The organism is Nonomuraea sp. NPDC049607, from assembly GCF_040675375.1.
GTDB lineage: Bacteria > Actinomycetota > Actinomycetes > Streptosporangiales > Streptosporangiaceae > Nonomuraea.
In genome coordinates this window covers 1-110,467 of record NZ_JBFAOV010000007.1, presented here as the reverse complement: position 1 = coordinate 110,467, position 110,467 = coordinate 1, and the positions used below count along the sequence as shown (strand labels likewise).

The window sequence follows — 110,467 nt, the reverse complement described above, 5'->3', positions numbered from 1 at the left end:
CCAGGACTAGGATGCACGCCGTGGGAAGACGCTTTGACTGCTCCGACCTCGACCAGCGCGCCGAGGGCCTGATCGAGGCCGCCACCGCCGTGCGCCGCGGCGAGCTGGTCGTGCTGCCGACCGACACCGTCTACGGCATCGGCGCCGACGCGTTCATGCCGCCGGCCGTCACCGCGCTGCTCGACGCCAAGGGGCGCGGCCGCGACATGCCTCCGCCCGTCCTCGTGGGCACCGTCAGAGCCGCCACAGCGCTCGTGGACGACCTCGGGCCCTATGGGCAGGATCTCATCGACGCCTTCTGGCCCGGGCCGCTCACGCTGGTCTGCAGGGCCAACAGGGCCCTTTCCTGGGACCTGGGGGACACCAAGGGCACGGTCGCGGTCCGCATGCCGCTCCACCCGGTCGCGCTCGACCTGCTCAAGGAGACCGGCCCGATGGCCGTCTCCAGCGCCAACCGCTCCGGCGCCCCCGCGGCGACGACGGCGGAGGAGGCCCAGGAGCAGCTCGGCGACTCGGTCGCGGTCTACCTCGACGGCGGCAAGACCACCGACAACACGCCCTCCACCATCCTCGACCTCACCACGGCGGTGCCCCGCCTGCTGCGCCGCGGCGCGATCCCGGTGGAGAAGCTGCGCGGCATCATCGGTTACGTCGCCACCGACGACTGACGTATACCGTCTTTTTATCCCGGCTGCGGCGGTGCCTCGGACACGATTACGGTGAGTCCCGGAACGGCGACACGTCCGGGAGTGGCCCATGGGCAAGTTCGACGGCATGGATCCGCAGCTGGTCCGTGACCTGCTGACCGAGGTCAAGCACGCGTCCTCGGTGCTGCGTACGGCCGAGGACCAGGTCAGAGCGGTGATGAGCCGTGCCGGGCTGTCCACGCGGAGCACCCATCGTCCGGTCCAGGTGGCCGACTCCGCCGATCACATGGTCAAGGACGTCAACGCGCGGCTGGCCGTCCTGGAGAAGCGCGCCGACGGGAAGCCGGGCGACACGTCGAAGACGGGCGGCGGCAAGGACGACGAGCCCAAGGAACTGCCGGGCACCCGCAACGACAAGTACGACAACCCCCGCGCCGACGACCCGACCCCTGCCACCCCCAAACACCCCGACGCCTCGAAGGACCACGACCCGAAACCCACCGAGCCACCTTCGAAAGCCCCCGACACCAAGCCCGCCGACCCACCCGCCCCGAAGGACCACGACCCGAAGCCCACGGAACCACCCACGCCGAAGGACCACGACACCAAGACGGGCGACGGGCACAAAGCGGGCGACAGCCCGAAGACCGGCGATGGCACCAAGACCGGCGACGACGCCAAGGCCGACGGTGACGGCAAGTCGTGCGACGACACCGACAAGGACACCGGGACCCGCACGAACGACCCTCGCGGAACCGACACCCGGCCCGGCGACACCTCGTCCGTCGACGATCCGAAGGCCGCCGACCAGGACAGCAGGCGCGACCGGGGAGCGGAAGCCGACACCGGCACGACCGACGTCCCCGCCGGCGACCGACCGGCCGACGCGCACAAGCCCCAGGTCGTGGTGGTCGACGGCGTGAAGGTTCTCCAGGTCCCCATCGACCCGCCCACGGCCGAACAACTGGAGTCCCTGCTCAAGAACGTCGACAACGTGCAGCCCGCCGACATGCCGACGGTGCACGCCGATGGCGCCGGGGCGACGGCGGGCGGGGGCGAAGGGCTGTCGGTGCCGGCAGGAGAGGGCGGCACCGACCCCTCGACCACCACCCCCGGCACCACCGGCCGCCACCCCTACGACACACCAGGACTCCCGGACACCCACGTCGGCACATCAGAGGCCGCGGGCTCCCACGTCGGCACCGCAGGGGACACGGGCTCGCACGCCGGCACCGCGGCAGGCGAGAGCGGTCACTACGGCACTCCCGGAGGCGCGGGCAACGCCCACGGCACCTACCCCGACGGCGCTTCCTCCACCCAAACCCGCCCCGACGCCACCACCGGCACCGGCACCCAGCCCATCGGCGACACCGGTCAAGCCGACGGCACAAATGGCCACACGGACCACGGCACGGGCCGAACCGACGGATCCACCGGCGTCGCGAACAGCGACACCGGCCGCTCCGACGGCGGCACCGCGGACACCGGCCGCTCGGACGGCGGTACTACCGACACCGGTCGCTCCCATGGCGGCACAACGGACACCGGTCGCTCCCATGGCGGCACAACGGACACTGGTCGCTCCGAGGGGGGCGCCGCGGGTACCGTCCGCGCTGACGGCGGCGCCTGCGCGGACGGCAAGGACGCGAACGGCAGCCGTGACGCCGGTGGCGGCAACGCTGATGGTGCGCGTTCCGACGGGGTTCGGGCTGATGGGGGCGCCACGAATGGCGGTCGTGACGTCGGCGGCACTGATGGCGGCGGCTATGGCCGCGGTGGGGAAGCTGACGGGGCTCGGGCTGATGGCGGTGCTACGAACGTTGGTCGTGACGTCGGTGGGGGCTCCGGTGGCGCGGATGGCGGACGCGCCGATGGCGGGACCGGCGGTGGGGCAACCGATGCCGGTCGCTCTGATGGTGGCGCAGCGGATGCGGGCCGTTCTGATGGTGGCGGCGTCGAGGCTGGTCGGGGCGGTGGTGGTACTGCCGATGGAGGTGGGGATGGGCGTGGTGATGCTTCCGCCGGGGTGCGGATTCCGCCTACGGCGCCGGGGGGAGGGGCGGCCGTACCTCCTGGAGGCGACGTACCGGCTGGGGGAGCAGGGGGCGCGAGCGCAGGTGGTGCGACGGCTACGGCGGCGGACGGTGGTGCAGGTGCTTACGGCGTGAATGCTCATCACGGTGCCAGCGGTCACGGGGCGGGTGGTCACGGGGCGGGTGGTCACGGTGCAACCGGTCATGGCGTCGGCGGTGGGGTGCAGGGGTTGGATGTCGGCGGCGGCGGCCATGGCGGGAAGTGGGTGAGTGTGGGTGACGGGGTTGTGGCGGTGGAGTTGCCCGACGCCGGGGAGGACGTGCTCAGGACGCTGATCCAGGACGCCCGCGACATTCAGCCGCTCGACATGCCGTCCGTGGAGGTTCCGCCCGGCGAGTACGGCAAGGGCGAATGGATGCCCGAGGACATCAGACCGGACGGTCCGGCAGGTGAGATCGACTCCGGGACGCCGGGAAGGAGTGCGTGATGTACGTCGACCCGCCCGCCCCCAGGCCCAGGAGCAGGGACGAGATGCCCCCCGTCACCGCGGCGGGCCCGCTGGACAACCAGCCGCTGGCCTACGAGTTCAACCCGGACTACGAACGTCTCATCACCGCCTGGAACACCGTCATGCCCGTGTTGGAGAAGCTCAGCACGGCCCTGGACAAGGCGTACACACTGGCCAAGAGCCCGCAGACCTGGGACGCCCCGGTCGGCGAGCGCTATGTGCAGGACATCCGGGAATGGCGGTCCAAGCTGGCCATCTACCGCCACTCCGTGCTCACCGCGATCAGCGATGAGGCCGACGACACCCCGAGATGGATCCCCAGCCAGACCGGCGCACCGCACGCCTTCCCCTGACCCGCAGGCGCCCCCCGCAGGCGCCCGTCTCCGCGAACGACGGCCCTCCCAGATGACGGCTCCCATGGGCAACGGCCCTCACGGGTGAGGGTCCTCAAAGCCAAGGGTCCTCACGGGGAGCGGCCCGGCGAACGACCACCGCCACGCGCAACCGCCCCTGGCGGACAACGACCGCCACGCGCAACCACCCCGGACGAGACAACGACCGCCACGGGCCTTCTACCTGGGCAAATCGGGCATGCGGTCGTACAGTGGAGGGATGGGTGGTGAGCCCTACTACGGTCCCGACTTCGGGCAGTTGCGACGGCAGGATCCCGAGCTGGCGCAGGTGCTGCTCGACGAGCTCGAACGGGTCCGCGCCGGCATCCAGCTGATCGCCGGCGAGAACTTCACCTCCCCGGCCGTCATGGCCGCCCTGGGTTCCACCCTCACCAACAAGTACGCCGAGGGCTACCCCGGCAGGCGCTACTACGGCGGCTGCGAGGTGGTCGACCGGGCCGAACGCCTGGCCGTCGAGCGGGCGCGCAGGCTGTTCGGGGCCGAGCACGCCAACGTCCAGCCGCATTCCGGGGCCACCGCCAACCTGGCCGCCTACGCCGCGCTGCTCCAGCCGGGCGACACCATGCTCGCCATGGCGCTCCCGCACGGCGGCCACCTCACGCACGGCTCGAAGGTGAACTTCTCGGGGAGGTGGTTCGACGTCGCCTCCTACGGCGTGCGGCGCGACACCGAGCTCATCGACTACGACGAGGTGCGGGACCTGGCGCTGCGGCGGCGGCCCAAGGTGATCGTGTGCGGCGCGACCGCGTACCCGAGGCTGATCGACTTCTCGATCTTCCGCGGCATCGCAGACGAGGTGGGCGCGTGGCTGCTCGCCGACGTGGCGCACCCGATCGGGCTGATGGCGGGTGGGGTGATCCCGTCGGCGGTGCCGTACGCGGACGTCGTGACGCTGACCACCCACAAGGTGCTGCGCGGGCCGCGCGGCGGCGCGATCCTGTGCACGGAGGAACTGGCCGCGAAGATCGACCGGGCGGTGTTCCCGTTCGTGCAGGGAGGGCCGCTGATGCACGCCGTGGCGGCCAAGGCGGTGGCGTTCGGGGAGGCGCTGCGGCCGGAGTTCGCCGAGTACGCGGGCCGCGTCGTCGCCAACGCCCGTACGCTCGCCGACGCGCTGGCCGTGGAGGGCATGCGTCCGGTCACGGGCGGCACGGACACCCATCTGGCGCTGATCGACCTGCGCGAGCTGGGCGTGTCCGGGGCCGAGGCCGAACGGCGCTGCGCGGCCGCCGGGATCACGCTCAACCGCAACGTCATCCCGTACGATCCGGAGCCTGCGGCGGTCACCTCGGGGATCCGGGTGGGCACGCCGTGCGTGACCACGCAGGGCATGGGCCCGAGGGAGATGAAAGAGGTGGGAAGTCTGATCTCGCGCGCTGTGCGCGATCCGTCCGTCGCGCCCGAGGTCAGGGAAAGAGTGTCGGCGCTTCTCGCCATCCATCAGCCATATCTCAGCGAATATTAAGCTGGTCTGTGTCGGTTTCCGGTCACAGCTGGCCGGAGCATCCGGGAAACTAGGTCCGTGCGCGAATACCTGTTCATGGCGCTCATCTCGGCAGCGGTGACGTATCTGCTGGTCCCGCTGGTGCGCCGCTTCGCCATCCGCATCGGCGCCATGCCCGAGGTTCGCGAGCGCGACGTGCACACCACGCCGACGCCGAGGCTCGGCGGCCTGGCCATGTACGGCGGCCTGGTGGTCGGCCTGCTGGTCGCCACCCAGCTGAAACACACCGGCGAGGCGCTGTCGGAGTACAACGGCAAGGCGGTCACCGCGCTGATCGTCGCGGGCGGCCTGATCACGCTCACCGGCTTCCTCGACGACTGGTGGGGCATGGACGCCTTCATCAAGCTCGGCGGGCAGATCGCGGCGGCGGGCGTGCTGGTCTACTTCGACCTGCGGCTGCTCTACATCCCGCTGCCCAAGGACTGGGGCGGCTCCACCAGCCTCGACTACACGCTGAGCACGATCATCACCATCATGATCGTGGTGGTCACCATCAACGCCGTGAACTTCGTCGACGGTCTCGACGGGCTCGCGGCCGGCATCGTGTGCATCGCCGCCATGGCCACGTGGGCGTACTCGATCCTGCTGGCCCAGAGCATGAGCGTGGGGAACATCACCACGACGGCGGCCATCGCGGCCGTCCTCATCGGCACGTGCCTGGGTTTCCTGCCGCACAACTTCCATCCCGCGAAGATCTTCATGGGCGACACCGGGGCGATGCTGATCGGGCTGGTGCTCGCCTCGTCGATCGTCACGGTCACGCCGCTCGACCCGGCCGCCATCGAGGACATGAACAAGGTCCCGGTGCTGCTGCCGCTGATGCTGCCGGCGGCGGTGCTGGTCCTGCCGCTGATCGACCTGATCACCGCCGTGGTCCGGCGCACGTCCCACGGCATGTCGCCGTTCGCCCCCGACCGGGGTCACCTGCACCACCGGCTGCTGGACATCGGCCACTCGCACCGCCGGTCGGTGCTGATCATGTACGCGTGGGCGTTCCTGTTCGCCTTCGGCATGGTGGCGATGTCGCGCGAGGGCGTGCCGGTGCTGCTGTTCGTCGTGGTGATCGTGCTGGCGCTGGCGGTGCTCGTCCTGATGGCGGCGCCGCGCTGGCGGGGCAGGGGCGGTGCGCACTCGGCCGCGCGCAACAAGCAGCCCGACGACGACGGCCCGCCCACCGGCCCGATGCCGCCGATCCCGCCGGACACCGAGGTCAGGCGGCAGATGCCGCCGCAGAGCGGCCCGTCCTCGCAGGAACGCGCGAGCGCCGAGGGCAAACCGGTCATTCCTGCATTTCCGAGTCGTCCTTGATCGGGAACTAGAAACGGCAGGTAAAAGCGGTCTTCCGTGAGCTTGTGATATCTTTCACGAGCAGGGACCTCCAGACGCACATGTTCTGGAGGTAGCAAACGCTCGCTTGACAACATGCTGATGGAGCACCGATGCAGGCCAACGACGTGCGCGTACTCAAGAGCGCCGCTGTTCCGACCTTCGCGGTCGGGGTGGTCGCGGTCATCGTCGCTTTCCTCGTGGCGGGCGGCAAGGGAGCGCTCGGCGCGGCCCTCGGCACCTTGCTCGTCGGGGTTTTCTTCAGCGTCAGCGTGGTAGCGGTCTCCTATGCCGCCCGCATCTCCCCGCAGATGATGGCGATCGCGGCCATGGTCAGCTACCTCGTCAAGGTCATCGCCATCATGGCGGTGCTCACCGCCTTCCGTGAGACCACCGCCTGGAACACCCAGGCCTTCGCGTGGTCCGTGGTCGGCTGCACGCTCGTCTGGACCGGGTTCGAGGTCCGCGCGTTCATGAAGACCAAGATGCTCTACGTCGACCCCGAAGCCTCGGTCCCCGGAAAGGGCGACTCATGAGGCAGGTAAAGGGATGGGGTCCGATATGACTAGTCCTCCACTCGCCTGCTATCGTCGGGGCCGCGATGAGCGCACAGGAACGCCGACCGGAACACGACGGTCGCGACTTCTCCGATGCCATGTGGTCAGTCCCCAGCTATCTGCTCGCCGGGATGGCGATCTATGGCGGTCTCGGGTGGTTGCTGGACCGGTGGCTCGACATGTCCGCGTTCTTCCCCATAGGCGTGGTCCTTGGGGTCGTGCTCGGCGGCTACGCGGTCTACCGGAAGTTCGGTCGCTAACCCGACGCAGCGATCGCCTCGCTGAGGAAACCCTTGTGATCCACTACGACGTTGAAGGGAACGCCGCGTGATTGCGCTGACGGTCCTCGCCCCCGAAGACAACTTCCGGGCGCCATCGCCCGATGAGCTGTTCAATTCGTTCACGCCGATCATCCCTGGGGTGACCTGGTTCACCAAGCCGGTCCTGCTGGCGATCCTGAGCGCGCTCGTGGTGATCGCCGTCTGCTGGGTCGCCTTCGCCAAGCCGAAGCTCGTGCCGCGGGGCACCCAGAACGTCGTCGAGTACGGCTACATGTTCGTCCGCGACCAGATCGCCCGGCCGTTCCTCGGCAAGGACGCCGATCGGTGGATGGGCCTGCTGATCACGCTCTTCTTCCTGGTCCTGTTCTGGAACGTCCTGGGTGTGATCCCGCTCGCGCAGTTCCCGGTCGCCTCGCACATCGCGTTCCCGGCCGTGCTCGCGATCTCGATCTACGTGATCAAGGTCTACCTGGGCGTCAAGCACCAGGGCGGCATCGGTTACTTCAAGAACATGATGTTCCCGCCCGGTCTGCCCAAGCCGATCTACTTCCTCCTGGCGCCGATCGAGTTCCTCTCGAACATGATCATCGCACCGTTCACGCACGCGGTCCGACTGTTCGCGAACATGTTCGCCGGTCACATGCTGCTCGCGTTCTTCAGCATGGTCGGCTTCTGGTTCCTGTTCGAGAAGTTGACCCCCTTGGGTGCTCCCGTCGGCGTGGTGGGTGTGATCATGACGATCATCCTGACCGGGTTCGAGCTGTTCATCCAGTTCCTGCAGGCTTTCCTGTTCGCGATGCTGGCGTCGATGTACATCGGCGGCGCGCTGCACCCAGATCACTGAGAACCACATACCGGAATATCCATGACCGGTGGGACTCCCTTCACCGGCCGTCCAGTAAAGGAAATAGCAATGAGCGTTCTCGCTGAGGTCTCCGGCAACGTCACCGCCATCGGTTACGGTCTCGCCGCCATCGGCCCCGGCATCGGCGTCGGCATCATCTTCGGTCAGGGCGTGCAGGCCATCGCGCGTCAGCCCGAGGCTTACGGCCTGATCCGCCAGAACATGCTCCTCGGCTTCGTCCTCACCGAGGCCCTCGCCCTGATCGGTCTGGTCGCGCCCTTCATCTTCCAGGGCATCTAGGACCAGAAGAATTCTGACGAAAGGCTGCACCCATGATTAAGGCAGCTACGCTCCTCGCGCAGGAAGAAGGGGCGAACCCGCTCCTTCCGCACACGTTCGAGCTCGTCGTCGGTATCTTCTCGTTCCTCGTCGTCCTCCTCGTCGTCGGCAAGATTCTCGTTCCGCGCATCCAGAAGACTCTGGCCGAGCGGACCGACGCGATCGAGGGTGGCATCAAGAGGGCTGAGGAGGCCCAGGCCGAGGCGCAGAACCTCCAGCGGCAGTACGCGCAGCAGCTTGAGGAGGCCCGCCGCGAAGCCGGCAGGCTCCGTGAAGAGGCTCGCGAGCAGGCCGCGCAGATCAAGGCGGAGCTCCGCGAGGAGGCGCAGGCCGAGGCCCGTCGTCTCGTCGAGGCCGCGCACGCCCAGATCGAGGCCGACCGTGCCGCCGCGTTCGCGCAGCTCCGCACGGAGATCGGCCGTCTGTCCACGGACCTCGCGGGCCGCATCGTCGGCGAGTCCCTCGAGGACGAGGCCCGCCAGAGCCGCATCGTGGACAGGTTCCTCGACGAGCTCGAGAGCAGCAACGCGCAGGCGGTGCGCTAATGCGAGGTCTGAGCAGGACCTCGCTGGCAGAGGTCGAGGAGCGCTTCAACGCGGTCGCGGGCAGCGCCGACCTCGGCGCGCTCTCCGACGAGTTGTTCGCCGTCGCGGATCTGCTCGACCGCGAGCACGGCCTGCGCCGCGCGCTGTCCGACCCGGCCAGGCCCGGCGAGCAGAAGGCGGGCACCATCCGCGCCCTGCTCGGCGGCAAGGTCTCCGAGGCGGCCATCGCCACGACCGAGGCCGCGGTCTCGGCCCGGTGGTCGCGCGCCGGAGACCTGGCCGACTCGCTCGAACGGCTCGGCGTCGTCGCCGCTGCCGCTGAGGCGGAGAGCCAGTCCCGGCTCGACGACGTCGAGGACGAGCTCTTCCGCTTCGGCCGCATCGTCGCCGCCAACCCCGACCTCCGCCGCGCGCTCGCGGACGCGGCCGCGCCCGGCGAGGGCAAGCGGCAGTTGCTGAGCGACCTGCTCGGCGGCAAGGTCGCCCCCACCAGCCTGCGCCTGATCACGCAGCTGGCGGTGCACCCGCGAGGGCGTAGCCTGGAAATGGGCTTGGAGGAGTTCGGCCAGCTCGTGGCCCAGCAGCGCCAGCGCCTGGTGGCGGTCGTGCGCAGCGCGGTCGAGCTGTCCGACGCGCAGAAGCAGCGACTGGCCGGCTGGCTGCGCACCTCCTACGGTCGTGACGTGCACCTGAACGTCGAGGTGGACAAGCGAGTGCTCGGTGGGTTCTCGGTTCGCATCGGCGACGAGATGATCGACACCACGATCGTGGGACGAATTGAAGAAGTCCGCCGCCGGTTGGCCGGCTGAGGCGCAGTGAGCGCCGAATGAATAGGGAGACAGAGTAGAGATGGCGGAGCTTACGATCCGGCCGGACGAGATCCGGGACGCGCTTGAGCGCTTCGTCCAGGCGTACGAACCGGAAGGCGCCGCGCGCGAGGAGATCGGGACCGTCGTCGACGCCGGCGACGGCATTGCCCATGTCTCCGGCCTTCCCTCGGCGATGGCGAACGAGCTGCTCGAGTTCGAGGACGGCACGCGCGGCCTGGCCCTGAACCTCGACCCCCGAGAGATCGGCGTCGTGGTCCTGGGCGACTTCAGCAACATCGAGGAGGGCCAGACGGTCCGCCGGACGGGCGAGGTCCTGTCCGTGCCCGTCGGCGACAACTTCCTCGGCCGTGTGGTCGACCCGCTCGGCAACCCCCTCGACGGCAAGGGCGCGATCGAGTCCGAGGGCCTGCGCGCCCTCGAACTGCAGGCCCCTTCGGTCGTTCAGCGGCAGCCGGTGAAGCAGCCGCTGCAGACCGGCATCAAGGCGATCGACGCCATGACGCCGATCGGCCGCGGCCAGCGCCAGCTGATCATCGGTGACCGTGGCACGGGCAAGACGGCCGTCGCCGTGGACACCATCATCAACCAGCGCGACAACTGGCTCTCGGGCGACCCCGAGAAGCAGGTGCGCTGCGTCTACGTCGCGGTCGGCCAGAAGGGCTCGACGATCGCCCAGGTGCGTTCCCGTCTCGAAGAGGCCGGCGCCCTGGAGTACACCACGATCGTCGCCGCCCCGGCCTCCGACCCGGCCGGTTACAAGTACATCTCCCCTTACACCGGTTCGGCCATCGGCCAGCACTGGATGTACCAGGGCAAGCACGTCCTCATCATCTTCGACGACCTCACCAAGCAGGCCGACGCCTACCGCGCCGTCTCGCTGCTGCTTCGCCGCCCGCCGGGCCGCGAGGCGTTCCCCGGTGACGTCTTCTACCTCCACTCCCGTCTGCTGGAGCGCTGCGCCAAGCTCTCCGCCGACATGGGCGGCGGCTCGATGACCGGTCTTCCGATCATCGAGACCAAGGGCAACGACGTGTCGGCGTTCATCCCGACCAACGTCATCTCCATCACCGACGGCCAGTGCTTCCTGGAGACCGACTACTTCAACGCCGGTATCCGTCCCGCCATCAACGTCGGTATCTCGGTCTCCCGAGTCGGTGGCTCGGCGCAGATCAAGGCGATGCGCAAGGTGGCCGGCACGCTGCGTCTGTCGCTGTCGCAGTACCGCGACCTGGAGGCCTTCGCGGCCTTCGCCTCCGACCTGGACGCGGCCTCCCGCGCCCAGCTGGAGCGCGGTCAGCGCCTGACCGAGCTGCTCATTCAGCCGCAGTACTCGCCGTTCCCCGTGGAGCGGCAGGTCGTGTCGGTGTGGGCGGGCACGACGGGTGAGCTCGACGAGGTTCCGGTCGAGGACATCCGCCGCTTCGAGCAGGAGTTCCTCGACTACCTGCAGAGCAGCCACAAGGGCATCTTCGACAGCATCCGCGAGACCAACGAGCTGTCGGACGACGCGGTGACCAGCCTCAAGGACGCCGTCACGGAGTTCAAGAAGGGCTTCACCACCTCCTCGGGCGAGCTCCTGGTCAAGGACGAGCCGGTGGCGCCGCTCGAAGCCGGCGAGGTCGGCCAGGAGAAGATCAAGAAGGTCGTCCGTCCGGCGACGGAGAAGTAGCTCATGGGTGCCCAGCTAAGGCTGCTGCGGCGGCGGATCAAGTCGGTCAAGTCGACCGCCAAGATCACGCGTGCCCAGGAGCTCATCGCCTCCTCGCGGATCGTGAAGGCGCAGATGCGGATGCAGGCGGCGCTGCCGTACGAGCGTGAGATCACTCGCGCCGTCACCGGCGTCGTCAGCAACGCGGCCAGCGTCGACCATCCGTTGACCGTGGCGAAGGAGAACCCCGCCAAGGCGGGCGTCCTCATCGTCACCAGCGACAGCGGGTTCTGTGGCGGCTTCAACGCCAACGTCCTGCGCGAGGCCGAGGCCCTGCGCGGGCTGCTGGAGAGCCGCGGCCTGACGGTGGTGCCGTTCGTCACCGGCCGGAAGGGTGTCACCTGGCACACCTTCCGCAACCGTACGATGGGCGGCCAGTGGGTGGGCTTCTCCAGGAAGCCGGCCTACGCCGACGCCAAGGAGATCGCGCAGATCCTGATCGACTCCTTCAAGGAAGAGGCGGGGATCGACGAGATCCACATCGTCTCGACCGAGTTCGTCTCGATGCTGACCCAGAACGTCGTGGTCAAGCGCGTGCTGCCGCTGGAGGTCGAGGAGACCGAGGCGACGGCGAGCGAGACGATCCCGCCGTACTTCGAGTTCGAGCCCACCGCGGGCGACGTCCTCGAAACGCTGCTGCCGCGCTATGTGGAGTCCCGCATCTTCACGGCGCTGCTGCAGTCGGCTGCTTCGGAGGAGGCTGCGCGCCGCCGCGCCATGAAGTCCGCCACGGACAACGCCAACGAGCTGATCCGCGTGTTCACCATGCAGATGAACCAGGCTCGCCAGGCCGAGATCACCCAGGAAATCAGCGAGATCGTCGGTGGCGCCAACGCGCTGGCTGACGCCGCAGCGGGGAAAGAGTGAAATGACTGCAGAGGCTGTTGAGACTGTTGAGCCCACGTCGGCCGGTGCCGGTCGTGTGGCCAGCGTCAAGGGGCCCGTCGTCGACGTGGAGTTCCCCGTCGAGGCGATGCCCGACATCTACAACGCGCTCAACGTCGAGGTGACCCTCGGCGGCGAGACCAAGACCCTGACCATGGAGGTCGCCCAGCACCTGGGTGACAACGTGGTCCGCGCCATCTCCATGCAGCCCACCGACGGCCTGGTCCGCGGTACGGCCGTCACCGACTCCGGCCACCCGATCTCGGTGCCCGTCGGCGACGTCGTCAAGGGTCACGTGTGGAACACGCTCGGCGAGTCGCTCGACGTGCCGACCGCTTCGCTCCAGATCACCGAGAAGTGGGGCATCCACCGGCCGTCGCCGCCCTTCGACCAGCTCGAGTCCCGTACCGAGATGCTGGTCACGGGTATCAAGGTCATCGACCTGCTCACCCCGTACGTGCAGGGTGGCAAGATCGGCCTGTTCGGTGGCGCCGGTGTGGGCAAGACGGTTCTCATCCAGGAGATGATCCGCCGTGTCGCCCGCAACTTCGGTGGCACCTCGGTGTTCGCCGGCGTCGGCGAGCGCACCCGTGAGGGCAACGACCTCTGGCTGGAGATGGAGGAGGCGGACGTCCTCAAGGACACCGCGCTCGTCTTCGGCCAGATGGACGAGCCGCCGGGCACCCGTCTGCGGGTGGCCCTGTCCGCGCTGACGATGGCGGAGTACTTCCGCGACGTGCAGAAGCAGGACGTGCTGCTGTTCATCGACAACATCTTCCGCTTCACGCAGGCGGGCTCGGAGGTCTCCACCCTCCTCGGCCGCATGCCGTCCGCGGTGGGTTACCAGCCGACGCTGGCCGACGAGATGGGTGTGCTCCAGGAGCGCATCACCTCGACGCGCGGTCACTCGATCACCTCGATGCAGGCGATCTACGTGCCCGCCGACGACATCACCGACCCGGCCCCGCACAACGCGTTCGCGCACCTCGACGCGCAGACCGTTCTGTCCCGGCCGATCTCGGAGAAGGGCATCTACCCCGCGGTGGACCCGCTCGACTCCACCTCCCGGATCCTCGACCCGCAGGTCGTGGGCGAGGAGCACTACCGGGTGGCCCAGGAGACCAAGCGGATCCTGCAGAAGTACCGCGAGCTCCAGGACATCATCGCGATCCTCGGTATCGACGAGCTGTCCGAAGAGGACAAGGTCACCGTGCAGCGGGCCCGTCGTATCGAGCGGTTCCTGTCGCACCCGATGTACGCCGCCGAGGCGTTCACCGGCCAGCCGGGCGAGAACGTCCCGCTGGACGAGACGATCGCCTCCTTCAAGGGCCTGTGCGCCGGCGAGTACGACCACCTGCCCGAGCAGGCGTTCTTCATGGTCGGCGGCATCGACCAGGCCGTGGCCAAGGCCAAGGAACTCGAGCGTCGCTGATCGCCCTACGGTAGTGGCACGGGCGTGAGAACCCGTGCCACTACCTGATCGGAAAGGAACCTACAGAAGTGGCGAAGCTACGCGTAGGGGTTGTCTCACCCGAGCGTGAGATCTGGTCGGGCGAGGCCGACATGGTGATTGCCAAGACCGTGGACGGCGAGATCGGTATTATGCCGCAACACGCACCTGTGCTCGGCGTTCTCGTCGAGGGCGGCGTGCTGCGCGTCAAGCGGGAAGGCGAGCCCGAGCTCGTCGCGGCCGTTCACGGGGGGTTCATCTCCGTGGCCGACGATGAGGTGTCGGTGCTCGCCGAGGTCGCCGAGCTCGGTTCCGAGGTCGACGTCGCGGCCGCCCGAGACGCTCTCGACCGGGCTCAGGCTTCGATCGAGGCCAACCAGGAGGACGCCGACGCGGCGATCGAGGCGAAGCGGGCCAGGGCCCGGCTGCGCGCGGCGGGCGAAGAGGTTTAATACATACAACGGGATTCAGGGGGGCGGCCATGGTGGCGACGGTTTCGGTTTTGTTGTTGCTGCTGGTCGCCCTCGTGGTCCTGCGAGGGATGACGCTCGCCCGCTCGCGCGGCAGCGTCCCCTGTCGGCTGAAAGTAGAGAGCCGGGGCTGGCAGAGCGGGGTAGCCCGCTACGCCGACGGTGAGCTCCACTGGATTCCGCTCATGAGCGTCCGTCTGAGGCCGCGCCACGCGATCGCGAGGCGCGGCCTCGTCGTTTCCGCCCGGCGTGAGATCGACGGCGGCCTCTACGCCGTCGACTGCGGCGGCACCACGCGCGGCCTGTCGCTGGCGATGAGCGCCGACGCGCTCACCGGGTTCCTGGCCTGGCTGGAGTCGGCGCCGCCCAGCGCGTACCTCGACGTCGCCTAGCGGGTGCCGCCGGGCTTCCAGAGGATCTCGTTGCCGCCGTGGGCGACCCGGCAGGCGATGAAGAGCAGGTCGGACAGCCTGTTGAGGTATTTGGCGGTCAGCGGGTTGACGTCGTCGTGGGCCTGGAGCGCCGCCCACGTGGTGCGCTCGGCCCTGCGTACGGTCACCCGGGCCAGGTGCAGCGCGGCCGTGGCCGGGTCGCCGCCGGGCAGGATGAAGCTGCGCAGCGGCTTGAGCTCGGCGTTGAGCCGGTCGCACTGCTCCTCCAGCCGGTCGATGTAGGACTGCTCCACCCGCAGCGGCGGGAACTCCGGATCGTCCACCACGGGCGTGGCCAGGTCGGCCCCCACGTCGAACAGCTCGTTCTGGATGCGCACGAGGACCGCCACGAGGTCGGCGGACAGGGTGCCATGGGACAGGGCCAGGCCCAGGCAGGCGTTGGCCTCCTCGACGTCGGCGTACGCGGCCAGCCGGGTGTCGGTCTTGGCGGCGCGGCTCATGTCGCTCAGGTTGGTGGTGCCGTCGTCGCCCGTACGGGTGTAGATGCGGGAGAGGACGACGGGCTTGTCCTTGTCGGCACGCGTCATGGACCCAGCGTAATGACAAATGTCATCCGAGCGGGACGCGCTTTCCATGTCACCTCCATGATTTCCACGACTACCAGGACGAACGCCATCAAAGCCACTATTTACCCATGACGAGAGAGAGGGCCTGATGCTCGAGATCAGCGAGCTGCGCAAGCGCTTCGCCGGCGGTCCCGACAGCCCCGGTGGCAAGGTCGCGCTGGACGGGATCAGCTTCACGGTACGTCCGGGCGAGATGTACGGCTTCGTGGGCGCGAACGGCGCGGGCAAGACGACGACGATGCGCATCGTCATGGGCGTGCTCCAGGCCGATTCCGGATCGGTGCGCTGGCGGGACCGGCAGCTGGGCCACGACGACCGGACGCGCTTCGGCTACATGCCCGAGGAACGCGGGCTGTACCAGAAGATGCGGGTCGCCGAGCAGATCGAGTACTTCGGCCGGCTGCACGGGCTCGCCCCGGCAGCGGCGAAGAAGGCCGCCGACGACCTCATCGAGCGGCTGGGGCTGACCGAGCGCAGGGGCGACGCGGTGCAGGCGCTGTCGCTGGGCAACCAGCAGCGCGTGCAGCTCGCCGTGGCGCTGGTGCACGACCCCGAGGCGCTGATCCTGGACGAGCCGTTCTCCGGGCTCGACCCTCTCGCCGTGGACGCCCTGGCCGGAGCCCTCCAGGAGCGGTGCAGGAGCGGCGTGCCGGTGATCTTCTCCAGCCACCAGCTCGACCTGGTGGAGCGGCTGTGCGACTCGGTGGGCATCGTCTCCGGCGGCCGGATGGTCGCCACGGGCACGGTGGCCGAGCTGCGCGCCGCCGAGGGCGAGACGTTGCGCGTGGACGTCCGCGACCCCGCCCCGGGCTGGGCCGACGGCCTGCCGGGCACGGTGGCCGTCCACGGCGACCTGCACACCTTGCGGACGACCGAAGGTGACGACCAGGAGATCCTGCGCCGCGCCATGAAGGCGGGCCGCGTCGAGCACTTCGGCGTCGAGCAGCCGACCCTCACCGAGATCTTCAAGGAGGCCGTGGCATGAACGGACTGATGCTGATCGCCCGCCGCGAGATCGTGACGCAGGTGCGCACGAAGACGTTCCTCGTCGGCCTGCTGGTGACCGTCATCCTGGTGGCGGCGGTGTCGTTCGCTCCCAAGATCATGGGCGGGAACGACTCGTACACGCTGGGCACGGTCAACTCCCAGCAGCTCCCGCTGAAGGCCGCCGCGCCGGAGGCCGAGTTCGAGTGGCGCACCTTCCCGGACGAGGCCGCGGCCAAGAAGGCCGTGCTGGCCGGCGACGTGGACGCGGTGCTGGTCAACGGCGACAAGGTGCTCACCGACGGCGAGGTCGACTCCAAGCTCGGCGTGCTCATGCAGAGCACCAACCGGGAGATGCGCCTCGGCGCGGCCGGGGTGACGATCCCGCCGCTACAGATGGTCTCCGTGGGCGTGGACACCCGCTACCAAGCCGCCAAGACCGGGATCGCCGTGGTGCTGGTGCTCGTCCTGTTCATGCTGCTCATGGGCCAGGTCATGATGGTGGCCATGGGCGTGGTGGAGGAGAAGGGCAGCAGGATCGTGGAGATCCTGCTGGCGGCGGTGCGCCCGTGGCAGCTGCTCGCCGGGAAGATCGTCGGGCTGGGCGTGCTCGGGTTGATCAACCTGCTCACGATCCTCGCCGTCGGCCTGATCGCCACCTCGGCGTCGGGCTTCGCCGCCGACTTCCCGCCGGGCATCCCGGGGCTGGTGGCCGCCGTGCTGGTCTGGTTCGTGCTCGGGTACGCGTTCTTCGCCACGCTCGCGGCGGCGTTCGCCTCGCTGGTCTCCCGCCAGGAGGAGGTGAGCAGCGTGATGTCGCCGCTGACGATGCTCATCATGGTCACGTACTTCGTGGCCTTCTACGCCACCAACGATCCCACGGGCACGCTGGCCACGGTCATGTCCTACATCCCGCCGTTCTCGTCGATGATCATGCCGGTCCGCATGGCGGCGGCCGACGTGCCGATGTGGCAGGTGGCGGCGTCCATGGCGGCGATGGCGGTGGCCGTGCTGGCGGTGCTGTCGTTCGGCGCCAAGGTCTACGAGCGGGCGGTACTGCGGACGGGCGCCCGGCTCAAGCTCGGCGACGTGCTGCGCGCGGGCTAGATGGACGCGATCACGCGGGCACGCCGCTCGACCCGCCGGATGCTGAACTCGACGCTCGCGATCATGTGGATCTTCCTGGTCGCCTCGGCGGTGTTCGGCCTCGGCGCCGGGTCGGTCGGCTGGCCGCGGCTCGTGCCCGCGACGGTCGCCGCGCTCGCCTTCACCTGGCTCTTCGTCCGGGTCGTGGCCTCGGTCCTGGAGCGCCGGTATCCCACGAGAGAGATCGTGTGGACCGGCGCTCTGGCGTTCCTGGCGGCGGTGCTGGGCGGGGCCGACCCGATGGGCTGGGGGTTCGTGCCCATGGTCTGGCTGTCGGTGGCGGTGATCGGGCTGCCGAGCCGCCGGGCGCTGGCTTTGGGTGTGGCGACGTGCGCGGTCTGCATCGGGCTCGGCGCGCTGGCCGTGCTGGGCGGGACGGGTCTGCTCGCGGAGAGCGGTGACACCTTCCTCGTCTCGCTGGTCATCATCGCCGCCCTCGACGTCCTGTGGGCCGCGGCGCTGCCCTGCACCAACCGGATGTGGGCCTGGATCTGGACCCTGGCCGTGCAGGCCCACGACGGCCGCGAGGCGCACACCCGGCTGGCCCTGGCCGAGGAGCGGCTGCGCTTCGCCAGGGACCTGCACGACCTGGTCGGCCACCAGCTCTCCGCCATCGCCGTCAAGACCGAGCTGGCCGTGCGCCTGGCCGACGCCGACGTCCGGGCGGCCAAGGACGAGATGGCGGAGGTGAACACGCTGACCCGCAAGGCCCTGCGTGAGCTGCGGCAGGCCGTGCGCGGCTACCGCGAACTTGACTTGACCGCTGAGCTGAATAGCGTGAGGGGAGTGCTCGAAGCGGCGGGCGTCCGCTGCGAGGTGCGTCTGCCGCACCGCGAGCTGCCCCCGGGGGTCGCGCCGGTGTTCGCCTACGCGGTGCGCGAGGCGGTCACCAACGTCCTGAAGCACAGCGCCGCGACCTTCTGCGACATCACGCTGCGCTTCACCGACCAGGAGGCGGAACTGGCGGTGCGCAACGACGGAGTGGCCCGCAGGCAGGCCGAGGACCTGGGCAGCGGGCTGATCGGCATGAGTGAGCGGATGGCCGCCGTGGGCGGGAGCATGACGGCCCTTCCCATCGGCGACGGACAGTTCCTGCTGACGGCGGTCGTGTCACTGCCGATAGCTGGGTAGAGGAGGAGAGCGGGGGTTTCGATCCCGGCGACCACACGCCATGTGCGTGACTGAGGAGGTGGCATGCGCGTCCGGCGCAATCCACGAGGCCAGACGGTACGGATCGGTGCCCGGCTCGACGCCGGCACGTCGGCCGGCGTGCGCGAACGGCTGCACGCCGCGCTCGACGCCGGCGAGGGCGACCTCATCCTCGACCTCTCCAAGCTGGAGATGATCGATGCCACCGGCCTCGGGGTGCTGGTCGGGGCGCATCGGCGCGCGATCAGCGTGCAACGCCGCCTCGTACTTCGGGGGGTGCCCCCGCGGATCATGAGGATCCTGGCGGTGACCCGGCTGAATCGGGTCCTGCACGTCGAGGTTCCCGCGGCCGCGGTGGCCTGAGGTCACATATCGGGGCCGGGTGCCGATCAGCCGTCGCCCGCGCCCTTTCCGCGAGCCGAATATAGATGGAATGTAGATTTCGGGTCGGCCGCTATCATGGGCGTGGGCTCCGGGAAAGAACTTCGAAAGTGATTATTTCGTGACCCCATCACTGCGGGTAATCGGCGGGTCACGACGGACTCAGGCTGCGGATGAAGATGTGCACGGCCACCTCCACGAGTTCGTCGATGCCCGGCTGCTCCTCGGCCAGTATCCATTCGATCAGCAGCTCTTGTAGTGCGCCAATTACGCCAAGTGCCACCAGTCGCCGATTGAGCGTCGGGCCCTGCGGGAAATCCGCCGAGGCCTCCTCCACGAGCCGGGCGAAGGCGTCCACCGCCCGCTGACGCGAGGCTGTCAGGACGTCGCCCGATCTGCGCACCTCCAGGTGCATGATGCGGGCCCGCCGCCAGTCGGCGGCGGCGAACTCGATATAGGCGCGAATCCCCGCCTTGACTCTTCCGTCAAGCGTGCTCGGCGCCTCCTGTAACGCTTTGGCCACAACCGCGAGGCTTTCCTCGACGCACCGCTCGTGCAGCGCCTGGAGCAACTCCTCGCGGCCGCCGAAACATTCGTAGAAGGCGCGGTTGGAGATCCGCGCCTCCGAGCACAATCTTTCGATGGTCGTCGCCGCGAAACCTGGTTTCGCGTATAGCGTGTAGGCGGCCGTCATCAGCCGCTCGCGTCTGTCCGCCAGCCTTTGCTCGGCCGACATTCCCCGGTAAGACCGGTTCACATTCCACCCGTCCAACATGATCGTGGCCCCCAGAGCACACAATTATGGACGGATGATCGGATTTGGGAAAGAGCGCGATGATTATCTTTTACGTCGCCCGTGCAAGAACGTGACAAGCCTGATCAGTCGCTCAAGCTCATCCGGCCCCCTCCTGAACGAGGTCAGGTTCATGCCGGGCAGGGCGAAGCGCTGGCGGGAGACCGCCTTTGGCCTGGTGAACTCACGTAGGCCGTCGGCGCCGTGGATGCGGCCGAACCCCGAGTCGCCGATTCCGCCGAACGGCAGCGCGGGCACCCCGGCGAAGGAGATCACCGAGTTGACGGCGGTCATCCCGGTACGCATCGCGCGCGCGAGCTGCGTCGCCCGGCGGGCGTTCCGCGAGAAGATCGTGCCCGCCAGTCCGTACGCCGAGGCGTTGGCCAGCTCCAGCGCCTCCTGCGCGTCGCGGGTGCGCCGGACGGTGATCGTCGGCCCGAACGTCTCCTCCCGCACGGCCGGCGAGTCCTCCGGCACGTCCGCCACGATCACGGGGTCCACGAACGGCGCCCGTACGGAGTCGGGGCCGCCTGTCACTACTTTTCCGGACTTGGTGGCGTCGTCGATGTGCCGCCTGATGATGTCGAGCTGGGCGGGCATGGTGATCGGGCCGTAGTCCTGGCCTGCCTTGACCTTGGCGGCCCGCTCCGACAGCTCCCGCATGAACGGCTCGTACACCGCGTCCACCACGTAGACCCGCTCGACGCCCGCGCAGGTCTGGCCCGCGTTCGACATCGCGCCCCACAGGCAGGCGTCGGCCGCGGCGGGCAGGTCGGCGTCGGCGTCCACGATGAAGGCGTCCTTGCCGCCGCACTCGGCCACGATGGGCGTGAGGTTCTCCGCGCACGCCGCCATGACCCGCTTGGCGGTGGCGGTGGAACCGGTGAAGGCCACCTTCCGCACCCGGGGGTCGGCGGCCAGCGCCGCGCCGGTCTCGCCGAGCCCGGTCACCGTCTGCAGCACCGGCTGCTCGGGCACCGACTCGGCGAACAGCTCCGCCAGACGCACGCCGACCCCGGGGGTGAGCTCGCTGGGCTTGAACACGACGGCGTTGCCGGCCGCCAGCGCGTACGCGATGGAGCCCATCGGGGTGAACACCGGGTAGTTCCACGGGCCGATCACGCCGACCACGCCGAGCGGCAGGTATTCGAGCGTGGCGGCCAGGTTGAGCCCGAGCATGCCGGTGGCCACGCGGTGGCGGCCCAGCACCTTGGCGGCGTTGCGGGCCGCCCAGTCGAGGTGCGTGACGGCCAGCACGATCTCCAGCGTGGCGTCGCCGACGGGCTTGCCGGTCTCCTCGTGCACGAGCGCGGCCAGCTCCCGCAGACGCCGCGTGATGACCGCCTTGTAGTCGAGCAGGCGGCGTCTGCGCTCCTCCGGAGGCAGGGCCGCCCACCACTCCGCAGCTGCCCCGGCCCTGGCCACCGCCTCGTGCACGGCCTGGGCGTCGTGTTTCGGGTGACTGCCGACGACCTCGCCGGTAGCCGGGTTCAGTGAGTCGAACGTCAGCGTGGACATGGCGTCACGATAAACCGGTAAGCCGTCGCTTACTAGCTCTGGGGTGGGCGCAGCATCCCCCAGACCGGCGGCCCGTCCGGCAGCGTGAACCGCTCGGTGACCACGAACCCGAACCGCTCGTAGAAGGGCACGTTGGACTCCTTGCTGCTCTCCAGGTAGACCGGCAGGCCGCCGCACCTGGCCAGGCCCGCGCGCATCAGCGCGCCGCCGACCCCGGTGCCCTGGAGCTCGGGCACCGTGCCGAGCTGGGCCAGGTACCAGTAGGGGCCGGCGGGCTTGTGCCGGGCGAACTCCGCCTCCAGCAGCAGGCCCTGGTGCACCCGGTCGCCCATGGCCTCGACCAGGCCGGGAATCGCCGCCTCGTCGTCGGGCCGGTGGCCCGGCGGGTCCCACAGCGCGACCCCCGCCACGGCGCCGCCCCCGCTGGGCGCCGTCTCGGTGATCGCGTGCGTGTGCCGGGCCAGCGTGGCGAACATCCCCGCCGCGCCGCGGTTGCCGGGCAGCAGCCACCCGATCACCGGATCGTCGTGGAAGGCCCTGGCCAGCGCCTGGCCCGCGGCGTCGAAGTCGTCCGACTCCCTGACGTCCACCGTCACCCCTCCGCGAACCATGAGCCGTGGAAGCCGGCCGGCACCCGCCTGGGCAGCCGCACCGACGCGACGTCGGACAGATCGCTCGCGTCCAGCACCACCAGCTCGGACGACTCCCCGGAGGTGACGATCGACAGCAGCCACCCCTCGTCCTCGCCCTTGGCTCCCTCGGCCGGCACGAAGACGGCCTCGCCGGTGCTGCCGCCGGTCCTCCTGGCCTGGGTGGAGCCGTCGCGCTGGTCGTACTTGACGACGGCCTCGGCGCTCACCGTGTAGAGGTAGCGGCTGGGCCGTCCGAGCAGGTCCTCGTTGAACGTGGGGAACTCCACGCCGCGGTCGTCCAGCGCCTCCTCCTTGGCCGTGCCGTCGGCCGGGTCGAGGATCCAGCGGTGCAGGGCGGCGGCGCCGGCGGCCCCCGCGTGCCTGGCCGGGTCCGCCGCGCCGCCGATCTGGTCCCAGACCGTGGACCAGGCTTCGGGGGAGTAGCGGGCGGCGTTCAGGACGACACGTCCCCGCTCGTCCTCCCAGGCGTTGCCGACGTGGAACACGTAGCAGGGGTCGACGTCGAACCAGCGCGTCGGGCCGCCCGCCCGGGGGGTGACGCCGATCCTGGCGCCGTAGCCGTCCTCCCAGGCGTACGGCATGCCCTGGCGGTTGAGGTCGAACACCACGGGCAGGTCGAGCCAGACCAGGTGGTGCTCGGTGACGGCGAAGTCGTGCATCATCGTCGGCCCCGGCACCTCGATCTCCCTGCTCTCCACCAGCTCGCCGGCGGCCGAGAGCCGGTGGTAGGTGAGGAACGGCGGGAAGTACCCGTAGCCGAAGAAGTGCAGCTCACCGGTGAGCGGGTCCTGCTTGGGGTGGGCGGTCATCGCGGTGGTCAGCCGTCCGCCGAAGTCGCACGGGCCCACGGTGGCCAGCTCGGGCGTCACCTCGTGCGGCAGGCCGTTCTCCACCAGCGCCAGGATGCGCCCGGCGTGCCGGACGACGTGCGTGTTGGCCGTCACGGCGGCCCGATCGACCCCGGCGTCGGAGACGAACGGCGCGTCGTCGGTGAACTTGCTGGTCCGCACCCACCGGTTGCGGTACCACTCGGCCCGCCCGTCCCGCAGCCGGATGCCGTGCAGCATGCCGTGCCCGGCGAACCAATGACCGGGGTCCTCGCCCGGCCGGGGGTTGGGCCCGTTGCGGAAGTAGCGCCCGGTCAGCTCGCCGGGGAGCACACCCGTGACCTCAAGGTCACGCGCCTCGATCTCGTCGGGCACGGGCGCCAGATCGCCGCTGAGGTACGAAGGAACGCTCATGAACACTCCAATCTCGATAGGTCGAAACTAGAATGTCCATGAGCGACCTGTCAACACAGGAATGTCAGGCCATGAGAAATCCCGGCCCGTTCGGGGCCGGGAGGGTCAGAAGAGGGTCGGGTTCTCCGGCTCGATGCCGCGCAGGGCGTCGTAGTCGAGGGTGACGCAGTCGATGCCCCGGTCGGTGGCGAGCACCCGCGCCTGCGGCTTGATCTCCTGCGCCGCGAACACCCCGCGCACCGGCGCGATCAGCGGGTCGCGGTTGAGCAGGTCCAGGTAGCGGGTGAGCTGCTCGACGCCGTCGATCTCGCCGCGCCGCTTGATCTCGATCGCCACCGTCGCGCCCAGCGCGTCACGGCAGAGGATGTCGACCGGGCCGATGGCCGTCATGTACTCGCGGCGGATCAGCGAGTAGCCCTCGCCCAGGGTCGTGATGTGCTCGGCCAGCAGCTCCTGGAGGTGGGCCTCCACGCCGTCCTTGATCAGGCCGGGGTCGACGCCCAGCTCGTGGCTGGAGTCGTGGATGATCTCCTCCATCGTCAGGACCAGCTTCTCGCCGGTCTTGCCGTGGGTGACCGTCCAGGTGCCGCCGTCCTCCTTGAGCTTGCACGGCGGGTTCATCCAGTTGAGCGGTTTGAAGGCGCGGTCGTCGGCGTGGATGCTGACGCTCCCGTCCGCCTTGATGAGGACGAGCCTAGGCGCCATCGGCAGATGTGCCGTGAGCCGTCCGATGTAATCCACGCTGCATCGCGCGATGACCAGCCGCATGACGTCCCACCTTAGCGGCTCTGGAAAACTGGTCGCATGGCGTTTGAAACGGTGGGAGTTGTCGGGCTCGGCACGATGGGTGCCGGGATCGCCGAGGTCTTCGCGCGCGCCGGGCTGCGGGTGATCGGCGTCGAGGCCGACGTCGAGGCGCTGGCCCGAGGGCGCGGGCACGTCGAGCGCTCCACGGCCAGGGCGGCCGACCGGGGCAAGCTGACGGCCGAGCAGCGGGCCGCGATCCTGGGCCGCATCACGCTGACCACTTCGCGCGAGGACCTGCGCGAGGTCGACCTCGTGATCGAGGCGATCCCCGAGGTGCTCGACCACAAGATCTCGCTGTTCCAGGACCTCGACCGCATCTGCAAGCCCGAGACCGTCCTGGCCACCAACACCTCCTCGCTGCCGGTCACCGCCGTCGCCGCCGCCACCGGCCGGCCCGAGCGGGTCGTCGGCATGCATTTCTTCAACCCGGCGCCGGTCATGCGGCTGGTCGAGGTGGTGGGCACGGTGGTGACCGCGCCCGGGGTGGTCTCCGAGGTCTGCGAGCTGGCCGGGCGGCTGGGCAAGACGGCCGTCCCGGCGGGCGACCGGGCCGGGTTCGTGGTCAACCGGCTGCTCCTGCCCTACCTCAACCACGCCGCCGTCCTGCTGGAGCTGGGCATCGCCACGCGCGACGGCATCGACGACGCCATGCGGCTGGGCGTGGGGCTGCCGATGGGGCCGTTCGCGCTGCTCGACCTGATCGGGCTCGACACCGCGTACGAGGTGATGGAGGTGCTGTTCGACGAGACGCGCGACCGCCGGCACGCGCCCTCGCCGCTGCTGCGCGAGCTGGTCACCGCCGGGCTGCTCGGCCGCAAGACCGGCCACGGCTTCTACGGGCCGCAGGAGCCGCCCAAAGAGCCGGAGAAGTCGACGGTCATCACCTTCGGGATCGACGGGCCCGACGTCCACGGGCTCGGCGAGCGGCTGCGGGCGTCCGGATTCCGCCCGTCCGATTCGCCGGACACCGTGCTGCGGTGCACCGATCGTCCCGTGATCGAGTACGCCGCACGCCTGTCCGACCCCACCAGGATGGTCGGCGTGCACGTCGTCGGCGACAAGGTGGCCGAGCTGGCCGGCACCGCGCTCACCTCGCCCGCGGCCGCCAAGGCGGCGCGCGACCTGATGCGGGTGGCCGGTCTGGTGCCCGTCTCGTGCAAGGACCGGGCCGGGTTCGTGGCCGACGCCCTGCTCTTCCCCTACCTCAACGACGCCGTCCGCATGTACGACGCCGGCTACGCCTCCATCGCCGACATCGACGCCGCCATGCGGCTGGGCTGCGGCTACCCGGCCGGCCCGTTCGAGATGCTGGGCTACCTCGGCCTGGCCAGGGTCCGCGACGGCCTCAGGGCCCTCTACGCCGAATACCGCGAGCCCGCCTTCGCCCCCGCCCCCCTGCTCGACCAGCTCGTCACCGCCGGTGTGAGCGAGTTCCCCCGCTCATGAGCCCCCGCCGCGCCCGCCGGCGGGACGACTCCCGCCCTCTCGGCCTTCCCACCGGCAACGACAAGGTGGAGGAATGGCCGGACGGCGACTGGAAGGTGCGCATGCTCACGGGCGCGTCCTCGACCAAGACCTACCGCTGCCCCGGCTGCGACCAGGAGATCCTGGGCGGCAGGCCGCACCTGGTCGCCTGGCCCGACTGGCCGGGCGGCGACGAGGAGCGCCGCCACTGGCACCCGACCTGCTGGCGCAAGAGACTCGACCGCGGCCCCGGCCGCAGCCGCTACTAGGAGGACCCCCGTGGAGATTCGCGCGGCCACCGTGCTGCCCGCCCGACGTGAACCGATCGAGCTGCAGACGGGCGACGGCCTGACCCTGGTCGGCGAGCTGGCCCAGCCCCTCGACCGGCCGCCCGTGGCCACCCTGGTCACACTGCATCCGCTGCCCACCCATGGCGGGTTCATGGACAGCCACGTCTACAAGAAGGCCGCCAACCGGCTGCCCGCGCTCGCCGACCTCGCCGTGCTGCGCTTCAACACGCGCGGCACCGGCTCCGAGCGCGGCACCTCCGGCGGCACGTTCGACGGCGGCGAGGGCGAGCGGTTCGACGTGGCGGCGGCGCTGGAGTACGCCGAGTTCCACGACCTGCCGCGGGTGTGGGTGGTGGGCTGGTCCTTCGGCACCGAGCTGACCCTGAAGTGGGCGCACGACCCTCTCGTCGAGGGTGCGATCCTGCTCTCCCCCCCGCTCCACAGGGCCACCGACGACGACCTCGACGCGTGGGCCGGGTTCGGGCGGCCGCTGGTGGCGCTGGTGCCCGAGTTCGACGACTACCTGCGTCCCGAGGAGGCCCGGCGGCGGTTCGCCAGGGTGCCGCAGGCCGAGGTCATCGGCGTGGACGGCGCCAAGCACCTGTGGGTGGGCGAGCCCTACGTCCGGATCGTCCTGAACGAGATCGTCCGGCGGGTCAATCCGGAGGCGTACCCGCTGCCGACGGACATCTGACGGTCACCTCCAGCCCGCCCTCCGGCCGCGCGACCACCTCCAGCGTCCCGTGGTGGGCCCGGACGACGGCGGCGACGATCGACAGGCCCAGCCCCAACCCGTCGCCGACCGCCCTGCGGCCGCTCTCCAGCCGCTGGAAAGGCTGGAGCAGCGTCGCGACCCGGTCGGGCGGGATCACCGGGCCGCTGTTGGCGACGGTGAGCGTGGCCAGGCCCGCCCGCACGTCCGTGGCCACCGAGATCCACCCGTCCGGTATGTTGTGCCGCGCCGCGTTGTCCAGCAGGTTCGCGACCAGGCGTTCGAGCAGGGCGGGGTCACCGGAGGCGGGCGCGGGCCGCAGCGCCGCCTCGACGCGGAGCGACGGGCCCGGCCGCCGGTCGAGCACCTGCCCGGCGACGGCGGCCAGGTCGAGCGGCTCCCGGTGGTCCAGGCCCTGCTCGCTCCTGGCCAGGACGAGCAGCGCCTCGATGAGCCGTTCCTGATGCCGGCCGGCCGCCAGCAGGCGGTCAAGGACGTGGCGCAGCGCCGCGGCGTCGGCGTCCGGGTCGGCCAGCGCGACCTCGGCCATGGCGCGCTGGAGGGTCAGCGGTGTGCGCAACTCGTGGGAGGCGTTGGCCACGAACCGCCGCTGCGCGGTGAAGGCGGCCTCCAGCCGATCCAGCAGGTCGTCGAAGGTGTCGGCCAGCTTCTTCAGCTCGTCGTCCGGGCCGGACGCGGCCAGCCGCCTGTCCAGCCGGTCGGCCGTGATGCGCCGGACGGTCGCCGTCATGTCGTGCAGCGGCCGCAGCACCCGTCCGGCCGTCAGCCATCCCAGCAACATCGACGCGAACGCCATGACCACGAGGGCGATCACCGAGTTGACCAGCAGCCTGCGCAGCCCGGCCGCCTGCTGCTCGGCCAGGTACGCCAGGTCCACCCGCGGCTCCGGCACGGCCGGCCCCCCTGGCAGGACGGGAGCGGTCGGCGCGCCGGGGAACGGCGAGTGCGCGACCAGCAGGTAGATCAGGGCGACCAGCAGCATGCCGGCGGCCAGGAACAGGCCGCTGTAGAGCAGCGTCAGCCGCAGCCGTACGGTCCGTCGCACGCCGGGGCACCTCCGCCCGTGTCCGAACCGGCTCTGGGACCGGCCATCCGGTAGCCGGCCTGCGGGACGGTCTCGATCAGCGGCGCTCGCCGAGCCTGCGGCGCAACCGGCTGACCGTCACCTTCACGGTCTGCGTGAACGGGTCGGCGAACTCGTCCCACCCGCGTTCGAGCAGCTGCTCGGCCGAGACCACCGCGCCGCCGGCCGACAGCAGCAGCTCCAGCACCGCGAACTCCTTCGGGCTGAGCGCCAGCCGGCGCCCGTCGCGGGTGGCGACCCGCGTGGACGGGTCCAGCCGCAGCCCGTCATGGACCAGCACCGGCGGCAGCGCCGGACGCGCCCGCCTGGCCAGCGCCCTGATCCTGGCCACCAGCTCGGCGAAGGCGAACGGCTTGGGCAGGTAGTCGTCGGCCCCGATGCCCAGCCCGCTCACCCGGTCGTCGATGGTCCCGGCGGCGGTGAGCATCAGCACGCGCGCCGGACGGCCGTCGGCGGTCAGGCTCCGGCACACGTCGTCGCCGTGCAGGCCGGGCAGGTCGCGGTCGAGCACGACCACGTCGTAGTCGTTGACGGAGGCGCGGTCCAGCCCGGTGTGCCCGTCCAGCGCCACGTCGACGGCCATGCCCTCGCGGCGCAGGCCGGCGGCCACGGTGTGGGCGAGCTCCTCGTGGTCTTCGACGATCAGCACCCTCATGGTCGCCCCAGCATGCCCAGAGCGGGGTTACAGCGGGGTAACCGCCGTCGTTCCCGGGTGGTAACCGGGGGCGGGGTTCGCTGTGAGCATCGGACGAAACGGAGGAGTCACCATGAAGGGTTCGACTGTCGGGCGAGTGGTCCTGGCCGCGCTGGTCTTCGCCGCCGTCGCGGGCGGCGCGGCGGCCTCGTACGGGGAGGCCGGGCCGGACGACGGCGGGAAGGCGTTCACGTCGTGCGTGCGCGAGCACGGGCTGCCGGACTTCCCCGGGGTCACCGTCTCGGAAGACGGCCTGGTCAATCTCAGCATCGACGGCGAGCGGGTGGACGCGCTGTCGGAGAAGTACGGGGCGGCGGTCAAGGCGTGCGAGTCGCTGCTGCCGGAAGGGGCGGGGCTGCCGGGCAAGCCGCAGGCTCCCGCCGCGCCGGAAGCGCCGCGATTGCCGGTGGGTCCGTCCTGATTCGGGGTGGGACGGGCATGGCGCGGGCGGGCGAAGATTTGTAGAATCTTGTTCGGTTCCGAGCGAGGAGGCACTGTGGGCGCGTTCGACCTGTCCGGCAGGACGGCTCTGGTCACCGGGGCGTCGAAGGGCATCGGACGGGCCATCGCGCTCGCCTACGCCGCGGCGGGCGCCGACGTCGCCCTGGTCTCCAGGTCGGCCGAGACGCTGGCCGAGGTCGGCAAGGAGGTCGAGGCGCTCGGCAGGCGGGCCGTCGTGATCGCCGCCGACCTCACCGACCGCGAAGCCGCCGCCGCGGCCGTCGCCGCCTCGATCGACGGGCTCGGGCACCTCGACGTCGTCGTCAACAACGCCGGCGGCTCGAACTTCCTGGTCGAGTTCAAGGACCTGCGCCTGTCCGGCTGGGACAAGCTGATGCGGCTCAATCTGGACTCCGCCATGGCCGTCTGCCACGCCGTCGCGCCCCATCTGCTGGGCCGCGGCTCCGGCTCGGTGATCAACGTGGCGTCGGTGGCGGCGCGCGGCGCCCCGCTGCTCGCCCCGTACGCCGCCGCCAAGGCCGGGCTGGTGGCCCTGACCAAGACGCTGGCGGCCGAGTGGGCGTCGGCCGGCGTACGCGTCAACGCCCTGTGCCCCGGCTGGACGGCCACCGACCTCAACCGCAACCTGTGGGAGGACGAGGCCGCGAGCGCCGCCACGATCGCCGGCGTGCCCATGCGGCGGTGGGGGACGCCGGACGAGATGGCCCAGCCGGCCGTGTTCCTCGCCGGGGAGGCGTCGGCGTACATGACGGGCCAGGTGCTGTTCGTGGACGGCGGGGCCACCGCGATCGGCTGAGCCCTCTCGGACGCCGGGCGGGCTTATCGCGGTATACCGGCATACGTCAATAAGTGAATGTCAACGTGAACCGGGCTACCGTGTGGTCCGTGCAGCTCTACACGAGATCGGCCGGGAGCGGACTCCCGGTTGTGCTGCTTCACGCGTTCCCGCTGTCGTCGGCGATGTGGCTGGCCCAACGCGAGGGGCTGTCGAAGGTCTGCCGGGTCGTCACCCCCGACCTGCGCGGTTTCGGCGGCTCCCGGCTGGGCGACGACGAGCCCTCCCTCGACCTGATGGCCGACGACGTCGTCAGGCTGCTCGACGAGGAAGGCATCGATCGGGCGGTGGTCGGCGGGCTGTCGATGGGCGGCTACGTGACCATGGCGCTCTGCCGGCGGCATCCCGACCGGGTGCTCGGCGTGATCCTGGCCGACACCAAGGCCAGCCCCGACCCGCCCGCGGCCAGGGAGAACCGGGAGCGCATCGCGCAGGCCGTGCTGGCCGAGGGGAGCGAGGTGCTGGTCGGCGAGGTGCTGCCGGCGCTCATCGGTCCCACGACCAAGGAACGCAGGGCCATGGTCTTCGGCCGGGTCAAGGGCCTGGTGCAGTCGGCCCCGCCGGGAGCCGTGGCCTGGGCGCAACGGGCCATGGCCGCCCGTCCCGACTCCTTCGGCACGCTGAGCGAGCTGAAGGTGCCCCTGCTGATCGTCGTGGGGGAGGAGGACGAGCTGTCGCCGCCCGCCGACGCCGAGGCCATGGCACGGGCCGCGCCCGAGGGCAGGCTGGAGGTCATCCCCAAGGCCGGTCACCTGAGCGCGGTCGAGCAGCCGGAGGCGTTCAACGCGGCGGTGACCGAGTTCCTCAGGACCGAGCTTGGCGGGGCAGCACGATCTCCCGGATGATCAGCGCGATGGCGGCGGCCACCGGGATCGCCAGCAACGCTCCGACGATGCCGAGCAGGGCGCCGCCGAACAGCGCGGCGATCACCGTCACGGCGGGCGTCACGTCCACCGAGCGTTTCATCACCCTGGGGTAGATGAAGTAGTTCTCGATCTGCTGGTAGACCACGAAGAAGATCGCGCAGGCGATGCCGGCGGGCAGCGACTGCAACAACGCGACCCCGGTGACGAGCACCGCGCCGATCGTGGCGCCCACCAGCGGGATCAGGTCGGTCAGCGCCACGACGAGGGCGAGCGCGAGCGCGTACTGCACCCCGGCGATCGACAGGAAGATCCACGTCAGCACGCCCGCGATGACCGAGATGAGGACGTTGCCCGCGACGTAGCCGCCGATGCCGGTGAGGATCTGCTCGGTGATGGCCGACGTGCGCGGCCGGCGCGAGGCCGGGACGAGCTTGAGCAGGTACTCCTTGATCGTGTGCAGCGAGCCGAGGAAGTACAGCATGAGCACCAGCAGCGTCACCGTGGTGAACACGCCGTTGAGCACCACCAGCCCCGCGCCCATGATGCCGCTGGCCAGCGCGGGCCCGAGCGTGCTGGTCACGAACTGGCGCACCTGCGCAAGCACGTGATACTCGGCCTCGATCTGGCGGACCGTCGGATGGTTGCTCAGGTCGGTGATGTAACCGGGCACGGCCGCGATGAACTCCGACAACTGCTGGCTGACCGGCGGCACGATGGCCAGGCCGAACAGCGTGAACGCCACGATCACCCCGGTGAACACGATCGAGATCGCCAGCCGCCTGGCCAGCCCGCGCCGCTGTAACGCCTCGACCGCCGGGTTGAGGCCCACGGCCAGGAACATCGCGACGACAATGAGGATGATCGTGCTGAGCGACTTCTCGATCATCTGCGCGAGCGCGATGGCCGTCAGCACGCCCAGCCCGCCCACCAGCCCGAACAGGAACGGCCCGCGGGCGAACGGCTTGCCCGGCAGCCCGTACGGCGCCTGCTCCTCGGACGGCCCGGCCTCCTGGGGCGCCTTGGCCTCCTCGGCGGTCCTGGGCTCGGTTTCTGCGGACACGGGGGCTCCTAGGCTCCTAGGGGGCGGGGGGTGTCGGTGGAACGCTTGTCGTGAAACAGAAAGAGAGCCTAGCGACCCAAGGTCACCAGGCTCTCTTTCAGCCGTGTACAGCCCCCGTGTGCGGTCTCCGTCTAGCCCGCCGTCACTCCTGCCACCACTCCGCGTCGTCCTCGCTCCTGGCCTCGACCTTGGGAGCGGGGGTCGTGGGCGGCGCGGCCGGCTCGGCGGCCGGGGCCGCGATGGCCGGCTTGGCCGGGGCCGCGGCGACCGCGGGCTCCGGCTCCAGGCCCGGCAGGGCGGCGCCGCCGAGGAGCTGGCGCAGCTGGGCCAGGTGGCTGGTGATGCTGTCGCGCTGCCTGGTCAGCTCGTCGACCTGGCGCTGCATCGTCGTACGGGTGCGCTCGGCGTCGTTCTTCGCCTCGGTGACGATCGTCTCGGCGCTGGACTTGGCCTCCGCCATGACCGTCTCGGAGCTCTTGCGGGCGTTCGCGACGAGCTGCTTGGCGTGCAGGTCGGCCTCGCGGCGCGTCTGCTCGGCCTGCTGGGTGGCCTTCGTGGCGCGCGACTCGGCCGTGGCGGCCCGCTGCTCGGCCTCGGCGACCATCTTCTGCGTGTTGGCCTGGGCGGTGGCGTGGCGCTCGGCCTCCTGGCGCTCGGCCTCCTCCCGGCGGGAGGCGAGCTGGATCTCGAACTCGGCCTCGTCCTGGGCCCGCTTGGCCTCCGACTCCTCCAGCACCCGCTGAGCCTGCGCGCGCATCTCGTCGGCCTGCCGCTTGGCGGTGGTCAGCACCTCGTCGCGCTCACGCTTGGTCGAGGCGCGCAGCTGCGCCACCTCGCGCTCGGTGGTGGTGCGGAGCTTGGCGATCTCGCGCTCGGCGTCGGCCCGCTTCTCGGCCACCTCGTGGTCGGCGGTGGCCCGCAGCTTGGCGGCCTCGCGCTCGGTGGTGTTGGTCAGCTCGTCGGCCTCGCGGCGGGCGGTGGAGCGGATCTCCTCGGCGTCCCGCTCGGCGGTGGAGCGCATGTCGTCGCTCTCCCGCGTGGCCTGGGCCCGCTTCTCGGCGGCCTCGGCCTCGGCGGCTGCCCGCAGGTCGGCCGCCTCGACCTTGGCGGCGGCCTTGATCTCGTTGGCCTCGGTCCGGGCGGCCTGCACGAGCTCGGTGGCCTGCTCCTCGGCCAGGCGCAGCAACTGCTCGATGCGGGCGCCGAGACCGGAGTACGTCGGACGCTCCTGCTCCTGCAACTGGCGCTGGGAGTCGGACAGATCCCGCTGCAGGTTGGTGACCTGCTCCCTCGACTGGCGTAGCTCCAGGTCGAGCTGCTTGAGGTGGTCGTGTACCTGGTGCCGGTCGTAGCCCCTGAGCACGACGTCGAACTCGCGTGCCGGGGCGTCCTCGAAGAAGTTGTTGAGCTGGGCGTCGATGTCGGACTGCATGGAGGCTCGATCCTGGGTTGTCGAGACGGCTACACGGGCCGGACGGGGGGTTCGGCGCAGCCGAGCCAGGAGCCTGTGCCTCGCGGCAGGCTCCCTGTCCGGTGGGAAGCCAGCGTACTCCGCTGGTGCCACCTTCGGGCCCCGTCCAGCTTTCTGCGTGACTAGTTACTTATGTACGAAATATCTGTTTGCTAGCGCGAGGCCGCTTGGACCAACTCGGTGAGCATTCCCCCCACATCTTTGGGATGCAAGAACGCGATCTGCGACCCCATGGAACCGTGACGCGGACGTTCGTCGAGCACCCTCACGCCCTTCTCGTTGATCTTAGTCATGGCCTCGGCGACGTCGGAAACCCCAAATGCCACATGGTGGACACCTTCGCCCCGTTTGGCGAGGAATTTTCCTACGGGGGAGTCGTCGGAGAGCGGTTCCAGCAGCTGGATGTAGGAGCCCCCGCCCTCGCCGTCGGCGATGTGCAGCATGGCCTCCTTGACGCCCTGCGCCTCGTTGACCTCGCGTGCCACGACGGTGAGTGCGAACGTCTCCGAGAAGAACGCGATCTTCTCCTCCAGGTCGTGGCAGGCGATCCCGATGTGGTCGATGCGCATGAACATTGTGTGGCCTACCTCCATAGCGGGCGAGCTCCTACTCGTGGGTATGGTGTCAAAGAACCCCTCATGAGCACAGGAGGCCGCCGCCAATGTCCAGTTCCGTCATCGTCGCCGGAGCTCGTACCCCCATCGGCAAGCTGCTCGGCGCCCTGTCCGGGCTGTCCGGCGTGGAGCTGGGCGGCATCGCCATCAAGGCCGCGCTGGAACGTGCCGGAGTGGCCCCCGAGGCCGTCGAGTACGTGATCATGGGCCAGGTGCTCCAGGCGGGCGCCGGCCAGATCCCCTCCCGCCAGGCCGCCGTCAAGGCCGGCATCCCGATGACCGTGCCCTCGCTGACCGTCAACAAGGTCTGCCTGTCGGGCCTCGACGCCATCGCCCTGGCCGACCAGCTCATCCGCGCCGGCGAGTTCGACATCGTGGTCGCGGGCGGCATGGAGTCCATGACCAACGCGCCCCACCTGCTGCCCGGACTGCGCAAGGGCGTCAAGTACGGCGGCTCCGACGTGGTCGACTCGATGGCCCACGACGGACTGTTCTGCGCCTTCGACCAGTGCGCGATGGGGGAGTCGACCGAGCGGTACAACGCCAGGCTCGGCATCGGCCGCGAGGAGCAGGACGCCGTGTCGGCCCGCTCCCACCAGCTCGCCGCCGCCGCGACCAAGAACGGCGTCTTCGGGGAGGAGATCGTCCCGGTCGAGATCCCGCAGCGGCGTGGCGAGCCGGTGGTCGTCCTGGAGGACGAGGGCGTACGCGGGGACACCACCGTCGAGACGCTGGCCAAGCTGCGCCCGGCCTTCGCCGCCGACGGCACCATCACCGCCGGGTCGGCCTCGCAGATCTCCGACGGGGCGTGCGCCGTGGTGGTCATGTCGAAGGCCAAGGCGGAGGAGCTGGGGCTGCCGTGGCTGGCGGAGATCGGACGGCACGGCAACGTGGCCGGGCCCGACGCGTCCCTGCAGTCGCAGCCGGCCAACGCCATCAAGCACGCGCTGTCCAAGCAGGGGCTCACCGCCGACGACCTTGACCTGGTCGAGATCAACGAGGCCTTCGCCAGCGTCGTGCTGCAGTCGGCCAAGGAGCTCGGGGTGTCGCTGGACAAGGTGAACGTCAACGGCGGCGGCATCGCGCTGGGGCACCCGATCGGGGCCTCGGGGGCGCGGATCGTGCTGACGCTGGCGTACGAGCTGAAGCGGCGGGGCGGCGGCCTGGGCGCGGCGGGGCTGTGCGGCGGTGGCGGGCAGGGCGACGCGCTCATCATCCGCGTCCCCTGACCTTCTTCGAGGCCCACCCGGTCACCGGGTGGGCCTGTCAGGACGGCGCCTGTGGTCCACCCGGCCCGTTGCCTGGTCACCGGGTGCGGCCCCCGACGCCAAGCCGCTCACATCCCCGGATGCCCCTTCCCCGTATGCCGCCCGCCCGCCGGGACCAGCTCGCACACGCCGTCGGTGCAGGTCCGCTGCATGCGTCCCATCGAGACGAGCTGCACCAGCGCCATCACCCAGCACGCCGGGCACCCGCGCAGGGCGATCGCGCCGACGACGGCGAGCACCAGGCTGACGGGGCCGGTCCACGGGATCAGCGCGACCGACGCGATCAGCGCGCCGAAGCCCAGCGCGCCGCGGGCCAAATGACGGGGCAGTGACGTCCCCGCGGTGGGCTCAGTCATGGAGGGCTCCTCGGGACAGCAGGCCGTGCACGGTCGCACGGGCGCGGTGCAGGCGGGACTTCATCGCGGGCACGCTCAGCCCGAGGGCGTCGGCGACCATGCGGCCGCTGAGCCCCTGGACGTCCCGCATGATGAGCACCCGCCGCTGGTCGGCGGGGAGTGCCGCGATGGCCTCGGCCACCCGCGCGGCCTCCAGCCGTTCGAACATCTCCTCCTCGGCCGACTGTGCGGCGGCCGAGGAGGGCACGGGCGGCCCGGGGCGCAGCATCAGGCGGGCCCGCCTGATGCATTCGTTGCGGATGATCCGGAACATCCACGAGGCCAGCGCTCCGGACGCCCGCAGGGTGCCGATCTTGCGGTACAGGACGATCAGCGCCTCCTGGGCGGCGTCCTCGGCGTCCTCGGGCGTGGCGCACAGCGTGTGGGCGAAGCGCCGCACGTGCGGGTGGGCGCCCGACACCAGCGCGGCGATCGAGTCGGCGTCGCCGGCGCGGGCCGCGTTGATCAGCTGCTCGTCCGACCAGGCGCGCCCGCCGCCGGCCGGCTCCGGTGCCACGGCACCGGAGCCGGCGGACGTGCCGAGGCGCTGCGGGTCAGCCACGTTCCTTGCTCCTTCGCCGCAGTACGACCACGCACGTGCAGATCAGTACGGCCGCAGCCCCGGCCGCGATGGCAATCACCATGATGGTCTCCCATTGTCTCGTTGGGTTGTACGGACATGAGAGGCATCGACCCCCGAAAAGGATTCAGGAGGAACGGGTGAAGTCGGCGATCCAGTTCGTCTCCCAGGTGGCCCCGCCGTCGGGCGAGAACCGCTGTTCCCAGCGGGCCGACTCACCGGTGATGTCCGACCAGATGTAGGCGACCTTGATCGGCCGGCCGTCGTACACGTCGTCACAGGTGAAGACCCCGCGCCCGGTGTCGTCGAAGCGGCCCACCACGGGCGGCAGTGACATGCCGGTGGCGCTGCCGGCCCAGTAGAGCGCCCATTCGTCGGCCGCCTCGTCGTACAGACGTAGGGTCACCCCGGCGGACCCCTCGCTGGGGAAGATGACCTCGTCGATGTTGCCCGTCCCGTCCAGGACGCTCCAGCACCTGGTGTGGCCGGTGAACTCGTACCATTCGTCGCTGCCGGCGAGTGCTTTGCGCAGCCGTCGCTGCCGTGAGGTCCAGGTGCCGACGAAGAAGTCGAAGCTGTTGTCCATGCCCGGACGGTAAGCGCCCATCCCTGACATCTTCCGTCAGTGTCCCGGCGGCGGTGCGTTCACGCCGTACGAGCCCCCGCGACGTACGGCGTGAACGCGCGACACCCCGGTCCCACCAGGAACGGGAACCGGGGTGTCGCAGACGCTGCGCTCGGGCCGGCCAGGAATCCGGCGCCGGACGCGCCCCCCTAAGGGGGCATTTCAGCCCGGCCGCGAGGGAGGATGCGGCCGGGCTGCTTGTGGGACGTCATGAAGCCAGGAACTTGGCGAAGACCGAGCGGTGGCGACGCTCGGAACGCTGTCCCTTCAGTGCTTCCCGTACGCGCCGCTGCTCGGCGGCGGCCCGACGGAGTTCGGCGGCGTGGTGCTGCATGACGCTGTATTCGAGTTCGGCGTTCATCCGAGTGCTCCTGCTGTTCGTGTTCCTTGTTCCCTGCACTTTTAAGACTCCTCCTAAGGCCCCTCCCGCCACATCGGGCGGATGTCCTATCTGCCGGGGTTCGGGCAGGTAGGGAGGTACTTAGGCGGCCGCGTCCGTGGACTAAGCACGTACGGGGATACCTAGGCGGGAACGCGGACGGGCCGCCCCACCCGAGGGGAGGCGGCCCGCCGGCAGGACGAACAGGCAGGTCAGAGCTCGTCCGTGAACTTGACGGTGACCTTGGAGAAGCCCAGCGACTTCAGCATGCCCGTGAGCATCGACTTGGTGTTGGCGTCCGCCCGCGCCCGCAGGTCGCTGGCCACGGCCGCCTCCGTGATCTTCTTCTCCGCCAGCAGGTAGAGCTCGCGCTGGTCGCCAGGGGAGCCCGACAGGAAGTCCTGGACGCGGTCGAGCAGGCCGCGCTGCTGGGCGAACACGTACGAGCGGCTGTTGTCCAGGTTGGGCTTCTCCAACTGGGCGCGCGGGAGCCGGACGGTGGCCTCGGTGCGATCCTTGTTCACGGTCACCGCGCCCGCCGCCATGGCCGAGAAGTCCACGTACGCGTCGACGCCGCCGGCGCCCACGAACAGCGTGCGGGTGCCCTTGACCGCGTCGGGCAGGAAGTTGGCGTCCTTCTCCAGGTCGACGACGACCTGGAAGGTGCCCGTCGCCGCCTCGAACCGGCTGAGGTCCTTGATGGACTGCAGCAGCACCGGCTGACTGCGGTCGACGGTCTGCTCTCCGAACGGGTTGAGCCACGTCCAGGCCAGCCGGCCGCCCACCACGAGCAGGACCGCCAGGACGAGGAACCCCGCCGCATATCGCCACCTGCGGCGCCGCCGGGGAGCCAGGTCCGGCGGCGTCGTCTGGGAAGTCGTCATGGGGCATGACTACCCGCCAGGCGATCATCAGTGCCAGCCGTATGGTGACATCTTCGTCGTCAGCCTGAGGTGCCCGCGGTGCCGGGGTCGGGGTAGACCGGGTAGACGTGGCTGCTCTCGGGCGTGACGCCGGAGGGCGGCGTCAGGACCGCGGTGGGAGCCGGCCCGCCGCCGAAGTGCGTGCTGGACAGGCGGCAGGACTGGAAGTCGCTGTAGAACATGCGCAGCCACTCCCTGCGCTGGTGCTCGTCGAGGCCCGAGAACCAGGACGCGGCGTACTGGTGCTCGGGCAGCGGGCCGCCGGGCAGCGGCTCGCCGCGCAGCCAGGCCATCACGATCTCCCGGTAACCGTCGGCCGGCGTGCCGGGGCAGCGGGCGGCCAGCGCGTCGATGTACTCGTAGGCCGCCTCCTCGGCGAACCCCGCCGACAGGTCGGGCACGTGGATGGGCGCCAGGCCGTTGGAGGGCTTCAGCGGCTCGTCCAGCGGCCGCTGCTCCACCCGCGTGAACGCGGCCGGCGTGCCGGCCAGGCGCGAGGCGATCTGCGTGAACACCGCGCCCAGCTCGGTCTGCCCGGCCCGCATCCCGGGGTGCAGGCAGACCGTGATCGGCCATTCCTGGCAGGCGTAGGCGATGTCCTCGGCCGCGGCCGGCTTGGGGTGGGCCAGCATCCGCGACACGCCCATGCCCGCCGCCAGCACGGCCAGCAGCGCGCACGCCAGCACCAGGGCCTGCCTGGTCACCAGCGCCGCCCAGCCGAGCAGCAGCGCGCAGGTGATGCCGAGCAGCCAGATCGTCTGGTCGAAGAACGGCGCCCCGCCCAGCCCCTGGAACAGGTCGTACGGCTCGCCCGTGCCCGGCACCAGCCGGTCGGCCAGCCCCCGGTCGTCGGCCAGCCACGAGAAGGCGACGTAACAGGCCAGCCCCGCGATCGGCGGCGTGAGCGCCTTGGGCACGACCCACCCGGCCACCCACCCGATCACCGCGTAGAGCGCCAGGCCCGCCATGCCCATGCCGAGGCCGGACAGGCTCAGCCGCCCCGCCTGGTCGGTGAGCACGGTCTTGACCGCCAGCACCAGCACCGTCGCGCCGAACGAGCCCAGCACCACCACCACGATGGCCAGCGGCGCCTTGAGCGCCCGCCACGTGGTGAGCGAACGCCCGCGCAGCGCGCGCCGCTTGCGCAGCGCCACCCACGCGGCGAACGCGGCCGCCACGGGCCCGGTCATCCGCAGCGAGCCGATGACCGCCGCCAGGATGTTCTCCCACGCGTCGACGCCAGGTATCAGGACGTTCCACGCCGCGACCAGGCCGAGAGCGAGCAGCACCGCCACTGTCACGGCCGCGCTGTGCTTCAGCTCCTCGCGTGTAACGCCCGCGTGCTCACGCACCCTGTATCCCGTTGCAGTTCACCAAGCACCCCCCGTGCCCCTGGCAATGCGGAAGAATGTCAGCCCAGATCCGTCCCCACGGCAGTTGGACTTGGCTTCCGCGTCACCTTACGTAAGAGAACCATAACGGAGCGTGATGATTGACGGTCGGATTCTTGGTCAAGCGGTGAAGCCTGTCGCTCCAGGTAGCCCGACGAAACCGGGACGAGAGGCGCGCTAACGTAGCGCTGTGTCCCAGCCGAAGCCGCTCAATCTGCCGTTCGATCCCATCGACCGCGCCGCGGAGAGCTGGCGTGCCCGCTTCGGGCCTTCCTCCGCGATGGCCGCGGTCACCTCGATCATGAGAGCACAGCAGATCCTGCTGTCACAGCTCGACTCCCTCCTCAAGCCCCACGATCTCACCTTCGCCCGCTACGAGGCCCTGGTGCTGCTGACCTTCAGCCACACCGGCTCGCTGCCGCTGTGGAAGATCGGCGAGCGGCTCATGGTCCATCCCACCAGCGTCACGAACACGGTGGACAGGCTGGAGAAGTCCGGGTTCGTCTGCCGCCTGCCCAACCCCCGCGACGGCCGCGGCGTGCTCGCCGAGATCACCGACCAGGGCAGGGAGGTCGTGCGCCGGGCAACGGACGACCTGATGGCCGCCGAGTTCGGCCTGACGATGTACGCCGAGGACGAACTCCAGCAGATCTTCGACCAGCTCCGCACGCTGAGGGTGGCGGCGGGTGACTTCTCCGGCCCGTCCATGCGGCAAGATGAGGAGCATGGCGGACTTCTCTAGGCCCGGGTCGCTCTACGGAGCTGTGGACCTGGGCGCGCGCAAACAGGCACTGGATGCCCAGGCCCGGCGGGAGGCCGCCGGTCCCCAGGGGGCCACCTCGGCCTCGGTCGTCGACGTGACCGAGGAGACGTTCACGACGGACGTCATCGACCGTTCGATGACCGTGCCGGTGGTGCTCGACCTGTGGTCGCCCCGGTCGCCGGGCAGCGCCCAGCTCAGCCCCGTGCTGGAGAAGGTGGTCGGCGACATGGGTGGCCGGGCCGTGCTGGCCAAGGTCAACGTCGACACCAGCCCCCAGATCGCGCAGGCGCTGCGGGTGCAGGCCGTGCCCACCGTGCTGGCCATCTTCCAGGGGCAGGCCGTCACCGGCTTCCAGCAGGTGCTGCCCGAGCAGGAGGTGCGCCGCTGGCTCGACGAGCTGATGGGCGCGGTCGAGCAGTTCTACCAGGCCAACCCCGACGCCCGGCCGCCCGCGGCCGAGGAGGGGGAGGAGGCGCCCGCCGGGCCGCCCGCCGACCCCGACCTGGTGGCCGCCGAGCAGGCCATCGACGCCGGAGACCTCGACGCGGCCGAGGTGGCCTACCAGCGCCTGCTGGCCCGCATCCCGGGCGACGAGGACGCCAAGATGGGCCTGGCGGGCGTCGGCCTGATCAAGCGCACCTCCGAGGCCGACCCGGCCGACGTGCAGCGGCGCCTCCAGGACCCGTCCGACATCGACGCGCAGCTGCTCGCCGCCGACCTGGAGATGCTCTCCGGCGCGGTCGACGAGGCGTTCGAGCGCGTCGTGGCCGTGGTCAAGCGCACCTCGGGCGACGACCGCGACCGGGCCAGGAAGCATTTGCTCGGGCTTTTCGACGCATTGCCGTCAGACGACCCATCCTTGGCGAAAGCGCGTAGAGCATTGGCGAACGCCCTGTTCTAACCTGGAGGTATGCGGGTCGTCACGATCTCCGCGGCCTACGGCACGGCCGGCAGCCACATCGGCCCGGCCGTCGCCGAACGGCTCGGCGTGCCCTTCGTCGACCGTGCCATCCCCAGCGCGGTGGCCAAGGAGCTCGGCTGCACGCTGGAGGAGGCGCTGGCCCACGACGACCGCGCCGAGCACGGCCTCGGCAGGCTCCTGTCCGGCGCGATCAGGCTGCCCACGGTCACCTTCGGCGGGGTGGACATGTACGTCCCGGGCGCGATGCCCCTGCCGCCGGAGGAGTTCGTCCGGCGCACCGAGCGCATGCTGAAGGAGATGGCGCTCACCCAGGGCGGCGTCTTCCTGGGCCGTGCCGGGGCCCTGGTGCTGGCCGACCATCCGGGCGCGCTGCACGTCAGGCTCGACGCGCCGCTCAAGCGCCGGATCCGCCAGACGGCCACGCTGAGCGGGATGAGCGAGCGGGAGGCGAAGGCCGTCATCGAGGACAACGACCGGGCCAGGACGGCGTACGTCCGCCATTTCTACCGGGCGGATCCGGGCGATCCGTGCCACTATCACCTTGTGCTCGACAGCACCACGATCCCCGTCCCCGCGTGTGTCGAACTCATCGTCACCGCAGCGACGGCACTGGGTTGACCTGATGCCCCCTATCCTGGGATGACTTCTTGGTCAGTCCCGAAGGAGCGATTGACGTGGCGACCGTCCCGAGTGTGTCGTACTCCATAACCGTGCGTCTTGAGGTGCCCGCAGGCGGCAAGGCCGTGAGCCAGCTCACCCACGCCGTAGAGTCGGCCGGAGGCGTGGTGACCGCACTCGACGTCACCAACGCGGGCCACGAGAAGCTCCGCATCGACGTCACCTGCGCCGCGCGTGACACCGACCACGCGCAGGCCATCGTCGACCAGCTGGAGGCGGTCGAGGGCGTCGTCATCCACAAGGTCTCCGACCGCACGTTCCTCATGCACCTCGGCGGCAAGATCGAGATGAAGTCGAAGGTGCCGCTGCGCAACCGCGACGAGCTGTCGATGGCCTACACCCCGGGTGTGGCGCGCGTGTCGATGGCCATCGCCAGGAACAAGGAGGACGCCCGCCGCCTGACCATCAAGCGCAACTCGGTGGCCGTGGTCACCGACGGGTCGGCGGTGCTCGGGCTGGGCAACATCGGGCCGGAGGCCGCGCTGCCGGTCATGGAGGGCAAGGCGGCCCTGTTCAAGCGGTTCGCGGGCATCGACGCCTGGCCGATCTGCCTCGACACCCAGGACGTCGACGAGATCGTCCGCACGGTGCAGTTGATCGCCCCCGGCTTCGGCGGCATCAACCTGGAGGACATCGGCGCGCCGCGCTGCTTCGAGGTCGAGCGCCGGCTGCGCGAGCTGCTGGACATCCCGGTCTTCCACGACGACCAGCACGGCACGGCGATCTGCGTGCTGGCGGCCCTGACCAACGCGCTGCGCGTGGTGAACAAGTCCATCGAGAACGTCAAGATCACGATGGCGGGCGCCGGCGCGGCCGGGAACGCGGTGCTGCGGCTGCTGCTGGCCGCGGGGGCGCGCAACGTGGTGGTCTGCGACTACCTGGGCGCCGTGCACAAGGGCCGCGACGACCTCGACGAGTCGCTGCGCTGGATCGCCGAGCACACCAACGCCGAGGGCTACGCGGGCGACCTGCGCGGCGCGGTCAAGGACGCCGACGTGTTCGTGGGCGTGTCCGCGCCCGGCATCCTGACCGGCGACGACATCGCCACGATGGCCAAGGACTCCGTGGTGTTCGCGCTGGCCAACCCCGAGCCCGAGGTGTCGCCCGACGACGCTCGTGAGCACGCCGCGGTGGTCGCGACCGGGCGCTCCGACTACCCCAACCAGATCAACAACGTGCTGGCGTTCCCGGGCGTGTTCCGGGGGCTGCTCGACGCGCAGGCCGGCGGGGTGACCCAGGAGATGCTGCTGGCCGCGGCGGGCGCGCTGGCGGCGGTGGTGACGCCGGAGGAGCTGGGCCCCAACTACATCGTGCCGAGCGTGTTCCACCCCGACGTGGCGACGGCGGTGGCGGCCGCGGTCCGCGAAAGCGCCGGCGGCCGGGCCCGGGGCTTCACCGAGGCGTGATCCGCCAGGGGCCGATCCGTCCGGTTCGGCCCCTGCGTGCTTTCCACCCGGGCGGCCCACAGAGCGAGCCGGTGAAGGGTCAGAGGGCGTGACCTGGAAGGCCATCAGCCGAAGTACGGCAGGTGGGGTGACCACGCGAAGCCGTGAAGACAAAAGGCGGCTGGTTGTCGTCTACGTGTGGGTGACGGCGGGGATGAGGCGGTAGCTTTCCTGGAAGACGAGGTTGTGGGCGTCGGCGGCGGCGATGGCGCGCAGGGTCGTGAGCTGGCCCGCCGCGTCCGAGTGGTCGAAGACGTTCAGCGGCCAGTCGCCCACCGTGTTGCCGCGTAGGTGCGGGTGGTGGAAGTCGGCGCCGTAGTGGGCCACGATCGCGATCGGCAGGATGTCCTTGTCGCGCTGTTCCGGCCAGGTGAGCGACCACATGGCGTTCAGCCCGCCCTCCTGAGACCTGGTGAGCCCGCTGGACACCACCTGCCCGGTGCCGAGGAGCAGGTCGGCGTTGAACTCGTCCAGCGTCGCCCGCGCCACCGGGTCGAGCAGCTCGACCGCCGTGGCGAACAGGCGTTCCTTGTCCTCCCGCGCGGTGACGCCGCCGTGGACGCCGTCGCGCAGGTCGGTGAAATGCCTGATCAGAGCCTCGTTCATGGCAGTGCGCATGCCTACCATCTTCCCCCGGGACGGCGGCGACACCCTGTGCGGCGGCGATCCGCCGCATGGGAACGCGCAGGTCAGGCGGCGAAGGGCGCCGGACGCCGATCGCGGACGCTCAGTTCGTAGATCTTCTCGTAGCCCATGGCCATGCCGAGCGCGTCGAAGTTGCGCTTGACGTGCATGCGGCAGTCGGCCGGGTTCAGGCCGCCCGCGGCTTCGACGGCCTCGGCCAGGTCGGCGGGCCCGTCGCAGATGTAACCGGTGACACCGTCGACGAGGACCTCGCCCACGGCGCCGCCGCGCAGCGCGACCACCGGGGTGCCGCTCGCCATGGCCTCGGTCATCACCATCCCGAAGGACTCCTCCCGGCGGCTGGGGAAGAGCAGGCAGTGCGCGTTCGCCAGCAGCTCGCGCTTGCGCGGGCCGTCGGCCTCGCCGACGTGGACGGCGTCGTCGCCGAGCCGGGGACGGATGTGGGTGTCGAAGTACTCGTGCTCGGACGGCTCGTTCATCCCGCCGGCGAGCAGGATGCGCCGTCCGGCCTTCCGGGCGGCGTCGATGGCCAGGTGGGCGCCCTTGTCGGGGCTGAACCGGCCGAGGAAGAGCGTGTAGTCCTCCTTGCGCTCGCGGAAGGGGAAGCTCTTCAGGTCCACGCCGTTGTGCACGGTGCCCACCCAGTTGAGGTCGGGGGCCTGCATGCGCTGGAACGTCGAGGTGGACACCAGGCCGACGGAGTCGCCGAGCCGGCGGAGCCGCTCGGCCTGCTCGCCCGAGGCCGGGCCGTGCACGGTCGTCACCGTCGGGATCCGGGGGTTCAGGGCGGTCAGCGGGCCCGCCGGAGAGTGGTCGTGGACGACGTCCACGTCCAGGTCCTCCAGCCGGACGTCGGGGACCGCCGTTCCAGGGACGGGTTCGTCCAGCGGGTGGGAAGGGGGTTCGGAGTAGGCGGCGAGGAAGTGGGCGGAGGCGCCGGGGCGGCCGGCTCCGATCAAGGTGACCTGGTGGCCCAGTCTGAGCAGGGATCGCGCGAGGTCGTCCATCATGACCCTGACACCGCCGTACGAGCGGGACGGGTTCTCGAACCTCGGGGGAGCCACCAGCGCGATGTGCAGCCGGGACTGGGCGGACATGACGTCACCTCCGTAGGGGCGGCAGAAAGGGGTACAGCCGGTCGGCGGCCCGCCGCCTCGGTGCGGCCGCGGGGGGTTCCCGGCGGTCCTCGGCGACGGATGCGAGGGTGGAGATGCCCAGAATCGGCCGACATGAACCTCTGATCTGCGGTGACGGCCGTCACCCCGGCCGCGGCGGCACAGGCCGCGGCCGGGGTCACCGTCAGCCGAGGAGCTGCTCGATCCGGGTGCGGACGTCGGGCGTGTCGAGCCCGCGCACGGTGAGCGTGGTACGGCGGCGCACGACGTCGTCCACGGTGGCCGCCCACTCGTGGTCGCGGGCGTAGACGGCCTGGGCCCAGATGTCGGGCCCGTCGGGGTGGATGCGCTCGCCGAGCGAGGGGTCCTCGCGGATGAGCCGGGCCACGTCGAAGGCGATCGTGCCGTAGTGGGTGGCCAGGTTGCGGGCGACCAGCGGGTCCATGCGGGCGCCCGGCTCCCGTTCGGTCCACAGGCGCATGGCGACGGCGTCGGGGCTGGCCAGGCCCGGCAGCGGCACGGCCGGCAGGATGGCCGCCAGGTCGTCGCCGAGCGGCCTTCCGGGCAGGCGGGCGAGGGTCTCCAGGACGTGCCTGCCGATGTGGCGGTAGGTGGTCCACTTGCCGCCCGCGACCGACAACATGCCGCCCGCGCCCCTGGTCACCACGGTCTCCCGCTTGGCGGCCGACACCTGGGCGGGCCCGCCGGGAAGCACGCGCAACCCGGCGAAGGCGTAGGTGATGTCCTCGCGGCGGAGCTGGCAGTCGCGTACGGAGTGGCCGGCCTCGTCGAGGATCTGGGTGATGTCGGCGTCGGTGGCGCGCACGTCGGCCGGGTCGCCCTCGTACGCCTCGTCGGTGGTGCCGAGCAGCAGGTGGTCCTCCCACGGGATGGCGAAGGAGACCCGGTATTTGTCGATCGGCGTGGTGAGCGCGGCCTTCCACGGGTCGTGGCGGCGCATGACCAGGTGGGCGCCCTTGGACAGCCGGATGCTCGGCGCGGCGTTCGGGTCCTCCATCCGCCGCAGGTGGTCCACCCACGGGCCGGTGGCGTTGAGGACGAGCCGGGCGTTCACCCCGAACTCGGTGCCGTCGAGGCGGTCGCGCAGCTCCGCTCCGGTCACGTTGCCGCCCGACTTGCGCAGGCCGACGACCTCGGCGTGGTTGAGCACGACCGCGCCCGCGTCCACGGCGGCGCGCACGGTCATGACGGCGACGCGGCTGTCGTTCATCTGGTGGTCGCCGTAGACGGCGGCGGCGCGCAGGCCCTCGCTGCGCAGCGCGGGCACCCGGCTCATGGCCTGGTGCGGTGTGATGACCCTGCCCATGCCGTCGCCGAACACCGACAGCGCGGAGTACAGGAAGACGCCGGCGCCGAGCTTGGCCGCGCCGTGCGGGCCGCCCTTGTAGATCGGCACCAGGAAGGTGAGCGGTTTGACCAGGTGGGGTGCGATGTCGCCGGCCAGGGCGCGGCGTTCGCGGTGGTTCTCGGCGACCAGTTTGACGTTGCCGGTCTGCAGGTAGCGCAGGCCGCCGTGGACCAGCTTGGACGACGCGCTGGAGGTGGCCCCGGCGAAGTCGCCGGCCTCGACCATCGCCACCCGCAGCCCGGCCTGCGCGGCCATCCAGGTGACGGAGGTGCCGAGGATGCCGCCGCCGATCACCAGCAGGTCGTACGTGGCGCGGGAGAGCTCGTCCCGGATCTCGGCCCTGTCGGCGCCGATGGCGATGTTCATGACGTGCTCCAGTCCTACTTTTCGACCCAGTCGAGGGTGCGGGCCACGGCCTTCTTCCAATTGCGGTACTCCCGCGCGCGGACCTGTTCGTCGATCTCCGGCCGCCACTCCGACGCCTTGTGCCAGTTGGCGCGCAGGCTGTCGAGGTCGGGCCAGTAGCCGATGGCCAGGCCGGCGGCGTACGCGGCGCCGAGCGCGGTGGTCTCGGCGACCATCGGCCTGATCACGGGGACGGCCAGCACGTCGGCCAGCGTCTGCATGAGCAGGTTGTCGGCCGTCATGCCCCCGTCGGCGCGCAGCGTGGTCAGGTCGAGCCCGGAGTCGGCGTTCATCGCGTCGACGACCTCGCGGGTCTGCCAGGCGGTGGCCTCCAGGACGGCGCGGGCGATGTGTCCCTTGGTGACGAACCCGGTCAGCCCGGCGATCACGCCACGGGCGTCGGAGCGCCAGTGGGGCGCGAACAGCCCCGAGAAGGCCGGGACGAAGTAGCAGCCGCCGTTGTCGTCGACGGTCTTGGCCAGCGTCTCGATCTCGGCGGCGCTGGAGATCAGGCCCAGGTTGTCACGCAGCCACTGCACCAGCGAGCCGGTGACGGCGATCGCGCCTTCGAGCGCGTACGTGGCCGGGCCGTCGCCGATCTGGTAGCCGACCGTGGTGAGCAGGCCGTGCCGGGAGACGACGGGCTCCTGGCCGGTGTTCATCAGCAGGAAGCTGCCCGAGCCGTAGGTGCTCTTGGTCTCGCCGGGTTCGAAGCAGGTCTGGCCGAACAGCGCCGCCTGCTGGTCGCCGAGCGCGGAGGCCACCGGCACGCCGGCCGCGGTGTGGCCGTAGACCTCGGCGGACGGACGGATCTCCGGCAGCATCGCGCGCGGCACGCCGAGGGCGGCGAGCAGGTCGTCGTCCCAGCTCAGCGTGTGGATGTTCATCAGCATCGTGCGGCTGGCGTTGGTCACGTCGGTGAGGTGGCGGCCGGTCAGGTTCCACAGCAGCCAGCTGTCCATCGTGCCGAACAGCACCTCGCCGCGCTCGGCCCGCTCCCGCAGCCCGTACGCGTCGAGCAGCCAGCGGATCTTCGGCCCGGAGAAGTACGTGGTCAGCGGCAGCCCCGCCTTCTCCTTGAACAGCGCCTCGTGCTCGGCGAGCGCCTGGGTGAGCGCGTCGGTGCGGGTGTCCTGCCACACGATCGCGGGGCAGACGGGACGTCCGGTCTCCCGGTCCCACAGGACGGTGGTCTCGCGCTGGTTGGTGATGCCCAGCGCGGCGATGTCGAGCCCCTCGGTGGCCTCGGCCATGACGGTCTGGACCGACTGCCAGATCTCCTCGGCGTCGTGCTCGACCCAGCCCGGCTTGGGGAAGATCTGGCGGTGCTCGCGCTGGGCGACGGTGACGATGTTGCCGGCCTGGTCGAAGACGATGCACCGGCTGGACGTGGTGCCCTGGTCAATGGCTGCGATGTAGTGCGGTCGAGGCACGAGGTTCCTCGCTTGGGAGTCGGGGTTCGACATTGTCGAACGATGTGAGCGATGTTACGTGTTCGCCCCGGTGTTGTTCAACCGGTCATCTGGCCAGATCGCGGGTGATCGCGCGGGCGGCGTCGCGGACGTAGGAGACGTACTCCATGGTCAGGGCGCCGTCGGCGGTCAGCCGTTCGACCGCGCCCCGGATGCCGATGGCGCCCACCACGAGGCCGCGCGGGTCCTTGATCGGAGCCGCGATGGCGACCTCGCCCTCGGTCAGCTCCTCCATCTCGGCCGCCCACCCCCTGGTCCGGACCTGCTCCAGGTCCTCCTCCAGCTTGGCGGTGTCGACCAGCGTCCGGTCCGTGTACGCCGGCAGCGGCGGCGCCGTGAGCGACTCCCCGTAGGGGTCGTAGGCGAGCAGCACCTTGCCGAGCGCGCTGGCGTGCGTCGGCAGGTAGGTGCCGACCTGGAGGGTCTGCATGCTGTCGTCGGGGCGGAACACGTGGTGGATCACCAGCACGTGGCCCTCGTGAAGGGTGCCGATCCAGGCGCTCTCCCTGCTCCGCCCGGCCAGGGCGTCGGCCCAGTTGATCGAGCGGGTGCGCAGCTCGTTGACGTCGAGGTAGCTGCTGCCCAGGTGGAGCAGCGTGGCCCCGAGCCGGTACTTGCCGGTCGCCGCGTCCTGCTCGACGAAGCCGACCCGGACCAGCGTGCGCAGGATGCCGTGGAGCGTGCCCTTGGGCAGGCCCAGCGCCCTGGCCAGCTCGGCCACGCCGAGCTGGCGGGGGCCGGAGGCGAGCAGGCGCAGGATCGCGGCCGCCCGCTCCACCGATTGAATCGTCTCTCCCACGGCGGCAACCATAGCGCAGATCGGTTCGACATTGCCGAACGCCTTTATGGAATCAGCGCTCCCGCGACGGTCGGCGCGGCGTTGACGGACGCCGCCACGCTCACCCCCTGAAGGACGGTCCCCACCGCTCGCAATGGCCACGGCGAGCATCAACCGGAAGCCCGGCAAGAGCGCGGGAACCAGCCGCTGTGCGGACGTCGTCCGATCGGAGGGGCCGGTCGAAAAGTACGATCACGACAGCTCCTTAATGGGACAAATGCTCCATTAAGTGTGCCATGACGTCAGCATGAAAGGGGAGTTGATGGAACAAGAGTCCCGTTTGGCGGGGACTGTGCGGCCGGGGGGCCGCACCGCGCGCGTGCGCGCGGCCGTGCTGGAGGCCACTCAGGACGAGCTGGTCGAGCACGGCTTCCATGGGCTGACCATGGATCAGGTGGCGGCCAGGGCCGGCGTGGGCAAGACCACGGTCTACCGGCGCTGGGGGAGCAGGGCAGGGCTGGTCACGGATCTGATGATCGAGCTGGCCGAGCAGTCGTCACCACACGCCGACACGGGATCCGTCGAGGACGACCTGCTGGCCAACGCCATGGCCGTGGTGGGCGCGGTCACCGACCACCGGCTCGGGGCCACCTTCCAGGCGGTGATCGCGGCGGGCACGTCCGACGCGCAGGCCGTCCAGGCGTTGCGGGCCTTCTATCTGCGGCGCATCGAGGAATGGGCCAAGGTCGTCGACCTCGCGGTGAAGCGGGGGGAGTTGCCCGAGGGCACTGACGGGATGGAGGTGATCCGGGCGATCTCCGCGCCGCTCTACTACCGCCTGCTGGTCACCAAGGAACCGGTGGACCAGGGGGTCGCCACGGACGCGGCGCTGCGCACGCTGGCGGCGGCGCGGGCGGGCGCGTTCGTCCCACGGGAGGCCTGACACCGTACGGGCGGGGTCACAGGGGGCCGTCGGGGACCGAACGGGGCCAGACGGAGCCGTACCACCACATGATCCCGCCCATCACCACGAGCCCGCCGCCCGTGGCCAGCTTGCCCCACAGGTCGGAGGGCGGCCCGGTGTAGGGCAGGCGGCCGTGTCCCCGGCCGTGCCCCCGCCCCCAGGCGCAGTCGTTGCGCACCCGGGTGGAGTCGATGAGCGTGTCGGGGTGGGTGTCGGTGACGGAGAAGGCCTCGATCTCGCGGGTGGCGCCCCGGTCGATCTTGACCGTCCTGACCACCTGCTTGCGGGCCGGGATCGAGCCGGTCGCCACGCTGGTCGCGTCCACCCGCAGGTCGAACCGGGCGAGCTGGGGGGTCTGGTTGCGCAACGTGACCCGTACGGACCCCGACCCGCACCCGAGCTTGTCGGTCGTCATCGTGAACGGATCGCCCCGGTCGGGCCATGCCTCGGCGGGCGACGGCAGCAGCAGGACCGCGCCCACGGGAAGGGCGGCCAGGACGAGGCGGGTACCGATGCGCATGTGCTCCTCCCGAGCCTTCCGCAAGCATGATCTTTGCTACGGATCGTGCCCATAAGGCCACAGAAAGTAACATGGCCGGGCCGGGGGAGCGGAAAGCCCGTCACACCCTTCATGATGGAGGTATGGCGGAAGCGATCTACGTCGGCGGTTTGTTGGTGGCGACGCCGCTTCTCGACGACCCCAACTTCCGGCGTAGCGTCGTGCTGATCCTCGAACACGACCACGACGGCGGCACTCTCGGCGTGGTGCTCAACCGGCCGAGCGACATCTCGGTCACCCAGGTGCTCCCGGTCTGGGACCCGCTGGTCACCGGGCCGCCGGTGCTGTTCGAGGGCGGTCCCGTGCAGACCGACAGCGCCCTCGCCCTGGCGGCGGTCCCGAGCGGGCAGGAGCCGCTCGGCTGGCGCAGGCTGCACGCCGGCACCCCGGCCGTCTCCCGGCTGGGCACGGTCGACCTCGATGCGCCCCCCGAGATCCTCCAGGGCGAGATCGCGCAGATGCGGATCTTCGCCGGATACGCCGGCTGGACCTCCGGCCAGTTGGAGAGCGAGATCGCCGAGGGCGCCTGGTACGTCGTCGACTCCGAGGCCGGCGACACCTTCCACGGCGACCCCGGCTCGCTCTGGCGGCACGTGCTGCGGCGTCAGCCGGGCGAGCTGGCCTTCGTGGCGACCTGCCCCGACGACCCCACGATGAACTAGGCCGGGCGGGTGTCCCAGCCGGGCCGCAGCGACTCCTCGGCCAGCGTGACCGCCTCGGCGATGCGCGTGACGATCTCCGGCATGGTGGTCTCCCTGCGGGGGCACTCGAAGCCGATGCGCATGGTGGACATCGCGAACGCCACGATCAGGTGCGTCAGCTGATCGTCCTCGGGGTCGACGCCCCGGCGGGCGGCGACGGCCTCGGCCAGGCGGCTCTCGGTCAAGGCGCCCCGGGCGACGGACTGCCCCACCAAGTGCGGATATTTATCGAAAAGTTGCCGCAGCTTCAGGAACCTCTCGGTGTCCTCCGGCGTTGACCCCTGCATGTCCTCCACCATGGCCCGCAGGCCGTGCATGAGCGACGTGAACGGGGGCTCGTCCTCCGGACGGCCGGCGAAGGCCTCCATCAGGACCTCCTCGCCGTGGTCGTGGAACCACAGCACGAGATGGTCCTTGCCGGTGAAGTAGCGGAAGAAGGTGCGGGGGGAGACTTCGACGACCCCCGCTATCTGCTCGATCGTGGTGGACTCGTATCCTTGTTCGAGGAACAGGTCGAGCGCCGCGTCGAGGAGCGCGAGGCGCGTCTTCTCCTTCTTGCGTTCCCGTAGACCCACTGCGGACACCCCTTCGCCACCTTTCTGTCACAGTGTGCCAGAAGTCATGCGGCGTCTTTTTAAAATCGTTTGTCATAAGTCATGGCCTGACATACTCTACCTGAGGCTTACGAGACCTATGCCGCTTGTTGAGGCGGTATGTAACTGAGGGGGACCTTATGGCTAACGCGAAGGCGGTCGCCGAACCGTCGTCGCCCGGCCTCGGCAAGACGGGGACGGGTGGCGGGAACCCATGGCTGGTGCTGCTGGCGGTCAGCCTCGGCGTCATCATGGTGATGCTGGACGGCACGGTGGTGGGCATCGCCAACCCCGTCATCCAGGTGGAATTGAAGGCGTCGCTGTCCGACCTGCAGTGGGTGACCAGCGGCTACCTGCTCGCGCTGGCCGTGTTCCTGATCACCGCGGGCAAGCTCGGTGACCTGTTCGGGCACAAGCGCGTCTTCCTGATCGGTGTGGCCGGCTTCGCTCTGTCCTCGGTGGGCATCGGTCTCAGCCAGGAGCTGGCCGACGTCGTCCCCGGCCTGTCGCCGGTGGGCGCGCTGATCGGCCTGCGGGTGCTGCAGGGCCTCTTCGGCGCCCTGCTCCAGCCGGCCGCCCTGGCGCTGCTGCGTGGCGCCTTCCCCGGTGAGAAGCTGAACCAGGCGATGGGGGCCTGGGGTGCCATCATCGGCCTCTCCAGCGCCGCCGGCCCGATCGTGGGCGGCGTGCTGGTGGAGAAGGTGAGCTGGGAGTCGGTCTTCTTCATCAACGCCCCGGTGGGCATCATCGCGTTGATCATGGGCTTCCTGCTGATCAAGGAGAACCGCGTCCAGACGTTCGCCCGCATCGACTGGCTCGGCGTGGTGCTGCTGTCCGGCGCGATGTTCTCGCTGGTCTGGACGATCATCAAGGCCCCCGAGTGGGGCTGGGGCGACTCGACGACGCTGACCTTCATCGCCGCGTTCGTGGTGCTCATCGGCCTGTTCATCTTCTGGCAGAGCAGGGCCAAGCAGCCGCTGGTGCCGCTGTCGCTGTTCAGGAACGTCTCGATCTCGATCGGCACCCTGCTGATGATGATGGTCGCGTTCGCGATGTTCGGCGCGATGTTCTTCCTGGGCTTCTTCTTCCAGGGCGTGCACGGCCTGACCCCGCTCGACGCCGGCCTGCGGATGCTGCCGATGAGCGCGGGCATGATCGTGGCCTCGCCCCTGGCCGGCATGGCGATCGGCAAGCTCGGGCCGAAGATCACGATGGCCGCCGGTCTGCTGATCACCGCGTCCTCGATGTTCCTCATGTCGCGTCTCAGCATCGACGCCTCGTTCATCGAGAGCGGCCTGCCGTTCGTGCTGCTGGCCTTCGGCCTCTCGCCGGTGTTCGTCGGCGCGACCGAGATCATCGTGGGCAACGCGCCGGTCGAGCTGAGCGGTGTCGCGGGTGGCCTTCAGCAGTCGGCCATGCAGGTCGGCGGCGCGCTCGGCACCGCGATCCTGGGCGCCGTGATGGCCGGCGAGATCGCCGACACGCTGCCCGGCTACCTCGGCCCGGCGGCGCAGGCGATCCCGCCGGGGCAGCTCACGCTGCTGGAGAAGGCCGCCGCGTTCGGCGCGACCCCGCCGGGGCTGCCGCAGGTGGTCACGGACGCCGTGCACAACTCGTTCATGGACGGCATGCACCTCGCCTTCCTGGTCAGCACCGGTGTCGCGGTGCTGACGGCCCTGCTGACGCTGTTCGTCAGGGCCGGTCGCAAGAGCGAGGGCGCGCCGGTCCACATGGGCTGACCGCTTCCCGCCGGAACGGCCCCCGCCATCGTGGCGGGGGCCGTTCCGCTGTCCGGGGCCCCTCTGTCGCGGGGGCCGCTATTTGGCGGTGACGGTCAGGATGACGCGGCCCGAGGTCTTGGTGGTGACCGTCAGGATGCGCCGGGCGGCGTTCCAGACGGCCGTGCCGCCGTCCACCTGGGCGCCGTTCGGGAAGCCGCGCTCGGGCAGGTAGATCTCGGTGGGGCCGGTCTCGTTGGCTTCGAAGACCACCTGGAGGCGGTTCTCGCCGTATGTGACGGCGACCGGGACGCCGCCGATCGCCCTCGGGTACGCCCTGACGTACACGCCCGGCAGCGGAGTGGCCTTCCCCTTCGCGTCGTACGGCCCCCAGGCGTCGGCGTCCCGCGACCAGTACGCCATGCCCGTGCCCACCTGGTCGCTCACCTCCTGCACCTTCCGCACCAGGTCGGAAGCGCCCGGCCTGGTCATGTCCAGCCCGAACTCGCCCAGCAGGACCGGCGCCCGCATGCGCTCGGCCGTCCGCGCGATGTTCTCGCGCCACCAGCCGAGCGTGCGGTCGGTCCACTCCTTGGAGCCGGCGGCGTAGTCGTCGCCGAGGTCCAGGGGCAGCGGGTAGAGGTGCGGGGCGAAGGCGATGCGCGGCGGGCCGCCGCGCGGGTCGTCGAAGCGCGGCAGCGCCGACGGCAGGCCCCAGTTGACGCCCACGGCCTGCGGCTCCAGGAAGATCCAGCGGTCGGGGTCGACCTCCCTGATCCGGGCGATGGTCCTGCGGTAGAGGGTGGCCAGGGGGCCGGTCTCGAACGTCGCGCCCTGCACCGAGCCGCCCCACGGCTCGTTCATCAGGTCGTACCCGAGAACGCCCGGCACGTCCTTGAAGCGGGCCGCGACCGCCGCCCACGCCTTGGCGTAGCGGTCCATCAGGTCGGGGTGGTCGCCGGTGGTGTTCCAGAAGTGGTCGAAGGCCCGGATGACGCCGGGTTCCAGGTAGTACATCTCCCAGGTGAACTGCTCGGTGGCCACCGGCAGGCCGTCGGTGTGGGTGGCCCAGGCGGGCGCGCCGTTGCCGGCGACGCCGGTGGGGGTGATGGCGTTGCCCCACAGGTCCTGGTGCATGTCGAGCATGACCTGGTAGCCGCGGTCGGAGTACCACCGCACCCGCTCAGCCACCTTGTCCAGATATTTCATGTCATAGGTGCCGGGGGAGGGCTCCACGGCCCGCCACAGGATGAGGAAGCGCACGAAGTTCGTGCCCATGTCCCGGTATTCGCGGTCGATGTCGTCCGGGGTCAGCTCCGGGAGCGCGTCCGGGGCGCCCTTGGCGCTGCCCGCCGTGTTGAACCCGTGCAGGATCAGCGCCCGGCCGCGGTCGTCGGTGACGTAGCGGGGGGTGGACGGAGGAGCGTCCCTGGTCGCGGCGGCGACAGCGCCTCCGGCCAGCAGGACGAGCACGGCTGTCGTCGCGAGCAACCTGGCACGCTTCATCTGATCTCCGCGGATGCCGGGAAATAGGGTCTTCCATCAGAATCATGGACGCGGCTAGCCTGCCGAACATGAGCCTTGTTCGCAATAGCCTGCCGGCGATCGTCACCTTGTTGATCGTCGTGGGGTTCGGTCTGTTCGGCGCGGTCCTGGTCACGAGGGTCGGCTACCTGGCCGTGCCGTCCGCGGTCGGGGCCCCGTACGCGCTGCCGGGCCTGCGCGTCGTCCCCCTGGGCGAGACGACCTGGCTGCTCACGCTCGCCGACACGGTCCTCGCGCTCGCCCTGGTCGGCGCGGTGGCGTCCACGCGCGCCGGACTCTGGCGCACCTGGGGCAGGTTCCTGGTCGCCGCGGTCGCGGTGAACCTGGTGCGCGCCGCCCTGCTCGCCACCGTCGCCGAGGCCGGGATCGGCGCCTACCTCGGCTATCTCGGCGGCGGCCTGGTCGCGGGTCTGATCTGGGGAATCGTCCTCGGCTGGCTCCCCGGGCTCGCCGCGCTGCCGCGCCGGTCCGGAACGCGGGACCGGTCGCCGGCGGGCATAAACTCGATGGGGTGAGCACGAAGATCCTCCCTGAGCAGGAGACCACTCCGCGCACCTCTCACGGTGACGGCGACCATGAGCGGTTCGCCCACTACGCGGACAAGCACAAGATCACCGAGAGCATGGTGACGGGCACGCCCATCCGCGCGCTCTGCGGCAAGATCTGGGTGCCCAGCCGTGACCCGAAGAAATACCCGGTCTGCCCGGAGTGCAAGGAGATCTACGAAGGTCTCCCGCCCGGCGGCGGTGGCGATGACGACAAGAAGCAGTGAGTGTTGCTGAAGCCCATTCCCCCCGGGTAAGGCTACGGTCGGTAATCTGACCAGCCCATACCGTCACGGGGGGATCGTATGGCCCGGCGCGCGACCGCCGTCTCGTTGGCATGCCTGCTCGCGGCCGGGCTCGCCCCGCCGTTCCCGCTCGGTGCCATGCCGCTCCCGGTCGGCGCCGAGCCGGCGTCCGCCTGCGTCCCGTCGGCCGCGCGTCTGGCCGTCCCCCGCGCGCCGGGCGGGACCGGCCCGCGCTCGCCGCTCCCCGAAGACGTCGCCAGGATCTCGGCCGAGCTGAAGACCCGGTTGCGGGGGTTGACCGTGCCCGCGCGCATCACCGTGCCGACCCGGGTGGTCGTCCTCACCGACGGCCGGCGCAAGATCTCTGAGCAGCTGGTCAGAACCCAGATCGACGTGCTCAACGCCGCCTACGCCGGCCGCAACGGCGGCGTGGACACCGGCCTGCGCTTCAAGCTGGAGTCCGTCTCCGTCAAGGAGAACGCCACCTGGTTCGCCGACCCGGTCGGCGGCGAGAAGGCCATGAAGACCCGCCTGCACCAGGGCGGCGCCCAGACGCTCAACCTCTACATCGCCCAGCTCAGCGAGCTCATGCTGGGCTTCGCCAGCTACCCCTACTGGTACGCCGGCGCCCCCGCCCTCGACGGCGTCGTGATCGACTGGCGCAGCCTGCCCGGCGGCGCGATGACCAACTACGACAAGGGGTTCACCGTCGTCCACGAGATCGGCCACTGGCTCGGCCTGTTCCACACCTTCGAGAACGGCTGCGACGAGCCGGGCGACGGCATCGCCGACACCGCCCCCGAGGCCCGCGCCACCGAGGGCTGTCCCGAGAGCAAGGACACCTGCCCCAACACCGGCACCGACCCGATGCACAACTACATGGACTATGCCCATGACCGGTGCATGTCGGAGTTCACCCAGGGCCAGGCCGACCGCATGCACGAGATGTGGACGGTGTACCGACGCAGCGCAGATGCGTAGATTCGACGCATTTACCATGTGTAGGTGACAGCACCGAAGGCAATCGACGCTCCCGACATCTCACCCCGGATCCTAGGACCGGCGTACCGCACGGCCACTTTGGGGATCGTCCTCGTGGTCACCCTGATCGCCTTCGAGGGGATGTCGGTCGGCGTCGTGATGCCGGAGGTCTCCCGCGACCTCGACGCGCTCAACCTCTACGGCATCAGCTTCTCCGCCTTCCTCATCGCCAGCCTGTTCGCCAACGTGGTCGCCGGGCTCTGGTCGGACCGGCGCGGCTACCCGCTGCCGTTCCTGGCCGGGGTGGTGCTGTTCGTCGCCGGGATGGCGCTGGCCGGTACGGCGGACGCCAAGGAGCTGTTCCTGATCGCGCGGGCCGTCCAGGGATTGGGGGCCGGAGCCTCGATCGTGGCGCTGTACGTGATGATCGCCCGGGTCTACCCGGCGGACCTGCGGCCCAAGGTCTTCGCGGCGCTGTCGGCCGCCTGGGTCGTGCCCTCGATGGTCGGGCCCGCCGTGGCGGGGGCCGTCGCCGAGCAGTGGGGCTGGCGTTACGTCTTCTACGGGATCATCCCGCTGGTGGTGCCCGCGCTGGTGATGCTCGTCCCCGCGCTCCGGATGGCCGGGCCCGAGCAGGCCGAGGAGGGCCCGCGCGGGCCGCGTTCGCAGCCGCTGGCGATGACGCTGGCCGCCACCTCCGCCGCCGGCGGCGCGGGCGTGCTGCTGTGGGGCGTGGACGAGCTGCACAAACAGCCGCTGGTCGGCACGGCCGCCACGCTCGGCGGGCTGGGCTTCCTGATCTACGGCCTGTACCGTCTGCTGCCGCCGGGCGCGCTGCGGTTCGGCCGCGGGCTGCCCACCACCGTGCTGCTGCGCGGGTTCTTCTCGGCGGCCTTCTTCGGCGTCAACTCCTTCATCCCGCTGGTGCTGACGTCGGTCAAGTTCTTCGACGCCAGGGCCGCCGGGATCGCGCTGACCACGGGCGCGCTCGGCTGGTCGGCGGGCTCGTTCCTGCAGAGCAGGCGGACCGCCGAGCCGCACCGGCGGATCAGGCTCGGAGCGGTGTGCGTCACGGTCGGGATCGTGATCGCGCTGTTCGCGGCGCTGCCCGCGGTGAGCGGGTGGATCGCGGTGCCGGCCTGGATCGCGGCCGGGTTCGGGATGGGCCTCGGCATGACCACGGTCAGTGTCACCGCGCTCAGGCAGTCGCCGGTCAGCGAGCAGGGCGCCAACTCGGCGGCGCTGTCGGTCACCGACATGCTGGGCTCCGCGCTGACCGTCGGCCTGGGCGGCGCGGTGATCAACTTCATCGGCCACGAGTCCGGGCAGATCGCCACCGGGTTCGTGGTGATCTCGGTCATGATGGCGCTCATCGGGCTCACTGCCACGTTCCTGGCCGCCCGTACGCGCTGATCGTGCGATTCTGCCCCTCCCGCCACAGTGATCACGGATCGCCAGATCTTCGTCCCGAGGAGTGATAGGACAACGGGACGAGGAGGTGTCATGGAGGATGATCACCGGGTCTGGCCCCCCGCTTCCGGGCCCCGGCACCGCCGCACTCCTCCCCAGGACGCGGACCCCCCGGACGACCCCGACGAGGACGCGGAGGAGGCCCCCTGGCCGCCCCGCCGCGGGCGCGACCCGTACGAGCGGGAGACGGCGTGGAACCCGCGGATCCGCAGGACCGTCCCGCTCGACCCGCCGGCCGCCTCCGAGCCGCTGCCGCCCTCGGCGCGGTTCTACGGCACCCCGGCCGACCCCGGGCCGCTGGAGGAGCCCCCGAGGCGCGGACGGCGCGTGGCCGGCGCCCTGGTCGCCGTGGCGGCGGTGGCGGCGGTGGCGGGGCTGGTCGCGGGGGTGAGTACGGTGGCGTCCCGGTTCACCGCGCCGCCGCCGGAGTCCGACCGGCTGAGCGACGCCGCGGCGGGCGTGTCACTGCGGCTGCCGCCCGGCTGGAGCGCCGGCACGATCCCGCCGGTCACCGGCTTCACGTCGGTCGCCAGGGACGGGAACGGCGCGCTGGTCATGGCCATGCGGGTGCCCGACCCCGTGCCGAACGCCAAGAAGGCCGCCGGGGAGGCCGCCGAGCTGTACTCCAGGCTGCTGCTCAAGGGCGACAAGGTCACGGTCGTCGACGACCGCGACATCCCGCAGGGGCACACCAGGGCGCTGCGGGCCGAGTACCAGGACGTCGTCAACCGGCCCGCCTTCCTGCGCGTGATGCTTCTCACCCGCGCGGGCCGCGCGGTACTGCTCCTCGGGCTGCTCCAGCCCGAGGCGACCACCGGGAGACAGGCGCTGGACGCGGTGATGACGAGCTTCAGATAAGCCACATAGCACGTAGGGAAGACCTTGGCCAGAATCCTCGGTGCACGGCACGTCTTGTCGGTGAGCCCGATTACTCTTGGGTCACTGTGAGAGAGCGAAGCACACGAACCCCAGAGGTGATGCGGTGAGCACCTTCGCCGCGTCCCACCTTTCGCCTTCCTATCCAGACCGCGCCGCGTGGGGCACCGCGCCCAAGCTGCGCGCCTGGCAGCAGCAGGCGTTCGACCTGTACTTCAGGCGCGAGCCGCGTGACTTCCTCACCGTGGCCACCCCCGGCGCGGGCAAGACGACCTACGCCCTGCGCATCGCCAGCGAGCTGCTGGCCAACGGTGTGATCAGGGCCGTCACCGTCGTCACGCCCACCGAGCACCTCAAGCGCCAGTGGGCCGACGCCGCCGCCCGGGTCGGCATCGGCATCGACCCCGAGTTCAAGAACAGCCAGGGCACCACCTCGCGCGACTACACCGGGGTGGCGGTGACGTACGCGCAGGTCGCGATGCACCCCGCGCTCCACCGGGCGCGCACCGAGGCCCGCAAGACCCTGGTCATCTTCGACGAGATCCACCACGCGGGCGACGCCAAGTCGTGGGGCGACGGCGTGCGCGAGGCGTTCGAGCCCGCCGCCCGCCGGCTCCAGCTCACCGGCACGCCGTTCAGGTCCGACGACAACCCGATCCCGTTCGTCGGCTACGAGGAGGACGCCGAGGGCGTCAAGCGCAGCGTCTCCGACTTCTCCTACGGCTACGGCCCGGCGCTCGACGACGGCGTCGTGCGTCCGGTGATCTTCCTGGCCTACTCCGGCGAGATGAAGTGGCGCACCCGCGCGGGCGACGAGATCGCCGCGACGCTCGGCACCCCGCTCACCAAGGACCAGCTCTCCCAGGCGTGGCGGGCCGCGCTCGACCCCAAGGGCGACTGGATCCGCCAGGTCATGCAGGCCGCCGACCGCCGCCTGACCGAGGTCCGCCGGGGCGTGCCCGACGCGGGCGGCCTGGTGATCGCCACCGACCACGAGACCGCCCGGGCCTACTCCCGCCACCTGCGCAACATCACCGGCGAGGGCGCGACGGTCGTCCTGTCCGACGACCCGGGGGCGTCCAAGAAGATCAAGCAGTTCGCCGCCTCCGAAGACCGCTGGCTGGTGGCCGTCCGCATGGTGTCCGAGGGCGTCGACATCCCGCGCCTGTGCGTGGGCGTCTACGCCACCTCGACCTCGACCCCGCTCTTCTTCGCCCAGGCCGTGGGCCGCTTCGTCCGCGCCCGCAAGCGCGGCGAGACGGCCTCGGTCTTCCTCCCCTCGGTGCCCACCCTCATGGGGCTGGCCAACGAGATGGAGGTCGAGCGCGACCACGTGCTCAACAGGAAGCCTCCGGAGGACGGCCTCGACGACAGCCTGCTGGAGCAGGCCAACCGTCAGAAGGACAACCCCGACGTCCTGGGCGACGAGCTGCCGTTCGAGACGATGGAGACCTCGGCCACCTTCGACCGGGTGCTCTTCGACGGCGGCGAGTTCGGCACCGGCGCGGAGATCGGCTCGGCCGAGGAGGAGGACTTCCTGGGCCTGCCCGGCCTCCTTGAGCCCGACCAGGTGGCCACCCTGCTCCGCAAGCGCCAGTCCGACCAGCAGGCCGCCAAGCGCAGGCAGGGCCCGGCCGAGCAGCCCAAGGAGACCTTGGCCCCCCACGAGCAGATCGCCGAGCTGCGCCGCGAGCTCAACGGCCTGGTGGGCGCCTGGAACCACCGCACGGGCCAGCCCCACGGGGTCATCCACGCCGAGCTGCGCCGCACGTGCGGCGGCCCGCCGATCGCGCAGGCAACGTCCGAGCAGATCCAGGAACGCATCGACGCCATCCGCCGCTGGGCCACCCAGCGACGCTAGCCGCGCCCCCTTCGCCGGTTCACTTGAAACCGGCGAAGGGGCCGGCGGGGGACCCTGCACATTTGGACACAGAGCAGTGACCTTCCGTTAGAAGGCCGGCCAGAACGGCAAGAACCCTCTTGGCTGTCTCGGGATACCAGAAGGATCTTGCCCATGTCGTCTGAGGCCCCCGGCAAGTCGACGCTGACCGTCACCTCCGGCCTCTCCCGGAACGCCGTCATCGTCCGGCTCGAAGGGGAGCTCGACGTCTACGCCATCCCGATCCTGCGCGAGCACCTGCTGCGCATCTGGGAGCTGCCCGCCAAGCCGTTCCTGATCCTGGACCTCGGCGAGGTCGCCTTCTGCGACTCGATGGGCATGAACGAGCTCGTCGAGGTCATGCAGCGGTGCGAGTCGAGGGGCACCCGGCTGCTGCTCGCGGGGGTGCACGGGGTGATGGCTCGGGTGTTGTCCATCACCGGGTTGCGGCACGCGTTCGAGGTGTTCGCCAGGTTCGACGACGCCCTGGGGCTGGCCGTCGCGACTCTCTAGAGGCGCGCGGGGGCCGGGATGCGCCTGCCGGAGCGGCCGTCCACCGGGATGTACCGCTCGTCGGCCGGGAGCGGGACCGTCAGCGCGGCCCGGCCGTCCTTGACGCGGACGGGAAGGACGCGTACGCCCTCATGGTCGCCGCTCAGTGGACCCTCGTGCACCCACACCAGCAACCGGCGGCCCTCGGGACGGGCGATCACCTTGGCCGTCGCGCACTCGTGCGGCGCGGCCGTCCACGACAGCACGAGCCGCCGGCCGACGTGCCCGCCGACCGTGGCCCACTGGGGGATCGGGGTGCGCTCGTCGCACGCGGGCAGCGCCGGCGCGGGCGGCATGTCATGGGCCACGACCGTGGGGCCACGGCCGGCGGGCACGTCGCTCATCGCGACCGTCGCGACCTCCAGCAGCGCCAGTGTCACGACCGCCCCCACCCGCGCCCCCGGACGGCCCTTGACGAGCACCCAGAGGGCGAGAGGGGCGAGGAGCAGCCAGGCCGCGCCCAGGGAGATGGCAAGCATGAGGAACCTCGCACAGGATGAAGAGATATGACTCTACGTACTACTTCGACTGCGGAGGGGTTAGGTCATCCTTGGATATCACATGACCGCAGGGTTGCGCACTGTGTACCGTCCGTGATCAGCGTGGGCATGGCGAAGTCCCGGCGGTGGCCGGTGAAGTCAAGGGGCCGGTCAGCCTTCCTTGGGGGCGCCCGTCAGCGTCACGCCCGCGGCCTCCATCTGGGCCATGGCCGACTGCGTGGTGGCCGGGGAGACGCCCGCGGTGAGGTCGAGCAGCACGCGTACGGCCAGCCCGTTGGCCACCGCGTCGAGCGCGGTGGCGCGGACGCAGTGGTCGGTGGCGATGCCCACCACGTCGACCTCGGTCACCCCGTGTTCGCGCAGCCAGTCGGCCAGCGGCGCGCCGTCGCCCGAGGTGCCCTCGAAACCGCTGTAGGCGGCCGCGTAGGAGCCCTTGCTGAAGACCTCTTCCACCTCCGAGACGTCGAAGGAGGGGTGGAAGTCGGCGCCGGGGGTGCCGGCCACGCAGTGGGCGGGCCAGGTCGTGACGTAGTCGGGGGTGTCCGAGAAGTGGGTGCCGGGCTCGACGTGGTGGTCACGGGTGGCCACGACGTGGTCGTAGCCGTGCTCGCTGAGATGGCGGGTGATCTCGGCGGCCACCTCGGAGCCGCCGGCCACGGCCAGGCTCCCACCCTCGCAGAAGTCGTTCTGCACATCGACGATGATCAACGCGGTGCCCATAAGAGCACGATACGTCAGACGAACTCCGTGGGGATCGCCGCATACCCCCTGCCGAGGTGCAGCGCCTCCTGGGGGAGCAGCGCGACGGCCTCGGCGTGGCGGTCGCGGGCGGCCGAGAGGGGTTCCCGGCCGACGATCTCGCCGTCGCGCACCAGCTCGTGCAGCAGGGGGATGCCGCCGTCGGGGACGACGCCGCCGGTGGTGATCAGCTCGGTCTCGATGTGCCCGCCCGCGTCGAGCAGCCGGTACGCCTCCTTGCGCCCGCCGCGCGACGGCTTGCCGACCGAGCGCTTGGCCACGGCCTCCAGCCGGCCGGCCCCGGTCTCCCGCGCCACCAGCTTGTACACCAGGGCCGCCGTGGGGACGCCGGACCCGGTCACCAGGGAGGTGCCCACGCCGTAGCCGTCCACGGGGGCGGCGGCGAGCGCGGCGATGGCGTACTCGTCGAGGTCGGAGGTGACCACGATGCGGGTGTCGAAGGCGCCGAGCGAGTCGAGCAGCTCGCGCACCTCCTGCGCGGCGGCGGCCAGGTCGCCGGAGTCGATGCGGACCGCGCCCAGCTTGTTCCCGGCCAGCTCGACCGCCGTGCGCACCGCCTGCTGCACGTCGTAGGTGTCCACCAGCAGCGTCGTCTCCGCGCCGAGCGAGGCGATCTGGGCCTCGAACGCGTCGCGCTCGGAGTCGTGCAGCAGGGTGAAGGCGTGCGCGGCCGTGCCCGCGGTGGGGACCCCGTACCGGTGGCCCGCCATGAGGTTGGAGGTGGAGGCGAATCCGGCGATGTAGGCGGCGCGGGCGGCGGCGACGGCGGCGTACTCGTGCGTGCGGCGCGAGCCCATCTCGATCAGCGGGCGCTTGCCGGCGGCGTTGGTCATGCGGGAGGCGGCCGAGGCGATGGCGCAGTCGTGGTTGAGGATCGACAGTGCCAGCGTCTCCAGCAGCACGGCCTCGGCGAAGGTGCCCTCGACGATCATGATCGGGGAGGCGGGGAAGTAGAGGTCGCCCTCGCGGTAGCCGTAGACGTTCCCGGAAAACCGGTAATCGGCGAGAAACGCCAGAGTCGATTCGTCGACCACCTCCTGCTCGCGGAGAAAAGTGAGTTCTTCGTCACCGAAACGGAAGCGTTCGAGCTCGTCCAGGATGCGTCCGACGCCGGCCACGACCCCGTACCGGCGCCCGCCCGGCAGGTGCCGGGCGAACACCTCGAAGACCGCGCGCCGGTGCGCGGCACCGCTGCGCAGCGCCGCCTGGAGCATCGTCAGCTCATAGTGATCTGTGAGCAACGCAGTGCTCATGGTCATTCTCACGACTCGAAGACTACGGCCCAGATAGGGCAGACTCGGGGATGTGGGTAGCACCGCTCCAATCACCGTCGAGCGTCCGTCATCGGACGTCCGGCCCGATCTGCCATGGGTGACCATCGTCTGGAACGACCCGGTCAACCTCATGTCCTACGTGACCTATGTCTTCCAAACCGTCTTCGGCTATACCAAGGAGAAGGCGGAGAAACTGATGCTGGACGTCCACCAAAAGGGCAAGGCGGTCGTGTCCAGTGGCACGCGCGAAGAGATGGAACGCGATGTGCAGATTCTTCACTCCTACGGCCTGTGGGCGACGGTCCAGCCGGATTCGGTCAAGTGAGGCGGCGGCGGTGAGTTCGGGGTTCTCGGCCGGGCGGGACGGCTCGGTCATCGCGCAGTTCGAGGCGGCGGAGGTCTCGCTGCTGCGCTCGCTCGTCTCGATGTTGCTCGGCCTGGTGTCGCCGGGCGAGACCAGCGACGATCCGCTGGAGCGGGCGCTCGGCATCGGGGCGGCCCAGGCGCCGACCGATCCGGTGCTGGCCCGGCTGTTCCCCTCGGCGTACGAGGACGAGAAGGAGGCCACGGAGTTCCGCCGCTACACCGAGGCCACGCTGCGCGACGGCAAGCGCGCCGACGCCCGGACCGTCCTGGAGACCGCGCGCTCGGGTCGCGCCGACCTGACGCCCGAGCAGGCCCAGGCGTGGCTGCGCTCGCTCAACGACGTCCGCCTGACGCTCGGCACCAAGCTCGACGTGACCGAGGAGGTCCACGACGAGATCGCCACGATGTCCGAGGACGACCCCCGCTACCCGGCCTACGTCACCTACGACTGGCTGACCTACCTCCAAGACAGCCTGGTACGCGCCCTCTGGTAGCTTCCGGGCATGCTCACGATCTCGCAGGAACTGGTGGACAAGATCGTCGCGCACGCGCGGGCCGACCATCCCGACGAGGCGTGCGGTGTGATCGCGGGTAGGAACGGCGTTCCCGAGCGGTTCGTCCCGATGGAGAACGCCGAGCGTTCGCCCACGTTCTACCGGTTCGACTCCATGGAGCAGTTCCGCGTCTGGCGGGAGATGGACGACCGCGACGAGGAGCCCGTCGTGATCTACCACTCCCACACCGCCACCGAGGCGTACCCGTCGCGCACCGACGTGTCCTACGCCTCTGAGCCGCAGGCCCACTACGTCCTGGTCTCGACCCGGGACGAGAACGAGGTCGAGTTCCGCTCCTACCGGATCCTCGACGGAGTGATCGAGGAGGAAGAGGTAAGATTCCTCCCATGATGGTCCGGCCGGTGCAGAGCTACCTCTTCGCGCACACTCCGGCCGTCGTCGTCTACGACTGTCGCTGATCTGGAATCCGTACCCAGCCCTCGGTGTTGCCGCCGATGGGACGACGACCAGATAAGAGGAGAATGACCGCGATGGCCATCGAGGTTCGCATTCCCACCATCCTGCGTAACTACACCGACGGCGCCAAGGCCGTCGACGCCGAGGGCGCCACCCTCGACGAGCTGATCAGCAACCTTGAGTCCCGGCACCCCGGCATCAAGGCGCGCCTGGTCGACGAGGGCAGCCTGCGCCGCTTCGTCAACGTCTACCTCAACGACGAGGACGTGCGCTTCCTCGGCGGCCTCGGCACCCCGGTGTCCGACGGCGACACGGTCACCGTGCTGCCCGCCGTCGCCGGCGGGTGACATGCGGTTCGACTCGCTGATCGACTCGGTCGGGCGCACGCCGCTCGTCGGGCTGCCCCGGCTGTCGCCCTCGCCCGAGGTGCGCGTCTGGGCCAAGCTCGAAGACCGCAACCCGACCGGGTCGATCAAGGACCGGCCGGCGCTGTGGATGATCGAGCAGGCCGAGAAGGACGGCCTGCTCACGCCCGGCTGCACGATCCTTGAGCCCACCAGCGGCAACACCGGCATCTCGCTGGCGATGTCGGCCAGGCTCAAGGGCTACAAGCTGATCTGCGTGATGCCGGAGAACACCTCCGAGGAGCGCCGGCAGCTCCTGCGCATGTGGGGCGCGGAGATCATCTCCTCGCCCGCCGCGGGCGGTTCCAACGAGGCCGTGCGCGTGGCCAAGGGCCTGGCCGCGGAGAACCCGTCCTGGGTGATGCTCTACCAGTACGGAAACCCGGCCAACTGGCGCTCCCACTACGAGACCACCGGCCCGGAGATCCTGGCCGACCTGCCCACGATCACCCATTTCGTGGCCGGGCTCGGCACCACGGGCACGCTGATGGGCGTCGGCCGGTTCCTGCGCGAGCACGTGCCCGGCGTGCAGATCGTCGCCGCCGAGCCGCGCTACGGCGAGCTGGTCTATGGCCTGCGCAACGTCGACGAGGGCTTCATCCCGGAGCTCTACGACGAGTCCGTGCTGACCACCCGCTTCTCGGTCGGCTCGGCCGACGCGCTGCGGCGCACCCGCGAGCTGCTGGCCGCCGAGGGCATCTTCGCCGGGGTCTCGACCGGCGCCGCGCTGCACGCCGCGCTGGGCGTGGCCAGGAAGGCGGTCAAGGCGGGCGAGCGCGCCGACGTCGCCTTCGTGGTGGCCGACGGCGGCTGGAAGTACCTGTCCACGGGCGCCTACGAGGGCACCCTGGAGGAGGCCGAAGAACGCCTGGAAGGGCAGCTCTGGGCCTGACGACATGAGAAGGGGGCGGCCGGTCCGGCCGCCCCCTTCTTCCATGGTCAGTTGAACAGGAGCCGCAGCGAGAAGTCCGCCTCGGTGGCGCTCTGCTTGCCGCTCAGGCCGACCGCCCGCAGGACCTGCACGTTGGCCTTGTCGTCGCCGTCCATGCTCTGCAGGTACAGGTGCTCGACCTTGTCGAGGTCCACGAACAGCGCGAAGGTGGCCTCGCCGGCGTTGGGGATCGCGGTCTGGAACGTCTCGGAGTCGCCCAGCGTGCCCTCCTCGGCCAGCTTCTTGGCGTACTCCTCGCTCGTCGCCGCCGTGAAGACGCCGTCACCGGGGACCTTGGCGATCTGCGGAGCGGGCTGCCCGCTCGCCGCCAGCGCCTTCTCGATCTTGGCGACGACGGCCTGGGCCTTCGCCGGGTCGGTGACGACGCGGACGCCGGCCTTGATCTGGTCGCCGTCCAGGCCCTGGCTGTCCACCGCGACCGTGAAGTTCTTGCCGAGCACCGTGGCGAGGTCGCCCGGCAGGTCGAGGCCGAACTTGGTCTTGGCCTGTTCGAGGAGCTGCTGCACCTCGGCGCCGCCGCCGGCCGCGGCCGACTTCTGGATCTGGGCCCACTGCTTGGTGATCATCTGGTCCATGCCGGAGACCGACACGGCGCCGGCCGTGCCCGCGGGCAGTGTGCCCAGGGACGCGGGCTGGAGGTCGTCCGCGGTCACGCCCTTGGCGCCCCTGACCAGGCCGGCCAGCTCGACGTACGCGCTGTCGAAGCGCAGCGCGCCGGCGAAGCGGGCGTCCTTGATGGGCTCGATGCTCGCGGCCTGCTCGGCGGGGATGGCGGTGAGCTTGGCCAGCCCGCCCATGTCCGCCCAGAACGACAGCACGCCCTGCTCGCCGACGTCGCCCATGTCGTCGCTGAACTCGTTGTTGTCGGCGAGGGTGGCCTCACCCTGCGCGAACTTGTCGGCCAGCGCCTGCGTCGAGGACAGCAGCGCGTAGTCGTCGCGGAAGGCGATGCCGTACTTGTCGCCGTCCATGAGCTTGGCGATGCCCGCCTTGGCCTGCGTCTGGTCCTTGACCTGGACGGCGACCGCGAAGTCGGGCTCGGACTTGCCCGAGGGAACGGCGGCGAAGCCGACCCTGCTGCCCAGCCACGGGTCCACGTCCTTGCCGAAGTCGATCTTCTTGTCGCCGCTCTCGTTGACCAGGTTGAACAGGGCCTGGCGCGGGTCCTCGCCGGTGAAGGAGCCCTTGGTGACCGTGAACTTCCTGGCGAGCTGGAACAGCGCCAGCTTCTGGTTGGCGGCCGGGTCGAGGTCGAGGCGGGCGTAGGCGATCGCGTTGGCGGGCAGGACCTCGTCCGGCTGCGTGCCGCCACCGCCGATCGCGCCCACGGCCCACACCGCGCCGCCGCCGAGCAGCACCACCGCGAGCGCCGCCGCGCCGGCGATCAGCCAGCCCTTGCGGCCGCCCCTCTTCGCCGGTTGCGGCGGGCCGAAGCCGTCGGGGCCCTGCTGCTGCCAACCCTGCTGGTCCTGCTGTTGCCAACCTTGCTGGGCGTACTGGTCCTGTTGCTGCCAGCCCTGCTGCTGCTGCTGCGCGTACTGGTCCTGTTGCTGCCAGCCCTGCTGCTGCTGTTGCTGCTGCCAGTTCTGCTGCTGCTGCTGCGCCTGGCCGCCGTACGGGGCGCCGTAGGCGGGCTGCTGGCCGTAGGCGGACTGGGGGCTGTATGCCGGCTGCCCCGGCTGGGGGGCCTGCTGACCATAGGGCTGCTGGTACGGCTGCTGCGGCTGGTACGACTGCTGCTGCGGCTCCTGCGGCTGCTCCCAGCCGCCTCGGTATGCCGTGGTGCGGTCGGGATCATCGCCGTAAGGGGGATTATTCGCAGACATCACTCAACTCACAATGTGGACTTTTGACCACAGAGAAGGTAGCTGATGTTGCTAGATGGCCGCTTGCAATGTGCTGAAGTCGGGATTAGGCCCGATTCAGCTCCTTTTTCAACACATCGAGGTGAACCTCGCCGCCTGTCCAGTCCGTCACGTAGGCCCAGGGGACGAACGTGCTCCCGACGTACACCGTCCGCGCCAGCGTCCTGGACAGCCAGGGGGAGCGGCCATGGCGGTCACGCGTGAGCCCGAGCAGGACGGGCGCGCGCCGCCCCGAGACGACCAGCCCGTAGACCGTCTGGCTCTGCTGGAGCTCGCCCTTGTGCTTGTGGACGCGGAGGTCGACGACGTGACCGACCCACACCCCGTTCGAGTCCCACACCGAGTGACCGATGAGTTCGGTGACAGTTGCCATGATCGAACTGTTCCATCCTGAGGGTGTTTTCCCAGGTAGGCGCGCTGATATGGGAACGGCGTGGTGCGAACGCCGCAGCCCCGCGTAAAGTGGGGGGACTACTAGAATATAGTTCCGTACGGTGAAGGCAGGGCGGGATGACCAAGTTCGACGAGGCCACACAGGCGATCAGGGTCGACGAGACCACCTATGACGTGTGCCTCGACCCCGGATACTCCATCGGCGGCCCGCTCAACGGCGGCTACCTGATGGCCGTGGTCCTGCGCGCCGCCGTGGACGCCTCGCCGTTCGAGCACCCGGTGAGCACCACCTCGCAGTTCCTCAGGTCACCGGTCGCCGGCCCCGCCCAGGTCAGGGTCGAGCCGCTGAAGTCGGGCCGCACGGCCGCGTTCGCCAGGGCCACGCTCGTCCAGGACGGCGTGCCGCAGATCGAGAGCCTGATCACCACCGCCACCCTGACCGGCGCCGATCCCGTCTACACCGACGCGCCCTCGGTCGTCATGCCGCAGGTCGAGGAGTGCGTCAAGCTCCCCGATCCCAAGCCCGAGAACAACATGACGCTCAACGCCCAGATGGACATGCGCTTCGACCCGCCCACCATCGCCTGGCTGAAGGGCGACCCCACGGGCCGGCCGGAGTCGCGGGCGTACTTCAGGATGGCCGAGCCGCAGGACGCCGACCCGTACGTGCTGGCCCTGGCCGTGGACGCGCTGCCGCCCGTGGTGTTCTCCGCCGGCGCCCGCGGCTGGGCGCCCACCGTCGAGCTGACCTGGCATTTGCGCGCCCTGCCCGCCCCCGGCTGGCTCACCCTGATCGGCGGCGGCCGTCTCATCGCGGACGGCTGGTTCGACGAGGAGGTCGAGGTGTGGGACTCCACGGGCCGCCTGGTCGCCCAGTCGCGCCAGCTCGCCAGGGTCGGAAGGGGCTGATGTGAGCAACACAACAGTCCCGCCTTCACCAGGTGTGAGCATTCTTACGCAGTGTTGATCGCGCAGGTCGCCTACCCTCTAGAACGTGCCGGACGCGAGTATTGGGATCTTCGACAGCGGGGTGGGCGGCCTGACGGTCGCACGCGCGATCATCGACCAGCTGCCCCACGAGTCGATCACCTACGTGGCGGACACGGCCCGCCAGCCGTACGGGCCGAAGCCCATCGCCGAGCTGCGCGCCTACGCCCTTGAGGTGATGGACCACCTCGTCGGCCAGGACGTCAAGATGCTCGTCATCGCCTGCAACAGCGCCAGCGCCGCCGTGCTGCGCGACGCCCGCGAACGCTACGACGTGCCGGTCGTCGAGGTGATCCAGCCCGCCACCAGGCGCGCGGTCCGCGCCACCCGCACCGGCCGGGTCGGCGTGATCGCCACCCAGGCCACCATCACGTCGCTGGCCTACCACGACGCCTTCACCGCGGCCCCCGACGTGCAGCTCACCGGCGTGGCCGCCCCACGCCTGGTGGAGTACGTCGAGCGCGGCGAGACGATGAGCAAGGAGCTCATCGACGTCCTGCGCGGCTACCTGGAGCCCATCAGCGCGGCCGGCTGCGACACGCTCATCCTCGGCTGCACCCATTACCCGCTGCTCACCGGCGCGATCTCCTACGTCGTCGGAGACGGCGTCACGCTGGTCTCCAGCGCCGACGAGACGGCCAAGGACGTCTACCGGATCCTGCACGACCGCGGACTGGCGGCGGGAGGCGAGTCCACCCCCCGGCACCGCTTCCGCGCCACCGGCGACTCCCGGCTCTTCGCCCGCCTGGGCAGGCGCTTCCTGGGCCCGGAGATCGACGTGGTCGAAGTCGCGCCAGTGGGGGGTACTACCTTTAGCGGGAGGCCCACATGAAGGTGACCATCGTCGGATGCTCGGGCAGCTACCCCGGCCCCGACAGCCCCGCGTCCTGCTATCTCGTCGAGGCCGAGGGGTTCAGGATGCTGCTCGACCTCGGCAACGGGTCGCTCGGCGCGCTCCAGCGCCACATCGGCCTCTACGACGTGGACGCCATCTGCCTGTCCCATCTGCATGCCGACCACTGCCTCGACGTCTGCGGCTACCACGTGGCCCGCACGTACGGGCCCGACGCGCCGTACCCGCCCGTGCCGGTCTACGCGCCCGAGGGGGCTCCGGCGCGGCTGGCGGCGGCGTACGGGATGCCGGACGAGCCCGGCCTGGAGACCGCCTTCGACTTCACGGTGTTGTCGCCCGGCTCGTTCGAGGTGGGGCCGTTCATCGTCACGGCCGGCCTGGTGAACCATCCGGTCGAGGCGTACGGGTTCAGGGTGGCCACCGACGACGTGTGCGTGGCGTACTCGGGGGACACCGGGGAGTCGGCGGAGCTGGTCAGGCTGGCCACGGGGGCCGATCTCATGCTGTGCGAGGCGTCGTTCGTCGAAGGCCCCGACCTGCCTCCCGACCTGCACCTGACCGGCCGTCAGGCGGCCGAGCACGCGGCCAAGGCGAACGCCGGCAAACTCGTGCTCACCCATCTCGTGCCGTGGAACGACAACGCCAGGGTGCTGGAGGACGCGTCGAAGGGCGGCTATGCCGGGCCCATCGAGCTGGCGCGCAGCGGCGCGGTCTACGAGCTGGCCTGAGTCTGGTCGAAGTCACGTAATCGGGGCAGCGGCGAGAACAGCAGCGGCACGAACGACACGACCCGCCCGCACATCAGCACCCACAAGGCCGTCCGGACGCCGAGATGCTGGGCGATGATCCCGCCGAGCAACGCGCCCAGCGGGACCGACCCCCACATCAACGACCGGAACGAGGCGTTGACCCGGCCCAGCAGATGCTCGGGCACCGTCGTCTGCCGGTAGGTGATCTGGCCGACGGTGCTCAGCGCCGCGCTCCACGACAGCGCGATCGAGGTGACGGCGAAGAACGCCACCCGCCAGTCGGACTGGGTCATCGGCAGCAGCAGGGCGAAGGGCGCCGGCACGGTGACGGAGAGCCAGGTCATCCTGGCCGTGCCGATCCGCCTCGACAGCAGGGCGCCGAGCAGGCCCGCGGCCACGCCGCCGAACCCGCCGGACATGAGCAGCATGCCGATGAGACCGGGCGCCAGCCCCACCTCGTCGGCCAGGAACAGCACCGACAGGCCGAGCACGCCGCCGACCGTGACGTTCGTCACCACCGAGGACGCGGCGAACATGCGCAGCAGGCCGTCGCGCCACACGTAGCGCAGGCCCGCGCCGATGCCGCGCAGGAGCGGCTCGCGTTCGCCCGATGCCGGCGGCTTGTCGGGGGTCTTGATGCTGCCGAGGAACAGCACCGACGCCAGCGAGCCCAGCGCGGTGGCGACCAGCGTCCGCGGTGCGCCGATGAGCTGCACCAGCAGGCCGCCGACGCCCGGCCCGGCCAGGAAGCTGCCCGAGCGCACGACCTCCAGCTTGGAGTTGCCGTCGCTGAGCTGCGGCGTGCTCACCAGGCTGGGCAGGTACGTCTGGTCGGCGACGTCGTTGAACACCTGCGCCACACCGGCCAGGAAGGCGACCGCGAACATCATGCCGATCGACAGCACGCCCAGCTGCGCCGCCAGCGGAATCGTCGCCAGCAGCAGGAACCTGGCCAGGTCGGAGACCATCATCACGCGGCGCCGGCGCATCCGGTCGACCCACACCCCCGCGGGCAGGCCGAGCAGGAGGAACGCGGTGGTCTGGAGCGCGGACAGCAGGGCCACCTGGGCCGGTTGCGCGTGCAGCGTGACGACCGCCACGAGCGGGAGGGCCACGCGCGAGATATTCGCTCCCAGTTCGTTCCCCACATGTGAAGTCAGGAACCGGAGGAAGTCAGGGTTTCGCAACACCCCCGTTGTCATTGCGTAAGGATCCATGTGTCGGACACATTTGGTCAAGAGTGTCGTGCCACGGAGATAGGGTGATCTGCATGTCCCGACAGGATGGCCGCAACCCCGACCAGCTCCGCCCCATCACCATCACCCGGCAGTGGCTGGCGCACGCCGAGGGTTCGGTCCTGGTCGAGTTCGGCGGCACGAGGGTGTTGTGCGCGGCGTCGGTGCAGGACAGCGTGCCGCGCTGGCGCAGGGGCAGCGGGCAGGGCTGGGTTACGGCCGAATACGCCATGCTCCCTCGGGCGACCAATACCCGTAATGATCGTGAATCGGTCCGCGGCAAAATCGGCGGGCGCACCCACGAGATTTCCCGGCTGATCGGAAGATCACTTCGCGCCTGCGTCGATTACAAGGCCCTGGGCGAAAACTCCATTCTGCTCGACTGCGACGTGCTCCAGGCTGACGGCGGCACCAGGACCGCCGCGATCACCGGCGCGTACGTCGCGCTCGCCGACGCCGTCTCCTGGATGAAGGCGCGCAAGATGTGCCCGGGAGACCCGCTGATCGGCTCGGTCGCGGCCGTGTCCGTCGGCGTCGTCGGCTCGGTCCCCATGCTCGACCTGTGCTACACCGAAGACGTCGCCGCCGAGACCGACATGAACGTCGTGATGACCGGTGAGGGCGCCTTCGTCGAGGTGCAGGGCACCGCCGAGGGCGTGCCCTTCGACCGCGCGGCCCTCGACCAGCTGCTCGACCTGGCAGCCGCCGGGTGCGAGGAGCTCACCCTGATCCAGCAGGAGGCGCTGGGCGCATGAAGATCGTGCTCGCCACCCGCAACCCGGGCAAGATCGCGGAGCTGCGGCGCATCCTCGTCGGGTTCGAGATCGTCGGGCTGGAGGAGTTCCCCGAGATCGGCGAGGTCGCCGAGACCGGCGTCACCTTCGAGGAGAACGCGCTGCTCAAGGCGCACGCCGTCGCCAACGGCTCCGGGCTGCCGGCCGTGGCCGACGACTCCGGGCTCTGCGTCGACGTGCTCAACGGCATGCCCGGCGTCTTCTCGGCCCGCTGGTCCGGCCGTCACGGCGACGACCAGGCCAACCTCGACCTGCTGCTGGCCCAGCTCTCCGACGTGCCCGCCGAGAAGTTGTCCGCGCACTTCGCCTGCGCCGCCGCGCTCGCGCTGCCGTCCGGGGAGCACCGGGTGGTGGAGGGCACGCTGCCCGGTCACCTGATCACCACCCCCCGGGGCACCAACGGCTTCGGCTACGACCCGATCCTGGTGCCGCTCGGCCACGACCGCACCACCGCCGAGCTGTCTCCCGACGAGAAGGACGCCATCAGCCACCGGGGCCGCGCCTTCCGCGCGCTGGCGCCGATCGTGCGCGACATCGTCGGCTCGTAACCACCGCGTAAGAACCTCCTGACCGCGGGCGACGTAACGTCGTACCGTGCAGAAGAACGAGACGGTACCCGCCTGGGCCGGCGCCCTGGCGGGGCTGACGGCGGGCGCGCTGGCGCTCGGGATCGCGCAGCTCGTCGCCGGGTTCGCGGGGCCTGAGACCTTTCCGGTGGTGGCGGTGGGGGACGCCGCCGTCGATCTGACGCCCGCGCCGGTCAAGGATTTCGCGATCAACACGTTCGGGGAGAACGACAAGACCGTCCTCGTCGGGGGCGTGCTGGTGGTGCTCGCCGGGATCGCGGCCGTCATCGGGGTGCTGGCACGGCGGCGGCTCCTGTATGGGTATGTCGGGCTGGCCGGGTTCGGGGTGGTGGGTGCCGTCGCGGTGCTCACCCGTCCGGGCGCGGGCGCGGTTGACGTGCTGCCGACGGTGGTGGGGGTCGTGTGCGGGGGGCTGGCCCTGGGGTGGCTGCTCCGGCGCGCCGGTGGCGGGCTCGCCGTTCCGGCTTCCGGGACGGTTCCGGCTCCTGAGCCCGGTGCGGCTGCGCGGCCCGAGGTCTCCGGCGCTGAGGGGGAGGAGGTCGGGGGCGGCGAGCGGGTCGTGGAGCGGCCGGCCGTGATGCGGGCCGGGGGTGCCACGGTGGTGGAGCGCGGTTTCGACCGGCGGCGGCTGATCACCGGGGTGGCGGGCGGGATCGTGGTGGCCGGGGCGGCCGCCGTGCTGGGGCGGCAGCTCGGCGGGCGGCGGGAGCTGGACACAGTGCGGGGCAACCTGGCACTGCCCACGCCCGCGAGGCCCGCCCCACCACTCCCGGCCGGTACAGACTTCCACATCCCCGGCCTGTCATCCTTCACCACGAAAAATCAGGACTTCTATCGGGTTGATACGGCCCTCGTCGTCCCTCAGGTGGACCCGCGTGCCTGGACGCTTCGCATCCACGGCATGGTGGACAAGCCGGTCGAGCTCACCTACGCCGAACTGCTGAACCTGCCGCTCACCGAGGCCGACATCACCCTGACCTGCGTCTCGAACGAGGTGGGCGGCCCGTACGTCGGCAACGCCCGCTGGCTGGGCGTACGCATGGCGGACGTGCTGCGCCGGGCCGGGCTCCAGCCGGGTGCCGACATGCTGCTGTCCACGTCGGAGGACGGCTTCACCTGCGGCACCCCCGTGGACGTCGTGATGGACGGCCGCGAGGCGCTCTTCGCCGTCGCCATGAACGGCGAGGCGCTCCCCTTCGAGCACGGTTTCCCGGTACGCCAGGTCGTGCCCGGTCTGTACGGCTACGTGTCGGCCACCAAGTGGGTGGTGGACGTCAAGGTGACCAGGTTCGACCGGGACGAGGCGTACTGGACGCCGCGCGGTTGGGCCGCCAAGGCGCCGATCAAGACGCAGTCGCGCATCGACGTACCGAAGACCGGGGACTCTCTGAAGGCCGGTCGCACGGCGATCGCCGGGGTGGCGTGGGCGCAGCACACCGGGGTGGAGGCCGTCGAGGTGCGGGTCGACGGCGGCGAGTGGCGGCAGGCGCGGCTGGCCGCCGTGCCGGGGCCGGACACCTGGCGGCAGTGGGCGCTCGACTGGGACGCCACCCCCGGGCAGCACACGATCGAGGCGCGGACGACGGACGCGGCGGGACGTACCCAGACCGAGCGCCAGGCGCCCCCCGCCCCCGACGGCGCCACCGGATGGCCGGCGGTGACGGTCCAGGTGGCCTGATTCGCGGACGTTTGCGCAGGTAAAGCCGACGGCCCGAACGGATAATCTTCCCCACTTCACCCTCCGGGACGCGACGACCGCTCTACGATCGGTCGTCCAAGCAGGACAGGAGGCAGGACGTGTTCCGCGAACGCAAGTCGAGCGTCCGAGGGGTCCTTCCGGAGGGGCAGTACAACCCGGTGGTGGGGGAGGGGATCCGGTGGCTCGACTACGAACGTGCCGCCGAGGACGTCCCCGGCGACACGCCCGCCACCACCGAGTTCCCCTCCTCCCGTGAGGGCTCGGCCCCGTTAGCGCCCTGCCCCTTCCGCGCCGGCCACAGCCCCGCGGAGGGACCCACCCCACCGCCCGGCCTCCCCGAGCCGCCTCCCTCCCACCCGGCCCCCGCCCGAGCACCGGGCACGCCCTCCACGTCGGACGCGGCCTCTGCTCGCGGCGTGACCCCGGCTTGGGAGCCGGCCTCCCCTGGTGACCTGACCTCCACCTCGGACGAGGCTGTGGATTCCGACCTGACCACGGCGTCGGACATGGGCTCCGCCCCCGGCGTGGCCTCGGCGCTGGACGTGCTCACCGGCCTCGCCACCCGTCCAGGGCCACCGCCCGGCCCGTCCCGCACTGAGACGCCGTACGGCCTGACGTTCAGCCTGGACGCCCTGAACCGCCTCGCCGCACGTCCGAAGGCACACCCCGGCCCCGCGAACGGCCTGACGCCGGACCTCGACGGGCTGACCGCCTTGAGCGGCGCTGAGGCGATCATCCCACAGGCCCCCGCCGACGTGCCGACCATCGGGGACGCGCGAACCAGCGTTGAGGTGCGTGGGGATCGTCGGCCGGGAGCCGATGCCCGGGAAGCCGGGCCGGGTGGGGACGCGGCAACGGGGGCCGGGCCGCATCGGGGTGAGCCGGGGGCGGCGACGCCGCGGGGGTTCGGAGCGGCCGTCAGCGGGATGCGGCGGTTGGATCTCGGAAGCAGTGATCGGCTGGCGGGTTCCGGAGGTACGGGACGTACGGGGGATGGGCGGCATCCGCTGGAGGTCCGGACCGATCGGGCGAGGAACAAGGCCGGCGCGGACTGGTTCGAGGGGGAGCGGAGGCCGCCGAGACTGGTCGAGTCCCGTCCGTACGGTCTGCCGGGCGGCCTGGCACAGCCGGACCCGCAGGTCGAGCGGGATCTGAGGCAGGCGCTGGAGTCCGGGGCCAGGTTCCCCGACCCGCGCGGCACCTGGGTCAGGCTGATCAACGGCGGCGGCCCGGCGGACGACCCGTTCCGGGCCTCCAACGCCGCCGACTGCGCCCTGGCCGTGTTGTCCACCTGGCACGGCGAGCCCGCCACCGCCGCCCCCCGGCTCCCCGAGTACGACCGGATCGGCCGGCCGCTGCTCACCGGCGAGCAAGGGGGAGCGGCCAGGATCGAGCGGTGGACCGGCCAGAAGTTCCAGTACGCGGGCCAGGGCCGGCACGCCTATCCCATGGTCGCGCGTCGGCTGCTGGAGGCGGGGCACGGTGCCGGCGCGGTCATCGTGGTGCGCTGGCCCGGCGGCGGCTCGCACGTCTGGAACGCGGTCAACTCCGGCAGCGAGGTGATCTGGATCGACGCCCAGCGGGGGCACATGTCGGTCGAGCCGCCGTACGCGACGGTGACGGGGGTGTTCTGCATGATCCTCGATCGGCAGGGACGGCCGCGATGAACATGGACCAGGCCAGGGCGCTGGCGGAGGAGTACTTCAACGGGACCCGCCCGCCGGACGAGCCGCTGTCGGTGGGCCTGTACGGCTTCCATGACGGGTATGTCGCTTGGGTCCGGGAGCTCGACCCCGACGATCCCACCACCCTGCCGGACACGGTCGGCGGGGCCTGCATCGTGATCGACAAGGCGTCGGGAGAGGTCGTCGTCCGGCCCCTGCTCGACCCCGAAACCGTCGCCGAACTCTGGCCCGGCCGCACCCCACGCTGACCCCGGAAAGGCAGGGGTCGGGGGCGGGGCAGCGCCCGGAAAGGCGAGGGTAGAGGGGGCGGGCGACGGCGGGCGACGCCCCGGAAGGTCGGGCGCCGTCCCCCCATGAGGCGCGCGAGGTCGGGCGCCGCCCCCATGAGGCGCCCGACCCGTTGGCATGGGCGTGGCCGCGCGGGCCTCCCACGACACCCGCCCTGGGAGGCCCGCGCTGCCCCTGCGCGTACCCTCTATCCTGATTTTTCGCTTTTATTCGGTTTTATCGGGATCACCCCGTGGCCAACGACCCCACGATCGACGCCCGGGCCGCGCGCCGCGCCGGCACCACGGCGGCCAGCACGCCCGCCAGCCCCGACAGCACCACGAACAGCGCGATCTGTCCGAGCGGCGCGGAGAAGACCGCCCCGGGCAACATCGCCTGGACCGCGGCCCAGCCGAACACGGCGCCGAGCACCACGCCGACCAGCGCCCCGATCAGGCCGAGCATCGCGGCCTCGACCGAGAGCATCCGCCGCAGCTGCGGCCGGGTCAGCCCGAGCGCCCGCAGCAGCGCCGACTCCCTGGTGCGCTCGTGCACCGACAACGACAGGGTGTTGGCGATGCCGAGCAGCGAGATCAGGATCGCCAGCCCGAGCAGCCCGGTGACGATCATGAGCAGCATGTCCAGGGTCTCGTCGAACTGACCGCGTACCTCGGTCGAGCTCGCCATCTGGACGGTGGGATATGGCGCGATCGCGGCCCTGACCACCTGCCGGGCCTGGTCGGCCGCCACGCCGTCGCGAATGTTGATCATCACGCGGGAGTCCGGCACCCGGTCGTAGTAGGTGTCGAACGGCCGCTCGGCGACGGTGAGCGGCGGCAGGGTGGAGTTCGTCCCGGCGAGGACGGCCACGACCTTCAGCGGCACCGACCCGGCCCGCTGGGTTCTGACCGTGACCGTGTCGCCGACCTTGACGCCCAGGGCGGAGGCCGCGTGGTCGAGCAGCGCGACCTGCCCGGCCGACAGGCCCGCCATCGAGCCGGAGAGCACCTCGGGGGTGACGGTCCCGTGGTAGGTGCCGATGTCGAAGCGCCGGTCGCCCACCTTGCCGGGGGTCTCGCGGATCTGCAGCACCGAGGCCAGCTCCGGCCGGCCGCGCAGCTTCTCGGCCACCGACCGGGGCACCCCGCTGTCCTGCACCTGGCCGGCCAGCATGTAGTCGACGGGGAACTGCTCGTCGAGCTTGTTCCAGACGGTCAGCCGGGTGGAGGCGCTGAGCACCGAGATCAGCGTCATCAGCGTGACGCCGATGGTGAGCGCCACCGTGGTGGTCGCGGCACGCCGCGGGTTGCGGGCCGAGTTGTCCAGCGCCAGGCGTCCGGGCACGCCGAACAGCTTGGCCGGGACCCAGCCCACCACCGCGCTCAGCGGCCTGACCAGCATCGGCCCGAGGATCAGCACGGCCAGGAAGACCAGCGCGCCGCCGGCCATCACGACGAACAGCGTGCCCGGCTCGCCCGCCGGCAGCGCCGCCACGCCGAACGCGGTCGTACCGGCCCCGGCCAGCAGGAACAGCCCGGCGAACACCCAGCGCAGCAGGCCGGTGCGGAAGTCCTGCTCCTCCGGCTGGGCGCGCAGCGCCGCGACCGGCGGCACGCGGGTGGCCGCCCGCGCGGGCAGCAGGGCCGCGAACATGGTGACCAGCAGGCCGACGGCCAGGCCGATCCCGATGGTGGCCGGGGTCAGCGCGACCGCCGCGTCCGTGGGCATGGGGGCGTCGAACGCGGCCAGCAGCGTCAGGGCGAGCACGGCCAGCCCGTACCCGGCGAGCAGGCCGAGCGCGGAGGCGAGCAGCCCGACCACGGACGACTCCAGCACGATCGAGCCGAACACCTGCCCGCGCGTCGCGCCGATGCAGCGCAGCAGCGCCATCTCCCGGGTGCGCTGTGCGACGAGGATGGTGAAGGTGTTGTAGATGACCAGTGCGGCCACCATCATCGCCACGGCCCCGAACAGCAGCAGGCCGACGGTCAGCGTGCGCATCGACAGCCCGGCCGAGGCCGCCAGGTCGTCGGCCAGCTCCGCGCCGGACTTGACCTCGTACGCGTTGCCGAGCGCCGCCGCGACGGCCTGCTTCAGCCCGGGGCCCGAGCCGGCGACGTCGATCTCGCGGTAGCCCTTCGCGCCGGTCATGTGCTGGGCCGTGGCCGCGGTGAAGCCCACCGCGCCGGTGAAGGAGAGCTCCTGGTCCACGCCGGGGTCGAGCAGGCCGACCAGCCGGAACTGCTGCGGGGCCTGCCTGCGGTCGAGCACGGTGATCGTGTCGCCGAGCCGCAGGCCCTGCGACTTGGCGGTGTTCTTGTCCAGCACGGCCGCCTGGTCGTCGCTGCCGGGGCCGGTGCCCGCGACGATCGAGGTGCGGTCCAGCGGGCCGGGGACGATGGACAGGGCCGTGGTCGGGCTGCTGCCGACCGCCCTGCCATCCTTGCCGAGCAGCGGCGCGGGGTCGCGGATCAGGCCCTGCGCCTCGGTCACGCCGGCGAGGGCGCGCACCCGTTCGAGGGCCTTCTCCGGCAGGACGCCGTCGCGCTCCTTGGGCAGGACGGCCACGTCCACCTTGTCGGCGTCGGCGGTGACGCGCTGGGAGAAGCCCGCCTGGATGGTGTCGTTCAGCACGAACGTGCCCGCGATGAAGCCCACGCCCAGCGTGATCGCCAGCGAGGTGAGCAGCAGCCTGAGCTTGTGCGCGCGCAGCCCGGCCAGCGCCGTCTTCAGCACCTCAGCCCTCCAGCTTCATGAGCGTGTCGAGGACCGCCTGCGGCGACGGCGAACCGATCTCGGTGACCAGCTCGCCGTCGCGCAGGAACACCACCCGGTCGGCGTACGCCGCCGCGACCGGGTCGTGCGTGACCATGACGATGGTCTGGCCCAGCTCGCGGACCGAGGTGCGCAGGAAGGAGAGGATCTCCGAGCCGCTGCGCGAGTCGAGGTTGCCCGTGGGCTCGTCGGCGAAGATCACCTGCGGCTTGCTGATCAGGGCCCGCGCGACGGCCACGCGCTGCTGCTGGCCGCCGGACAGCTCCGTCGGCCGGTGCCCGAGGCGGTCGCGCAGGCCGACGGTGTCGATGACCCGGGCGAACAGCTCCTCGTCCGCCTGCCGGGCGGAGATGTCCAGGGGCAGCCTGATGTTCTGCTCGGCGGTCAGCGTGGGCAGCAGGTTGAACGCCTGGAAGATGAAGCCGATCCGCTCCCGGCGCAGCAGCGTGAGCTGCCGGTCGGCCAGGCCGGTCAGCTCCACGTCGCCGATGTGCACCGTGCCCGAGCTGGCGGTGTCGAGGCCGGCCAGGCAGTGCATGAGCGTCGACTTGCCGGAACCGGACGGGCCCATGATCGCCGTGAAGGCGCCGGTCGCGAAGGCCACGTCCACGCCGCGAAGGGCGTGGACCTGGGCGTCGCCCTGGCCGTACACCTTGGTCAGGGCCTTGGCCACCACCGCGGGCGGGGCCGCGCGCCGGGAATCGGTGAGGGTCACTTTCACTCCTTGTCGCAATTTCTCGTCGCGACCAACGCTAGGAGTGGAAAGTTCAGGATTTGTGGGCCCTGAGGAGGGACTTCGTGTAGGACCTCAGACGACCCCCGTCAGCCTTTCGGCCGATGCGAGGGGACGACGAGCCCCGCCTCGTACGCGTACACGACCACCTGGGCCCGGTCGCGCAGCCCCAGTTTGGCCAGCACCCGGCCCAGATGCGTCTTCACGGTGGCCTCGGCGACCTCAAGGCGGTTCGCGATCTCCATGTTGGACAGGCCGCGGGCCACCATGAGCAGCACCTCCCGCTCGCGCGGGGTCAGCTCGGTCGCCGCGGGCAGCTCCTCCACCGGCAACTGGGCGGCGAACCGGTCCAGCATCCTGCGCAGCGTGCGCGGCGAGACCACCGCGTCGCCCGCGTGCACCTGCCTGATGGCGTTGACCAGGTCGGCGGGCGGCACGTCCTTCAGCAGGAACCCGGCCGCGCCCGCCTTGATCGCGGCCAGGGCGTACTCGTCGAGGTCGAACGTGGTCAGGATGAGCACCTTCGGCCCGTCGATGTGCCTGGTGGCCTCGACGCCGTCCATGCGCGGCATGCGGACGTCCATCAGCACGACGTCCACCTCGACGCGTTCCAGCAGCTCCAGGGCCGCCACGCCGTCGCCGGCCTCGGCCACCACGTCGATGTCCGGCTGGGCGCCGAGCACCATCCTGAACCCGGCCCGCAGCAGTTCCTGGTCGTCGACCAGCATGACCCTGATCATCACGCCGCCCTCGCCGTCGGGAGCCGGGCCAGCACCTCGAAGCCGCCGCCGGTCAGGGGGCCCGCCGAGACCGCGCCGCCGTACATGCCGACGCGTTCGCGCATGCCGATCAGGCCGTGGCCGTCTGGGCTGCGCGGCGCGGCGGCGCCCCGGCCGTCGTCGGTCACCCGGACGACCAGCTCCGGGCCGCCGTAGTCGATCTCGACCCGCGCATGGACGTGCGGGCCGCCGTGCTTGAGCGCGTTCGTCAGCGCCTCCTGGACGATGCGGTAGACGGCCAGCTGCTGCCCCTCGGGAAGCTCGCCGGGCACGCCGCCGATGCGCAGGCTGGCCGGGACGCCGGCGCCGCGCACCAGGTCTTCGAGCTGTCCCAGGCCGGGTTGCGGGGTGTAGTCGGTGTCGTCGTCCTCGCTCTCGCGCAGCACGCCCACCATCCTGCGCATCTCGGCCAGGGCCGCCCGCCCGGTCTTGGAGATGTTCCGTACGGCCAGCCGGGCCTGCTCGGGGTCTCTGTCGAGGGCGAAGCCGGCGCCGTCGGCCTGCACCACCATCACGCTGACGTTGTGGGCCACCACGTCGTGCAGCTCCCTGGCGATCCTGGTCCGCTCGGCCGCCGCGGCCATCCTGGCCTGCTGGTCGCGTTCGCGCTCGGCGCGTTCCGCGCGTTCCTCCAGCCCTTCGAGGTAGCGACGGCGGGTGTTGGCGTACAGGCCGGCGAGCCAGATGGTGATGACGAAGATCGAGCCGCTGAAGAACATGCCGAAGGTCGTCGCGGACCAGTTCACCAGCGCCAGGAAGATCCCCAGCTCGGCCACCAGCCCGGCCGCCAGGGCCCACCGGAAGGGGCGCTCGGAGGCGACCGTCCAGAGCGCGACCATGACCGCGAGGTTGGCGGGCAACGGGTCGATGTGGGCCAGCCACTGCCCGAAGGAGATCAGCGTGATCGCCGCGTACGCCTCCAGCGGCCTGCGCCGCCACAGCAGCGGCGCCAGCAGCAGCACCGAGAGCGCCACGTAGCCCGGCACGCCCAGGTACCTGCTGCCCTCCACCGGGGTGAGCGAGGCGTAGGGAATCGCCAGGAGCAAGCTGAAGACGGCGAGGGGGGCGACCCGAAGGACGCTCACCAGCCCGCCATGGCGCGTCGACCACGCCCGTACCCTGCCGAACACATCATCACGATATGTAAGCCCCGCCCGGGGTTTGTCCGCCTCAAGGGGGAAGTCGTCGTACGACCCAGGTCTTACATGGGTCTTACGGGGGACACGGCATGGTGGTTCATGGGAGCGCCCCTCGCGGGCGGTAAAGGGAGATCGTGATGGCGGATCATGATCGAGACGCGGGTCGCGCGGTGAAGAGGAAGCACCGCGCGACCCGGCCTCCCGGGCAGCGCGACCTTCTGAGCCATCGCCGCTGGTGCGTGTGCGGGCGGGGGGACTCGAACCCCCACAGTGTCTCCACCAACAGGACCTAAACCTGCCGCGTATGCCATTTCGCCACGCCCGCGATCCCGCCGAGGCGGGCTGGGAACAGCTTAGCGCTCCGGCCGTCGCCGGGCAGCCGTCCGCGACGACCGCGGGCCCCTTGCGCGCGGGGCCCGCGGGACGGTCTCAGGCCAGGCCGAGCTTCTTCTTGAGCGAGGCCACGTGCCCGGTGGCCTTCACGTTGTAGAGCGCCTGCTCGATCTTCCCGTCGGCGTCGATCACGAACGTCGAGCGGATCACGCCGATCATCTCCTTGCCGTAGAGCTTCTTCGGGCCGTACGCGCCGTACGCCTGGTGGACGGCCAGCTCGGGGTCCGACAGCAAGGGGAAGGTCAGGGCGTCGCGGGCGACGAACTTGGCCAGCTTCTCGGGCTTGTCCTTCGACACGCCGAGGACGACGAAACCCTCGCCGGTCAGCTGGCTCAGGTTGTCGCGGAAGTCGCAGGCCTGCTTGGTGCAGCCGGGCGTCATCGCGGCGGGGTAGAAATAGAGGATCACCCTCTTGCCGCGAAGGCTGTCGAGGGAGACGGTGCCGCCGTCGGCGGTGGGTAGCGTGAACTCGGGCGCGGCGTCGCCGGGCGCGAGCTTGGTCTCTGTCATGGGCCCTCCTGAGTTCTCCCGGCAAACCTACCGGCCTGGCCGCTGTGCCGTACGGCACGCCGACCTGACAGACTGATCACGACCAGAACGGACGGAGCTCGCGACGGACCGCGTAGCGGGCGCGACCACGCGTACGGTCGGAAGGAGAGCCATGGCTGACACCGATCCAGACGAGTTGGAGCGGCGGATCGCGCGCACGCGCGCGGAGTTGGCGCAGACGGTCGACGCCATCGCCGACCGGGTGAGCCCCAAGCGGGTCGCCGAGCGTACGGTCGCCGATGTCAAGACCAGGGCGGGCCACTTCGTGGCGTCCGTGGGGGACGCCCTCGGGGTGACCGCCCGCCCGGTCGACTACGGCGACAAGCCCGAAGGGGTGTGGGACGACGAACAGCCCAACCTGGCGCCGGTGCTCATCGGCGTCGGCGCGGTGCTGGTCGTCGGCGCGGCGATCGTCCTGTTCCGGCGCAGGCGCCGCCGGCGCTGACGTCCGGGGCGGGGCCGGGGACGGGCCGGGGACGGGGTCAGAGGAACGTCCTGCCCTCGCCCCGGTACGTGGGCACCGACTCGGTCACGGTGTCGCCGTCCACGAGGTGGAGGGTGTCGAAGCGCTCGCACATCTCGCCCGCCTTGGCGTGCCTGAACCACACCCGGTCCCCGACCCGCAGCTCCTGGGCCGCCTGGCCCAGCAGCGGGGTCTGCACCTCGCCCGCGCCCTCGTCCTGCGCGTACCGCAGGCCGGCGGGCAGGTACGGCTGAGGCAGGCGGCTCGGCCCGGGAGGGCCTGAGGCGAGGTAGCCCCCGCCCAGCACCGTCACCGTGTCCGGCCCCGGGCGGCGGACGACCGGCAGCGCGAACAGGGCCGCCGGACGGCCGCTGAAACGCCGGTAGAAGTCGAACAGCCGCGGGTGGAAGAAGCCCGAGCCGGCGGCGACCTCGGTGACCGCCTTCTCCCTGACCGTCGTCTCGATCGAGCCGGTGCCGCCGCCGTTGACGAACTCCAGGTCGGCGATCTGGCGTACGGCGTGCACGATGCGGCCGCGGCGGACGATCAGCTCGCGGGCCGAGCGGGCCTGCATGAGCCGTACGACGCGGGCGAAGGCGGCGTTGCCCGGCGGGTCGTCGCCGACCCCGGCGATCTGCGCCTCGTAGGCCATGACGCCCACCAGCCGGAGCCCGGGACGCTTGGCGATGGCCGTGGCCAGGTCGGCGGCCTGGTGGGGCTCGCGTACGGGGGAGCGGAGCGCGCCGGCCCGGAACTTGCCGCCGAGCGCGACGTAGCCGGCGTCCACGTCGAGGGAGAGCCGCAGCTCGGCCCTGGGGTGCGCGCCGGACACGGCCTTCTCGACGAAGTCGAGCTGCTCGCGGGAGTCGACGGTGATCGCGATCTCGGCGGCGGCCCGCGGGTCGGCGGCCAGGGCGGCGAGCGCGTGCCGGTCGGCCGTCGGGTAGGCGACCAGGATGTCGGTGAAGCCCTGCCCGGCCAGCCAGAGGGCCTCGGGGAGGGTGAAGGCCATGATGCCGCGGAAGCCGTCCATGGCCAGGATGCGTTCGAGGACGGCGCGGCTGCGCACGGACTTGCTGGCCACCCGGATCGGCTTGCCCGCGGCGCGGCGTACCAGGTCGGCCGCATTGGCCCGCATGGCCGCCAGGTCGAGGATCGCGAAGGGCGGTTCGAGCGCCGCGGTGGCGCGGTCGTAGCGCTGGCGGTCATCCATGGCAGCAGGGTAACGGCATATCGGGCGAATGAATATGAGGGGGGTTCATATTCATTGGCGGCCCGGTGCGGCATGGGCGGGGGCCCGGACGGCCGGGGAGGTTCACATTCCTTGGTGCGGCCGTAATGATCGGGCAAATGGGCGGCGAGGGCGCGGACGCGGGCCCGGCGGACCCATGTACGTCTGTCGTTGTGATGACCACGCTTCAGCAGATGGTGCCCGCAGCCATCACCGCCCAGCACACCGGGCTGCGCAGGGCGAGAAGGGCGCTCAGACCGGCCCGTACGCTGCCGGGCGCCCTCGTCGCCCTCTTCCTGGCCGCCGTGCTCGGCGCGACGACCGCCGAGGTCGTGACGTCGCTGCTCGGCAAGCCGCTCGGCTGGGTCCCGGTGAACGAGGCGATCGAGCTGGCCGGCGCGCGGACGTGGCCGCAGGTCTCCTTCGCCGCGCTGCTCACCGCCGGGGCCGGGCTGCTGATGTTGCTGCTCGCGATCGTGCCGGGACGTTCCAGGACGGTCCCGGTCGAGACGTCCGACCCGCTGATCGTCATCGGCATCACCCGCGCCGGGCTGCGCCGGACCCTGCGCTCGGCCGCCCAGAAGGTCAACGGGGTGGAGCGGGCCCGCGTACGGCTGCGCCGGCGCACCATCGAGGTCACCGTCGTGACCGGGCCGGAGAGCTCCGGCACGATGCTCCGGCAGGTCGGCACGGCGGTCGGCGACCGGCTGGCCGGCGTCGGCACCCTCGGCACCGGCGAGGTCGTCGTCCGGCTGCGCAGGAAGGGCGTGTGATGCGGCAGTACACGGGCAATCGCGTCGGCCTGGCCCTGGTCGGGCTCACCCTGCTCGGCGCGGGCGGCTACGGCTGGCTGCGCTCCAAGGGACTGCTCTTCGACCTGCCGCGCAACGCCAAGGTCCTGCCCGCCGAGTTCGCCCGTACGCTGGCGGCCGACCCCTGGACGTTGTGGCTGCTGGCCTTCGCCCTGCTGATCCTGTCCATGCTCGCGGTGCGCTGGCTGGTGCTCAGCCTGGGCTGGGGCCGCCGGGGCGCGGCCAGCGGCACCGGTACGGCCATGTTGTGCGTGGGCCTCAAAGGCGTGGACGGCCTGGGCCGGGCGGGCGTACGGGCCGCCGACAACGGCCTGCGCGTCGCCCTGACCTGCCCCTCCGACGCGGACGTCGGCGCGGTGGTGACCAAGCTCGACCAGGACATCGTCGGCCGCATCCGCCGCGAGGTACGCGACGACGAGACGCCGGCGGTCGTCCGCGTCCACGTCCGCCGCCAACCGGCCGAGCGCCGCTGACCACTCAGCCGGCTGCTCGTCCTTGCGGGAAAAGCTCGTCCCTGCAGAAAAAGAAGGCGCGGACCCGCGCCTTCGTCGTCGAATCCGATCGGGAGGTCGTCATTCACCGCATCATCGGCGCTTTCGCCGCCGCAGCTCTCGTACTCGCCCTCGGCGCGCCCGCCGCCCACGCGGAATCTGCCGACGGCTTCCCGCTGATCCCCTGCATGACCGGGGCGGACGGCCAGATGCACTGCGTGGGCGAACACCTGCCCGGCCTGCTGGCCCAGGCCCTCAGCCCCACGTTCGGCCTGATCTGCGTGAACGGGCACACCACCACGGTGATCTGCCGCTCGTCCGCCTGAGACACGGTTGGAGACAGGCCCGGGGCCCCTCCCACGCGGAGGGGCCCCGGCGCGTCAGCACTCGATCACGTTGACGGCCAGGCCGCCGCGTGGGGTCTCTCTACTCGTAGTGGTAGCGAGCCTGGAGGACAACGATCTCGTCGTGTGCGACGAGGTACACCAGGCGATGCTCGTCGGTGATGCGCCGGGACCAGGCGCCCGCCAGCGCGTACTTGAGCGGCTCGGGTTTGCCGATGCCCTCGTACGGATCACGCAGGACGTCTTCGATGAGCCGGTTGACGCGCTTCAGGGTCTGCCGGTCGGCTGTCTGCCAGTGGACGTAGTCCTCCCACCCCTGGCTCGTGAACGCCACTTTCACCGATCAGCCTCGTCGCCCGTCAACTCGTGCCGCTCGTGACGCCCTTGGACGGCCTCCTGGTAGGACTCGATCAGCCGGCGCGCGTTGGCCGGGGAACGCAGCAGGTAGGCGGTCTCCCGAAGGGCCTCGTACTCTTCGGCCGCCACGAGGTAGGCGCTGCCGTTCTTGGAGACGATCTCCACGGCGTTACGGTCGTTGTTGACCTCTTCGATGAGGGGGAACAGACGACGGCGAGCTTCGCTGGCGGTGATGGACATGGTCGCCTCCTCCGAGTGGTACAACTCTACGGTACCACTCGGAGGCGCGTCAGCACTCGATCACGTTGACGGCCAGGCCGCCGCGTGAGGTCTCCTTGTACTTGTCCAGCATGTCGCGGCCGGTGTCGCGCATGGTCTTGATGGCCTTGTCCAGGGCCACGTAGTGGCGGCCGTCGCCGCGCAGCGCGATCCTGGCGGCCGTGATGGCCTTGTTGGAGGCCACGGCGTTGCGCTCGATGCACGGGATCTGCACCAGCCCGCCGATCGGGTCGCAGGTCAGCCCCAGGTTGTGCTCGATGCCGATCTCGGCGGCGTTCTCCACCTGCTCGGGGGTGCCGCCCATGACCTCGGTGAGCCCGGCGGAGGCCATCGAGCAGGCCGAGCCCACCTCGCCCTGGCAGCCGACCTCGGCGCCGGAGATCGAGGCGTTCTCCTTGAACAGCACGCCGATCGCGGCCGCCGTGAGCAGGAAACGCACCACGCCGTCGTCGTCGGCGCGAGGGACGAACCTGGTGTAGTACGTCAGCACGGCCGGGATGATGCCGGCGGCGCCGTTGGTCGGGGCGGTGACGATGCGGCCGCCCGCGGCGTTCTCCTCGTTGACGGCCAGGGCGAACAGCGCCACCCAGTCCATCGCCTGCAGCGGGTCCTTCTCGGCCGACTCGGACTGAAGCCGCCGGTGGAGCTGGTTGGCCCTGCGCTTGACCTTCAGGCCGCCGGGCAGCACGCCCTCCTTGGTGATGCCGCGCCGCACGCACTCCGACATCACGCGCCAGAGGTCGAGGATGCCCGAGCGGATCTCCTCCTCGGTGCGCCCGAACGCCTTCTCGTTCTCCAGCATCAGCGCGGAGATCGACAGGCCGGTGTTCGAGCAGTGCTTGAGCAGCTCCTCGCCCGAGGCGAACGGGTAGGGCAGGACGGTGTCGTCGGGCTTGATGCGGTCGGCGCCCGTGGCCTTCTCGTCCACGACGAAGCCGCCGCCGACGGAGAAGTAGACCTTCTCGCGCAGGGTCTCGCCCTGCTCGTCGCGGGCGGTGAAGCGCATGCCGTTGGGGTGCTCGGGCAGGGAGATCTTGCGTTCGAAGACGAGGTCCTGGCCCACGACGAAGGGGATCTCACGGGTGCCGAACAGCGTGACCGTGCCCGAGGCGCGTATCTCGGCCAGGCGGGCGTCGATGGAGTCGACGTCGACCAGCTCGGGCTTCTCGCCGGACAGGCCCAGCAGCACCGCCTTGTCGCTGCCGTGGCCCTTGCCGGTCAGGCCGAGCGAGCCGTACAGGATGACCTCGACGCGGGCCACGCGGGGGAGCAGGCCGTCGTCATGCAGACCACGGGCGAACTTGTGCGCGGCGGCCATCGGGCCGCCGGTGTGGGAGCTGGACGGTCCGATGCCGATCTTGAAGAGGTCGAAGACGCTGATCGCCATTGATGGGCGCCCTTCAGTTCAGGAAGTGCCGGGGCCCGCCGCGGGCCCCGGCGTTGGTGTCAGGACTCGCCTGAGGTGAGCGCGGTGTACTCCTCGGCGGACAGCAGGTCCTCCGCGTCGCCTTCCATGCGCACGCGGAACATCCAGCCGTCGCCGTACGGGTCGCTGTTGGCCAGGGACGGGTCGTCGACCACGGCCTGGTTCACCTCGACGATCTCGCCGCCGACGGGCGAGTAGATCTCGCTCACCGACTTGGTGGACTCGACCTCGCCGACCGAGTCACCCGTCTCGACGGTCGAACCGACCTCGGGGAGCTGCACGAAGACGACGTCACCAAGAGCCTCGGCGGCGAAGGCCGTGATGCCGACGGTCACGGTGATGCCGTCGTCCACGCCCGACACCCACTCGTGCTCCTTGGTGTAGTTCAGGTCGTCAGGGATGTTGCTCACTTGTTCCTCCTGTAGAAGGGCAGCTCGACCAGGTCCATAGGTTCTTGGCTGCCCCGGATGTCCACGGCCAGACCTGTGTCGACCCCGGCGTCCACGTAGGCCATCGCGATGGGCTTCCCCAGGGTCTGGGAGGGCGCACCGCTGGTGACCTCGCCGACGACGGCGCCGTCGCGGGTGACCGGGTAGCCGTGACGCGGCACCCGGCGGCCCTGGGCGACCAGGCCGACGAGGCGGCGGCGGGGCTGGTCGTCCTTGACCGCCTCCAGCGCCGCCCGGCCGACGAAGTCACCGGGCTTGTCGAATTTCACCACTCTGCCCAGCCCCGCGTCGAACGGGGTCAGGTCGGAGCTCAGCTCGTTGCCGTAGAGCGGCATGCCGGCCTCCAGCCTGAGGGTGTCGCGGCTGGACAGACCGGCGGCCTTGAGCCCGTGCGGCTCGCCGGCCGCCTCCAGGGCGCGCCAGAGCGGCACGGCGTCCTGGTTGGCGACGAACAGCTCGAAGCCGTCCTCGCCGGTGTAGCCGGTACGGGCGATGAGCGCCTGGCGGCCGTCGACCTGGCCGGGCAGGCCCGCGTAGTACTTGAGGCCGTCGAGGTCGGCGTCGGTGAGCGTGGCCAGGATCTCCTGGGCCCTCGGGCCCTGGATGGCGATGAGGGCGTACTGCTGGGAGCGGTCATCGACCACCGCGTCATACGACTTCGTACGATTTTTCAGCTCTTCTAGGACCTTGTCGGAGTTCGAGGCGTTGGCCACCACCATGAACTCCTCGTCCGCCAGCCGGTAGACGATCAGGTCGTCGAGCACCCCGCCGCGCTCGTCCACGATCATCGTGTACCTGGCCCGGCCGGGCGCGAGCGCCGACAGGTGGCCGACCAGCGCGTAGTCGAGGGCGTCTGCGGCCTGCGGACCGGTCAGGAAGATCTCACCCATGTGCGAGAGGTCGAACAGCCCGGCCGCCTCGCGTACGGCTTTGTGCTCCGCCGACTCGCTGCCGTACCGGAGCGGCATGAGCCACCCGGCGAAGTCGGTCAGCGTGGCGCCTAGGGCCTCGTGGACGTCTCGTAGCGGCGTAGGTCGGGACATTTGTCGCACCTCAGGACAGGATTGGATGCCAGCATCCTCCCCCTCTGTCATGGATGCCTGAGAGCTTCGCCCGAGTTTTACCGGACTTTCACCTTCGGCGAGGCCCCCAGGGCCTGCTTTCCAGAGGTCACCTCCCCGTAAGAACGCCTTACAGGGCTGCCGCGCGGTCCTTTGCCTTGAGAGGTTCGCGGGGAGGGCTTGCTCCTTCAGGGACCCTGACCGGATGTCAGAGTGCTCTCCCGCACGGTTTCGCCGGTGATGTCCGTCAGCCTAGTGCCGACATGGGGGTGTTGTCGCGCTTCGCCCCTGGATCTCGCCGGCACACCGCACGCAGCGAAAAGCGGCCGCGGCCCCGGAGAGGCGGGGCCGCGGCCGCGTTGGTGGCCGCGCGCGAGCCGGTCATGGCAGGTCAGCTCGCACGCGGCAGCCTGGACGCGGGCCGGCGCGAACCGGCCCGCGTGGGGATCAGGCGCGCGCCCAGAGGGCGGGCACGTTCGGCGGCTCCCAGCCCGGCAGGCTGGTGTGCGCCTGGAGGCAGCGGTAGCTGACCCCCTGGTAAGTGACGACGTCTCCGGCCGTGTACGACTTGTAAGCCGTCCAGGTGGTGCCCTGGCCGTCCCCTCCGACGGTCAGGGTGAAGGAGGCGGAGTGGTCCGCCGTCGCCCCGTCGCCGTTGATCCCTATGGTGTACGTCCCCGCCGCGGCGCCGCCGGTGGTGGCGACCGTGACGGTGGACGACTGGCCCGCCTGGATCGTGGACGGGCTGAAGGAGACGGTGACCCCGCTCGGCACGTTCCCGGCGGAGAGCGCGACGCTCTGCGCCTGGCCGGACGTGACCTGGGTACTGACCGCCGCGGTAGCCGACTGACCGGCCTGGACCGATGCCGACGACGGGGTCACCGAGATCGAGTAGTCGTTCTCCGTGGGCGTGCTGGTGCCCACGGCGAGCTTCCATATGGCGTACGCGATGGCGTCGGAGTTGCGGTCGAGCGCCGTGGTGTTGATGGCGCTCGGGTAGCTGTCGCACGCGCTGTGGTAGCAGCGGTCGAACGCCTGCCCGGCCGAGCCGCCCCACTTGGCGGCCTGCGCCGAGCTCTTGACCGCCCCGGCCCCCGTGGCCAGGCCGCCGACCCGGACACCGGCGCTCTTGAAGGAGGCGTGGTCGCTGCGGCCGTCGCCTTCCCTGTCACCCTCGGTCTGCAGGCCGATGGTGGCGAAGTAGTCGTTGAAGGTCCGCTGGATCGCCGCGTCGTCGTCGTAGACGAAGTAACCGGCGTTGGTCGAGGCGATCATGTCGAAGTTCAGGTACACCTCGACGCCGCTCGCGCCGCCGTTCTGCACGTAGTACCTGGACCCGACCATGCCCGCCTCTTCGGCGCCCCACCAGCCGAACCGCACGTGCTTGGTGAGCGTGGGCCGGCGGGCGGCGAGGGTGAGGGCGTTCTCCAGGAGCGCGGCCGAGCCGGAACCGTTGTCGTTGATCCCGGGGCCGGCCGCGACGCTGTCGAGGTGGGCGCCGAGCATCACGGTCTGGTTGGCCGGGCCGCCCGGCCAGTCGGCGATCAGGTTGCTGCCGCCGCTGAAGCTCTGCACCCGGGTGGTGAACCCGGCCGCGTCGAGCTTGCCCTTGATGTAGTTGATCGAGGCGGTGAAGCCCGGCCTGCCCGAGGCGCGGTTGCCGCCGTTGCTCGTGGCGATGGACTGCAACTGGCTCAGATGCGCCGTGACGTTCGAGACGGGGATGTCAGGCGGGGGGTCGGCGGCGGCGCCGGCCGGTCCGGCCGGCGAGGTGAGGGTCAGGGCCAGCGCGGCGGTGGCCGCGGCGCCCAACCTGAGCATGGCGTTCACGATCTGTGGCTCCTGAAGGGGCTCAAGGGGGCTGGGCGGCCACCCCGGCGTGGCCGCCCAGGTCGTGCGACTTAGACCGGCTGCCAGAGGGCAGGGGTGTTGGGCGGCTCCCAGCCCGGCAGGCTGGTGTGCGCCTGGAGGCAGCGGTAGCTGACGCCCTGGTAGGTGACGGTCTGCCCGGCCGTGTAGGCCGTGTAGGTCTGCCACGTGGTGCCCTGGCCGCCGCCCACCGTCAGGCTGAAGGAGGCCGAGTGGTCGGCGCTCGCGCCGTCGGCGTTCAGGCTGATCGTGTACGTGCTGGGCGTCACACCGCTCGTGGTCGCGAACGTCACCGTGGACGACTGCCCGGCGGTGATCGTGGACGGGCTGAAGCTGACCGTCACGCCCGAGGGTACGTTGCTCGCCGACAGGGCGATGCTCTGCGCCTGACCGGCGGTGACCTGCGTGCTGACCGTGGCGGTGGCCGACTGACCGGCCTGGACCGAGGCCGACGACGGGGTCACGCCGAAGGAGTAGTCGTTCGGCGAGCTCTGCCCGATCTGCAGGTTGTAGGTGGCCTGCCGGTCGACGTCGGTGCCGTCGGCCGTGATCGCGATGGAGTGGCTGCCCTGCGGGCTGCTCGCCGAGGTGCTGATCGTCAGCGTGGAGCTCTGACCGGCGGTGATCGTGGCCGGGCTGAACGAGGCGGTCACGCCGGCCGGCAGGGTGCCGGTCCGCAGGGTGATCGACTGCGCCGAGCCGCCGGTCACGGTGGTGCTGACCGTGGTCGTGGTGCTCTGGCCCGGAGTGACGCTGCCGGAGGCCGGGTTCAGGTTGACCGAGAAGTCGTTGCTGCCCTGGGTGCAGGTCGGCTCGCCGGACTGGGCCCGGACGCTGACGCCGTCCCAGGCGTTCTTGACCACGTTGAACTCGGTGCAGCTGCCCGGGTACAGGGTCTTGGCGGCCTGGAGGGTGGCGACCCTGGCCTTGGCGTGCGTCCACGGCTGGGTCTTGTTGTTCAGCGCGGACATGAACACCTCACCGGCCTTGCGGATGCCGATGCCGGTGATCGCGGCGCCGTTGTCGCACCGGGTGCTCGCGGGCTTGCCCGAGGGGTTGGTGCCCTCGGCCACGAGGTAGAACCAGTGGTTCTGCGGGCCGGCCGCCGCGTGCACCTCGGTGTTCGGGATGGAGGTGCTGTAGCAGTTGGGGTGGCTCAGGGCCGACGGGTTGTACATGTTGCGGATCGGCCCGGACCCGGAGAGGTTGACCTCCTCGCCGACCAGGTAGTCCGGCGGGTCGTTCGGGTTGTTGGCGTACGCCTCGGTCAGCGCGCCGAAGATGTCGCCGGTGGACTCGTTCATGCCGCCGGTCTCGTTGCCGCTGCCGGAGCCGCCGCTGGTGAACTGGAAGATGCCGTGGCCGAACTCGTGGCCGACGACGTCCATCGACGTGAGCTGCTGGGAGTTGGCGGAGTTGTGGCCGAAGGAGCCGTACTGGCCGTTCCAGTAGGCGTTGACGTCGGCCAGGCCGACGCGGGCCGGGTAACCGCCGCCCTGGCCGTTGATGCCGTTGCGGCCGAGCCAGGCGCTCAGCATGTCCCATTCGCGCTGCGCGGCGTACAGGGCGTCGACGCAGGCGGTCTCCAGGTTCGTGCCCGAGCCGTTGCCCCAGGTGTCGGTGGTCTTCGTGTACGGCGAGCCGTTCTGGCCGCCGCACGCCACGCCGCTCCTGCGGGGGTCGCGCATCGTGTACGAGGGGCTGGTGTCGATGGTCACGGTGCCGACGTAGTAGCTGTTGCCGGTGCCGTCGCGCACCTCGTCCCACTCGTCGATGACCTTGCCGGTGAGGGCGTCCACGTAGACGTGGAGCTTGCTCTCGTGGCCGGTGGCGTTGGCGCCGGTGACCAGGACCTCCCAGGCCAGGCGCGGGGTCGTCGTGGTGGCGTGGACGGACAGCACGGGCGTGGCGACGGTCTCGACCCTGGCCACCTTGGCCCTGGCCGTCACCGCGGCCTGGGCGGCGGTCACCTTCGCCTTCGTGCCGATCCCGATCTTCGTGCGCTGTCCGGTGGTGACCGTGTCGACCACCGCGCCGGACGCGTCCGTGGTGACGACCACTTCGCCGCCGTACACGGGCAGGCCCGCGTGCTTACGGGCGTAGGTCAGGTACTGCAGACCGCGGACGCCTTCGACGGTCGACGTCAGCGTGAACGTGTCCTGCTCGGATGCCAGCAATGCCGCCGAGTCGGCCTGGATCGCGTTGTGTGCGGTGGCGATCGCGTTCCTGCGGTCGTCGGCGGTGGGAGGATCGGCCACCTGCGACGCTTGGGCTGTGGCGCTCGTGGCGCCCACCAGCGAGCTGGTGGTCAGGGCTAGCGCGAGCATTGCGGCAGCCCCCAACCTGAGTTTGGGGTTCACTCTCTGGCTCCTCAGGGGGGTGTGGAGTGGAAGAGCCCCGGCCGGCTGGGGATGAACACAGGGTGACACCGGGATGGCGCGACCCGGTACCCAACAAATTTCCTATAACACGGTGATATGGCCCCCTGAGCTGGGATTTCGTGCCGTTTCAGGCCGCAGAAAAGGTAAAGAAGCTTTCCAGTAAGGGGCTCAGCAGGCCGCCGTGAACGCCTCGAAGAGCGCCAGGCCGTCGCCCGCCTCCGGATGCCACTGGACCGCCACCGCGAACCCGTCGGAGCCGAGCTCCACCGCCTCGATCGTCCCGTCGCCGGCCGTGGCGGTGACCGTGAGCCCGGGGGCGAGATCGTCGATGGCCTGGTGGTGGTAGTGCGGGACCGTCACCGGGTCCGTGCCGAGCGCCTCGGCCAGGCGGCTGCCGGGGACGGGCGTGACCGGCAGGTGGCCGAATTCCCCGGGCGTCGGGGCGTGGCCGGTGTGCCCGGTCACGTCGGGCAGGTGCTGGTGCAGGGTGCCGCCGAGCAGCACGTTGAGCACCTGGAGGCCCCGGCAGATGCCCAGGAACGGCAGCCCCGCCTCCAGGGCCGCCGACAGGAGGGCGAACTCGGCCTCGTCCCGGAACTCCCGGACGTAGCCGGTGCGCTCGTGCGGGGCCCGGCCGTACCTGGCGGGGTCCACGTCGCCACCGCCGGCCAGGACGAGACCGTCGAGCCGGCCCACGACCTGGGCGGGGTCGCCGGCCGGCGGCAGCAGCACGGGCTGCCCGCCGGCCTGGACGACCTTCTCGACGTACATGTACGGCAGGAGCGCGACGGGCAGGTCCCACACGGTGAACCGGGCGGGCTCCACGTACGTCGTGATCCCGATGACCGGACGGGTCACAGCGGCGTCACGTACGCGCCGGAGATGCCGCCGTCCACCAGGAACTCGGCCCCCGTGATGAAGGAGGCGTCGTCGCTGGCCAGGAACGCCACGGCGGCGGCGATCTCCGACGCCTCGGCGAAGCGGCCCACGGGGACGTGCACCAGCCGCCGCTGGGCCCGCTCGGGGTCCTTGGCGAACAGCTCCTGCAGCAGCGGCGTGTTCACCGGCCCCGGGCACAGCGCGTTGACCCGGATGCCCTCGCGGGCGAACTGCACGCCCAGCTCGCGCGACATCGCCAGCACGCCGCCCTTGGAGGCCGTGTACGAGATCTGCGACGTGGCCGACCCCATCACCGCCACGAACGACGCGGTGTTGATGATCGAGCCCTTGCCCTGCCGCCGCATGTAAGGGATGGTGTGCTTGCAGCACAGGTAGACGCTGGTCAGGTTGACCTCCTGGACGCGGCGCCAGGCGTCGAGGCCGGTCTCCAGGATCGAGTCGTCGTCGGGCGGCGAGATGCCGGCGTTGTTGAAGGCGATGTCCACGCTGCCGTAGGTCTCGTGGGCCGTGGCGAACATCCGGACGACGTCGTCCTCGCTGGTCACGTCGGCCTTGACGAAGAGGCCGCCGACCTCGCCGGCCGCCTTGGCGCCCGCGTCCTCGTCGATGTCGACGCACACGACCTTCGCGCCCTCCTGCGCGAACCTGCGCGCCGTGGCCAGCCCGATGCCACTGCCCGCCCCGGTGATGACGGCCACCCGGTCCTGCAATCGCTGCACTGTGTTCACTCCCTGTCCGATTGGTCGTTCACCTTCCTCATTCGCTTCGCGAAGTGCTTCGTTCCTCAGCCCTTCATTCCGCTCACTGCGTCAGGTTCACTCCCTGTCCGATGGGTCGTTCACCTTCCTCATTCGCTTCGCGAAGTGCTTCGTTCCTCAGCCCTTCACTCCGCTCATTGCGTCAGGTTCACTCCCATGAGATGAAGACGTTCTTGGTCTCGGTGAAGGCCGTCAGGGCGTCCGGGCCGAGCTCGCGGCCGAGTCCGGACTGTTTGAAGCCGCCGAACGGGGTCCAGTAGCGCACGGAGGAGTGCGAGTTCACCGACAGGGCGCCCGACTCGACCGCGCGGGCCACCCGCAGCGCCCGCCCGACGTCGCGCGTCCAGATGGACCCGCTCAGCCCGTACGGGGTGTCGTTGGCGATGCGCACGGCCTCGGCCTCGTCGGCGAACGGCACCACCGACACGACCGGGCCGAAGATCTCCTCGGTGAAGGCGCGGTCGGTGACCTTCGAGGTCAGCACGGTCGGCGGGAACCAGTAGCCCTTGCCCTGCGGGCAGTCGCCCTGGAGGTAGGGCGTGCCCTCGACGAAGCCCCGGACCCGTTCCAGGTGCTCGGCGCTGATCAGCGGGCCCATCTCGGTGGACTCGTCGAGCGGGTCGCCGACCTTGACGCCGCGCACCGCCGCCGACAGGCGCTCCAGGAACTCGTCGTACACCTCGGCCTGGACGAGGATGCGCGAGCGGGCGCAGCAGTCCTGGCCGGAGTTGTCGAAGACCGCATAAGGAGCAGTTTTTGCCGCTTTTTCGAGATCCGAGTCAGCAAAGACGATATTTGCGGACTTGCCGCCCAGTTCCAGCGTCACCCGCTTGACCTGCGCCGCCGCCTTCGCGGCGATCTCCTTGCCCACCTCGGTCGACCCGGTGAACACGATCTTGGCCACGCCGGGATGCTCGACCAGCCGCGCCCCGGCGACCTCTCCCTCGCCGGGCAGCACCTGGAGCACCCCCTCGGGCAGGCCCGCCGCCAGGGCCAGCTCGGCCAGCCTCAGCGCCGTGAGCGGGGTCCACTCCGCCGGCTTGACGATCACGGTGTTGCCCGCCGCCAGCGCCGGGGCGACGCCCCACGACATGATCAGCATCGGGAAGTTCCACGGCACGATCACGCCCACCACGCCCAGCGGCTCCTGGAAGGTGATGTCCACGCCGCCGGGCACCGGGATCTGCTTGCCGTGGTTGCGCTCGGGGGCGGCGGCGTAGAAGTGCAGCACGTCGCGGACGGCCCCGGCCGCCCAGCGAGCGTTGCCGATCGGGTGCCCGGCGTTGTCCAGCTCCAGCCGGGCCAGCTCCTCGCCGTGGGCGTCCACCAGGTCGGCGAAGCGGCGCAGCAGCCGCGCCCGGTCGCCCGGCGCCACCTCCCGCCAGCTCCGGTACGCCTTCGCGGCCCGCTCCACCGCCCGGTCGACCTCGGCCGCGTCGGCCATCTCGACCTCGGCGACGACTTCTTCCGTCGCCGGATTAACGATCCTCATGCCTGCCGTCACATTCGCTCGAAACCACGGAACAGCTCCCAGTCCGTCACCGCCGCGTCGAAGGCGGCCAACTCCACGCGCGCGTTGTTCGCGTAGTGCTCGACCACGTCGTCGCCGAACGACTCCCTGGCCAGCTTCGACCCCTCGAACAGCGCGAGCGCGTCCCGCAGCGTGTGCGGCACGGTCTCGGTGCCGGAGTCGTAGGCGTTGCCCTCGAAGGCGTCCTCCAGCGTGAGCTCCCGGTCGATGCCGTCCAGCCCGGCCGCGATCAGCGCCGCCACCGCCAGGTACGGGTTGACGTCCCCGCCCGGCACCCGGTTCTCCACCCGCAGCGACGGGCCGTGGCCCACCAGCCGCAGGGAGCAGGTGCGGTTGTCGACGCCCCACTTGACGGCGGTCGGCGCGAAGCTGCCCGGCACGTAACGCTTGTAGGAGTTGACGTTGGGCGCGTACAGCAGGGTGAGTTCGCGCAGGTGGGCGAGCTGCCCGGCGATGAACCGCGCGCCGAGCGGCGAGAGCCCGTACGGCCCCTCGCCCGCCATCGCGGGGTCGCCGTCGGGGCCGCGCAGCGAGATGTGGATGTGGCAGGAGTTGCCCTCGCGCTGGTTCGGCTTGGCCATGAAGGTGATCGAACGGCCCTCCTGGGCGGCGATCTCCTTGGCGCCGTTCTTGTAGATCGAGTGGTTGTCGCAGGTGCGCAGCGCCTCGTCGAATCGGAAGGCGATCTCGTGCTGGCCGAGGTTGCACTCGCCCTTGGCCGACTCGACGTACATGCCGGCGCCCTCCATGTCGCGCCTGATGCGCCGGAGCAGCGGCTCGACGCGGGCGGTGCCGAGGAGGGAGTAGTCGACGTTGTAGAGGTTGGCGGGGGTCAGGTCGCGGTAGGCGCGCCGCCAGGCCTCCTCGTAGCTGTCGTCGTAGACGACGAACTCCAGCTCGGTGCCCACGTACGCGGCCAGCCCCCGGTCGGCCAGGCGGGCGAGCTGGCGGCGCAGGATCTGGCGCGGCGAGGCGGTGACCTCGCCGCCCTCCTCCCAGGCCAGGTCGGCCATGACCAGGGCGGTGCCGTCCTGCCAGGGGACCCGGCGCAGGGTGGACAGGTCGGGTTTCATCGCGAAGTCGCCGTAGCCCCGGTCCCAGGAGGACATGTCGTAGCCCGAGACGGTGTTCATGTCCACGTCGACCGCGAGCAGGTAGTTGCATCCCTCGGAGCCGTGGTGCAGCACCTCGTCCAGGAAGTAGCGGGCGGAGAGCCGTTTGCCCTGCAACCTGCCCTGCATGTCGGCGATGGCGAGCAGCACCGTGTCGATCCGCCCGATCGCGGCCTCGCCCCGCAGTTCCTCGACGGACAGGAATCCGTTGCCCGCTGGTTCGCTCACCCTAGGTCGCTCCGATCTCGTCTGAAGCGCTTTCCCGTTGATTGGGCTAGTCTCAGACCATTGATGTGCATGCCGGGATCGCTTGTCAAGACCTGAGGACACCTTGGACGATTCGGCGCGTTTGATGACAGTGCTCCGCCCGGTGAGGGCGGGAAACGCCTTCGAGGAGACCGTGGAACGGCTGCTCCAGGCGATCAAACTGGGCGTGGTGGCGTACGGCGACAAGCTGCCGCCCGAGCGCGAGCTCGCCGTGCGGCTGGGCATCAGCAGGGTCACCCTGCGCGAGGCCATCCGCGCCCTGCAGGACGCGGGCTACCTCGACGTGCGGCGCGGCCGGTACGGCGGCGCGTTCGTCACCTACGTCCCGCCCCGGCCCGACGCGGGAGACCTGCGGCAGGCGGTGGCCGACATGGGCATGGCCGAACTGTCCGACGCGCTCACCTTCCGGCTGGCGGTCGAGTGCGGGGCGGCGCAGGTGCTGGCCACCTCCGAGCTCACCCCCGGCAAGCGGGAGGTGCTGCTGCGCCGGCTGACCGAGCTCAACGAGGCGCCGCTGGAGGACTACCGGCGCCTCGACACGGCCTTCCACCTGTCGATCGCCGAGCTGACCGGCTCGACGCTGCTCGCCACCACGTGCGCCGACGCCCGCTCCCGGGTGAGCGACCTGCTGAACATGATCCCGATGCTCCAGGTGAACATCGAGCACGCGGCCGTCCAGCACCGGGCCATCGTGGACGCCGTCCTGGCCGGCGACCCGGACGCGGCCCGCCGGGCGATGGCCGAGCACCTGGAGGGCACGGCCGCACTCCTGCGCGCCTTCCTGTCCTGAGCGTGGGCCGGGGCCGTCAGGCGGCGGCGTCCGGGGCGCGGACCTGGAAGGCGTGGCGGGTGCCGTCGGGCCAGGTCAGCGTGATCTCGTCAGCCGCCACCGCCGCCGACGGCACCGTCAGCGTGATCTCGTCAGCCGCCACCGCCGCCGACGGCACCGTCAGCGTGATGTCGTCGGCCGTCGCCGACGGCGCACCGGCCGGGGCACCGCCCAGGACGGCCGCGCTGACCGCCCAGCCGTCCGCCGCCACCCCTTCCAGCACGGGCACGGCCGCCGGAGCCCCGAAGGCGCTGCCCTCGGGGTCGTCGGCGACGTAGGCCCGGCTGTAGCCGCAGACCGCGACCAGCTCGGAGACCAGCCCGTCGCCGTCCCGGACGCGGGCGCCGGGCCCGTCGGCCGGGTCCGCGACGAGCGCCCAGCCGGTCTGCCGGACCGGCGAGCCCGGGGCGACCCGATGGACGCGCACCTCGACCGCCCCCCTGATCACGCTCAGGCTCTCCACGCCGTCGCCCGCCGACGCGGCCCACGCCAGGTCGCCCGCCGAGCCCGCGCCCCGGGGCGTGATCGTGCCGCGCCCGGTGACCGTGCCGTCCGGGCGGACCAGGCCGAAGTGGTTGTCGGGGACGCGGACGGTCGGGGCGGTGCGGGTGGAGTAGGCGTAGCGGTCGTACAGGGGGTCGCCGGGGTGGTGCTGGCTGCCGTGGTTGAGCAGGCGGGCGACGTCACCGGTGTTCTGGACGACCAGGCCGGGGCCGGGCAGCGCGGCCAGGCCGGTGGGGCCGGGCTCCTCGGGGGACGTCCAGACCGGGTGGTCGGCCGGCAGCAGCAGCCCGAGGAACGCCTTCGAGGCCCAGTACGGGGACGCCGAACCGGAGTAGGACTGCAACGAGGGCTCGTGGGGGCCGTGCCAGCCGAGCGTGAGCAGCCCCTCGGCGGACAGCGCGCCCGCGTCGAGGAAGCGGCGCAGGACGCCCGAGGCGATTCGGCGGGTCTGGCCGGGGGACAACGGCGTGGCGTCCAGCAGCGCCCCCGCGAAGAGCGAGGTGGCCGAGGCGAAGCGGTAGGTGAGCGAGCGTCCCTGGTGGAGCATGCCGCCGTCCTGGTCGAAGGTGAGCGCGTAGCTCTCCAGGAAGCGGCGCAGGCGGGGGCCGGGGGAGCCGTGGCCCGACAGGTGGCCGGACAGGTGGGCCAGCAGGGCCGGGTAGAGGTGCATGGCCCAGCCGTTGTAGTGGTCGAAGGAGCGGTTGTCGCCGTCGGCGTACCAGCCGTCGCCGGCGTACCAGGGCTCGATGCGGGCCAGGCCGCGCTCGACCGCCGCGTCGGCCTCCTCCGCGTGCAGGCCGGCGGCCGACAGGAAGCCGCCCACCATGGCGGGGAACAGCCACCAGTTGTTGTCCACCGGCTCGTGACGCAGGGCCTCGGCGAGGTAGGCGGCGACGCGTTCGCGGGTGGCGGGGGCCAGCCGGTCCCACAGGCGCTCGCGGGTCAGCCAGAGGGACAGGGCGATCGAGGCGGCCTCGACCATGGGCTGGGTGCGGTCCTCGACGGGCTGCCAGACGCCGGGGCCGGACTCCAGGCCGCGCGCGTAGGGGGCGAGCAGTTCCTCGGGGCCGCCGCCGGCCACGCGGAAGGCGGCGAGCAGGAAGGTGCGCGCGTACCCCTCCAGGCCGTCGCAGCGTGACCAGCTCTCGCGCCCCGGCAGGTTGATCACGGCGCCGTCCGCGGAGCGGTACGGTTCCACCGCGGCCAGCAGTCCGTCGGCCACCGCCTCCCAGTGGGCGCGGGTCCAGCCGGTGTACGGGCTGAGCGTTCGATCCTCCGGCGGAAGCGGGAACATGCGGCACTCCAAAGGGACGTCCGGTCTCCGGCGGGACCTTAGCATCCTGATCGAACGAAAGCATCCGTTCAAAAACGAAAGCACTTCCCGGTAGGATCGTAGGGTCGAGTCAGAAGGAGTCGCGGTGTTCGCCGAACAACGTCATGAACTGATCCTGCGCGAGGTGCGCGAGCGCGGTTCCGTACGCCTGGCCGAGCTGGTCGACCGGCTCAACGTCTCGATGGTCACCCTGCGCAGGGACGTCGAGCACCTGGCCGGGCAGGGCCTGGTCAACCGCGTGCACGGCGGCATCACCCGGCCCGAGTCCGTGCCCGCGCCGGCCCGGGAGCGCTCGCTGACCCTCGGCATGCTGGTGCCCTCGGCCACCTACTACTACCCGGCGGTCATCAAGGGCGCCCGCGAGCAGGCCGAACGTCTGGGCGCCCGGCTCGTCCTGGGCGTCTCGCGCTATGACGACGACGAGGACCGCACCCAGGTCAGGCAGCTCGTGGACGGCGGCATCGAGGGCCTCCTGCTGACCCCGAGCAGGCAGCCGGACGGCTCGCACGAGCACTGGCTGGCCGAGCTGGGCGTGCCGGCCGTGCTCGTCGAACGGCGGGCCGAGCTGGGCGGACCCGCCTCCCTGCTGGACGCGGCGGCCTCCCATCACGCCCATGGGGCCTTCCTCGGCGCGCGGCACCTGGCCGGGCTCGGGCACCGGCGGCTGGCCATGGTGTCGCGCGACAGCCCGACGGCCCCACGGGTGCGGCACGGCTTCCTCGCCGCCGTCCGAGACCTGGGACTGGACGAGCCCGTCCATCTCGACGTCGCGCAGGAGGGGCCCTCGCGCGAGCAGGTGGCCGACGTGGTCGCGGCGATCAGGGGCGGGGTCACCGCGATGCTCGTGCACAACGACGAGGACGCGTTGCTGCTGGTCCAGCACCTGCGGGCGGCCGGGGTGCGCATTCCCGAAGAGGTGTCGCTGGTCGCCTACGATGACGAGGTGGCGGCGCTCAGCGACCCCCCGCTCACGGCCGTCGCGCCCCCCAAGGCTGCGGTCGGCCGCTGTGCCGTCGACCTGCTGGTGAGCCGGATCCAGGAGGGCCCGCGGCGCCCTGCCCAGCACGTGGCGCTGCTGCCCGAGCTGAGGGTCCGGGAGTCCACGGTCACGCCGCGCCCATAAGTTACGCATCCATTTCGTTATTGATCGATTTGTGGCCTCTCTCTAGACAACCGATCGAGCCTGAGCGAATGATGCCTTATCGATCGAAAGCGATGAGGAGCCATCGATGGGACGCAAGAGCGCCGGCATTGCCGGACTGCTGGCCGGTATGAGCCTGCTCGCCGCCGCGTGCGGCAGCACGGAGCCGGCGCAGCCCGCGGGTGAGGCGGGCAAGCCCGTCCAGGTGACGTTCTGGGGCTGGGCGAAGGGCACCCAGCAGGTCGTGGACGCCTTCAACAAGTCGCACCAGGACGTGCAGATCACGTACGAGGAGATCCCCTCGGGCAACGCGGGCGGCTACGCCAAGTTCTCCAACGCCGTCAAGGCAGGCAACGCCCCCGACGTCATGTCCGTGGAGTACCCGCAGCTCCCCGACTTCGTGAACCAGGGCGCCCTCCAGGACATCTCGGCCGACGTGGCCGACGTCAAGTCCAAGTACCCGGCCGAGGTCTTCAGCCTGGTCGAGCTGGGCGGCAAGGCGTGGGCGCTGCCCATGGACGCCGCCCCGCAGGTGTTCTTCTACCGCAAGGACCTGTTCGAGAAGAACAAGATCGAGGTCCCCAAGACCTGGGACGACTTCCGCGCCGCCGCCGAGAAGGTCAAGAAGGCCGACGAGAAGTCGCGCATCGCGACCTTCTTCCCCGACGACCCGAGCGTGCTGGCCGCGCTGTCGTGGCAGGCGGGCGGCAAGTGGTTCGGCACCGAGGGCGACGCCTGGAAGGTGACGATCAACGACGAGCCCAGCAAGAAGGTCGCCGACTACTGGCAGGGCCTGGTCAAGGACGACCTGCTGAAGGTCCAGCCGTCCTTCAGCCAGGAGTGGAACGCCGCCTTCGAGGACGACACCCTCTGGGGCTACGTCGGGGCCAACTGGGGCGCGGGCGTCATGAAGGGCAACCACGCCGGCCAGTCCGGCAAGTGGGCCATCGCGCCGATCCCGAACTGGGGCACCCCGGCCAGCGGCATGCTCGGCGGCACCACGTTCGGCGTCAGCAAGGGGTCGAAGAACGCCAAGGCGGCCGTCGAGGTCGTCAAGTGGCTGACCGGCTCGGAGGAGGCGTGGACCGCCCGCCTGTCCTCGGGCACCTCCAGCGGCTTCCCGGCCATCGCCGACCTCGTGCCGGTCGCGGCCAAGAGCTTCGACGCCTCCTTCTACGGCGGCCAGGACATCTACGCGCTGTTCTCGGAGTCGTACAAGACGGTCCAGCCCGGCTGGACGTGGGGCCCGAGCATGGTGCAGACGCTGACCACCTTCAAGGACGCGCTCGGCAAGGTCGGCAGCGGCGAGACCACCATCCCCGGCGTGCTGGACACCGCGCAGACCGCCACCGTCGGCGAGATCAAGAGCCGCGGCCTCAACGTCGCCCAGCAGTAGCACGACGCGCGCGGCGGAGCGCCGGCTCCGCCGCGACCCACCGAAAGGCAGCTTGTGACTCCTCCAGCAGGAAGCGGTCGCGGCGGTGAGGGGTGGCGGCGGCGGGGGGCGATCCTGCTGTTCGTCGGGCCGTTCTTCGCGCTGTTCGCGGCCGTCATCGTGGCCCCGCTGGCCTACGCGGTCTATCTCAGCCTGTTCAGCGAGAAGTCGTCGGGGCTGGGCTTCGGCGGCGCGGAGACCGTGTTCGTCGGGCTCGGCAACTACCTGGACACGCTCAGGGACTCCGCGTTCACCGACGGCTTCCTGGTCATCCTCGGCTACTGCGTGCTGTACATCCCGCTGATGATCGGCGGCGCGCTCGCGCTGGCGCTGCTGCTCGACTCCGGGCTGGCCAGGCTGGGCAAGTTCTTCCAGCTCGCGCTGTTCATGCCGCACATCGTGCCCGGCGTGATCGCCGGGCTGATCTGGCTCTACCTGTACCTGCCCGGCATCAGCCCCATCGTGGACCTGCTCGGCGACGTCGACTTCCTCGGCGGCGACCACGTGCTCGGCTCGGTGGTCAACATCGCGCTGTGGGAGTGGGTGGGCTACAACATGATCATCTACTTCGCGGCGCTCCAGGCCATCCCGGCCGAGGTGGTCGAGGCGGCCAGGATGGACGGCGCGGGCCCGCTGCGCGTCGCGCTCCAGGTCAAGGTGCCACTGATCCGCGGCGCCGTGGTCACCACCGTGCTGTTCACGATCATCGGCTCGCTGCAGCTGTTCACCGAGCCGATGGTGCTCGACAACGTCAGCGACGGCGTGGTCAGCACCTGGACGCCCAACATGTACGCCTACAACGAGGCGTTCGGCAACAACGACTACGGCCAGGCCGGCGCGGCCTCCATCCTGCTCGCGCTGCTCGCCGCCGTGCTGTCCTACGCCGTCACGAAGTGGGGGAACCGCCGGTGAAGTGGATGTCCCGCGCCACGGTCAACGTGCTGCTGATCATCTCCGCCCTCTACACGCTGCTGCCGCTGACGTGGCTGCTGTTCGCCTCCACCAAGTCGCTGTCCGACCTGTACTCGACGCCCGGCTTCTCCTTCGCCGGCTTCAACCTGTTCGAGAACATCAGGGCGGTCGCACGGGAGGGCGACGGCGTCTTCTTCCGCTGGTACCTCAACAGCGTCCTGTACGCCGGTCTCGGCGCGGCGGTCAGCTCGTTCGTCACCGTGATGTGCGGCTACGCCTTCGACAAGTACTCCTGGTTCGCCAAGGAGAAGATGTTCGGGCTGGTGCTGCTCGGCGTGCTGGTGCCGACCACCGCCACCGCCGTGCCGCTGTACCTGCTGGCCTCCAAGGTCGGGGTGGTGAACACGTTCTGGTCGGTGTTCGTGCCGGTGCTGGTCCATCCGTTCGGCGTCTACCTGGCGCGGGTGCTGTCGTCCGGGTACGTGCCCGGCGAGGTGCTGGAGGCGGCCAGGTCCGACGGGGCCGGCGAGCTGCGCACGTTCGCGTCCGTGGCGCTGCCCATGCTGCTGCCGGCGTACGTGACGATCTTCCTGTTCCAGTTCACCGCCATCTGGAACAACTTCTTCCTGCCCCTGGTCATGCTGAGCGACCAGCGGCTCTACCCGCTCAGCCTCGGCCTGTACGGCTGGGAGAAGCAGGGCCACGCCTTCCCCGAGTTCCACAGCCTCGTGATCACCGGGTCCCTGCTGTCCGTGGTGCCCCTGCTGCTGGTGTTCGTGTCCCTGCAGCGTTTCTGGAAGGCCGGGATGACGGCGGGCAGCGTCAAGTGAACGAGCTCTCGGGGGAGAACATGAACAAGCCGGTGACCGTCGTCGCCATGGCCGCGGAGGTCGCCGGGCGCATGCTCACCGGCGAGGTGCGGGCCCGCCTCGACCGGCTGGCCGACGTCCGGGCCGAGGTCGCCGCGTTCGACGACGCCGACCTGTCGCGGACCGAGGTGCTGTTCACCTCGTGGGGCTGCCCGCCGGTGACCGCCGAAGTGCTCGCCCGCGCGCCGCGGCTGCGCGCGATCGTGCACGCGGCGGGCTCGGTCAAGCACCACGTCACCGACGCCTGCTGGGAGCGCGGCATCACGGTCTCCTCGGCCGCCGTGGCCAACGCCGAGCCGGTGGCCGAGTTCACGCTCGCGTCGATCCTGTTCGCGAACAAGCGGGTGGTCGACATCGCCCGCGCCTACCGCGCCCGGCGGGCCAACGACGACTGGGACGCCCGCTTCCCCGGCTTCGGCAACTACCGGCGGGTCGTCGGGGTCGTGGGGGCGTCCAGGATCGGGCGGCGGGTGATCGAGTTGCTGCGGCCGTTCGACTTCGAGGTGCTGGTCAGCGATCCGTACCTGGGGGAGGACCTGGGGGCGCGCAGGGTCGAGCTGGACGAGCTGGTCGCCCGCTCCGACGTGGTCAGCCTGCACGCGCCCGACCTGCCGGAGACCCGCCACCTGATCGACGCGCGCCGGCTGGCCGCCATGCGCGACGGCGCCACGCTGATCAACACCGCGCGGGCCGCCCTGGTCGACCAGGACGCGCTCGTCGCCGAGCTGGTGACCGGCCGGCTGTACGCGGTGCTCGACCACACCGAGCCGGAGTTCCTGCCCGCCGGGTCCCCCCTGTACGACCTGCCGAACGTGCTCGTCACGCCGCACATCGCCGGCTCGCTGGGCGGCGAGCTGGCCAGGATGGCCGACCTCGCGCTCGACGAGCTGGCCCGCCACGCCCGCGGGCTGCCGTTCGAGCACGGCGTCGAGCCGGCCACGCTCTCCCGTTCCGCCTGAACCCTCTGCTTTCCCGTTCCGCCTGAACACCCCCGGAGAGGAAACATGCGTCTTCAGTTAGTCGCGGCCCTGGTCGTGGCGGCCGGACTGGTCGCCACCCCCGCGGAAGCGGCCGCCGCCAGGAACTTCTTCGTCGACTGCCAGGCGCCGGACGGCGGCTCGGGGCGTCATGCCGCCGGGCCGCTGAACAGCCTGGACGCCGTCAACGCCATCACCTTCCGCGAGAAGGACACGATCAAGTTCAGGGCCGGGACCGTCTGCGCGGGCCGGCTCGAACCCGTCGGCTCCGGCACGGCCGCGCACCCCGTCGTCTTCACCTCCTACGGCGATGGCCCCAAGCCGATCATCCAGGGTGACGGCGGCGAGTGGGCCGTCCACCTGGTGGACAACAGCTACGTGACGCTGGAGAAGCTGCACATCACCAACCCGGCGGCCACCACGGCCAAGCGGACCGGCGTGCAGTACAACTCGACCACCCCCGAGCCGAAGGCCGGGCTGGTCCTGCGGGACCTGGAGGTCTCCGACGTCGCGGGCTGGGGCAACAAGACCGGGACGAACGGCTCCTGGTTCTCCTACTCGGCCGGCATCAGCATCCAGGCGCTGCCCGAAGGGCGGGTCGGCTACCTGGACGGCATCACGATCACCGGCAACTACGTGCACGACACGGGCGGCGGCGGCATCAAGATCAGTCGCAAGGGCACCGACTACCACCGGAACGTGCTCATCGCCCGCAACACCATCCGCGCGGTGGGCGGCGACGGCATCGTGGTGCACGCCTCGGACCGGCCGCTGGTGGAGCACAACCTGTTCGACGAGGGCGGCGCCGGGAAATACCCGTACGTAGACGGAAATTTCGCGGGAATGTGGCCGATCAACTCGGTTGACCCGGTATTTCAGTACAACGAGGTGACCCGCCAGCGGCCCACCATCTTCGACTCCACGGCCTGGGACTGCGACGGCGGCATCAAGGGCTCGTGCGTCTACCAGTACAACTACTCGCACGACAACGCCGGCGGCTTCTACCTGGGCTGCCAGAGCTGCACCGAGTTCCCGAACTACAAGGCCACGGCCATCCTGCGGTTCAACATCGCCCAGGACGACTGCCGCATCGCGGGCAACGCCTCCGGCGACAACACCAGCCCGCTGTGGTTGTACAACAACACGTTCTTCTGCCCGTCGCAGAAGCTCGACGTGGCCGTGCCCACCGGGAACTCGAAGATCGTCAACAACATCTTCTACGCGCCGTCCGGCACGCTGCCCTCGGCCCCCGGCATCGGCTACGACTCCAACGTCTACCACGGCGGCGTGGCCGTACCGGCGGCGGACGCCCGCGCGGTCACGGCCGACCCCGGGCTCGCCGCCCCCGGCACCGCCGACGGCGCCACCGACGTGGACGGCTACAAGCTGCTCGAAGGCTCGCCCGCACTCGCCTCCGGCGCGGTCGTGGACGGCCTCGGCGACCGCGACTACTTCGGCAACCAGGTCGCCGGAACCGTCTCGCGCGGGGCCTACAACGGGCCCGCCGCCGCGCCGGTCGTGTTCGGGTCGGTCGAGGAGGCGTACAACAACGTCGCGGTCAGCTCCGACCTCAACCCCAACGTCGGCGGCTTCTCCACCAGCGGCCGCAGCTACTCCGGCCAGGGGCTGGAGAAGGCGGGCCTGACACCGGGCGGGACCGTGAACGTGCTCGGCGCCGACTTCGTCTGGCATCGCCGCCCGTACGGCATGACGGACAACGTCAAGGCCGCCGGGCAGACGGTCGCGCTGTCCGGGCAGGGCGCCAGGCTGGTCCTGCTCGGGGCCGGTGGGCTGAAGGCGCGCGAGGGCGTGTTCAAGGTCGCCTACACCGACGGGACGGTCGAGGAGAAGACCGTGCGGTTCGGCGACCAATGGGACGCGACCGCGCCCGCCGGAGGCGTGCTCGTGGCCCGCGCCGACTACCACAACATGACGCAGACCAGCTACAAGAACCCGGCCACCGGGCAGACGCGCGAGTCGGGCGTGTCGGTGTTCGGCTACGCGGTGCCGCTCGACGCGTCCAGGACGGTCGCCACGGTGACCTTCCCGGCCGGCAGCCCGCTGGCGAACGCCGGGTTCCACGTCTTCGACATGAAGATCGCGAGCTGACGCCATGACGAGCACCCCGGTCACCGCCCGCCCGCGACGGGCGTCCGATGCGCGCCCAAGGTTCCCGGCGCGGCGGGTCCTGTGGGCGGCTCTCGCCCTGGCCGGGGTGCTCGTCGGCATGCTCGTCGTCGGCGTCGCGAGGTCCGGGGAGGAGGCCGGGGGCGGCGTTCCCGCGCGGGCGGCGTCCGCGGACGTGGCCGAGGTGCTCGGGATGCGTCCCGGGGACACGGTCGTCACGTTCGAGGGGGAGCCGGTGAGCGGGGCCGAGGTGCTGAGGGCGGCCGAGACCGTCCGCGCCGAGGTGATCTCCGAGTTCGCCGCCCAGGGGCTCGGTCCGGGCTTCTGGGACCGCCCCCGCGACGGCGTCACCCCGGCGCGGCGGCTCAGGGACAGGGCGGTGCGGGCCGCCGTACTGGACAAGGCGCGGCGGATCTGGGCCCGCGAGGCGGGCCCATGTGCCCGAAGATGGCGTTCGCGGCCTTGGCGATCACCCAGAGCTCGAAGGCCCCCCAGCCGAGCATCTGCACGATGTTC

General features: G+C 70.7%; 115 protein-coding genes, 1 tRNA gene, 1 pseudogene and 2 riboswitches (1 of these 119 cut by a window edge). Of the genes and pseudogenes, 67 read left to right on the top strand and 50 right to left on the bottom strand.

What is annotated here, in order from left to right; translation table 11 throughout:
* The 17 genes from prmC to AB0J97_RS16325 form a co-directional block, all read left to right on the top strand.
* Positions 1 to 10 carry the final stretch of a peptide chain release factor N(5)-glutamine methyltransferase gene (gene prmC, locus AB0J97_RS16405; RefSeq protein WP_364089052.1) on the top strand. It extends 845 nt beyond the left edge of the window, so 10 of the gene's 855 nt are visible here — the last part of the coding sequence; the start codon falls outside the window, past its left edge; its stop codon occupies positions 8 to 10.
* Positions 11 to 20: 10 nt separating this feature from the next.
* Positions 21 to 668 carry an L-threonylcarbamoyladenylate synthase gene (locus AB0J97_RS16400; protein WP_364089049.1) on the top strand — a complete coding sequence of 216 codons (648 nt, stop codon included), beginning with the start codon at positions 21 to 23 and terminating at the stop codon, positions 666 to 668.
* Positions 669 to 756: 88 nt separating this feature from the next.
* Positions 757 to 3,168, top strand: coding sequence for a hypothetical protein (locus tag AB0J97_RS16395; RefSeq protein WP_364089047.1), 2,412 nt, complete (start codon positions 757 to 759; stop codon positions 3,166 to 3,168).
* Positions 3,168 to 3,542 (top strand): hypothetical protein, encoded by a 375-nt coding sequence (locus AB0J97_RS16390; RefSeq protein WP_364089044.1) that lies wholly within the window; start codon positions 3,168 to 3,170, stop codon positions 3,540 to 3,542. The genes AB0J97_RS16395 and AB0J97_RS16390 overlap by 1 nt, the downstream gene beginning before the upstream one ends.
* A 259-nt stretch (positions 3,543 to 3,801) precedes the next feature.
* Positions 3,802 to 5,067 (top strand): serine hydroxymethyltransferase, encoded by a 1,266-nt coding sequence (gene glyA / locus AB0J97_RS16385; RefSeq protein WP_364089041.1) that lies wholly within the window; start codon positions 3,802 to 3,804, stop codon positions 5,065 to 5,067.
* A gap of 57 nt (positions 5,068 to 5,124) precedes the next feature.
* Complete coding sequence (locus AB0J97_RS16380; RefSeq protein ID WP_364089038.1) at positions 5,125 to 6,414, top strand: MraY family glycosyltransferase; 1,290 nt, start codon at positions 5,125 to 5,127, stop codon at positions 6,412 to 6,414.
* A gap of 131 nt (positions 6,415 to 6,545) precedes the next feature.
* Entirely contained in the window at positions 6,546 to 6,968 is a 423-nt protein-coding gene (locus AB0J97_RS16375; protein WP_364089035.1) for a hypothetical protein, read from the top strand.
* Positions 6,969 to 7,033: 65 nt separating this feature from the next.
* Positions 7,034 to 7,249 (top strand): AtpZ/AtpI family protein, encoded by a 216-nt coding sequence (locus AB0J97_RS16370; protein ID WP_357695095.1) that lies wholly within the window; start codon positions 7,034 to 7,036, stop codon positions 7,247 to 7,249.
* A 67-nt stretch (positions 7,250 to 7,316) separates the two neighbouring features.
* Positions 7,317 to 8,114: a F0F1 ATP synthase subunit A gene (atpB, locus tag AB0J97_RS16365; protein WP_364089032.1), complete on the top strand. Its 798-nt coding sequence runs from the start codon at positions 7,317 to 7,319 to the stop codon at positions 8,112 to 8,114.
* Positions 8,115 to 8,183: 69 nt separating this feature from the next.
* A complete protein-coding gene (atpE, locus tag AB0J97_RS16360; protein ID WP_138666586.1) occupies positions 8,184 to 8,414 on the top strand; it encodes an ATP synthase F0 subunit C in 231 nt (76 codons plus the stop codon).
* Positions 8,415 to 8,446: 32 nt separating this feature from the next.
* The gene (locus tag AB0J97_RS16355; RefSeq protein WP_357695099.1) at positions 8,447 to 8,998 is read left to right on the top strand and encodes a F0F1 ATP synthase subunit B; all 552 of its coding nucleotides are present in this window, start codon (positions 8,447 to 8,449) and stop codon (positions 8,996 to 8,998) included.
* Positions 8,998 to 9,807, top strand: a complete 810-nt coding sequence (locus AB0J97_RS16350) for a F0F1 ATP synthase subunit delta (RefSeq protein ID WP_364089029.1) — start codon at positions 8,998 to 9,000, stop codon at positions 9,805 to 9,807. The genes AB0J97_RS16355 and AB0J97_RS16350 overlap by 1 nt, the downstream gene beginning before the upstream one ends.
* Before the next feature lie 40 nt (positions 9,808 to 9,847).
* Positions 9,848 to 11,497 carry a F0F1 ATP synthase subunit alpha gene (gene atpA, locus AB0J97_RS16345; RefSeq protein ID WP_364089026.1) on the top strand — a complete coding sequence of 550 codons (1,650 nt, stop codon included), beginning with the start codon at positions 9,848 to 9,850 and terminating at the stop codon, positions 11,495 to 11,497.
* A gap of 3 nt (positions 11,498 to 11,500) precedes the next feature.
* Positions 11,501 to 12,403, top strand: coding sequence for a F0F1 ATP synthase subunit gamma (locus tag AB0J97_RS16340; protein WP_357695105.1), 903 nt, complete (start codon positions 11,501 to 11,503; stop codon positions 12,401 to 12,403).
* Between the two features lies 1 nt (position 12,404).
* Positions 12,405 to 13,853 carry a F0F1 ATP synthase subunit beta gene (atpD, locus tag AB0J97_RS16335; protein ID WP_364089023.1) on the top strand — a complete coding sequence of 483 codons (1,449 nt, stop codon included), beginning with the start codon at positions 12,405 to 12,407 and terminating at the stop codon, positions 13,851 to 13,853.
* Between the two features lie 68 nt (positions 13,854 to 13,921).
* Positions 13,922 to 14,323, top strand: coding sequence for a F0F1 ATP synthase subunit epsilon (locus AB0J97_RS16330; protein WP_080042501.1), 402 nt, complete (start codon positions 13,922 to 13,924; stop codon positions 14,321 to 14,323).
* Positions 14,324 to 14,352: 29 nt separating this feature from the next.
* On the top strand, positions 14,353 to 14,733 hold the full coding sequence (locus AB0J97_RS16325) for a DUF2550 domain-containing protein (protein WP_357695110.1): 381 nt from the start codon (positions 14,353 to 14,355) through the stop codon (positions 14,731 to 14,733).
* Here AB0J97_RS16325 and AB0J97_RS16320 read toward each other — a convergent pair.
* Complete coding sequence (locus AB0J97_RS16320; RefSeq protein WP_357695112.1) at positions 14,730 to 15,320, bottom strand: cob(I)yrinic acid a,c-diamide adenosyltransferase; 591 nt, start codon at positions 15,318 to 15,320, stop codon at positions 14,730 to 14,732. The two genes, AB0J97_RS16325 and AB0J97_RS16320, sit on opposite strands and share 4 nt — an antisense overlap.
* Positions 15,321 to 15,447: 127 nt before the next feature.
* On the opposite strand from AB0J97_RS16320, the gene AB0J97_RS16315 reads away from it, so the two are divergent.
* The 4 genes from AB0J97_RS16315 (at position 15,448) to AB0J97_RS16300 (ending at position 19,001) form a co-directional block, all read left to right on the top strand.
* A complete protein-coding gene (locus AB0J97_RS16315; protein ID WP_357695114.1) occupies positions 15,448 to 16,344 on the top strand; it encodes an ATP-binding cassette domain-containing protein in 897 nt (298 codons plus the stop codon).
* Positions 16,341 to 17,450: an ABC transporter permease gene (locus AB0J97_RS16310; RefSeq protein ID WP_364089017.1), complete on the top strand. Its 1,110-nt coding sequence runs from the start codon at positions 16,341 to 16,343 to the stop codon at positions 17,448 to 17,450. Before AB0J97_RS16315 ends, AB0J97_RS16310 begins: the two co-directional genes overlap by 4 nt.
* Positions 17,451 to 18,620, top strand: coding sequence for a sensor histidine kinase (locus AB0J97_RS16305; protein ID WP_364089014.1), 1,170 nt, complete (start codon positions 17,451 to 17,453; stop codon positions 18,618 to 18,620).
* Between the two features lie 63 nt (positions 18,621 to 18,683).
* A complete protein-coding gene (locus AB0J97_RS16300) occupies positions 18,684 to 19,001 on the top strand; it encodes an STAS domain-containing protein (protein ID WP_352324282.1) in 318 nt (105 codons plus the stop codon).
* A 169-nt stretch (positions 19,002 to 19,170) separates the two neighbouring features.
* On the opposite strand, the gene AB0J97_RS16295 is transcribed toward AB0J97_RS16300, so the two are convergent.
* The 5 genes from AB0J97_RS16295 to nucS form a co-directional block, all read right to left on the bottom strand.
* A complete protein-coding gene (locus tag AB0J97_RS16295) occupies positions 19,171 to 19,713 on the bottom strand; it encodes a TetR/AcrR family transcriptional regulator (RefSeq protein WP_364089011.1) in 543 nt (180 codons plus the stop codon).
* 144 nt (positions 19,714 to 19,857) lie between these two features.
* Positions 19,858 to 21,330 (bottom strand): aldehyde dehydrogenase family protein, encoded by a 1,473-nt coding sequence (locus AB0J97_RS16290; protein WP_364089008.1) that lies wholly within the window; start codon positions 21,328 to 21,330, stop codon positions 19,858 to 19,860.
* 32 nt (positions 21,331 to 21,362) lie between these two features.
* Positions 21,363 to 21,920, bottom strand: a complete 558-nt coding sequence (locus tag AB0J97_RS16285) for a GNAT family N-acetyltransferase (protein WP_364089005.1) — start codon at positions 21,918 to 21,920, stop codon at positions 21,363 to 21,365.
* Positions 21,921 to 21,922: 2 nt separating this feature from the next.
* Positions 21,923 to 23,224 carry a carotenoid oxygenase family protein gene (locus tag AB0J97_RS16280; protein ID WP_364089002.1) on the bottom strand — a complete coding sequence of 434 codons (1,302 nt, stop codon included), beginning with the start codon at positions 23,222 to 23,224 and terminating at the stop codon, positions 21,923 to 21,925.
* Positions 23,225 to 23,329: 105 nt separating this feature from the next.
* Entirely contained in the window at positions 23,330 to 23,992 is a 663-nt protein-coding gene (nucS, locus tag AB0J97_RS16275) for an endonuclease NucS (protein ID WP_357695128.1), read from the bottom strand.
* A 36-nt stretch (positions 23,993 to 24,028) separates the two neighbouring features.
* On the opposite strand from nucS, the gene AB0J97_RS16270 reads away from it, so the two are divergent.
* Genes AB0J97_RS16270 through AB0J97_RS16260 form a run of 3 tightly spaced genes read left to right on the top strand, consistent with a single transcriptional unit; the run spans position 24,029 to position 26,479 of the window.
* Entirely contained in the window at positions 24,029 to 25,477 is a 1,449-nt protein-coding gene (locus AB0J97_RS16270) for a 3-hydroxybutyryl-CoA dehydrogenase (protein ID WP_364088998.1), read from the top strand.
* Entirely contained in the window at positions 25,474 to 25,764 is a 291-nt protein-coding gene (locus tag AB0J97_RS16265; protein ID WP_364088995.1) for an ATP/GTP-binding protein, read from the top strand. Before AB0J97_RS16270 ends, AB0J97_RS16265 begins: the two co-directional genes overlap by 4 nt.
* Before the next feature lie 10 nt (positions 25,765 to 25,774).
* On the top strand, positions 25,775 to 26,479 hold the full coding sequence (locus AB0J97_RS16260) for an alpha/beta fold hydrolase (protein ID WP_357695134.1): 705 nt from the start codon (positions 25,775 to 25,777) through the stop codon (positions 26,477 to 26,479).
* On the opposite strand, the gene AB0J97_RS16255 is transcribed toward AB0J97_RS16260, so the two are convergent.
* Both AB0J97_RS16255 and AB0J97_RS16250 read right to left on the bottom strand, forming a co-directional pair.
* Entirely contained in the window at positions 26,442 to 27,563 is a 1,122-nt protein-coding gene (locus tag AB0J97_RS16255) for an ATP-binding protein (RefSeq protein WP_364088991.1), read from the bottom strand. The genes AB0J97_RS16260 and AB0J97_RS16255 overlap by 38 nt on opposite strands.
* 44 nt (positions 27,564 to 27,607) lie before the next feature.
* A pseudogene (locus tag AB0J97_RS16250) lies at positions 27,608 to 28,257 on the bottom strand (response regulator transcription factor); the annotation flags it as partial.
* 112 nt (positions 28,258 to 28,369) lie between these two features.
* Here AB0J97_RS16250 and AB0J97_RS16245 point away from each other — a divergent pair.
* The 3 genes from AB0J97_RS16245 (at position 28,370) to AB0J97_RS16235 (ending at position 30,438) form a co-directional block, all read left to right on the top strand.
* Positions 28,370 to 28,717, top strand: a complete 348-nt coding sequence (locus tag AB0J97_RS16245) for a hypothetical protein (protein ID WP_364088988.1) — start codon at positions 28,370 to 28,372, stop codon at positions 28,715 to 28,717.
* A gap of 75 nt (positions 28,718 to 28,792) precedes the next feature.
* Entirely contained in the window at positions 28,793 to 29,554 is a 762-nt protein-coding gene (locus AB0J97_RS16240) for an SDR family NAD(P)-dependent oxidoreductase (RefSeq protein WP_364088985.1), read from the top strand.
* Positions 29,555 to 29,685: 131 nt separating this feature from the next.
* A complete protein-coding gene (locus tag AB0J97_RS16235) occupies positions 29,686 to 30,438 on the top strand; it encodes an alpha/beta fold hydrolase (RefSeq protein WP_364088982.1) in 753 nt (250 codons plus the stop codon).
* On the opposite strand, the gene AB0J97_RS16230 is transcribed toward AB0J97_RS16235, so the two are convergent.
* From AB0J97_RS16230 to mce, 3 genes are all read right to left on the bottom strand, one after another.
* Positions 30,398 to 31,519 (bottom strand): AI-2E family transporter, encoded by a 1,122-nt coding sequence (locus AB0J97_RS16230; RefSeq protein WP_357695144.1) that lies wholly within the window; start codon positions 31,517 to 31,519, stop codon positions 30,398 to 30,400. The two genes, AB0J97_RS16235 and AB0J97_RS16230, sit on opposite strands and share 41 nt — an antisense overlap.
* A gap of 142 nt (positions 31,520 to 31,661) precedes the next feature.
* Positions 31,662 to 32,951, bottom strand: a complete 1,290-nt coding sequence (locus tag AB0J97_RS16225; RefSeq protein WP_357695146.1) for a DivIVA domain-containing protein — start codon at positions 32,949 to 32,951, stop codon at positions 31,662 to 31,664.
* 191 nt (positions 32,952 to 33,142) lie between these two features.
* Positions 33,143 to 33,565: a methylmalonyl-CoA epimerase gene (gene mce / locus AB0J97_RS16220; RefSeq protein ID WP_357695148.1), complete on the bottom strand. Its 423-nt coding sequence runs from the start codon at positions 33,563 to 33,565 to the stop codon at positions 33,143 to 33,145.
* 86 nt (positions 33,566 to 33,651) lie between these two features.
* Between mce and AB0J97_RS16215 the strand changes: the two genes are divergently transcribed.
* Positions 33,652 to 34,833, top strand: coding sequence for an acetyl-CoA C-acetyltransferase (locus tag AB0J97_RS16215; protein ID WP_364088977.1), 1,182 nt, complete (start codon positions 33,652 to 33,654; stop codon positions 34,831 to 34,833).
* A 107-nt stretch (positions 34,834 to 34,940) separates the two neighbouring features.
* On the opposite strand, the gene AB0J97_RS16210 is transcribed toward AB0J97_RS16215, so the two are convergent.
* From AB0J97_RS16210 to AB0J97_RS16185, 6 genes are all read right to left on the bottom strand, one after another.
* Positions 34,941 to 35,228 (bottom strand): hypothetical protein, encoded by a 288-nt coding sequence (locus AB0J97_RS16210; protein ID WP_364088974.1) that lies wholly within the window; start codon positions 35,226 to 35,228, stop codon positions 34,941 to 34,943.
* Entirely contained in the window at positions 35,221 to 35,829 is a 609-nt protein-coding gene (locus AB0J97_RS16205) for a sigma-70 family RNA polymerase sigma factor (RefSeq protein WP_364088971.1), read from the bottom strand. Before AB0J97_RS16205 ends, AB0J97_RS16210 begins: the two co-directional genes overlap by 8 nt.
* A 145-nt stretch (positions 35,830 to 35,974) precedes the next feature.
* Entirely contained in the window at positions 35,975 to 36,433 is a 459-nt protein-coding gene (locus tag AB0J97_RS16200; protein WP_364088968.1) for a hypothetical protein, read from the bottom strand.
* A gap of 247 nt (positions 36,434 to 36,680) precedes the next feature.
* Positions 36,681 to 36,833, bottom strand: coding sequence for a hypothetical protein (locus AB0J97_RS16195; RefSeq protein WP_352324303.1), 153 nt, complete (start codon positions 36,831 to 36,833; stop codon positions 36,681 to 36,683).
* 230 nt (positions 36,834 to 37,063) lie between these two features.
* Positions 37,064 to 37,735 carry a DUF4230 domain-containing protein gene (locus tag AB0J97_RS16190; protein ID WP_357695158.1) on the bottom strand — a complete coding sequence of 224 codons (672 nt, stop codon included), beginning with the start codon at positions 37,733 to 37,735 and terminating at the stop codon, positions 37,064 to 37,066.
* 59 nt (positions 37,736 to 37,794) lie between these two features.
* A complete protein-coding gene (locus tag AB0J97_RS16185; RefSeq protein WP_357695160.1) occupies positions 37,795 to 39,126 on the bottom strand; it encodes a hypothetical protein in 1,332 nt (443 codons plus the stop codon).
* A 229-nt stretch (positions 39,127 to 39,355) separates the two neighbouring features.
* Here AB0J97_RS16185 and AB0J97_RS16180 point away from each other — a divergent pair, with 229 nt between their 5' ends.
* Genes AB0J97_RS16180 through AB0J97_RS16165 form a run of 4 tightly spaced genes read left to right on the top strand, consistent with a single transcriptional unit; the run spans position 39,356 to position 42,934 of the window.
* Positions 39,356 to 39,907, top strand: a complete 552-nt coding sequence (locus tag AB0J97_RS16180; protein ID WP_357695162.1) for a MarR family transcriptional regulator — start codon at positions 39,356 to 39,358, stop codon at positions 39,905 to 39,907.
* Complete coding sequence (locus AB0J97_RS16175) at positions 39,891 to 40,829, top strand: tetratricopeptide repeat protein (RefSeq protein WP_364088963.1); 939 nt, start codon at positions 39,891 to 39,893, stop codon at positions 40,827 to 40,829. The genes AB0J97_RS16180 and AB0J97_RS16175 overlap by 17 nt, the downstream gene beginning before the upstream one ends.
* A gap of 9 nt (positions 40,830 to 40,838) precedes the next feature.
* Complete coding sequence (locus AB0J97_RS16170; protein WP_357695165.1) at positions 40,839 to 41,468, top strand: cytidylate kinase-like family protein; 630 nt, start codon at positions 40,839 to 40,841, stop codon at positions 41,466 to 41,468.
* Between the two features lie 56 nt (positions 41,469 to 41,524).
* Positions 41,525 to 42,934, top strand: a complete 1,410-nt coding sequence (locus tag AB0J97_RS16165; protein WP_357695167.1) for an NAD-dependent malic enzyme — start codon at positions 41,525 to 41,527, stop codon at positions 42,932 to 42,934.
* A gap of 171 nt (positions 42,935 to 43,105) precedes the next feature.
* On the opposite strand, the gene AB0J97_RS16160 is transcribed toward AB0J97_RS16165, so the two are convergent.
* From AB0J97_RS16160 to AB0J97_RS16140, 5 genes are all read right to left on the bottom strand, one after another.
* On the bottom strand, positions 43,106 to 43,591 hold the full coding sequence (locus tag AB0J97_RS16160) for a hypothetical protein (RefSeq protein ID WP_364088959.1): 486 nt from the start codon (positions 43,589 to 43,591) through the stop codon (positions 43,106 to 43,108).
* Positions 43,592 to 43,662: 71 nt separating this feature from the next.
* Positions 43,663 to 44,715 carry a glycosyltransferase family 4 protein gene (locus AB0J97_RS16155; protein WP_364088956.1) on the bottom strand — a complete coding sequence of 351 codons (1,053 nt, stop codon included), beginning with the start codon at positions 44,713 to 44,715 and terminating at the stop codon, positions 43,663 to 43,665.
* 202 nt (positions 44,716 to 44,917) lie between these two features.
* Complete coding sequence (locus tag AB0J97_RS16150) at positions 44,918 to 46,468, bottom strand: glycerol-3-phosphate dehydrogenase/oxidase (protein WP_357695173.1); 1,551 nt, start codon at positions 46,466 to 46,468, stop codon at positions 44,918 to 44,920.
* 14 nt (positions 46,469 to 46,482) lie between these two features.
* Positions 46,483 to 47,940 (bottom strand): glycerol kinase GlpK, encoded by a 1,458-nt coding sequence (gene glpK / locus AB0J97_RS16145; protein WP_364088952.1) that lies wholly within the window; start codon positions 47,938 to 47,940, stop codon positions 46,483 to 46,485.
* Positions 47,941 to 48,025: 85 nt separating this feature from the next.
* Entirely contained in the window at positions 48,026 to 48,778 is a 753-nt protein-coding gene (locus tag AB0J97_RS16140) for an IclR family transcriptional regulator (protein ID WP_357695177.1), read from the bottom strand.
* A 301-nt stretch (positions 48,779 to 49,079) separates the two neighbouring features.
* On the opposite strand from AB0J97_RS16140, the gene AB0J97_RS16135 reads away from it, so the two are divergent.
* Positions 49,080 to 49,700, top strand: a complete 621-nt coding sequence (locus AB0J97_RS16135; RefSeq protein WP_364088948.1) for a TetR/AcrR family transcriptional regulator — start codon at positions 49,080 to 49,082, stop codon at positions 49,698 to 49,700.
* 16 nt (positions 49,701 to 49,716) lie between these two features.
* Here the strand turns inward: AB0J97_RS16135 and AB0J97_RS16130 are convergent, their stop codons facing one another.
* A complete protein-coding gene (locus AB0J97_RS16130) occupies positions 49,717 to 50,241 on the bottom strand; it encodes a hypothetical protein (RefSeq protein WP_357695181.1) in 525 nt (174 codons plus the stop codon).
* Between the two features lie 122 nt (positions 50,242 to 50,363).
* Between AB0J97_RS16130 and AB0J97_RS16125 the strand changes: the two genes are divergently transcribed.
* Positions 50,364 to 50,942 (top strand): YqgE/AlgH family protein, encoded by a 579-nt coding sequence (locus tag AB0J97_RS16125; RefSeq protein WP_357695183.1) that lies wholly within the window; start codon positions 50,364 to 50,366, stop codon positions 50,940 to 50,942.
* On the opposite strand, the gene AB0J97_RS16120 is transcribed toward AB0J97_RS16125, so the two are convergent.
* Positions 50,939 to 51,565, bottom strand: coding sequence for a TetR family transcriptional regulator (locus AB0J97_RS16120; protein ID WP_357695185.1), 627 nt, complete (start codon positions 51,563 to 51,565; stop codon positions 50,939 to 50,941). The two genes, AB0J97_RS16125 and AB0J97_RS16120, sit on opposite strands and share 4 nt — an antisense overlap.
* A 149-nt stretch (positions 51,566 to 51,714) precedes the next feature.
* On the opposite strand from AB0J97_RS16120, the gene AB0J97_RS16115 reads away from it, so the two are divergent.
* A complete protein-coding gene (locus AB0J97_RS16115) occupies positions 51,715 to 53,313 on the top strand; it encodes an MFS transporter (protein ID WP_364088943.1) in 1,599 nt (532 codons plus the stop codon).
* A gap of 78 nt (positions 53,314 to 53,391) precedes the next feature.
* On the opposite strand, the gene AB0J97_RS16110 is transcribed toward AB0J97_RS16115, so the two are convergent.
* Positions 53,392 to 54,798 (bottom strand): cellulase family glycosylhydrolase, encoded by a 1,407-nt coding sequence (locus AB0J97_RS16110; RefSeq protein WP_364088940.1) that lies wholly within the window; start codon positions 54,796 to 54,798, stop codon positions 53,392 to 53,394.
* 68 nt (positions 54,799 to 54,866) lie between these two features.
* On the opposite strand from AB0J97_RS16110, the gene AB0J97_RS16105 reads away from it, so the two are divergent.
* From AB0J97_RS16105 to AB0J97_RS16075, 7 genes are all read left to right on the top strand, one after another.
* Positions 54,867 to 55,352, top strand: a complete 486-nt coding sequence (locus AB0J97_RS16105) for a hypothetical protein (protein ID WP_364088937.1) — start codon at positions 54,867 to 54,869, stop codon at positions 55,350 to 55,352.
* Complete coding sequence (locus AB0J97_RS16100) at positions 55,349 to 55,609, top strand: DUF3039 domain-containing protein (protein WP_357695193.1); 261 nt, start codon at positions 55,349 to 55,351, stop codon at positions 55,607 to 55,609. Before AB0J97_RS16105 ends, AB0J97_RS16100 begins: the two co-directional genes overlap by 4 nt.
* A 78-nt stretch (positions 55,610 to 55,687) precedes the next feature.
* Positions 55,688 to 56,608 carry a zinc metalloprotease gene (locus AB0J97_RS16095; protein ID WP_364088933.1) on the top strand — a complete coding sequence of 307 codons (921 nt, stop codon included), beginning with the start codon at positions 55,688 to 55,690 and terminating at the stop codon, positions 56,606 to 56,608.
* A 24-nt stretch (positions 56,609 to 56,632) separates the two neighbouring features.
* Complete coding sequence (locus AB0J97_RS16090) at positions 56,633 to 58,021, top strand: MFS transporter (protein WP_364088930.1); 1,389 nt, start codon at positions 56,633 to 56,635, stop codon at positions 58,019 to 58,021.
* 90 nt (positions 58,022 to 58,111) lie between these two features.
* A complete protein-coding gene (locus AB0J97_RS16085; RefSeq protein WP_364088927.1) occupies positions 58,112 to 58,936 on the top strand; it encodes a hypothetical protein in 825 nt (274 codons plus the stop codon).
* 124 nt (positions 58,937 to 59,060) lie between these two features.
* The gene (locus tag AB0J97_RS16080) at positions 59,061 to 60,815 is read left to right on the top strand and encodes a DEAD/DEAH box helicase (RefSeq protein ID WP_364088924.1); all 1,755 of its coding nucleotides are present in this window, start codon (positions 59,061 to 59,063) and stop codon (positions 60,813 to 60,815) included.
* Between the two features lie 153 nt (positions 60,816 to 60,968).
* Positions 60,969 to 61,346, top strand: coding sequence for an STAS domain-containing protein (locus AB0J97_RS16075; protein WP_364088921.1), 378 nt, complete (start codon positions 60,969 to 60,971; stop codon positions 61,344 to 61,346).
* On the opposite strand, the gene AB0J97_RS16070 is transcribed toward AB0J97_RS16075, so the two are convergent.
* The 3 genes from AB0J97_RS16070 to AB0J97_RS16060 form a co-directional block, all read right to left on the bottom strand.
* A complete protein-coding gene (locus tag AB0J97_RS16070; RefSeq protein ID WP_364088918.1) occupies positions 61,343 to 61,864 on the bottom strand; it encodes a hypothetical protein in 522 nt (173 codons plus the stop codon). The two genes, AB0J97_RS16075 and AB0J97_RS16070, sit on opposite strands and share 4 nt — an antisense overlap.
* Before the next feature lie 171 nt (positions 61,865 to 62,035).
* Complete coding sequence (locus tag AB0J97_RS16065) at positions 62,036 to 62,605, bottom strand: nicotinamidase (RefSeq protein ID WP_364088915.1); 570 nt, start codon at positions 62,603 to 62,605, stop codon at positions 62,036 to 62,038.
* A gap of 14 nt (positions 62,606 to 62,619) precedes the next feature.
* Positions 62,620 to 63,903, bottom strand: a complete 1,284-nt coding sequence (locus tag AB0J97_RS16060; RefSeq protein ID WP_357695206.1) for a nicotinate phosphoribosyltransferase — start codon at positions 63,901 to 63,903, stop codon at positions 62,620 to 62,622.
* A 46-nt stretch (positions 63,904 to 63,949) separates the two neighbouring features.
* On the opposite strand from AB0J97_RS16060, the gene clpS reads away from it, so the two are divergent.
* The 5 genes from clpS to AB0J97_RS16035 all read left to right on the top strand — a co-directional run bounded on the left by clpS (position 63,950) and on the right by AB0J97_RS16035 (position 66,551).
* Positions 63,950 to 64,243 (top strand): ATP-dependent Clp protease adapter ClpS, encoded by a 294-nt coding sequence (gene clpS, locus AB0J97_RS16055; RefSeq protein WP_352350112.1) that lies wholly within the window; start codon positions 63,950 to 63,952, stop codon positions 64,241 to 64,243.
* Positions 64,244 to 64,253: 10 nt separating this feature from the next.
* Positions 64,254 to 64,778, top strand: a complete 525-nt coding sequence (locus tag AB0J97_RS16050) for a DUF2017 domain-containing protein (protein ID WP_364088910.1) — start codon at positions 64,254 to 64,256, stop codon at positions 64,776 to 64,778.
* Positions 64,779 to 64,787: 9 nt separating this feature from the next.
* Positions 64,788 to 65,189: a M67 family metallopeptidase gene (locus AB0J97_RS16045; RefSeq protein ID WP_357695210.1), complete on the top strand. Its 402-nt coding sequence runs from the start codon at positions 64,788 to 64,790 to the stop codon at positions 65,187 to 65,189.
* A gap of 140 nt (positions 65,190 to 65,329) precedes the next feature.
* On the top strand, positions 65,330 to 65,602 hold the full coding sequence (locus tag AB0J97_RS16040) for a MoaD/ThiS family protein (RefSeq protein WP_357695212.1): 273 nt from the start codon (positions 65,330 to 65,332) through the stop codon (positions 65,600 to 65,602).
* 1 nt (position 65,603) lies between these two features.
* The gene (locus AB0J97_RS16035) at positions 65,604 to 66,551 is read left to right on the top strand and encodes a cysteine synthase (RefSeq protein WP_364088906.1); all 948 of its coding nucleotides are present in this window, start codon (positions 65,604 to 65,606) and stop codon (positions 66,549 to 66,551) included.
* 47 nt (positions 66,552 to 66,598) lie between these two features.
* On the opposite strand, the gene AB0J97_RS16030 is transcribed toward AB0J97_RS16035, so the two are convergent.
* Together AB0J97_RS16030 and AB0J97_RS16025 are read right to left on the bottom strand one after the other, a co-directional pair.
* The gene (locus tag AB0J97_RS16030; protein WP_364089544.1) at positions 66,599 to 68,437 is read right to left on the bottom strand and encodes a DUF3352 domain-containing protein; all 1,839 of its coding nucleotides are present in this window, start codon (positions 68,435 to 68,437) and stop codon (positions 66,599 to 66,601) included.
* Between the two features lie 85 nt (positions 68,438 to 68,522).
* Positions 68,523 to 68,849 carry a hypothetical protein gene (locus AB0J97_RS16025; RefSeq protein WP_357695216.1) on the bottom strand — a complete coding sequence of 109 codons (327 nt, stop codon included), beginning with the start codon at positions 68,847 to 68,849 and terminating at the stop codon, positions 68,523 to 68,525.
* A gap of 137 nt (positions 68,850 to 68,986) precedes the next feature.
* On the opposite strand from AB0J97_RS16025, the gene AB0J97_RS16020 reads away from it, so the two are divergent.
* The 3 genes from AB0J97_RS16020 to AB0J97_RS16010 all read left to right on the top strand — a co-directional run bounded on the left by AB0J97_RS16020 (position 68,987) and on the right by AB0J97_RS16010 (position 71,437).
* The gene (locus tag AB0J97_RS16020) at positions 68,987 to 69,778 is read left to right on the top strand and encodes a thioesterase family protein (RefSeq protein ID WP_364088903.1); all 792 of its coding nucleotides are present in this window, start codon (positions 68,987 to 68,989) and stop codon (positions 69,776 to 69,778) included.
* Positions 69,779 to 69,863: 85 nt separating this feature from the next.
* Positions 69,864 to 70,688: a glutamate racemase gene (murI, locus tag AB0J97_RS16015; protein ID WP_357695220.1), complete on the top strand. Its 825-nt coding sequence runs from the start codon at positions 69,864 to 69,866 to the stop codon at positions 70,686 to 70,688.
* The gene (locus tag AB0J97_RS16010; RefSeq protein WP_357695222.1) at positions 70,685 to 71,437 is read left to right on the top strand and encodes an MBL fold metallo-hydrolase; all 753 of its coding nucleotides are present in this window, start codon (positions 70,685 to 70,687) and stop codon (positions 71,435 to 71,437) included. The genes murI and AB0J97_RS16010 overlap by 4 nt, the downstream gene beginning before the upstream one ends.
* Here AB0J97_RS16010 and AB0J97_RS16005 read toward each other — a convergent pair.
* Positions 71,422 to 72,660 carry an MFS transporter gene (locus AB0J97_RS16005; RefSeq protein ID WP_364088898.1) on the bottom strand — a complete coding sequence of 413 codons (1,239 nt, stop codon included), beginning with the start codon at positions 72,658 to 72,660 and terminating at the stop codon, positions 71,422 to 71,424. The two genes, AB0J97_RS16010 and AB0J97_RS16005, sit on opposite strands and share 16 nt — an antisense overlap.
* Positions 72,661 to 72,728: 68 nt before the next feature.
* On the opposite strand from AB0J97_RS16005, the gene rph reads away from it, so the two are divergent.
* The 5 genes from rph to AB0J97_RS15980 all read left to right on the top strand — a co-directional run bounded on the left by rph (position 72,729) and on the right by AB0J97_RS15980 (position 77,706).
* The gene (rph, locus tag AB0J97_RS16000) at positions 72,729 to 73,448 is read left to right on the top strand and encodes a ribonuclease PH (RefSeq protein ID WP_357695226.1); all 720 of its coding nucleotides are present in this window, start codon (positions 72,729 to 72,731) and stop codon (positions 73,446 to 73,448) included.
* Positions 73,445 to 74,035, top strand: a complete 591-nt coding sequence (rdgB, locus tag AB0J97_RS15995; protein WP_357695228.1) for an RdgB/HAM1 family non-canonical purine NTP pyrophosphatase — start codon at positions 73,445 to 73,447, stop codon at positions 74,033 to 74,035. The genes rph and rdgB overlap by 4 nt, the downstream gene beginning before the upstream one ends.
* 46 nt (positions 74,036 to 74,081) lie before the next feature.
* The gene (locus tag AB0J97_RS15990; RefSeq protein ID WP_364088893.1) at positions 74,082 to 75,752 is read left to right on the top strand and encodes a molybdopterin-dependent oxidoreductase; all 1,671 of its coding nucleotides are present in this window, start codon (positions 74,082 to 74,084) and stop codon (positions 75,750 to 75,752) included.
* A 119-nt stretch (positions 75,753 to 75,871) separates the two neighbouring features.
* The gene (locus AB0J97_RS15985; RefSeq protein ID WP_364088890.1) at positions 75,872 to 77,440 is read left to right on the top strand and encodes a toxin glutamine deamidase domain-containing protein; all 1,569 of its coding nucleotides are present in this window, start codon (positions 75,872 to 75,874) and stop codon (positions 77,438 to 77,440) included.
* Positions 77,437 to 77,706 carry a hypothetical protein gene (locus tag AB0J97_RS15980; protein ID WP_357695232.1) on the top strand — a complete coding sequence of 90 codons (270 nt, stop codon included), beginning with the start codon at positions 77,437 to 77,439 and terminating at the stop codon, positions 77,704 to 77,706. Before AB0J97_RS15985 ends, AB0J97_RS15980 begins: the two co-directional genes overlap by 4 nt.
* Before the next feature lie 265 nt (positions 77,707 to 77,971).
* On the opposite strand, the gene AB0J97_RS15975 is transcribed toward AB0J97_RS15980, so the two are convergent.
* From AB0J97_RS15975 to bcp, 6 genes are all read right to left on the bottom strand, one after another.
* Positions 77,972 to 80,461, bottom strand: coding sequence for an FtsX-like permease family protein (locus tag AB0J97_RS15975; RefSeq protein ID WP_364088886.1), 2,490 nt, complete (start codon positions 80,459 to 80,461; stop codon positions 77,972 to 77,974).
* Position 80,462: 1 nt separating this feature from the next.
* A complete protein-coding gene (locus AB0J97_RS15970; protein WP_364088883.1) occupies positions 80,463 to 81,215 on the bottom strand; it encodes an ABC transporter ATP-binding protein in 753 nt (250 codons plus the stop codon).
* Positions 81,216 to 81,322: 107 nt separating this feature from the next.
* Positions 81,323 to 81,973: a response regulator transcription factor gene (locus AB0J97_RS15965; protein ID WP_357695238.1), complete on the bottom strand. Its 651-nt coding sequence runs from the start codon at positions 81,971 to 81,973 to the stop codon at positions 81,323 to 81,325.
* Positions 81,973 to 83,097 (bottom strand): sensor histidine kinase, encoded by a 1,125-nt coding sequence (locus AB0J97_RS15960; protein WP_357695240.1) that lies wholly within the window; start codon positions 83,095 to 83,097, stop codon positions 81,973 to 81,975. Before AB0J97_RS15960 ends, AB0J97_RS15965 begins: the two co-directional genes overlap by 1 nt.
* Positions 83,098 to 83,393: 296 nt before the next feature.
* Positions 83,394 to 83,476, bottom strand: a tRNA-Leu gene (locus AB0J97_RS15955).
* Positions 83,477 to 83,580: 104 nt separating this feature from the next.
* Positions 83,581 to 84,054 (bottom strand): thioredoxin-dependent thiol peroxidase, encoded by a 474-nt coding sequence (gene bcp, locus AB0J97_RS15950; RefSeq protein ID WP_352350148.1) that lies wholly within the window; start codon positions 84,052 to 84,054, stop codon positions 83,581 to 83,583.
* Between the two features lie 151 nt (positions 84,055 to 84,205).
* Here bcp and AB0J97_RS15945 point away from each other — a divergent pair, with 151 nt between their 5' ends.
* Positions 84,206 to 84,538, top strand: a complete 333-nt coding sequence (locus AB0J97_RS15945; protein ID WP_357695242.1) for a DUF3618 domain-containing protein — start codon at positions 84,206 to 84,208, stop codon at positions 84,536 to 84,538.
* A 37-nt stretch (positions 84,539 to 84,575) separates the two neighbouring features.
* On the opposite strand, the gene AB0J97_RS15940 is transcribed toward AB0J97_RS15945, so the two are convergent.
* Complete coding sequence (locus tag AB0J97_RS15940) at positions 84,576 to 85,769, bottom strand: amino acid deaminase/aldolase (RefSeq protein WP_364088876.1); 1,194 nt, start codon at positions 85,767 to 85,769, stop codon at positions 84,576 to 84,578.
* Positions 85,770 to 85,981: 212 nt separating this feature from the next.
* Between AB0J97_RS15940 and AB0J97_RS15935 the strand changes: the two genes are divergently transcribed.
* The 3 genes from AB0J97_RS15935 (at position 85,982) to AB0J97_RS15925 (ending at position 87,416) form a co-directional block, all read left to right on the top strand.
* Complete coding sequence (locus tag AB0J97_RS15935; RefSeq protein WP_357695245.1) at positions 85,982 to 86,560, top strand: DUF6286 domain-containing protein; 579 nt, start codon at positions 85,982 to 85,984, stop codon at positions 86,558 to 86,560.
* Positions 86,560 to 87,072 (top strand): hypothetical protein, encoded by a 513-nt coding sequence (locus tag AB0J97_RS15930; RefSeq protein WP_364088872.1) that lies wholly within the window; start codon positions 86,560 to 86,562, stop codon positions 87,070 to 87,072. Before AB0J97_RS15935 ends, AB0J97_RS15930 begins: the two co-directional genes overlap by 1 nt.
* Positions 87,073 to 87,278: 206 nt before the next feature.
* A complete protein-coding gene (locus tag AB0J97_RS15925) occupies positions 87,279 to 87,416 on the top strand; it encodes a hypothetical protein (protein ID WP_364088869.1) in 138 nt (45 codons plus the stop codon).
* Between the two features lie 100 nt (positions 87,417 to 87,516).
* Here the strand turns inward: AB0J97_RS15925 and AB0J97_RS15920 are convergent, their stop codons facing one another.
* The 11 genes from AB0J97_RS15920 to AB0J97_RS15870 form a co-directional block, all read right to left on the bottom strand.
* Entirely contained in the window at positions 87,517 to 87,774 is a 258-nt protein-coding gene (locus AB0J97_RS15920; RefSeq protein WP_364088866.1) for a Txe/YoeB family addiction module toxin, read from the bottom strand.
* The gene (locus AB0J97_RS15915; RefSeq protein WP_364088863.1) at positions 87,771 to 88,031 is read right to left on the bottom strand and encodes a type II toxin-antitoxin system prevent-host-death family antitoxin; all 261 of its coding nucleotides are present in this window, start codon (positions 88,029 to 88,031) and stop codon (positions 87,771 to 87,773) included. The genes AB0J97_RS15920 and AB0J97_RS15915 overlap by 4 nt, the downstream gene beginning before the upstream one ends.
* Positions 88,032 to 88,080: 49 nt before the next feature.
* Positions 88,081 to 89,457, bottom strand: a complete 1,377-nt coding sequence (locus AB0J97_RS15910) for an L-serine ammonia-lyase (protein WP_364088860.1) — start codon at positions 89,455 to 89,457, stop codon at positions 88,081 to 88,083.
* 59 nt (positions 89,458 to 89,516) lie between these two features.
* Complete coding sequence (gene gcvH, locus AB0J97_RS15905) at positions 89,517 to 89,906, bottom strand: glycine cleavage system protein GcvH (protein WP_357695253.1); 390 nt, start codon at positions 89,904 to 89,906, stop codon at positions 89,517 to 89,519.
* Complete coding sequence (gcvT, locus tag AB0J97_RS15900; protein WP_357695255.1) at positions 89,903 to 90,988, bottom strand: glycine cleavage system aminomethyltransferase GcvT; 1,086 nt, start codon at positions 90,986 to 90,988, stop codon at positions 89,903 to 89,905. Before gcvT ends, gcvH begins: the two co-directional genes overlap by 4 nt.
* A gap of 34 nt (positions 90,989 to 91,022) precedes the next feature.
* Positions 91,023 to 91,122: riboswitch (glycine riboswitch) on the bottom strand.
* 20 nt (positions 91,123 to 91,142) lie between these two features.
* A riboswitch (glycine riboswitch) is annotated at positions 91,143 to 91,240 on the bottom strand.
* Positions 91,241 to 91,453: 213 nt separating this feature from the next.
* Complete coding sequence (locus AB0J97_RS15895) at positions 91,454 to 92,827, bottom strand: M28 family peptidase (RefSeq protein WP_357695257.1); 1,374 nt, start codon at positions 92,825 to 92,827, stop codon at positions 91,454 to 91,456.
* 80 nt (positions 92,828 to 92,907) lie between these two features.
* Entirely contained in the window at positions 92,908 to 95,202 is a 2,295-nt protein-coding gene (locus AB0J97_RS15890; protein ID WP_364088855.1) for a M4 family metallopeptidase, read from the bottom strand.
* Between the two features lie 222 nt (positions 95,203 to 95,424).
* Positions 95,425 to 96,114: a gamma-glutamyl-gamma-aminobutyrate hydrolase family protein gene (locus AB0J97_RS15885; protein WP_364088852.1), complete on the bottom strand. Its 690-nt coding sequence runs from the start codon at positions 96,112 to 96,114 to the stop codon at positions 95,425 to 95,427.
* Positions 96,111 to 96,875, bottom strand: coding sequence for a 3-oxoacyl-ACP reductase (locus tag AB0J97_RS15880; RefSeq protein ID WP_364088849.1), 765 nt, complete (start codon positions 96,873 to 96,875; stop codon positions 96,111 to 96,113). Before AB0J97_RS15880 ends, AB0J97_RS15885 begins: the two co-directional genes overlap by 4 nt.
* 187 nt (positions 96,876 to 97,062) lie before the next feature.
* Positions 97,063 to 98,406 carry an aldehyde dehydrogenase family protein gene (locus AB0J97_RS15875; RefSeq protein ID WP_357695264.1) on the bottom strand — a complete coding sequence of 448 codons (1,344 nt, stop codon included), beginning with the start codon at positions 98,404 to 98,406 and terminating at the stop codon, positions 97,063 to 97,065.
* Positions 98,407 to 98,414: 8 nt separating this feature from the next.
* Complete coding sequence (locus AB0J97_RS15870; protein WP_364088845.1) at positions 98,415 to 99,785, bottom strand: glutamine synthetase family protein; 1,371 nt, start codon at positions 99,783 to 99,785, stop codon at positions 98,415 to 98,417.
* Positions 99,786 to 99,909: 124 nt separating this feature from the next.
* Between AB0J97_RS15870 and AB0J97_RS15865 the strand changes: the two genes are divergently transcribed.
* On the top strand, positions 99,910 to 100,614 hold the full coding sequence (locus AB0J97_RS15865) for an FCD domain-containing protein (RefSeq protein ID WP_357695268.1): 705 nt from the start codon (positions 99,910 to 99,912) through the stop codon (positions 100,612 to 100,614).
* Positions 100,615 to 100,630: 16 nt separating this feature from the next.
* Here AB0J97_RS15865 and AB0J97_RS15860 read toward each other — a convergent pair whose 3' ends face one another.
* Positions 100,631 to 102,451: a DUF2264 domain-containing protein gene (locus tag AB0J97_RS15860; protein ID WP_364088841.1), complete on the bottom strand. Its 1,821-nt coding sequence runs from the start codon at positions 102,449 to 102,451 to the stop codon at positions 100,631 to 100,633.
* Positions 102,452 to 102,575: 124 nt separating this feature from the next.
* Here AB0J97_RS15860 and AB0J97_RS15855 point away from each other — a divergent pair, with 124 nt between their 5' ends.
* The 7 genes from AB0J97_RS15855 to AB0J97_RS15825 all read left to right on the top strand — a co-directional run.
* Entirely contained in the window at positions 102,576 to 103,613 is a 1,038-nt protein-coding gene (locus AB0J97_RS15855; protein ID WP_364088838.1) for a substrate-binding domain-containing protein, read from the top strand.
* 106 nt (positions 103,614 to 103,719) lie between these two features.
* A complete protein-coding gene (locus AB0J97_RS15850) occupies positions 103,720 to 105,027 on the top strand; it encodes an extracellular solute-binding protein (RefSeq protein WP_364088835.1) in 1,308 nt (435 codons plus the stop codon).
* 54 nt (positions 105,028 to 105,081) lie between these two features.
* Entirely contained in the window at positions 105,082 to 105,978 is an 897-nt protein-coding gene (locus AB0J97_RS15845) for a sugar ABC transporter permease (RefSeq protein ID WP_357695275.1), read from the top strand.
* 5 nt (positions 105,979 to 105,983) lie between these two features.
* Complete coding sequence (locus AB0J97_RS15840) at positions 105,984 to 106,808, top strand: carbohydrate ABC transporter permease (protein ID WP_357695420.1); 825 nt, start codon at positions 105,984 to 105,986, stop codon at positions 106,806 to 106,808.
* Positions 106,805 to 107,806, top strand: a complete 1,002-nt coding sequence (locus AB0J97_RS15835; RefSeq protein ID WP_364088831.1) for a hydroxyacid dehydrogenase — start codon at positions 106,805 to 106,807, stop codon at positions 107,804 to 107,806. The genes AB0J97_RS15840 and AB0J97_RS15835 overlap by 4 nt, the downstream gene beginning before the upstream one ends.
* Before the next feature lie 45 nt (positions 107,807 to 107,851).
* Complete coding sequence (locus tag AB0J97_RS15830) at positions 107,852 to 109,933, top strand: right-handed parallel beta-helix repeat-containing protein (protein WP_364088828.1); 2,082 nt, start codon at positions 107,852 to 107,854, stop codon at positions 109,931 to 109,933.
* Positions 109,934 to 109,937: 4 nt separating this feature from the next.
* A partial coding sequence (locus AB0J97_RS15825) for a hypothetical protein (RefSeq protein ID WP_364088825.1) occupies positions 109,938 to 110,467 on the top strand: 530 nt, incomplete at its 3' end.

Excerpts from the sequence above, each read along its gene's own strand:
- AB0J97_RS15860 (WP_364088841.1), bottom strand. The coding sequence starts at position 102,451 with ATGTTCCCGCTTCCGCCGGAGGATCGAACGCTCAGCCCGTACACCGGC.
- nucS (WP_357695128.1), bottom strand. The coding sequence starts at position 23,992 with ATGCGGCTGGTCATCGCGCGATGCAGCGTGGATTACATCGGACGGCTC.
- AB0J97_RS16300 (WP_352324282.1), top strand. The coding sequence starts at position 18,684 with ATGCGCGTCCGGCGCAATCCACGAGGCCAGACGGTACGGATCGGTGCC.
- AB0J97_RS16060 (WP_357695206.1), bottom strand. The coding sequence starts at position 63,903 with ATGACCATGAGCACTGCGTTGCTCACAGATCACTATGAGCTGACGATG.
- AB0J97_RS16265 (WP_364088995.1), top strand. The coding sequence starts at position 25,474 with ATGAGCCCCCGCCGCGCCCGCCGGCGGGACGACTCCCGCCCTCTCGGC.
- AB0J97_RS16040 (WP_357695212.1), top strand. The coding sequence starts at position 65,330 with ATGGCCATCGAGGTTCGCATTCCCACCATCCTGCGTAACTACACCGAC.
- AB0J97_RS15945 (WP_357695242.1), top strand. The coding sequence starts at position 84,206 with ATGGCTGACACCGATCCAGACGAGTTGGAGCGGCGGATCGCGCGCACG.
- AB0J97_RS15930 (WP_364088872.1), top strand. The coding sequence starts at position 86,560 with ATGCGGCAGTACACGGGCAATCGCGTCGGCCTGGCCCTGGTCGGGCTC.
- AB0J97_RS16030 (WP_364089544.1), bottom strand. The coding sequence starts at position 68,437 with ATGTCTGCGAATAATCCCCCTTACGGCGATGATCCCGACCGCACCACG.
- AB0J97_RS16160 (WP_364088959.1), bottom strand. The coding sequence starts at position 43,591 with ATGCGCACTGCCATGAACGAGGCTCTGATCAGGCATTTCACCGACCTG.
- bcp (WP_352350148.1), bottom strand. The coding sequence starts at position 84,054 with ATGACAGAGACCAAGCTCGCGCCCGGCGACGCCGCGCCCGAGTTCACG.
- AB0J97_RS16045 (WP_357695210.1), top strand. The coding sequence starts at position 64,788 with ATGCTCACGATCTCGCAGGAACTGGTGGACAAGATCGTCGCGCACGCG.
- AB0J97_RS16115 (WP_364088943.1), top strand. The coding sequence starts at position 51,715 with ATGGCTAACGCGAAGGCGGTCGCCGAACCGTCGTCGCCCGGCCTCGGC.
- AB0J97_RS16290 (WP_364089008.1), bottom strand. The coding sequence starts at position 21,330 with ATGTCCACGCTGACGTTCGACTCACTGAACCCGGCTACCGGCGAGGTC.
- AB0J97_RS15935 (WP_357695245.1), top strand. The coding sequence starts at position 85,982 with ATGGTGCCCGCAGCCATCACCGCCCAGCACACCGGGCTGCGCAGGGCG.
- AB0J97_RS16270 (WP_364088998.1), top strand. The coding sequence starts at position 24,029 with ATGGCGTTTGAAACGGTGGGAGTTGTCGGGCTCGGCACGATGGGTGCC.
- AB0J97_RS16070 (WP_364088918.1), bottom strand. The coding sequence starts at position 61,864 with ATGCTTGCCATCTCCCTGGGCGCGGCCTGGCTGCTCCTCGCCCCTCTC.
- atpD (WP_364089023.1), top strand. The coding sequence starts at position 12,405 with ATGACTGCAGAGGCTGTTGAGACTGTTGAGCCCACGTCGGCCGGTGCC.
- AB0J97_RS16035 (WP_364088906.1), top strand. The coding sequence starts at position 65,604 with ATGCGGTTCGACTCGCTGATCGACTCGGTCGGGCGCACGCCGCTCGTC.
- AB0J97_RS15910 (WP_364088860.1), bottom strand. The coding sequence starts at position 89,457 with ATGGCGATCAGCGTCTTCGACCTCTTCAAGATCGGCATCGGACCGTCC.
- AB0J97_RS16195 (WP_352324303.1), bottom strand. The coding sequence starts at position 36,833 with ATGAACGCCGAACTCGAATACAGCGTCATGCAGCACCACGCCGCCGAA.
- AB0J97_RS15875 (WP_357695264.1), bottom strand. The coding sequence starts at position 98,406 with ATGAGGATCGTTAATCCGGCGACGGAAGAAGTCGTCGCCGAGGTCGAG.
- AB0J97_RS15940 (WP_364088876.1), bottom strand. The coding sequence starts at position 85,769 with ATGGATGACCGCCAGCGCTACGACCGCGCCACCGCGGCGCTCGAACCG.
- AB0J97_RS16325 (WP_357695110.1), top strand. The coding sequence starts at position 14,353 with ATGGTGGCGACGGTTTCGGTTTTGTTGTTGCTGCTGGTCGCCCTCGTG.
- AB0J97_RS16125 (WP_357695183.1), top strand. The coding sequence starts at position 50,364 with ATGGCGGAAGCGATCTACGTCGGCGGTTTGTTGGTGGCGACGCCGCTT.
- AB0J97_RS16075 (WP_364088921.1), top strand. The coding sequence starts at position 60,969 with ATGTCGTCTGAGGCCCCCGGCAAGTCGACGCTGACCGTCACCTCCGGC.
- AB0J97_RS16150 (WP_357695173.1), bottom strand. The coding sequence starts at position 46,468 with ATGAACATCGCCATCGGCGCCGACAGGGCCGAGATCCGGGACGAGCTC.
- AB0J97_RS16105 (WP_364088937.1), top strand. The coding sequence starts at position 54,867 with ATGAGCCTTGTTCGCAATAGCCTGCCGGCGATCGTCACCTTGTTGATC.
- AB0J97_RS16110 (WP_364088940.1), bottom strand. The coding sequence starts at position 54,798 with ATGAAGCGTGCCAGGTTGCTCGCGACGACAGCCGTGCTCGTCCTGCTG.
- AB0J97_RS16315 (WP_357695114.1), top strand. The coding sequence starts at position 15,448 with ATGCTCGAGATCAGCGAGCTGCGCAAGCGCTTCGCCGGCGGTCCCGAC.
- gcvT (WP_357695255.1), bottom strand. The coding sequence starts at position 90,988 with ATGTCCCGACCTACGCCGCTACGAGACGTCCACGAGGCCCTAGGCGCC.
- AB0J97_RS16280 (WP_364089002.1), bottom strand. The coding sequence starts at position 23,224 with ATGAGCGTTCCTTCGTACCTCAGCGGCGATCTGGCGCCCGTGCCCGAC.
- AB0J97_RS16175 (WP_364088963.1), top strand. The coding sequence starts at position 39,891 with ATGGCGGACTTCTCTAGGCCCGGGTCGCTCTACGGAGCTGTGGACCTG.
- AB0J97_RS15895 (WP_357695257.1), bottom strand. The coding sequence starts at position 92,827 with ATGCTCAGGTTGGGCGCCGCGGCCACCGCCGCGCTGGCCCTGACCCTC.
- AB0J97_RS15980 (WP_357695232.1), top strand. The coding sequence starts at position 77,437 with ATGAACATGGACCAGGCCAGGGCGCTGGCGGAGGAGTACTTCAACGGG.
- AB0J97_RS16170 (WP_357695165.1), top strand. The coding sequence starts at position 40,839 with ATGCGGGTCGTCACGATCTCCGCGGCCTACGGCACGGCCGGCAGCCAC.
- AB0J97_RS15865 (WP_357695268.1), top strand. The coding sequence starts at position 99,910 with ATGACAGTGCTCCGCCCGGTGAGGGCGGGAAACGCCTTCGAGGAGACC.
- AB0J97_RS15915 (WP_364088863.1), bottom strand. The coding sequence starts at position 88,031 with ATGTCCATCACCGCCAGCGAAGCTCGCCGTCGTCTGTTCCCCCTCATC.
- AB0J97_RS16320 (WP_357695112.1), bottom strand. The coding sequence starts at position 15,320 with ATGACGCGTGCCGACAAGGACAAGCCCGTCGTCCTCTCCCGCATCTAC.
- AB0J97_RS16340 (WP_357695105.1), top strand. The coding sequence starts at position 11,501 with ATGGGTGCCCAGCTAAGGCTGCTGCGGCGGCGGATCAAGTCGGTCAAG.
- glyA (WP_364089041.1), top strand. The coding sequence starts at position 3,802 with ATGGGTGGTGAGCCCTACTACGGTCCCGACTTCGGGCAGTTGCGACGG.
- AB0J97_RS16025 (WP_357695216.1), bottom strand. The coding sequence starts at position 68,849 with ATGGCAACTGTCACCGAACTCATCGGTCACTCGGTGTGGGACTCGAAC.
- atpA (WP_364089026.1), top strand. The coding sequence starts at position 9,848 with ATGGCGGAGCTTACGATCCGGCCGGACGAGATCCGGGACGCGCTTGAG.
- AB0J97_RS16305 (WP_364089014.1), top strand. The coding sequence starts at position 17,451 with ATGGACGCGATCACGCGGGCACGCCGCTCGACCCGCCGGATGCTGAAC.
- AB0J97_RS16095 (WP_364088933.1), top strand. The coding sequence starts at position 55,688 with ATGGCCCGGCGCGCGACCGCCGTCTCGTTGGCATGCCTGCTCGCGGCC.
- AB0J97_RS16065 (WP_364088915.1), bottom strand. The coding sequence starts at position 62,605 with ATGGGCACCGCGTTGATCATCGTCGATGTGCAGAACGACTTCTGCGAG.
- AB0J97_RS15965 (WP_357695238.1), bottom strand. The coding sequence starts at position 81,973 with ATGATCAGGGTCATGCTGGTCGACGACCAGGAACTGCTGCGGGCCGGG.
- atpE (WP_138666586.1), top strand. The coding sequence starts at position 8,184 with ATGAGCGTTCTCGCTGAGGTCTCCGGCAACGTCACCGCCATCGGTTAC.
- AB0J97_RS16295 (WP_364089011.1), bottom strand. The coding sequence starts at position 19,713 with ATGACGGCCGCCTACACGCTATACGCGAAACCAGGTTTCGCGGCGACG.
- rdgB (WP_357695228.1), top strand. The coding sequence starts at position 73,445 with ATGAAGATCGTGCTCGCCACCCGCAACCCGGGCAAGATCGCGGAGCTG.
- AB0J97_RS16375 (WP_364089035.1), top strand. The coding sequence starts at position 6,546 with ATGCAGGCCAACGACGTGCGCGTACTCAAGAGCGCCGCTGTTCCGACC.
- AB0J97_RS16190 (WP_357695158.1), bottom strand. The coding sequence starts at position 37,735 with ATGACGACTTCCCAGACGACGCCGCCGGACCTGGCTCCCCGGCGGCGC.
- AB0J97_RS15850 (WP_364088835.1), top strand. The coding sequence starts at position 103,720 with ATGGGACGCAAGAGCGCCGGCATTGCCGGACTGCTGGCCGGTATGAGC.
- AB0J97_RS16215 (WP_364088977.1), top strand. The coding sequence starts at position 33,652 with ATGTCCAGTTCCGTCATCGTCGCCGGAGCTCGTACCCCCATCGGCAAG.
- AB0J97_RS16245 (WP_364088988.1), top strand. The coding sequence starts at position 28,370 with ATGAAGGGTTCGACTGTCGGGCGAGTGGTCCTGGCCGCGCTGGTCTTC.
- AB0J97_RS16310 (WP_364089017.1), top strand. The coding sequence starts at position 16,341 with ATGAACGGACTGATGCTGATCGCCCGCCGCGAGATCGTGACGCAGGTG.
- AB0J97_RS16130 (WP_357695181.1), bottom strand. The coding sequence starts at position 50,241 with ATGCGCATCGGTACCCGCCTCGTCCTGGCCGCCCTTCCCGTGGGCGCG.
- AB0J97_RS16135 (WP_364088948.1), top strand. The coding sequence starts at position 49,080 with ATGGAACAAGAGTCCCGTTTGGCGGGGACTGTGCGGCCGGGGGGCCGC.
- AB0J97_RS16355 (WP_357695099.1), top strand. The coding sequence starts at position 8,447 with ATGATTAAGGCAGCTACGCTCCTCGCGCAGGAAGAAGGGGCGAACCCG.
- AB0J97_RS16210 (WP_364088974.1), bottom strand. The coding sequence starts at position 35,228 with ATGACTGAGCCCACCGCGGGGACGTCACTGCCCCGTCATTTGGCCCGC.
- AB0J97_RS15830 (WP_364088828.1), top strand. The coding sequence starts at position 107,852 with ATGCGTCTTCAGTTAGTCGCGGCCCTGGTCGTGGCGGCCGGACTGGTC.
- mce (WP_357695148.1), bottom strand. The coding sequence starts at position 33,565 with ATGTTCATGCGCATCGACCACATCGGGATCGCCTGCCACGACCTGGAG.
- AB0J97_RS15840 (WP_357695420.1), top strand. The coding sequence starts at position 105,984 with ATGTCCCGCGCCACGGTCAACGTGCTGCTGATCATCTCCGCCCTCTAC.
- AB0J97_RS16350 (WP_364089029.1), top strand. The coding sequence starts at position 8,998 with ATGCGAGGTCTGAGCAGGACCTCGCTGGCAGAGGTCGAGGAGCGCTTC.
- AB0J97_RS16005 (WP_364088898.1), bottom strand. The coding sequence starts at position 72,660 with ATGACAACGGGGGTGTTGCGAAACCCTGACTTCCTCCGGTTCCTGACT.
- AB0J97_RS16085 (WP_364088927.1), top strand. The coding sequence starts at position 58,112 with ATGGAGGATGATCACCGGGTCTGGCCCCCCGCTTCCGGGCCCCGGCAC.
- AB0J97_RS16020 (WP_364088903.1), top strand. The coding sequence starts at position 68,987 with ATGACCAAGTTCGACGAGGCCACACAGGCGATCAGGGTCGACGAGACC.
- AB0J97_RS15890 (WP_364088855.1), bottom strand. The coding sequence starts at position 95,202 with ATGCTCGCGCTAGCCCTGACCACCAGCTCGCTGGTGGGCGCCACGAGC.
- AB0J97_RS16390 (WP_364089044.1), top strand. The coding sequence starts at position 3,168 with ATGTACGTCGACCCGCCCGCCCCCAGGCCCAGGAGCAGGGACGAGATG.
- rph (WP_357695226.1), top strand. The coding sequence starts at position 72,729 with ATGTCCCGACAGGATGGCCGCAACCCCGACCAGCTCCGCCCCATCACC.
- AB0J97_RS16200 (WP_364088968.1), bottom strand. The coding sequence starts at position 36,433 with ATGGACAACAGCTTCGACTTCTTCGTCGGCACCTGGACCTCACGGCAG.
- AB0J97_RS16155 (WP_364088956.1), bottom strand. The coding sequence starts at position 44,715 with ATGTCCGCCCAGTCCCGGCTGCACATCGCGCTGGTGGCTCCCCCGAGG.
- AB0J97_RS16395 (WP_364089047.1), top strand. The coding sequence starts at position 757 with ATGGGCAAGTTCGACGGCATGGATCCGCAGCTGGTCCGTGACCTGCTG.
- AB0J97_RS16010 (WP_357695222.1), top strand. The coding sequence starts at position 70,685 with ATGAAGGTGACCATCGTCGGATGCTCGGGCAGCTACCCCGGCCCCGAC.
- AB0J97_RS16370 (WP_357695095.1), top strand. The coding sequence starts at position 7,034 with ATGAGCGCACAGGAACGCCGACCGGAACACGACGGTCGCGACTTCTCC.
- AB0J97_RS15925 (WP_364088869.1), top strand. The coding sequence starts at position 87,279 with ATGACCGGGGCGGACGGCCAGATGCACTGCGTGGGCGAACACCTGCCC.
- AB0J97_RS16225 (WP_357695146.1), bottom strand. The coding sequence starts at position 32,951 with ATGCAGTCCGACATCGACGCCCAGCTCAACAACTTCTTCGAGGACGCC.